This window comes from Streptomyces nymphaeiformis (assembly GCF_014203895.1).
GTDB classification, from domain to species: domain Bacteria; phylum Actinomycetota; class Actinomycetes; order Streptomycetales; family Streptomycetaceae; genus Streptomyces; species Streptomyces nymphaeiformis.
Genome location: NZ_JACHJY010000009.1, coordinates 56083 through 162410, shown reverse-complemented (window position 1 = coordinate 162410; position 106328 = coordinate 56083). Strand labels below are relative to the sequence as shown.

The 106328-nt window shown below is 70.8% G+C and carries 140 protein-coding genes and 1 pseudogene (1 of these 141 running past the window's edge); 32 read left to right on the top strand and 109 right to left on the bottom strand.

Going from position 1 to position 106328, the window contains the following annotated elements; translation table 11 throughout:
• The first annotated feature begins 241 nt into the window (after window positions 1-241).
• The 3 genes from GGE06_RS29480 to GGE06_RS29470 all read left to right on the top strand — a co-directional run bounded on the left by GGE06_RS29480 (window position 242) and on the right by GGE06_RS29470 (window position 1478).
• Complete coding sequence (locus tag GGE06_RS29480; protein ID WP_221518642.1) at window positions 242-889, top strand: GntR family transcriptional regulator; 648 nt, start codon at window positions 242-244, stop codon at window positions 887-889.
• 204 nt (window positions 890-1093) lie between these two features.
• On the top strand, window positions 1094-1273 hold the full coding sequence (locus GGE06_RS29475; protein WP_184932273.1) for a hypothetical protein: 180 nt from the start codon (window positions 1094-1096) through the stop codon (window positions 1271-1273).
• Between the two features lie 10 nt (window positions 1274-1283).
• Complete coding sequence (locus GGE06_RS29470; protein WP_184932272.1) at window positions 1284-1478, top strand: hypothetical protein; 195 nt, start codon at window positions 1284-1286, stop codon at window positions 1476-1478.
• A 76-nt stretch (window positions 1479-1554) separates the two neighbouring features.
• Here the strand turns inward: GGE06_RS29470 and GGE06_RS29465 are convergent, their stop codons facing one another.
• The 26 genes from GGE06_RS29465 to GGE06_RS29345 all read right to left on the bottom strand — a co-directional run bounded on the left by GGE06_RS29465 (window position 1555) and on the right by GGE06_RS29345 (window position 23774).
• Window positions 1555-1914 carry a hypothetical protein gene (locus GGE06_RS29465; RefSeq protein WP_184932271.1) on the bottom strand — a complete coding sequence of 120 codons (360 nt, stop codon included), beginning with the start codon at window positions 1912-1914 and terminating at the stop codon, window positions 1555-1557.
• 4 nt (window positions 1915-1918) lie between these two features.
• Entirely contained in the window at window positions 1919-2341 is a 423-nt protein-coding gene (locus tag GGE06_RS29460) for a hypothetical protein (RefSeq protein ID WP_184932270.1), read from the bottom strand.
• Entirely contained in the window at window positions 2342-2665 is a 324-nt protein-coding gene (locus tag GGE06_RS29455) for a hypothetical protein (protein ID WP_184932269.1), read from the bottom strand.
• Between the two features lie 11 nt (window positions 2666-2676).
• On the bottom strand, window positions 2677-3345 hold the full coding sequence (locus GGE06_RS42885; protein WP_246532843.1) for a hypothetical protein: 669 nt from the start codon (window positions 3343-3345) through the stop codon (window positions 2677-2679).
• Between the two features lie 471 nt (window positions 3346-3816).
• On the bottom strand, window positions 3817-4581 hold the full coding sequence (locus tag GGE06_RS29445; protein WP_184932267.1) for a hypothetical protein: 765 nt from the start codon (window positions 4579-4581) through the stop codon (window positions 3817-3819).
• Between the two features lie 2 nt (window positions 4582-4583).
• Window positions 4584-5684: a hypothetical protein gene (locus tag GGE06_RS29440; RefSeq protein WP_184932266.1), complete on the bottom strand. Its 1101-nt coding sequence runs from the start codon at window positions 5682-5684 to the stop codon at window positions 4584-4586.
• Window positions 5681-6700 (bottom strand): hypothetical protein, encoded by a 1020-nt coding sequence (locus tag GGE06_RS29435; protein WP_184932265.1) that lies wholly within the window; start codon window positions 6698-6700, stop codon window positions 5681-5683. The genes GGE06_RS29440 and GGE06_RS29435 overlap by 4 nt, the downstream gene beginning before the upstream one ends.
• A gap of 13 nt (window positions 6701-6713) precedes the next feature.
• Window positions 6714-7583: a phage tail family protein gene (locus GGE06_RS29430; protein ID WP_184932264.1), complete on the bottom strand. Its 870-nt coding sequence runs from the start codon at window positions 7581-7583 to the stop codon at window positions 6714-6716.
• Window positions 7584-7603: 20 nt separating this feature from the next.
• Entirely contained in the window at window positions 7604-12436 is a 4833-nt protein-coding gene (locus GGE06_RS29425; RefSeq protein ID WP_184932263.1) for a phage tail tape measure protein, read from the bottom strand.
• A 3-nt stretch (window positions 12437-12439) separates the two neighbouring features.
• Window positions 12440-12706, bottom strand: a complete 267-nt coding sequence (locus GGE06_RS42075; RefSeq protein WP_221518641.1) for a hypothetical protein — start codon at window positions 12704-12706, stop codon at window positions 12440-12442.
• A gap of 38 nt (window positions 12707-12744) precedes the next feature.
• Window positions 12745-13263 carry a hypothetical protein gene (locus GGE06_RS29420; RefSeq protein ID WP_184932262.1) on the bottom strand — a complete coding sequence of 173 codons (519 nt, stop codon included), beginning with the start codon at window positions 13261-13263 and terminating at the stop codon, window positions 12745-12747.
• Window positions 13263-13742 carry a phage tail tube protein gene (locus tag GGE06_RS29415; RefSeq protein ID WP_184932261.1) on the bottom strand — a complete coding sequence of 160 codons (480 nt, stop codon included), beginning with the start codon at window positions 13740-13742 and terminating at the stop codon, window positions 13263-13265. The genes GGE06_RS29420 and GGE06_RS29415 overlap by 1 nt, the downstream gene beginning before the upstream one ends.
• A 67-nt stretch (window positions 13743-13809) precedes the next feature.
• Window positions 13810-14139 (bottom strand): hypothetical protein, encoded by a 330-nt coding sequence (locus GGE06_RS29410; protein ID WP_184932260.1) that lies wholly within the window; start codon window positions 14137-14139, stop codon window positions 13810-13812.
• A gap of 9 nt (window positions 14140-14148) precedes the next feature.
• Window positions 14149-14520: a hypothetical protein gene (locus GGE06_RS29405; RefSeq protein WP_221518640.1), complete on the bottom strand. Its 372-nt coding sequence runs from the start codon at window positions 14518-14520 to the stop codon at window positions 14149-14151.
• 35 nt (window positions 14521-14555) lie between these two features.
• Window positions 14556-14945 (bottom strand): hypothetical protein, encoded by a 390-nt coding sequence (locus GGE06_RS29400; protein ID WP_184932258.1) that lies wholly within the window; start codon window positions 14943-14945, stop codon window positions 14556-14558.
• Window positions 14942-15349 carry a DUF6093 family protein gene (locus GGE06_RS29395; RefSeq protein WP_184932257.1) on the bottom strand — a complete coding sequence of 136 codons (408 nt, stop codon included), beginning with the start codon at window positions 15347-15349 and terminating at the stop codon, window positions 14942-14944. The genes GGE06_RS29400 and GGE06_RS29395 overlap by 4 nt, the downstream gene beginning before the upstream one ends.
• Window positions 15346-15969 (bottom strand): NADPH-dependent FMN reductase family protein, encoded by a 624-nt coding sequence (locus GGE06_RS29390; protein ID WP_184932256.1) that lies wholly within the window; start codon window positions 15967-15969, stop codon window positions 15346-15348. Before GGE06_RS29390 ends, GGE06_RS29395 begins: the two co-directional genes overlap by 4 nt.
• Before the next feature lie 12 nt (window positions 15970-15981).
• Complete coding sequence (locus GGE06_RS29385; RefSeq protein ID WP_184932255.1) at window positions 15982-16365, bottom strand: hypothetical protein; 384 nt, start codon at window positions 16363-16365, stop codon at window positions 15982-15984.
• Window positions 16366-16420: 55 nt separating this feature from the next.
• Window positions 16421-17722: a major capsid protein gene (locus tag GGE06_RS29380; RefSeq protein ID WP_184932254.1), complete on the bottom strand. Its 1302-nt coding sequence runs from the start codon at window positions 17720-17722 to the stop codon at window positions 16421-16423.
• Between the two features lie 3 nt (window positions 17723-17725).
• Entirely contained in the window at window positions 17726-17914 is a 189-nt protein-coding gene (locus tag GGE06_RS29375) for a ribosomal-processing cysteine protease Prp (RefSeq protein WP_184932253.1), read from the bottom strand.
• Window positions 17911-18600 (bottom strand): hypothetical protein, encoded by a 690-nt coding sequence (locus GGE06_RS29370; RefSeq protein WP_184932252.1) that lies wholly within the window; start codon window positions 18598-18600, stop codon window positions 17911-17913. Before GGE06_RS29370 ends, GGE06_RS29375 begins: the two co-directional genes overlap by 4 nt.
• Window positions 18601-18659: 59 nt before the next feature.
• Window positions 18660-19685, bottom strand: a complete 1026-nt coding sequence (locus GGE06_RS29365; protein WP_184932251.1) for a hypothetical protein — start codon at window positions 19683-19685, stop codon at window positions 18660-18662.
• The gene (locus GGE06_RS29360) at window positions 19685-21106 is read right to left on the bottom strand and encodes a phage portal protein (RefSeq protein ID WP_184932250.1); all 1422 of its coding nucleotides are present in this window, start codon (window positions 21104-21106) and stop codon (window positions 19685-19687) included. Before GGE06_RS29360 ends, GGE06_RS29365 begins: the two co-directional genes overlap by 1 nt.
• Before the next feature lie 13 nt (window positions 21107-21119).
• Window positions 21120-22724 (bottom strand): terminase large subunit domain-containing protein, encoded by a 1605-nt coding sequence (locus GGE06_RS29355; RefSeq protein ID WP_184932249.1) that lies wholly within the window; start codon window positions 22722-22724, stop codon window positions 21120-21122.
• Between the two features lie 16 nt (window positions 22725-22740).
• Window positions 22741-23202, bottom strand: coding sequence for a hypothetical protein (locus GGE06_RS29350; protein WP_184932248.1), 462 nt, complete (start codon window positions 23200-23202; stop codon window positions 22741-22743).
• 182 nt (window positions 23203-23384) lie between these two features.
• The gene (locus GGE06_RS29345) at window positions 23385-23774 is read right to left on the bottom strand and encodes an HNH endonuclease (RefSeq protein ID WP_184932247.1); all 390 of its coding nucleotides are present in this window, start codon (window positions 23772-23774) and stop codon (window positions 23385-23387) included.
• An 883-nt stretch (window positions 23775-24657) separates the two neighbouring features.
• On the opposite strand from GGE06_RS29345, the gene GGE06_RS29340 reads away from it, so the two are divergent.
• The gene (locus GGE06_RS29340; RefSeq protein ID WP_184932246.1) at window positions 24658-24885 is read left to right on the top strand and encodes a hypothetical protein; all 228 of its coding nucleotides are present in this window, start codon (window positions 24658-24660) and stop codon (window positions 24883-24885) included.
• 7 nt (window positions 24886-24892) lie between these two features.
• On the opposite strand, the gene GGE06_RS29335 is transcribed toward GGE06_RS29340, so the two are convergent.
• From GGE06_RS29335 to GGE06_RS29225, 23 genes are all read right to left on the bottom strand, one after another.
• The gene (locus GGE06_RS29335) at window positions 24893-25177 is read right to left on the bottom strand and encodes a hypothetical protein (RefSeq protein ID WP_184932245.1); all 285 of its coding nucleotides are present in this window, start codon (window positions 25175-25177) and stop codon (window positions 24893-24895) included.
• Between the two features lie 10 nt (window positions 25178-25187).
• Window positions 25188-26108: a hypothetical protein gene (locus GGE06_RS29330; RefSeq protein ID WP_184932244.1), complete on the bottom strand. Its 921-nt coding sequence runs from the start codon at window positions 26106-26108 to the stop codon at window positions 25188-25190.
• A 33-nt stretch (window positions 26109-26141) separates the two neighbouring features.
• A complete protein-coding gene (locus tag GGE06_RS29325) occupies window positions 26142-26588 on the bottom strand; it encodes a hypothetical protein (protein ID WP_184932243.1) in 447 nt (148 codons plus the stop codon).
• Between the two features lie 399 nt (window positions 26589-26987).
• Complete coding sequence (locus tag GGE06_RS29320; RefSeq protein WP_184932242.1) at window positions 26988-27245, bottom strand: hypothetical protein; 258 nt, start codon at window positions 27243-27245, stop codon at window positions 26988-26990.
• 26 nt (window positions 27246-27271) lie between these two features.
• Window positions 27272-27850 (bottom strand): DUF6197 family protein, encoded by a 579-nt coding sequence (locus GGE06_RS29315; RefSeq protein ID WP_184932241.1) that lies wholly within the window; start codon window positions 27848-27850, stop codon window positions 27272-27274.
• Window positions 27851-27884: 34 nt separating this feature from the next.
• Entirely contained in the window at window positions 27885-28085 is a 201-nt protein-coding gene (locus tag GGE06_RS29310) for a hypothetical protein (protein WP_184932240.1), read from the bottom strand.
• 25 nt (window positions 28086-28110) lie between these two features.
• Window positions 28111-28302 (bottom strand): hypothetical protein, encoded by a 192-nt coding sequence (locus GGE06_RS29305; RefSeq protein WP_184932239.1) that lies wholly within the window; start codon window positions 28300-28302, stop codon window positions 28111-28113.
• A gap of 85 nt (window positions 28303-28387) precedes the next feature.
• A complete protein-coding gene (locus GGE06_RS29300; RefSeq protein ID WP_184932238.1) occupies window positions 28388-28810 on the bottom strand; it encodes a hypothetical protein in 423 nt (140 codons plus the stop codon).
• Window positions 28807-29124, bottom strand: a complete 318-nt coding sequence (locus GGE06_RS29295) for a hypothetical protein (protein WP_184932237.1) — start codon at window positions 29122-29124, stop codon at window positions 28807-28809. The genes GGE06_RS29300 and GGE06_RS29295 overlap by 4 nt, the downstream gene beginning before the upstream one ends.
• Before the next feature lie 165 nt (window positions 29125-29289).
• Window positions 29290-31326: an FtsK/SpoIIIE domain-containing protein gene (locus tag GGE06_RS29290; protein WP_184932236.1), complete on the bottom strand. Its 2037-nt coding sequence runs from the start codon at window positions 31324-31326 to the stop codon at window positions 29290-29292.
• Window positions 31327-31337: 11 nt separating this feature from the next.
• Complete coding sequence (locus GGE06_RS29285; protein ID WP_184932235.1) at window positions 31338-32726, bottom strand: hypothetical protein; 1389 nt, start codon at window positions 32724-32726, stop codon at window positions 31338-31340.
• Window positions 32727-32747: 21 nt separating this feature from the next.
• The gene (locus tag GGE06_RS29280) at window positions 32748-32966 is read right to left on the bottom strand and encodes a hypothetical protein (RefSeq protein WP_184932234.1); all 219 of its coding nucleotides are present in this window, start codon (window positions 32964-32966) and stop codon (window positions 32748-32750) included.
• Entirely contained in the window at window positions 32963-33514 is a 552-nt protein-coding gene (locus GGE06_RS29275; protein WP_221518639.1) for a DUF6919 family putative SAM-binding protein, read from the bottom strand. Before GGE06_RS29275 ends, GGE06_RS29280 begins: the two co-directional genes overlap by 4 nt.
• Window positions 33514-33813: a DUF7739 domain-containing protein gene (locus tag GGE06_RS29270; protein WP_184932232.1), complete on the bottom strand. Its 300-nt coding sequence runs from the start codon at window positions 33811-33813 to the stop codon at window positions 33514-33516. The genes GGE06_RS29275 and GGE06_RS29270 overlap by 1 nt, the downstream gene beginning before the upstream one ends.
• 17 nt (window positions 33814-33830) lie before the next feature.
• Complete coding sequence (locus GGE06_RS29265; RefSeq protein ID WP_184932231.1) at window positions 33831-34349, bottom strand: hypothetical protein; 519 nt, start codon at window positions 34347-34349, stop codon at window positions 33831-33833.
• On the bottom strand, window positions 34349-34498 hold the full coding sequence (locus GGE06_RS29260; RefSeq protein WP_184932230.1) for a hypothetical protein: 150 nt from the start codon (window positions 34496-34498) through the stop codon (window positions 34349-34351). The genes GGE06_RS29265 and GGE06_RS29260 overlap by 1 nt, the downstream gene beginning before the upstream one ends.
• Window positions 34498-34731: a hypothetical protein gene (locus GGE06_RS29255; RefSeq protein WP_184932229.1), complete on the bottom strand. Its 234-nt coding sequence runs from the start codon at window positions 34729-34731 to the stop codon at window positions 34498-34500. Before GGE06_RS29255 ends, GGE06_RS29260 begins: the two co-directional genes overlap by 1 nt.
• Before the next feature lie 95 nt (window positions 34732-34826).
• Complete coding sequence (locus GGE06_RS29250) at window positions 34827-35003, bottom strand: hypothetical protein (protein WP_184932228.1); 177 nt, start codon at window positions 35001-35003, stop codon at window positions 34827-34829.
• 101 nt (window positions 35004-35104) lie between these two features.
• Window positions 35105-35455, bottom strand: coding sequence for a ParB N-terminal domain-containing protein (locus GGE06_RS29245; protein ID WP_184932227.1), 351 nt, complete (start codon window positions 35453-35455; stop codon window positions 35105-35107).
• Window positions 35455-35592 carry a hypothetical protein gene (locus GGE06_RS29240; RefSeq protein WP_184932226.1) on the bottom strand — a complete coding sequence of 46 codons (138 nt, stop codon included), beginning with the start codon at window positions 35590-35592 and terminating at the stop codon, window positions 35455-35457. Before GGE06_RS29240 ends, GGE06_RS29245 begins: the two co-directional genes overlap by 1 nt.
• Window positions 35589-35804, bottom strand: coding sequence for a hypothetical protein (locus GGE06_RS29235; RefSeq protein WP_184932225.1), 216 nt, complete (start codon window positions 35802-35804; stop codon window positions 35589-35591). The genes GGE06_RS29240 and GGE06_RS29235 overlap by 4 nt, the downstream gene beginning before the upstream one ends.
• Window positions 35804-35980 (bottom strand): hypothetical protein, encoded by a 177-nt coding sequence (locus GGE06_RS29230; RefSeq protein ID WP_184932224.1) that lies wholly within the window; start codon window positions 35978-35980, stop codon window positions 35804-35806. The genes GGE06_RS29235 and GGE06_RS29230 overlap by 1 nt, the downstream gene beginning before the upstream one ends.
• Entirely contained in the window at window positions 35977-36300 is a 324-nt protein-coding gene (locus tag GGE06_RS29225; protein ID WP_184932223.1) for a hypothetical protein, read from the bottom strand. The genes GGE06_RS29230 and GGE06_RS29225 overlap by 4 nt, the downstream gene beginning before the upstream one ends.
• Window positions 36301-36825: 525 nt before the next feature.
• On the opposite strand from GGE06_RS29225, the gene GGE06_RS29220 reads away from it, so the two are divergent.
• The 3 genes from GGE06_RS29220 (at window position 36826) to GGE06_RS29210 (ending at window position 39089) form a co-directional block, all read left to right on the top strand.
• Window positions 36826-38310 carry a peptide deformylase gene (locus GGE06_RS29220; protein ID WP_184932222.1) on the top strand — a complete coding sequence of 495 codons (1485 nt, stop codon included), beginning with the start codon at window positions 36826-36828 and terminating at the stop codon, window positions 38308-38310.
• Window positions 38307-38819, top strand: a complete 513-nt coding sequence (locus GGE06_RS29215; protein ID WP_184932221.1) for a GIY-YIG nuclease family protein — start codon at window positions 38307-38309, stop codon at window positions 38817-38819. The genes GGE06_RS29220 and GGE06_RS29215 overlap by 4 nt, the downstream gene beginning before the upstream one ends.
• 114 nt (window positions 38820-38933) lie before the next feature.
• A complete protein-coding gene (locus GGE06_RS29210; RefSeq protein ID WP_184932220.1) occupies window positions 38934-39089 on the top strand; it encodes a DUF8636 domain-containing protein in 156 nt (51 codons plus the stop codon).
• Between the two features lie 277 nt (window positions 39090-39366).
• On the opposite strand, the gene GGE06_RS29205 is transcribed toward GGE06_RS29210, so the two are convergent.
• Window positions 39367-39612 (bottom strand): hypothetical protein, encoded by a 246-nt coding sequence (locus GGE06_RS29205; protein ID WP_184932219.1) that lies wholly within the window; start codon window positions 39610-39612, stop codon window positions 39367-39369.
• 119 nt (window positions 39613-39731) lie between these two features.
• Entirely contained in the window at window positions 39732-40016 is a 285-nt protein-coding gene (locus GGE06_RS29200; protein ID WP_184932218.1) for a hypothetical protein, read from the bottom strand.
• Between the two features lie 184 nt (window positions 40017-40200).
• Between GGE06_RS29200 and GGE06_RS29195 the strand changes: the two genes are divergently transcribed.
• A complete protein-coding gene (locus GGE06_RS29195; RefSeq protein ID WP_184932217.1) occupies window positions 40201-40386 on the top strand; it encodes a hypothetical protein in 186 nt (61 codons plus the stop codon).
• 1 nt (window position 40387) lies between these two features.
• On the opposite strand, the gene GGE06_RS29190 is transcribed toward GGE06_RS29195, so the two are convergent.
• From GGE06_RS29190 to GGE06_RS29020, 35 genes are all read right to left on the bottom strand, one after another.
• Window positions 40388-40621, bottom strand: coding sequence for a hypothetical protein (locus tag GGE06_RS29190; protein ID WP_184932216.1), 234 nt, complete (start codon window positions 40619-40621; stop codon window positions 40388-40390).
• Window positions 40618-41238: a hypothetical protein gene (locus tag GGE06_RS29185; RefSeq protein WP_184932215.1), complete on the bottom strand. Its 621-nt coding sequence runs from the start codon at window positions 41236-41238 to the stop codon at window positions 40618-40620. Before GGE06_RS29185 ends, GGE06_RS29190 begins: the two co-directional genes overlap by 4 nt.
• Window positions 41239-41273: 35 nt before the next feature.
• Window positions 41274-42023, bottom strand: a complete 750-nt coding sequence (locus tag GGE06_RS29180) for a DNA-methyltransferase (protein ID WP_184932214.1) — start codon at window positions 42021-42023, stop codon at window positions 41274-41276.
• 115 nt (window positions 42024-42138) lie between these two features.
• Window positions 42139-42492, bottom strand: a complete 354-nt coding sequence (locus GGE06_RS29175) for a hypothetical protein (protein ID WP_184932213.1) — start codon at window positions 42490-42492, stop codon at window positions 42139-42141.
• Complete coding sequence (locus GGE06_RS29170; protein ID WP_184932212.1) at window positions 42492-42659, bottom strand: hypothetical protein; 168 nt, start codon at window positions 42657-42659, stop codon at window positions 42492-42494. The genes GGE06_RS29175 and GGE06_RS29170 overlap by 1 nt, the downstream gene beginning before the upstream one ends.
• Before the next feature lie 188 nt (window positions 42660-42847).
• Window positions 42848-43159: a hypothetical protein gene (locus GGE06_RS29165; RefSeq protein WP_184932211.1), complete on the bottom strand. Its 312-nt coding sequence runs from the start codon at window positions 43157-43159 to the stop codon at window positions 42848-42850.
• Between the two features lie 112 nt (window positions 43160-43271).
• The gene (locus tag GGE06_RS29160; RefSeq protein WP_184932210.1) at window positions 43272-43928 is read right to left on the bottom strand and encodes a hypothetical protein; all 657 of its coding nucleotides are present in this window, start codon (window positions 43926-43928) and stop codon (window positions 43272-43274) included.
• A gap of 56 nt (window positions 43929-43984) precedes the next feature.
• Window positions 43985-44431, bottom strand: coding sequence for a hypothetical protein (locus tag GGE06_RS29155; protein ID WP_184932394.1), 447 nt, complete (start codon window positions 44429-44431; stop codon window positions 43985-43987).
• Window positions 44428-44703, bottom strand: a complete 276-nt coding sequence (locus GGE06_RS29150; protein WP_184932209.1) for a hypothetical protein — start codon at window positions 44701-44703, stop codon at window positions 44428-44430. The genes GGE06_RS29155 and GGE06_RS29150 overlap by 4 nt, the downstream gene beginning before the upstream one ends.
• The gene (locus GGE06_RS29145) at window positions 44700-45308 is read right to left on the bottom strand and encodes a hypothetical protein (RefSeq protein WP_184932208.1); all 609 of its coding nucleotides are present in this window, start codon (window positions 45306-45308) and stop codon (window positions 44700-44702) included. Before GGE06_RS29145 ends, GGE06_RS29150 begins: the two co-directional genes overlap by 4 nt.
• A gap of 61 nt (window positions 45309-45369) precedes the next feature.
• On the bottom strand, window positions 45370-45633 hold the full coding sequence (locus GGE06_RS29140; protein ID WP_184932207.1) for a hypothetical protein: 264 nt from the start codon (window positions 45631-45633) through the stop codon (window positions 45370-45372).
• Between the two features lie 77 nt (window positions 45634-45710).
• Window positions 45711-45962, bottom strand: coding sequence for a hypothetical protein (locus tag GGE06_RS29135; protein ID WP_184932206.1), 252 nt, complete (start codon window positions 45960-45962; stop codon window positions 45711-45713).
• A 28-nt stretch (window positions 45963-45990) separates the two neighbouring features.
• Window positions 45991-46185 (bottom strand): hypothetical protein, encoded by a 195-nt coding sequence (locus tag GGE06_RS29130; protein WP_184932205.1) that lies wholly within the window; start codon window positions 46183-46185, stop codon window positions 45991-45993.
• A 35-nt stretch (window positions 46186-46220) separates the two neighbouring features.
• Window positions 46221-46451 carry a hypothetical protein gene (locus tag GGE06_RS29125; RefSeq protein WP_184932204.1) on the bottom strand — a complete coding sequence of 77 codons (231 nt, stop codon included), beginning with the start codon at window positions 46449-46451 and terminating at the stop codon, window positions 46221-46223.
• Window positions 46451-47824 carry a replicative DNA helicase gene (locus tag GGE06_RS43525; protein WP_184932203.1) on the bottom strand — a complete coding sequence of 458 codons (1374 nt, stop codon included), beginning with the start codon at window positions 47822-47824 and terminating at the stop codon, window positions 46451-46453. The genes GGE06_RS29125 and GGE06_RS43525 overlap by 1 nt, the downstream gene beginning before the upstream one ends.
• Window positions 47821-48438, bottom strand: coding sequence for a DnaA ATPase domain-containing protein (locus tag GGE06_RS29115; protein ID WP_184932202.1), 618 nt, complete (start codon window positions 48436-48438; stop codon window positions 47821-47823). The genes GGE06_RS43525 and GGE06_RS29115 overlap by 4 nt, the downstream gene beginning before the upstream one ends.
• Complete coding sequence (locus GGE06_RS29110; protein WP_184932201.1) at window positions 48422-49477, bottom strand: hypothetical protein; 1056 nt, start codon at window positions 49475-49477, stop codon at window positions 48422-48424. Before GGE06_RS29110 ends, GGE06_RS29115 begins: the two co-directional genes overlap by 17 nt.
• A 34-nt stretch (window positions 49478-49511) precedes the next feature.
• A complete protein-coding gene (locus tag GGE06_RS29105) occupies window positions 49512-51209 on the bottom strand; it encodes a DNA cytosine methyltransferase (protein ID WP_184932200.1) in 1698 nt (565 codons plus the stop codon).
• On the bottom strand, window positions 51209-51991 hold the full coding sequence (locus tag GGE06_RS29100) for a hypothetical protein (RefSeq protein ID WP_184932199.1): 783 nt from the start codon (window positions 51989-51991) through the stop codon (window positions 51209-51211). The genes GGE06_RS29105 and GGE06_RS29100 overlap by 1 nt, the downstream gene beginning before the upstream one ends.
• Window positions 51988-52152 (bottom strand): hypothetical protein, encoded by a 165-nt coding sequence (locus tag GGE06_RS29095; protein ID WP_184932198.1) that lies wholly within the window; start codon window positions 52150-52152, stop codon window positions 51988-51990. Before GGE06_RS29095 ends, GGE06_RS29100 begins: the two co-directional genes overlap by 4 nt.
• On the bottom strand, window positions 52149-52490 hold the full coding sequence (locus GGE06_RS29090; RefSeq protein WP_184932197.1) for a hypothetical protein: 342 nt from the start codon (window positions 52488-52490) through the stop codon (window positions 52149-52151). The genes GGE06_RS29095 and GGE06_RS29090 overlap by 4 nt, the downstream gene beginning before the upstream one ends.
• A gap of 117 nt (window positions 52491-52607) precedes the next feature.
• Window positions 52608-53411 carry a recombinase RecT gene (locus GGE06_RS29085; protein WP_184932196.1) on the bottom strand — a complete coding sequence of 268 codons (804 nt, stop codon included), beginning with the start codon at window positions 53409-53411 and terminating at the stop codon, window positions 52608-52610.
• Window positions 53408-54292 (bottom strand): YqaJ viral recombinase family nuclease, encoded by an 885-nt coding sequence (locus GGE06_RS29080; RefSeq protein WP_184932195.1) that lies wholly within the window; start codon window positions 54290-54292, stop codon window positions 53408-53410. Before GGE06_RS29080 ends, GGE06_RS29085 begins: the two co-directional genes overlap by 4 nt.
• Window positions 54289-54534, bottom strand: coding sequence for a hypothetical protein (locus GGE06_RS29075; protein WP_184932194.1), 246 nt, complete (start codon window positions 54532-54534; stop codon window positions 54289-54291). Before GGE06_RS29075 ends, GGE06_RS29080 begins: the two co-directional genes overlap by 4 nt.
• A 112-nt stretch (window positions 54535-54646) precedes the next feature.
• Window positions 54647-55822: a hypothetical protein gene (locus GGE06_RS29070; RefSeq protein WP_184932193.1), complete on the bottom strand. Its 1176-nt coding sequence runs from the start codon at window positions 55820-55822 to the stop codon at window positions 54647-54649.
• Between the two features lie 113 nt (window positions 55823-55935).
• On the bottom strand, window positions 55936-56118 hold the full coding sequence (locus GGE06_RS29065; RefSeq protein ID WP_184932192.1) for a hypothetical protein: 183 nt from the start codon (window positions 56116-56118) through the stop codon (window positions 55936-55938).
• Window positions 56115-56393: a hypothetical protein gene (locus tag GGE06_RS29060; protein ID WP_184932191.1), complete on the bottom strand. Its 279-nt coding sequence runs from the start codon at window positions 56391-56393 to the stop codon at window positions 56115-56117. The genes GGE06_RS29065 and GGE06_RS29060 overlap by 4 nt, the downstream gene beginning before the upstream one ends.
• Before the next feature lie 88 nt (window positions 56394-56481).
• Window positions 56482-56688 (bottom strand): hypothetical protein, encoded by a 207-nt coding sequence (locus tag GGE06_RS29055; protein ID WP_184932190.1) that lies wholly within the window; start codon window positions 56686-56688, stop codon window positions 56482-56484.
• Window positions 56685-57062, bottom strand: coding sequence for a hypothetical protein (locus GGE06_RS29050; protein WP_184932189.1), 378 nt, complete (start codon window positions 57060-57062; stop codon window positions 56685-56687). Before GGE06_RS29050 ends, GGE06_RS29055 begins: the two co-directional genes overlap by 4 nt.
• Window positions 57059-57649, bottom strand: coding sequence for a hypothetical protein (locus tag GGE06_RS29045; protein ID WP_184932188.1), 591 nt, complete (start codon window positions 57647-57649; stop codon window positions 57059-57061). The genes GGE06_RS29050 and GGE06_RS29045 overlap by 4 nt, the downstream gene beginning before the upstream one ends.
• Window positions 57646-57858 carry a hypothetical protein gene (locus GGE06_RS29040; protein ID WP_184932187.1) on the bottom strand — a complete coding sequence of 71 codons (213 nt, stop codon included), beginning with the start codon at window positions 57856-57858 and terminating at the stop codon, window positions 57646-57648. Before GGE06_RS29040 ends, GGE06_RS29045 begins: the two co-directional genes overlap by 4 nt.
• Window positions 57858-58109 (bottom strand): hypothetical protein, encoded by a 252-nt coding sequence (locus tag GGE06_RS29035; RefSeq protein ID WP_184932186.1) that lies wholly within the window; start codon window positions 58107-58109, stop codon window positions 57858-57860. Before GGE06_RS29035 ends, GGE06_RS29040 begins: the two co-directional genes overlap by 1 nt.
• Window positions 58106-58363, bottom strand: a complete 258-nt coding sequence (locus GGE06_RS29030; RefSeq protein ID WP_376773599.1) for a hypothetical protein — start codon at window positions 58361-58363, stop codon at window positions 58106-58108. The genes GGE06_RS29035 and GGE06_RS29030 overlap by 4 nt, the downstream gene beginning before the upstream one ends.
• Before the next feature lie 99 nt (window positions 58364-58462).
• Entirely contained in the window at window positions 58463-58789 is a 327-nt protein-coding gene (locus GGE06_RS29025) for a helix-turn-helix domain-containing protein (RefSeq protein ID WP_184932185.1), read from the bottom strand.
• Complete coding sequence (locus tag GGE06_RS29020; RefSeq protein WP_109185510.1) at window positions 58786-59040, bottom strand: helix-turn-helix domain-containing protein; 255 nt, start codon at window positions 59038-59040, stop codon at window positions 58786-58788. The genes GGE06_RS29025 and GGE06_RS29020 overlap by 4 nt, the downstream gene beginning before the upstream one ends.
• A gap of 187 nt (window positions 59041-59227) precedes the next feature.
• Between GGE06_RS29020 and GGE06_RS29015 the strand changes: the two genes are divergently transcribed.
• Window positions 59228-59650, top strand: a complete 423-nt coding sequence (locus tag GGE06_RS29015; protein ID WP_184932184.1) for a helix-turn-helix domain-containing protein — start codon at window positions 59228-59230, stop codon at window positions 59648-59650.
• Window positions 59651-60107: 457 nt separating this feature from the next.
• On the opposite strand, the gene GGE06_RS29010 is transcribed toward GGE06_RS29015, so the two are convergent.
• Window positions 60108-60401 (bottom strand): DNA-binding protein, encoded by a 294-nt coding sequence (locus tag GGE06_RS29010; RefSeq protein WP_221518638.1) that lies wholly within the window; start codon window positions 60399-60401, stop codon window positions 60108-60110.
• 117 nt (window positions 60402-60518) lie between these two features.
• Here GGE06_RS29010 and GGE06_RS29005 point away from each other — a divergent pair, with 117 nt between their 5' ends.
• Together GGE06_RS29005 and GGE06_RS29000 are read left to right on the top strand one after the other, a co-directional pair.
• Window positions 60519-60842, top strand: a complete 324-nt coding sequence (locus GGE06_RS29005) for a helix-turn-helix domain-containing protein (protein ID WP_184932183.1) — start codon at window positions 60519-60521, stop codon at window positions 60840-60842.
• Window positions 60835-62022: a site-specific integrase gene (locus tag GGE06_RS29000; RefSeq protein ID WP_184932182.1), complete on the top strand. Its 1188-nt coding sequence runs from the start codon at window positions 60835-60837 to the stop codon at window positions 62020-62022. The genes GGE06_RS29005 and GGE06_RS29000 overlap by 8 nt, the downstream gene beginning before the upstream one ends.
• Before the next feature lie 70 nt (window positions 62023-62092).
• Here the strand turns inward: GGE06_RS29000 and GGE06_RS28995 are convergent.
• The 3 genes and pseudogenes from GGE06_RS28995 to GGE06_RS28985 all read right to left on the bottom strand — a co-directional run.
• Window positions 62093-63025 (bottom strand): annotated as a pseudogene (locus GGE06_RS28995) (GTP-binding protein); the annotation flags it as partial.
• Between the two features lie 260 nt (window positions 63026-63285).
• Window positions 63286-63693 carry a VOC family protein gene (locus GGE06_RS28990; RefSeq protein ID WP_116158275.1) on the bottom strand — a complete coding sequence of 136 codons (408 nt, stop codon included), beginning with the start codon at window positions 63691-63693 and terminating at the stop codon, window positions 63286-63288.
• Window positions 63694-63861: 168 nt separating this feature from the next.
• On the bottom strand, window positions 63862-64515 hold the full coding sequence (locus tag GGE06_RS28985; RefSeq protein WP_116158274.1) for a MerR family transcriptional regulator: 654 nt from the start codon (window positions 64513-64515) through the stop codon (window positions 63862-63864).
• A gap of 157 nt (window positions 64516-64672) precedes the next feature.
• On the opposite strand from GGE06_RS28985, the gene GGE06_RS28980 reads away from it, so the two are divergent.
• Entirely contained in the window at window positions 64673-65980 is a 1308-nt protein-coding gene (locus GGE06_RS28980; RefSeq protein ID WP_184932181.1) for a YhgE/Pip domain-containing protein, read from the top strand.
• Between the two features lie 30 nt (window positions 65981-66010).
• Window positions 66011-66646, top strand: a complete 636-nt coding sequence (locus GGE06_RS28975) for a nucleoside/nucleotide kinase family protein (RefSeq protein WP_376773598.1) — start codon at window positions 66011-66013, stop codon at window positions 66644-66646.
• 24 nt (window positions 66647-66670) lie between these two features.
• Here GGE06_RS28975 and GGE06_RS28970 read toward each other — a convergent pair whose 3' ends face one another.
• Entirely contained in the window at window positions 66671-67423 is a 753-nt protein-coding gene (locus GGE06_RS28970) for a CTP synthase C-terminal region-related (seleno)protein (protein WP_446696916.1), read from the bottom strand.
• A gap of 87 nt (window positions 67424-67510) precedes the next feature.
• Between GGE06_RS28970 and GGE06_RS28965 the strand changes: the two genes are divergently transcribed.
• From GGE06_RS28965 to GGE06_RS28950, 4 genes are all read left to right on the top strand, one after another.
• On the top strand, window positions 67511-68032 hold the full coding sequence (locus GGE06_RS28965; RefSeq protein ID WP_116158270.1) for a tetratricopeptide repeat protein: 522 nt from the start codon (window positions 67511-67513) through the stop codon (window positions 68030-68032).
• 3 nt (window positions 68033-68035) lie between these two features.
• A complete protein-coding gene (locus GGE06_RS28960; RefSeq protein ID WP_116158269.1) occupies window positions 68036-68917 on the top strand; it encodes a LysR family transcriptional regulator in 882 nt (293 codons plus the stop codon).
• Window positions 68918-68966: 49 nt separating this feature from the next.
• Window positions 68967-69926 carry a DUF1444 domain-containing protein gene (locus GGE06_RS28955; RefSeq protein WP_184932179.1) on the top strand — a complete coding sequence of 320 codons (960 nt, stop codon included), beginning with the start codon at window positions 68967-68969 and terminating at the stop codon, window positions 69924-69926.
• Between the two features lie 112 nt (window positions 69927-70038).
• The gene (locus GGE06_RS28950; protein ID WP_116158267.1) at window positions 70039-71181 is read left to right on the top strand and encodes an aminopeptidase P family protein; all 1143 of its coding nucleotides are present in this window, start codon (window positions 70039-70041) and stop codon (window positions 71179-71181) included.
• A gap of 7 nt (window positions 71182-71188) precedes the next feature.
• Here GGE06_RS28950 and treZ read toward each other — a convergent pair whose 3' ends face one another.
• Both treZ and GGE06_RS28940 read right to left on the bottom strand, forming a co-directional pair.
• A complete protein-coding gene (treZ, locus tag GGE06_RS28945) occupies window positions 71189-72940 on the bottom strand; it encodes a malto-oligosyltrehalose trehalohydrolase (RefSeq protein ID WP_184932381.1) in 1752 nt (583 codons plus the stop codon).
• 52 nt (window positions 72941-72992) lie between these two features.
• Window positions 72993-73982, bottom strand: a complete 990-nt coding sequence (locus GGE06_RS28940; protein ID WP_312883347.1) for a GNAT family N-acetyltransferase — start codon at window positions 73980-73982, stop codon at window positions 72993-72995.
• 135 nt (window positions 73983-74117) lie between these two features.
• Here GGE06_RS28940 and GGE06_RS28935 point away from each other — a divergent pair, with 135 nt between their 5' ends.
• The 3 genes from GGE06_RS28935 (at window position 74118) to GGE06_RS28925 (ending at window position 76621) form a co-directional block, all read left to right on the top strand.
• Complete coding sequence (locus tag GGE06_RS28935; protein WP_116158265.1) at window positions 74118-74666, top strand: FHA domain-containing protein; 549 nt, start codon at window positions 74118-74120, stop codon at window positions 74664-74666.
• 369 nt (window positions 74667-75035) lie between these two features.
• A complete protein-coding gene (locus tag GGE06_RS28930) occupies window positions 75036-76043 on the top strand; it encodes a cytochrome P450 (RefSeq protein WP_184932177.1) in 1008 nt (335 codons plus the stop codon).
• Between the two features lie 80 nt (window positions 76044-76123).
• The gene (locus GGE06_RS28925) at window positions 76124-76621 is read left to right on the top strand and encodes a hypothetical protein (protein WP_116158263.1); all 498 of its coding nucleotides are present in this window, start codon (window positions 76124-76126) and stop codon (window positions 76619-76621) included.
• Here GGE06_RS28925 and GGE06_RS28920 read toward each other — a convergent pair.
• Together GGE06_RS28920 and treY are read right to left on the bottom strand one after the other, a co-directional pair.
• A complete protein-coding gene (locus GGE06_RS28920) occupies window positions 76599-77162 on the bottom strand; it encodes a hypothetical protein (RefSeq protein WP_246532841.1) in 564 nt (187 codons plus the stop codon). The genes GGE06_RS28925 and GGE06_RS28920 overlap by 23 nt on opposite strands.
• A gap of 44 nt (window positions 77163-77206) precedes the next feature.
• Window positions 77207-79525 (bottom strand): malto-oligosyltrehalose synthase, encoded by a 2319-nt coding sequence (gene treY / locus GGE06_RS28915; RefSeq protein WP_116165255.1) that lies wholly within the window; start codon window positions 79523-79525, stop codon window positions 77207-77209.
• A 99-nt stretch (window positions 79526-79624) separates the two neighbouring features.
• Here treY and GGE06_RS28910 point away from each other — a divergent pair, with 99 nt between their 5' ends.
• Complete coding sequence (locus GGE06_RS28910) at window positions 79625-80833, top strand: MFS transporter (protein WP_184932379.1); 1209 nt, start codon at window positions 79625-79627, stop codon at window positions 80831-80833.
• A gap of 17 nt (window positions 80834-80850) precedes the next feature.
• Here the strand turns inward: GGE06_RS28910 and glgX are convergent, their stop codons facing one another.
• On the bottom strand, window positions 80851-82971 hold the full coding sequence (glgX, locus tag GGE06_RS28905; protein ID WP_116158260.1) for a glycogen debranching protein GlgX: 2121 nt from the start codon (window positions 82969-82971) through the stop codon (window positions 80851-80853).
• Window positions 82972-83110: 139 nt separating this feature from the next.
• Between glgX and GGE06_RS28900 the strand changes: the two genes are divergently transcribed.
• The 4 genes from GGE06_RS28900 (at window position 83111) to GGE06_RS28885 (ending at window position 87608) form a co-directional block, all read left to right on the top strand.
• Complete coding sequence (locus GGE06_RS28900) at window positions 83111-83959, top strand: Tat pathway signal sequence domain protein (RefSeq protein ID WP_312883346.1); 849 nt, start codon at window positions 83111-83113, stop codon at window positions 83957-83959.
• A 54-nt stretch (window positions 83960-84013) separates the two neighbouring features.
• The gene (locus GGE06_RS28895) at window positions 84014-85354 is read left to right on the top strand and encodes a copper amine oxidase (protein ID WP_116158258.1); all 1341 of its coding nucleotides are present in this window, start codon (window positions 84014-84016) and stop codon (window positions 85352-85354) included.
• Window positions 85355-85475: 121 nt separating this feature from the next.
• A complete protein-coding gene (locus tag GGE06_RS28890; RefSeq protein ID WP_116158257.1) occupies window positions 85476-86798 on the top strand; it encodes a DUF5919 domain-containing protein in 1323 nt (440 codons plus the stop codon).
• Window positions 86799-86885: 87 nt separating this feature from the next.
• Window positions 86886-87608 carry a 3'-5' exonuclease gene (locus GGE06_RS28885; RefSeq protein WP_116158256.1) on the top strand — a complete coding sequence of 241 codons (723 nt, stop codon included), beginning with the start codon at window positions 86886-86888 and terminating at the stop codon, window positions 87606-87608.
• Window positions 87609-87631: 23 nt separating this feature from the next.
• Here GGE06_RS28885 and GGE06_RS28880 read toward each other — a convergent pair whose 3' ends face one another.
• From GGE06_RS28880 to GGE06_RS28870, 3 genes are all read right to left on the bottom strand, one after another.
• Window positions 87632-89479 carry an alpha/beta fold hydrolase gene (locus GGE06_RS28880; protein WP_184932176.1) on the bottom strand — a complete coding sequence of 616 codons (1848 nt, stop codon included), beginning with the start codon at window positions 89477-89479 and terminating at the stop codon, window positions 87632-87634.
• A gap of 301 nt (window positions 89480-89780) precedes the next feature.
• Window positions 89781-90611, bottom strand: a complete 831-nt coding sequence (locus GGE06_RS28875) for an alpha/beta fold hydrolase (protein ID WP_116158254.1) — start codon at window positions 90609-90611, stop codon at window positions 89781-89783.
• 45 nt (window positions 90612-90656) lie between these two features.
• A complete protein-coding gene (locus GGE06_RS28870; RefSeq protein WP_116158253.1) occupies window positions 90657-91514 on the bottom strand; it encodes a phosphotransferase enzyme family protein in 858 nt (285 codons plus the stop codon).
• A 95-nt stretch (window positions 91515-91609) separates the two neighbouring features.
• Here GGE06_RS28870 and GGE06_RS28865 point away from each other — a divergent pair, with 95 nt between their 5' ends.
• The 7 genes from GGE06_RS28865 (at window position 91610) to GGE06_RS28835 (ending at window position 97507) form a co-directional block, all read left to right on the top strand.
• Window positions 91610-92608: a carbohydrate ABC transporter permease gene (locus GGE06_RS28865; protein ID WP_221518635.1), complete on the top strand. Its 999-nt coding sequence runs from the start codon at window positions 91610-91612 to the stop codon at window positions 92606-92608.
• A complete protein-coding gene (locus tag GGE06_RS28860) occupies window positions 92605-93447 on the top strand; it encodes a carbohydrate ABC transporter permease (RefSeq protein WP_116158251.1) in 843 nt (280 codons plus the stop codon). The genes GGE06_RS28865 and GGE06_RS28860 overlap by 4 nt, the downstream gene beginning before the upstream one ends.
• On the top strand, window positions 93444-94736 hold the full coding sequence (locus tag GGE06_RS28855; RefSeq protein WP_184932174.1) for an ABC transporter substrate-binding protein: 1293 nt from the start codon (window positions 93444-93446) through the stop codon (window positions 94734-94736). Before GGE06_RS28860 ends, GGE06_RS28855 begins: the two co-directional genes overlap by 4 nt.
• A 138-nt stretch (window positions 94737-94874) precedes the next feature.
• Entirely contained in the window at window positions 94875-95429 is a 555-nt protein-coding gene (locus tag GGE06_RS28850) for a DUF1697 domain-containing protein (RefSeq protein ID WP_116158249.1), read from the top strand.
• A 74-nt stretch (window positions 95430-95503) separates the two neighbouring features.
• Window positions 95504-96130 carry a mycothiol-dependent nitroreductase Rv2466c family protein gene (locus GGE06_RS28845; RefSeq protein ID WP_184932173.1) on the top strand — a complete coding sequence of 209 codons (627 nt, stop codon included), beginning with the start codon at window positions 95504-95506 and terminating at the stop codon, window positions 96128-96130.
• A gap of 199 nt (window positions 96131-96329) precedes the next feature.
• Window positions 96330-96854, top strand: coding sequence for an allene oxide cyclase barrel-like domain-containing protein (locus GGE06_RS28840; RefSeq protein WP_246532840.1), 525 nt, complete (start codon window positions 96330-96332; stop codon window positions 96852-96854).
• 80 nt (window positions 96855-96934) lie between these two features.
• Window positions 96935-97507 (top strand): TIGR03086 family metal-binding protein, encoded by a 573-nt coding sequence (locus tag GGE06_RS28835; RefSeq protein ID WP_116158248.1) that lies wholly within the window; start codon window positions 96935-96937, stop codon window positions 97505-97507.
• Here the strand turns inward: GGE06_RS28835 and GGE06_RS28830 are convergent.
• The 10 genes from GGE06_RS28830 to GGE06_RS28785 all read right to left on the bottom strand — a co-directional run.
• Complete coding sequence (locus GGE06_RS28830) at window positions 97504-98247, bottom strand: sirohydrochlorin chelatase (RefSeq protein ID WP_116158247.1); 744 nt, start codon at window positions 98245-98247, stop codon at window positions 97504-97506. The two genes, GGE06_RS28835 and GGE06_RS28830, sit on opposite strands and share 4 nt — an antisense overlap.
• A gap of 8 nt (window positions 98248-98255) precedes the next feature.
• A complete protein-coding gene (locus GGE06_RS28825; RefSeq protein ID WP_116158246.1) occupies window positions 98256-99149 on the bottom strand; it encodes an ABC transporter permease in 894 nt (297 codons plus the stop codon).
• Entirely contained in the window at window positions 99136-99930 is a 795-nt protein-coding gene (locus tag GGE06_RS28820; RefSeq protein WP_116158245.1) for an ABC transporter ATP-binding protein, read from the bottom strand. Before GGE06_RS28820 ends, GGE06_RS28825 begins: the two co-directional genes overlap by 14 nt.
• Window positions 99931-99963: 33 nt before the next feature.
• The gene (locus GGE06_RS28815) at window positions 99964-101079 is read right to left on the bottom strand and encodes an aliphatic sulfonate ABC transporter substrate-binding protein (RefSeq protein WP_116158244.1); all 1116 of its coding nucleotides are present in this window, start codon (window positions 101077-101079) and stop codon (window positions 99964-99966) included.
• A 217-nt stretch (window positions 101080-101296) separates the two neighbouring features.
• Complete coding sequence (locus GGE06_RS28810) at window positions 101297-102640, bottom strand: sulfate adenylyltransferase subunit 1 (protein WP_116158242.1); 1344 nt, start codon at window positions 102638-102640, stop codon at window positions 101297-101299.
• A complete protein-coding gene (cysD, locus tag GGE06_RS28805) occupies window positions 102640-103575 on the bottom strand; it encodes a sulfate adenylyltransferase subunit CysD (RefSeq protein ID WP_184932172.1) in 936 nt (311 codons plus the stop codon). The genes GGE06_RS28810 and cysD overlap by 1 nt, the downstream gene beginning before the upstream one ends.
• Window positions 103572-104150 (bottom strand): adenylyl-sulfate kinase, encoded by a 579-nt coding sequence (cysC, locus tag GGE06_RS28800; RefSeq protein WP_116158240.1) that lies wholly within the window; start codon window positions 104148-104150, stop codon window positions 103572-103574. The genes cysD and cysC overlap by 4 nt, the downstream gene beginning before the upstream one ends.
• Window positions 104150-104863, bottom strand: coding sequence for a phosphoadenylyl-sulfate reductase (locus tag GGE06_RS28795; RefSeq protein ID WP_116158239.1), 714 nt, complete (start codon window positions 104861-104863; stop codon window positions 104150-104152). Before GGE06_RS28795 ends, cysC begins: the two co-directional genes overlap by 1 nt.
• Complete coding sequence (locus tag GGE06_RS28790; RefSeq protein WP_116158238.1) at window positions 104860-105039, bottom strand: hypothetical protein; 180 nt, start codon at window positions 105037-105039, stop codon at window positions 104860-104862. The genes GGE06_RS28795 and GGE06_RS28790 overlap by 4 nt, the downstream gene beginning before the upstream one ends.
• 88 nt (window positions 105040-105127) lie before the next feature.
• Window positions 105128-106328, bottom strand: partial view of a nitrite/sulfite reductase gene (locus tag GGE06_RS28785; RefSeq protein WP_184932171.1) — the 3' portion only. Its footprint extends 497 nt past the window's final position; the window shows 1201 of its 1698 coding nt (coding positions 498-1698); the start codon falls outside the window, past its right edge; its stop codon occupies window positions 105128-105130.

The window sequence follows — 106328 nt, the reverse complement described above, 5'->3', positions numbered from 1 at the left end:
GTGTGGTTACCCGTCACGGGCTGACGGGTAACCGGAGGGGTCGCCCCCTGCTCGCACGCGGGGACAGGCGAGTCGGAGGCGACCCCGATCGGCCACCCGAGACCTGAACCCGGACGCCGAACTCTCTCCCTCTTCAGTTACTCAGTCTGCGGGCTTCCCGCTGGCCGAAGCCTGGATATATCTAGCCAGCACGGTACCTCTTACTGTGCGACGTCACTCCATGATCGTCGCCAGGGGTCCCATGTCAGCCGACGCGCGCTACCGCCGTATCGCCGCTGACATCCGCACCCGCATTGAGGCCGGCGAGTGGCGGCCGGGGGAGTGGCTCCCCTCCCGTAACGCCATGGCTGCCGAGTACGACGTCCACCCTCAGACCATGCGGCTCGCCCACGCCCTCCTCCGTCGGACTGGAATCCTCGAAGGCGAGAAGCGGCGGGGCGTGTATGTGGCGCACCCTCCTGCTATGCGCACCCTCACGGACGCCGACGCGGACTGGCCACACTCCTCCGAGACGACCGACACCCGGCCGCGCCGCGCCAGCTCCGATCTTGCCGAACGCCTCGACGTACCGGTCGGGACCCTGCTGCAGCACGAGGTCGTCGAGCGCTTGGACCCGGGCGGCCGGTCGGCCATGCTCGTGTCCTCCTGGTGGCGCGGGCGCCGTCAGCCTCATGCGAGCTACGTCGTGGAGTTGGGCGTCGCGCCGCTCGATGAGACACAGGCGAACGCCCTGGGGATGCTTGTCGACGCCCTGGCCTACCGCATGGTCCGCACTCGGCTGGACCGGAATGGGCGCCCCACAGAGACTGCTGATTTGATCCTCCCGATGGACAGGTGGTTAGTCCGCCTGGGCGGCATGACACGGCACGCCAGCGGGGGCGCCCAGTAGTACAGGGCCTGACGCACATTACGCAGCATGCCTCATTCGGCATATGCCTGGGAACGGGTGTGCGAGTGAAAGTTGCACGTTCCGTTCGCACCCCGCGCGTTTCGGTTACGTTCCGCCACGCTTTGGAGTGCGCTCGAACAGCGTGGCGGAACGCACGTCCGTCGGACACCCGCTTTGTCAGACCCGGGGCCTAGCCTTGAATGCATGTCCGATCGCCACAGAGAGACCCCGAGCCCTGCCGCCCTGAACGACGCCATCCGCACCTTGTGGGCCCGCGCCGGAGAGCAGCGGCGCCCGCTGACTGCGGACGAGCAGCGGATCTATCAGGTACTCGTGGCGGCCTGGGACGAGGCGATGCAGGCCCAGCAGGAGCTCGCGGCGTAGGATCCGGGCCGTGGCGATCGAACTCTCTGACGAACTGATCAAGCTGGAAGAAGCCGCCTGGGCCGAGATCCAGGCCGGCGCGCTGACCGTGGACACGGCCGCCGCCGTGCAGGCCGCGATCACCGAGCACGCGCAGGCGGCCGGCGAGGACCGGTTCAAGCTCGAAGCCGCACTGAAAAAGCACGTGCGACACCCCGACGCCTGACACGACGAAGCCGCCCCCTCCTGCGCCGCTAAGGCGCAGGAGGGGGCGTTGTCGGCTCTCAGGATGAGGCCCTAGTTCACACGTCGTGGTGGATGAACTCGCGGGCCCGCTCAGGGACTGGCGGTGCGGTAGGCGGCTCGAGGCCAGCGGAGCGAATCCAGGTAGTGAGGCCGCGAACCCGGTCGATGAGGTAGGTGATCGCGACGCCAGCGCCTTCGAGGCGCTGCTCCTGCACGTCGGCCGCGGCCTCCAGTTCATCAAGCCGGCCAGCTTGCCGCATGATCTCCTTCTCCATCCGGTCCGTGACGACAGTGAAGTCGTCCCGCCGATGGTCTCGCCTGGTCCTCCGCGCCGCCCGCCCGGACCATGCAGCCGCAGCCGCGGAGGCCACCCCCACCACGCCACTGGACACTGCGGTCCACATCTCGACGCTCATGGGCTCACTCCAGTTTCTTGGGGCGCGGGGGCTCTCTCCACCCGGCCACCACGATCACCGGCACTGCGGCTACCGCCCAGATCAGCGCCGTCACCCACCCCCTTGCGTTGTCACCGAGAGGCCACCACGACACGACGTAGGAGAGCATCCACGGAACGACGATGGCCAGCAGGGCGGGGAAGCCGATCCAGTCCCGCCCTTCCGGCAGCACAGACGACGCCACAGCCAGCAGACCGGACACGATCCAGCAGCAGGCCCAGGCGTCGAGAGGCATCACGTTGAGCAGGAGCCGGATGCCGCGAGTGTCCGGCAGAGGCTCGACGAGCTGCCCGAATCCGTAGAGCGCCCACAGCGCGCCGAAGCTGGCGAGGAACGCGCCGCGGCGGCCGAGGATCCGGGACAGCCGTCGGGCTACGCGGCGCGGCACCTACACCCCTCGGGGCTGCGGCCGGCTCGTGACGAGACTGTCCTGCGCCTTGCCCGAGACGCCGGTCGGCTTCCACAGGCCGAAGTGGGCGAGGATGCCGGTGGCGAAGGACACGAGGGCGAGGACGGCAGCAGTACCGGCATGCCAGCCGGGCCCCGGGGCGGCGAGCTCCACCAGGAAGCCGTTGAGGGTGCTCAGCGCGAGCAGCAGTACGGCCTTGACGCCGGCGTGGGTGACGCGGGTCGTGACCAGCCCGACGAGTACGGGCAGGACGACGGAGATGAGCAGGCCGAGCCAGTAGGCGCGGTCGAGGTCGACGGTCATGGGGGCTCCGATCAGTCGGTGAGGCGGGCGGCAAGCTTGTCGGCGACGAGCTCGGCGATCCGGTCTGCGAGGGTGGGGCTGGCCGCGACCTGGGTGGCGATGGCGGCCAGCTGCTCGGCGGTGAGCGACGGCGCCTTGAGGGCGTCGATCTTGGTGCTGAGCGCGGCGACGGACTTCACCGCGGCCGTCGCCGACGACGTGGCCGAGTTGAGCAGCGCCCAGGCGTCGGTCGTGCCGGTGCCCTTGTACTGCCAGCCGCTGTACGGGACCTGTGCCTTGTAGATCGCGGCGAGCTGGTTGGCCTGTGTGGCGTCCAAGTCAGGAGCCTCCTCGGTAGCGAACCCGGGCCACGAGCCCGGATCCTGGTGGTCGTTCTCGGGGACATGTGCGTGGGCGTACCAGCCGGCCTGGGTCTCCCAGACCGCCTCATCGCGGCGCGAGGTGAAGTCCACCGGGCGGCCCATCGGCCACCGGTCCGGGACGCCCCAGGAGCGGATCCACGCAAGCAGCTCCGGCCACCCCTTGCAGGGGGTGTCGGCGAGGCGGGCGTAGACCTTGCCGTCGACGCGGCAGTAGGGGAAGAAGAGCGCTTCGACCTGGAGGACGACGGCCCCGGCCCGGTTAGTGCGCGTGCCGCCAGCCGTGTCGGCGAGCGACTTGGACCGCGAATTCGCGGGCACGAACTGAGTGGCCCTGCCCGTGAACGGATCCCACAGAATGTGCGGGGCGGCAGCCATCCCGGACGCATTGCGGCCGAAGTAGTTCTGAAGCGTCTCGTAGGAGACGAGGTCCGCCGGGCTGCTCGCCGTAGCGTTGCGGTCCCACGTGATGTGAGCCACTGCCTTGGCGGGCCCACCGTCGGTCGGTGCATGGTCACCGACATCCAGCCGGGTTGCCCCTGGCATCCACAAGTCGGGCACAGAGGCCTCCAGATATGACGAAAGCCCCGGCCGGCGGCGCGGGGCGAACAGGGTGGAGTAGGGGTCAGGCGACGGGCGGGTCTTCAGACTCTGGCGGAGGGGCGGTGTCCTCGGGGGGTGTCTCGCCGGTCGGCGGGGGCGCGTCGACCGGTGTGGCCACGGGCAGCAGCGGCGTATCGGGCAGCGGCTCCACGGGTGGCCAGTCGGGTGGGGTGGACATGAGTCCTCCGGTCAGATCTGGTAGGCGGAGTAGAGGGTGGCGCGTAGGGCGCCGGTGCCAGCGGTACGACGGCCCTGGACGGTGATGTCGATCTGCTGCATGTGGTCGTAGTCGTCAAGGGCGTAGGGGCCGAGCGTGAAGTAGGCGACGGAGAACGCGACGGAGCCGGTAGCGCGGACGGTGCCGCCTACGGCCAGCTCGATCGTGCCGGTGGCGCCGCTGGTGTCCATCGACGCCTGCATGACCAGGACGATGTTCGGGAGCTGCTTGTAAAAGCGCCCCTGCCACAGCCTCGTCGTCGTGGTGCCGGAGGCCCGCGGCCAGTAGTCCCAGCTGCCCTCGTAGGCGGGGCCGAGGGGGACGGGCAGGTAGGGGCGGGCCAGGCCCAATCCGGAGCCGGCGTCCTCGGCCATGATGACGTTTCCGGTGCGGTCGTACAGCCTCCAGCTCTGCGCCTCGGAGCCGGACGGCGGGTAGGCGTAGCAGGCCAAAGCCAGGCCGCCGTCCTCGCGGCGCAGCTGGATCGCCTGCTGGGGTGAGCCGTCGCCGTGGTTGTACTGCGCATCGGTAAGTGTGCCGATGTCAACCATGCGGACACGGTTCGGGGTGTCCATCGCGAGGCGCCCGCCGCCCGTGACCCGCAGTCCGCCGGCGCCGACGGCGGCGCTCTCCAGGCGGCGTGCCGCGCGCAGCTCACGCACCTGCCGCTTGAGGTCGGCGATGTCCCGGGCCATCTGCTGCGGTCCGCCGGGCAGTTGGTCGCCGGGTGTGGGCATGGTCAGTCCTCCTCGATCAGGACGGGGGCGATCCGGTCGGCCGCCGCGTCCAGCTCCCACGACCAGGCGCGGGCGACGATCTCGGTCCCTTCCGGGTGGCGGGGCGAGGAGCCGACAGCCACACGGATGCTGTCGCCGATCCCCCAGTCCCGTCCGAGCCGGGGAGCCTGGGAGGCGACCGCTTCGATCGCCCACACCCGGGCGCCGGTTTTCATCAGGGCGAGCGCCTTGACGGCGTGGGCGGTGAGCTGGGCGGGGTCGGTCAGGCCCGAGGCGGGTGTGTAGCGGTGCACGTAGCGGGGCCATCCGGCCGCTTCGAGGTCGGTGGCGACCTGGCTGCCGCTGGACAGTCGGGCGGTGCCTTCGCCTTCGCCGCGCGCGACGACGGCGGTGGCGCCCTTGCCGCTCTCGTAGGACTCGCTGAGCATGTAGGTGCTGATGCAGCCGGGGAAGTCGAACACTGCTTCCGGGTCGGTGATCTGAACACCGATGGCCGGCCGCACCCGGACAGGCAGGACGAACCCACTGTGAGCGGCATCCGACCAGGCCACATCCACGGTCCATTCCGGGCCTCCCTCTTGGCCCATGACTTCCTGGAGAGCGGACAGAACGGTCCTGTCGTCCCCGTCCAGGGCCATGTAGTCCATCAGGACGCCGGTAGCCGGGGCGTCCATGATGAACGGCGGGCCCTGGGAGAGTGGGGCGGCCATGAGTGCGGTGAGGACGGCGGCTTGGTCCTGCTGGAGCTGGGTTACGTCGCCGGTGTAGCGGCGGTCGAGGTACGCCTCGGGGGTGGTGACACCCAGCGTCGCGGTCCAGGACGATCCGGCGTCCCGGGTGAGGACCATGCCCGCCCACACGGGCTGGTCGGTGAGACGGTCGACGCCGACGAGCAGGCTGCGGCCGGGGTCGGTCGCGGCAATCCAGTCCTGTCCCGCCCCGGCGATGCCGAGGTCGAAGGACGTGCTGGTGGCCGCGCCCAGGCGTTTGGTGAGCGGCCCGGACGGCTTGAGGGAACGCAGGTCCTCGATGATCTGACCGGTGCGCAAGTCACAGCCGAACCAGTCCAGCTCCACCGGCGCGGAGAACGTCGCGGTGCTCATGCCAACGGATACCGGATGCCCCGGAGAGAGAACCAAGTCGTCTCCGAGGTGCCGGCGGCATGAGCGACCAGGCTGACGGTGCCGTCCGGGAGAAAGTCGATCTTGCAGGAGTGGACGACCGAGGGTTCACCGGAGGCGATGCCCACGCTGTTGCGAGCGATGACGAAGGAGGCGCGGCCCGCGGGCCGGAAGCTGGCAGCCAGGGCGGTCGAGAGGATGTTGACGACCTGAGAACCGGCGGTGCGCTGGGCGCCGCCGTCCCACTCCATGTAGTCAGTGCCCCGGTCGGTGTACTTGCGGTACCTGATCGGGCCGTTGCCGTTGCCGTTGCTGGTCAGATCTCCCGTGGTGTAGTTCGCCGCCAGGGTCGGCGTGGTCCAGCCGACGCTCTCCACCTTCGCCATCGTCTCCCAGGAGCTGCCGTTCCAGCGGCGGAGGTTGGTCTGGTCGTCGTAGAACTGGCCGAGGTAGGGCGAGGACGGGGCGCTCGTCTGGAGCGGGAGGATACCGCCGGGGGCGACGGTGTAGGGGCGGACGGCGGTCGATACGGTGGGCGAGCCGCCGCCGGAGGCGGGCACGCTGATCGTGGCCAGCGGCATGTAGATCTGGGTGCCGGCGGGCACCGGGGCCGCGGGCGTGGAGGACGCCGTCCCGGCCAGATAGACGACGTCTGCCTGATTGAGGCCGGAGGCGTCCACGCTGTTGCACCACACCCGCAGATACACCAGGTCGATGCGCGGGAGGGTGGCGTGGGCGGCGGTGAGGGTCAGGGTGCTGCTGGAGGTCATCGGCGCCCGGAAGACACCTTCGCCGGGGTAGTAGACCACGGCGATGCCGGAGCTGACGGTGATGGTGCTGCCGGACAGCGTGACGTTCAGGCCGCCGGTGCCGGGGACAACTCCGGAGCGGGCGCTGAGCGCCGCTCCGGAATGCATGGTGAGGACCGAGTCACTGCGGCGCAGGAAGTACCCGGTCATCGAGACGGTGTCGATCCAGGTGGGGTTGACCGCTACCACTGCGGTGCTCCTTTCACATCCATGCTGAGCGCCAGCGCGCGGTGAGTTTCGCCCCGCTGCTGTAGGCGGCTGCGGCGAATTGGAACGACACCAGCGCCCCTGCCGGGATGACCGGCCACCCGGTGGGCGTGGACAAGAACCGTCGCCGGGACACGTCGCCGTTGAGGATCACGCTGTGCGCGTCGGTGTCGATGACCAACTGCTCGCCGTCGCCGAGGTACTGGGAGTAGACGAGGGATCGGACCGTGCCGTCGGGCATCTGGGCGAAGACCTTGGGAAGGTTCACGGGCCCGTCGATGATAAGGACCGGCCTGGTCTCGAACGTGCCCGTATTGGGGGCGTCGATGACGCCGGACACGCTCGTCGAGACGATCGTGACCGGTGGCGTGACGGGCGGCTCCAGGCCGCCGGTGGTGATCGGAAGCATGGTCTCGTCGCTCTGCAGCACGGTCGAGTACCGGCGTGGATCGGGGGCGGTGACCATCAGGGAGTACGAGGCGAGCCGGTCGGTCACGTACTGCAGGACCAACTTCCCCGACCGGCGCACCACCGCCTGCTTCGGTGTGCTCTCGTACACCACCAGCAGGGTGTCGGTCAGGGCGACCGCGGACCGCAGGCGTTCCATCGCGTCCTCGAGGGACGCCTGGTCCGCGGCCTCGATGACGCCGGCCGCGGTGATGGGCCGCTCGCCGAGGTAGACCGGAGAGGGCCAGGCGCCGTGGTCGGCCTCGCGCTGCTGCATGTCGGTGCGGACCTCGGGCGAGTCCCAGCCCTGAAGCTCCTGAAGGCGCCAGGCGACGCCCGCCGAGTCCACGCCGCCGAGCGGGACCGGGCCGATGTCCGCCCGCAGCCCGCCCAGGTCCTGCCCCGCGACATAGCTCACGCGCCCTCCTCCTTCCTGTGTCAGCCGATCAGCGACATGTGCCGGGCGACGTCCATCGCCTGCTCGGCCGTGGACTGCTTCGCCCCGTGCAGGTGCACCTCGTAGTGCCGGGTGACCGTGGTACCCACTCCCCCGGCGGCCTGAGCGGTGCCGCGGTAGCGGGCGGCGGGGGTCAACTGGTAGCCCATGCGGGCCGCCGTCCTGGCCAGCAGCGCCCGCGAGCGCGCCGACCCGTCGTGCGGAATCCACGACTCGGGGACCCCAGCCTCGCCGCCCAGGACGAGCGAAGGCCGGGTGAGGATGCCACCGCGGGCCATCGCGACCACCCCGCCCTGCCCCGCCCACTGCTTCAGGAACACGCTCTTGTACGCCTCGGGCAGGGCGTTGATCTGGCCCATCATGCGCGGCACCAGCTTCTTGATGACGGCCATGTCCAGGCCGGCGTTGACCAGGTCGGCATAGCCCTTGCCAGGGGCGGAGCGCAGCGTGGACAGCAGGACCAGGGAGTTCGCCAGGTCCTCACCGGTCAGCGTGTTCTGGGCCTGGCCGACGGCCTTGTTCGCCGCGGCCGCCGCCGTCTTGTTCCCGGCGGCCTCGTGCGCGAGGGTCATCGCGGTGGCGTCGCCCTGCGCTGCGAGGGCCTGCGCCAGGTCCCCGAACCCCTGCGCCGCGAGCTTCTGCAGGTCGGCGGCGAACTGCTGGCTCTCCTTCGTGGCGCCGCCGAGCTGGTTGGTGAAGTCCGCCAGGGTCGCCTTGGCCAGGTCGCCCGTCTTCTTCAGCTTGTCCGCGATGTCCTTGAACTGCTTGTCGCTGGCGGTAGCGAGGGCGTTGACCAGGTCCTGGCCCTCGGTGCCCATCGCTTCGAGCATGGCCTGGAGCTCTCGCCCGCCACGCTTCCCGATCCAGGCGAGGTTCTTGCGCCACCGCTCGGTCACGGCAAGCGACTCGTCCAGTTGCGTCGCGTAGGCCGCGAGGTTGAACGTTGCCGGCGCCTTCGAGCCGGCCTTCAGACCGAGTTCCTTGGTCCCCGCGTCGACATCCTTGCGCTCCTTCTTCACCCGCGCATCGGCCGAGCTCTTGGTGGAGCGCGCCTTGGTGACACGGTCCTCGGCGTCCTGCAGCTGCTTCTTGGTGTGCTTCTTGTCCTTGCGGACCTTCTTCAGGTTCTCTTCGGCGGCCTTCAGGTCCGCCGCGGCCTTGGCCTGGTCGGCCAGGGCCTTGGTGAGCTCCTCCCACTGCTTCTTGAGGTTCTCAATCTCCCAGTCGTAGCGGGCCTTGGCGTCTGTGGGGCCGCCGAGGACCGGCCGGCCGGTCGGCGTGTAGCTGAAGGACCCGCCCAGCAGACCTCCGGACGCGTACCGGCCGGCGTTGAGCCGGTCGAACATTCCGATCCCGTACTTGCGCACGGACGCGGCCTTGATGACGTACTCGCCGCGGGACAGCCACGTGGGGACACTGTCCGACGTTTCCGTGCCCGGTCCGTACACCGCGCCGCCCCACGGCATCCACTGCACGTCGCCGCCGCTGGCGTACCCGCGGATGAGTCCACCATCGGCCTCGCGGTTGGCCCGGCCGCCCGAAGGCGGGTAAGGGCTGCCGGTCGTGCGGTAGTGGGTGGTGATGTCGATAACCCTGCCGTCGAGGACGTCGACCCGCGTCTGCAAGGCGTTGAGCGCCGAGATCGCCGCACCGGTCGGCGCGCTGATCTTGACCTGGCCGCCAGGGAGACGCTCCACCTTGTAGCCAAGGGCCTGCAGCTCGGCGATCGCCGCACCGGTCGGTGCCTTGATCGTGAGTGTCTTGCCCTGCGGCAGCGCCGCCAAGCGTGCGTACAGCGCCTGCAGTTCGGCCGTAGCGTTCGTGGCGCCCGGTGCGGACACTGTGGTGGACGCATCGGACGGCAGCTTGGCGTAGGCACCGATCAGCTTGTCGATCGCCTCTGCGGAGAAGCCTGCCTGGTCCATCTGCCGCCGAAGCAACGCGATGTCCTGCTCCAGCACTGCGTTGCCTGCCTCGATGGTGCCTTGCTGCTCGGCCACCGCCTCCGCGTGACTCATGGCCGCCTGCGCCGCGTCGAGGAACGCCGACTTGACCTTGCGGCCCTTCTCGCTGGCGATGTCGAGGCTGAACCCGTTCTCCTTGGCGGCGTCGGTGAGTTCACTGAGAGCCGACCGGAAAGAGATCTCCTTCTCCGCCACCGAGATCGCGACGCCGTTGAGGGTCTTCAGGGCGTCGGTGAGCTTCTCTGCCTGGCTGCGTGTGTCTGCCATCTGATCGGCGGTCATGCCGGTGGCGTCAGCGAGATCCTTCTGTGAGCCGACAGACAGCTTGTTCTGCGTGTCCAGTGCGGTCAGGGCGTCCGAGTACTGCGGGAGCAGCGTGCGCAGCTTGGCCGTGCTCGTCCCCTGCTTCTCCGCCTCGGCTGCCATCTGAGCAAAGGCCGCCGCGGCCTCCTTCGTGGCGCCGCCCTGCACGAGACCTGCGAGCGCCTCGTCGAGCGCCTTGACCTTGTCGCGGGCGGCGATCAGGTCACCGAAGCCGTCCGGACCGAAGGGGTCCAGTTCGGAGAAGAAGTCGCTGATGCGGTCGAGGGCGCCGGGGTGCGCGATGCGCGCCACGGCCTCGCCGAAGCCGTCGAGGTTGTCCCCGAACGCCTTCGTCAGCTCACCTGCCGCTTTGCCTTTCTGCGCCAGATCGACCAGAGCGTTCGACAGGCGCGTCGCGTTCGGCGGGGCCTCGCGCAGCCCTTCCGTGAGCTTGTTGACGCCGTAGCTGACCGCGGCAATGCCCATCACAACCAGGCTCAGCCGGCCCAGTGCGAGCATCGCCGTCCGCACGCGCGCCGCTGTCACGCCGAGCGCGACCAGCTCGGTGCGGACCGCCATGATGCGAGGCAGCATCAACAGGAGGCTCGACCCGACCAGGCCGAGGACGCCGAGCAGGCCCGCCATCACGGTCAAAGACTTCTGGGCGCTCGGGGACAGCTGGGAGTACCAGCCGACCACCGCGTTCAGCGCCTGCGCCATCTCGCGCAGGACCGCGTTCGCGCCCGATCCGGACTGGATGAGGGCGGTCTCCAAGCTGCCCTTCAGGCGCTCGAGGTCACCCGCCAGGTTGTCGGTCATCGTGGCTGCGACGCGGGTGGCGTACCCGGTGTCGTTGACCGCTCCGACCCACTGGTCGACCCCCTGGGAACCCGCCTCGTAGAGGATCGTCGCAGCTCGCACGGCATCCGAGCCGAAGATCGTCGCCATCGCGGCGTTCCGGGCCTCAGGCGTGAGCTTGGAGAAGGACTGGGCCATGTTGCCCGCGAGCGCCGTCAGGCCAATGAACTCACCCTGGGCGTCGTAGGCCTTGAAGCCGATCTGCTCCATCATGGCAGCGGCTTCCGCGGACTGCGGGACGAGTCGCTGCAGCATGACCTTCAGCGACGTACCGGCATCCGAGCCAGTCAGGGCGTTCTGCGCAAAGAGAGACAGCGTTCCCACTGTCTGCTCCAGCGTCAGCCCGGTCTGCGACGACAGAAGCGCCGCCTGCCGGAACGCCATCCCCATGTGGTGCACGTTCGTGGCGCTCTTGCCAGCGCCCGCCGAGATGACATCGGCGATGTGGCCGACATCCTGGCCACGCAGCTTGAACGCATTCATGGCCTGCGCAGAGATGATGGCGGACTCGCCGAGCTCCAACTGGCCGGATGCCGCCAGGTCGAGAGCGCCGCGGAGCGCTCCTCCGATGATGTCGGCTGTCGAGATGCCGGCGCGGGCAAGCTCGGCCTCGGCGTTCGCGGCCTCGGTCGCGGAGAACACGGTGGCCTGCCCGGCCTCGAGAGCTGCGTCCGACAGCGACTTCATGTCGTCGGCCGAGCCGTTCGTGACGGCCCGCACCTCGGACATCGCCTTGTCGAAGCGGGCTGCCGCAGCCGCCGCCAGCGCGAAAACGGCCGCCAGGCCCAGTGACGCGTTCCGCGTGGCCTTCAGGCTCTTCTCGGACGTGTTGGCGACGTTCATCATGCTGGTGCCGACGGTGTGCGCGGCAAAGCGGGCGCCGCCACTCAGCGCCATCCATGCAGACGCCCATCGAGACGACGTCGTTGCCGCAGCCGCGCTGGAAGCCGTCCCGGCACTCCGGACGGCCGCAGCGGCCTGCACCGACGCAGAGGTCGCCCGGTTCATGGCCAGCGCGCTCGCGGCCCCCAGGCCGGCCATCTGTGCAGCAGTCGCCCCAGAGCTCGCGTTCAGGGCGGCAGCAAACTGGACAGCGCCTGTCTGCGTCAGCGCCGACATCCGGGCCAGAGCCGCGGATGTCGAGTTGATCGCCTGTGTAGATGCGGCGGCCGCGGACGTCATGCTGGTGCGCATGGCCGAGCCGGCGCTGATCGCACTGGCCCCCACCCGGTTCAGGGCGGCCGCGCCCTCCGCGCCGAGACCGGCTGCCTGCGCCCGGGTCGAGGCGAAGCTGGCGTTCAGCGACGTTGCGGCGCGCGCGCCCTGAGTCTGGGCCATGCGCGCCATCTGCTGAAATGCCGCTGACGACGAGTTCGCGGCTTGCCGAGACGCGGCAGTGGCGGACCGGCTCATCTGGTTCATGGCACCCGCGCTGCGGGACGCCATCTGGTTCATCTGCGCCGAGGTACGGGCCGTGGCCCGGTTCACTGCGGCGGCGGCCCGGCCAGCCTGGGTCGTCGCCGTGTTGCCCATGCGCTGAAACGCGCGGCTGCTGTTGTTGGCCGCAGCCTGAGACGACGTCGCGATCTGCCGGGCCGACACCTGCGTCTGGGAGGCAGCCGTCCGCATCGCGGAGACATACGGGCCGACATTGCCCGTCAGGACAACGCGCACGGTACGGTCAGCCACGGGCTACCCCCTCTTTACGACAGAGACGTGCAAGCCGTGAGCGTTGCCGCCGGACTCCTGATAGGCATGCAGCGCCTTCGCCCCGGTCGAGCAGGGGTGGCAGCGGATCAGCTCGGCCTGGTAGGCGAATTCGTTGTCCTGATGCGACGCCTCGGACCACGGCTGGCCGCAGTCCGGGCAGGAATCGCGCTCGACCTGGGCCAGCGCCAGAGCCCAAGCCCGGTCCTCGTCGAGCCACAGCGGTTCGCCTGGGGCGACAGCGCGTCCCATGAAGACGGAGCGCGGCACGCCCCAGGCGCGGGCCGTCTCTACTTCCCGGCGGTGAGGGCTTCCAGGATCCCGGAGGCGCTCAGCGAGAAAGGGATGCCGGGGGCCTCCCGGTTCACGTCGAAAGCGCACTGGAACAGCTGCTCCCGCTGACCCTCGTTGAGGATCTCGAACAGCTCGCTGACCTGCTCGGGCAGCATTTCCGGGTCCACAGCGCTGGCTGCGATCAGAGCCTTCGGGAAGGTGTCCGGATCCCAGGCATGCCCCTGCTCCTTGCCGGGATGCTCGGCAAGGAGATCGGACCAGCCCTTGTCGCCGAGCGACTGGAAGCGGAACTCGGTGTAGGACTTGCGGACCTTGTCGCGGGCCGCAGCCACCTTCTTCGCCAGCGCCACACGAGGATCCGTGGCGGCCAGGCTGTCCGGAGACCAGGCGTCGCCGGCCTCGGAAAGCTGCCGCTCCAGCTCCTCCAGCTCCGCGACCAGGTCGCCGGCAAGGCACAGGTGAACGGACTTCTGGCGGCGCTTGGCCTTCTTGAGGATCTCGGAGATGTCGGGCATCAGGCCACCGTCGCCGCGGTCGCCGGAGCCGACGTCACCTTCATGGGCGAGACGAACTTCATGACCTCGTTCGCCGCCGGGGAGACGTTCTGCGGCTCGCCGCAGGTGATCGGGTAGATCTCAGCCTTCTGGCCGGCCGCCCACGCGGTCGCGTAGGCGACACCGCGGCGCACCGCCATGAACCCGCTGACGCCGTACTTCAGCGTCGTGTACGGCAGGTCCTCAGGGCCAGTGTCCCCGCGCTTGAAGGTCACCTCGACGTCGAATCCCACGCGGCCGACGGTCTTGGTGTCGAACGTCGAGGCGAGCGAGCTGGTGTCCACGTCCGCGGTGCTCGGGTCGAGCTTCAGCCCGTCCGGGGTGATGCGCTGCGTGTAGTCCGAGCCGGCGTTCAGCTCGGCGACGGTCGGGGCGTTGATGTTGGAGATGGACGGGACCCAGTAGACCCGGGTCTTGCCATCGTTGATCAGGTCAGCCATGGGGCGGCCCTCCTCAGGGCATGAAAAAAGCCCCAAACGGGGCCGGGCAAGGGGTGGTGGGGCAGGATCAGATGACGAGGTTCGCGACGGTCACGTTCGTCGTGGCCGAGTAGGTCACGGCGCACGTGCCGTCCGCGGCGCCGGCGAAGAGGTCGCTGGTGATCGGTCCGATCATCTTGTCGCCGGTGGTCGCGGGGACGGTGACCACGACGTCGGCGGCCAGCTGGCCGCGGACCCTGGCGGTCGAGGTCAGCGTGACGGTCATGGACGAGCCGGCGGTGTTCTTCACGTGCAGGAAGCTGCGCTCGCCGCATGTCACCGTGGTGGAGGCGACGGCGGCTGAGTAGGACGGGGTGAGGCCGCTCAAAGCGACGGCCTGCTGGGCGAGCAGAGGCATGACGATCTCCTAGGACGTGGACTGCAGGGTGTACTGGACAGGCAGGAAGAACACGGGCGGGGAGACGTCGTCATCGCGCTGCACTGGAGGCCCGCCCAACTCCTCCGGCCGCCACGCCGTCCGCCCCGCCACCGTCAGCGGCGCATGCAAGGCCATGCGGGCCCGCTGAGCAGCCCAGCGGGCCTTCTCCGCCGTCGGCGCCACGCAGGTCAGCTGGAAGCCGAGCCGGAAGTCCGTGCGGACATCCGCCAAGGACTCGCGCACTGACTGGCCCGGGTCGGCGTACAGCACCACGTAGATGCCGTTCGCAGGGATCGATGCGGTGGGCGGGGCGACGCCGTCCCCGACGACCAGGCCCCCTGCCGTGAGTGCTGCTATCACGGCGTCGAGGTGCGGCTTGATGTCCGGGGCGGCCACTAGGCGGGCCCCAGACGCTGGACCAGGGCAGCCACGTGGGCCTCGAAAGCGGGGGCCTCGGCGAGCAGCGCCCGGCCGCCATCGTTGTGGGGCGGGTTGTTGCTGGATCCGAACTCGAGAAGGTTGCCGAGAGGGCCCTGCACCTTTCCCTTGTCCGGGCCGATCTCGGCCGTCGCGCCGCCTGGGATGGGTGTTACGTCGTAGCCGATGCTGTACGGGTAGCGGCGCGCGTGACGGCCGGCCGTCACGATCGCGTTGGCCCGCCAGGCGTTCTTCACGTTGAGCGCGCCACGGGTCACGATCGCCGCCATCTGCGGTTCCGCCTCCGCAAGGTTCTCCTGCAGCACTGCCGCGAGCTGTACGAGTTCGCGGACGTCGATGTCGCTCATGACCTGTCCTCCGCAGAAATCCGCCACGCCGTGGCTGTGGAACTGAACTCCACGCCAGTCACCCACAGACGCAGGCCGACCATGCGGGCGTTCGGGGACGCCGTCACCTCGATGAGGTCACCGACAGCCGGCCGCTCACTCGTCTCGGTAGCCCAGGGCAAGGACACCGCGTACTCGCGCAGGGTGACGTTGGCCTCGCCCGCCTCGATCTCCTCGCCGCGGGAGCGCGCGACGGGCTTCACGCGTGCCGAGCCCGTATAGAGCGCCAGTGGAGTAGCAGAGCCGTCCGTACCGGTGTCCCAGTCGAAAGCCGGGACGCCTGGCCGGTACAGCGTGACTGTCTCCCGCTGCAGCCCCGCGGCGGCGGCCCGGCCCGCGGCGAGAGCGGCTTCGAGGGCGCTCACGACGGCACGACCGAGAACGCGGCCCGCCGGTACGGGCGGAGATCTTCCTTGTGGGACCGGCTGAGCCGGGCGCCGCCGATCGTCTCCGAGGCGAAAACCTGTCGGTAGTCGTCGATCGCGACCTCGCGCAGGTTCCCCGGGTTCGACAGGTTCATCGTGGCCAGATCCAGGACCACATCGACGATGTCGTCCGGGACCTCCTCATACCCGTGCGAGTAGGTGACCCGCACCTTCGGCGCCCACACACCCTGGGGCCGGTTCCACGGCCAGCCCATCAGGCGGGTCGGCGCCTGCCACGGGAAACCGCGGGTCAGCTCGTTGCCGAGGCGGGAGTAGTCCCGGCCCTCGATCGCCGTCCACTCGATGCCGCTGAAGTCGGCGACCTCGACGACCGTGAGCGGGTTACCGCCGTCGACGACAAGCGGGTACTGCGGCAGCCTCAGTACCCGCTCACCGCCCGGGAGTTCGACGGTCTCGCTGGCCACGAACGTGATGTCCTGGCGGGTGTACTTCCTCACCCGGGCCGAGGCCCGCCGCAAAGCCATGTCGATGGCGGCATCCGTACCTGTGGCGCCAGCGGCGACGAGATCGGCCGCCGTGGCAAGAGGGGGCAGAGTCACGACGGCCTCCCCTCACTCCTCGCCGCCGCCGGCGAGCCGCTCCAGCTGCTTGACCAGGGTCGAGCGCGGCTTGTCCTTGGCGTTCTCGGCAGCAAGGGCTTCCTCGGCACGGTCGGGGTCATCACCGACCCAGCTGAGGATGTCCGCGGCCGTCGCGTCGATGTCGAGCTCGTCGTCAGCCGGGGCTTCCAGCTCCTCCTCCGCCGGATCCTCCGGCTCGGCGGGATCGTCGGCAGCGGGGCGCCATGCCTTGGCGGCCGCGTCCAGCGGCTCGACGGCGGAGCCGGTCTCCAGGAGATGCAGGGCGAGCCCGCCCTTGACCTCCTCGTCGGCGGCCAGCGCGACGATGCCGTAGTTGTAGTAGGTGGAGCCCGTCTCGAGCACCTTCACACGCATGGGATCTCCTTGATGCGGGCCGGGGCGGAGCAGTCCGCCCCGGCGGCCGCTTCGGTCAGGCGTGCTCGAGGACCACGGCGCGCTTGAACAGGGCAGCGTCCGAGTTCGCGAGCGAGTCGGACGGGACGCCGTAGTCGCCGACCCACGACCACGAGGTCGACAGGATCTGCTGCAGGCGGTCCTGCGGCGGGCGGACGATGCGCGCGACCTGGACGCCGGGCGCGGCCTCGACCATCGCGATGTCCGGGACGTCCTCCACGCCGGTGCCCGCGAGCAGGTCACCGATGCCCTCGAACGGGGCGGCGACCAGGGCCCCGGCGCCGAGGACAATCGGCCGGTGCACGGTGACCGTGCCGGTCGAGCCGCCGGCGATGGTGGGGCACTCGTTGTTGCGGACCCAGTCGATGCCGCCGAACCGGCCGATGGACAGGTCGGTGTAGATCGGGGAGTCAACGCGGCCCTGCAGTGCCTGCTTGAAGTCGCTGTCGGAGAAGAGCTGGGCCTCGGTGTCCGGGTCGATGTGAGCGACGTAGTAGCCGTTCACCGTCGGGACGTTCATCTTGCGCAGGCGGGTGACCGCGGAGCGGAACATGGCGAAGGTCGCCACGTTCGCGCCGGTCAGGTCGAAGGCGGTGTCGCCGGTCGGCCGCACGGTGGTCGGCGCGTTGGCGGCGACGACGTAGTCGCCCGCGGTGTCTGCGCGGGCCGTGCCGAGGGTCAGGGTGTTGGTGCCGGTGTTGACGCCGGTCACGGTGTTGGCGACGCCCTCGATGGTGACGTTCAGCGGGGTCGATGCGGACACCGCGGTCGGGACGCCGTTGACGAGGACGTGGGTGAACCCGGCGACCGAGTTGACGATCATCGAGGTGTCCGAGGCAGCGGTCGTGGTGCCCCACGTCCGGCCACCCGCGTAGGCGGCGTACAGCTTGTTCCGGGCGATCTGGTTGAGCGACTGGCCCGCGTTGATGCCGAGGGTCTGCACGTCCGCGAGGAACTTGCTCGCCAGCGCCATCGAGCTGGTGAGCATGTTCGTGTCGATCGCCTGGCCGTACTGGTCCATCGTCACGGACCACTGCTCGACGCCGTAGGTCGCAGCCGACGTATCCGAGCCGGTGATCGCTGTGGTGGCCGGCGCCAGCAGGCCCTTGCGGGTGAAGGTCTTGGTGTCACCGAGACCGCCCTGCCAGGGCTCGGCGTCCGCGATGGCCGGGAAGATGAACTCCGGGCGCAGCGCCTCCTGGAACACGCGGTCCAGAAGGCCGTTCTGCATCATCGCGCGGATCGCGGCGGGGACGGTCGACCGCACGTCGTGACGGCCGAGCTTGAACCACGGCCGGGCCGCAGTCAGTGCGTTCATTGTCTACTCCTGTGTGATCTCGACGGACACGAGGTCCGGGTGGTGCCGCGCGACCTCCTCGAGGCCGAGCAGCGCGGTTTGGGTGATGGCCGACACAGCGGCGCAGACCCGCCCGTCTTCCGCGTGCTCCTCGTGACCGTCCACCTCGATCGAGGTGCGGCCGTCGCCCAGTCGGGCACGGACGTGGATCACGCGCGAAGCCGGAATCCGGGTACGGCCTTGGAGAGCTCCGCTTCGAGATCGGCGCGAGACGCCGTGCGGAAGTCGGTCGCAGGCGCCTCAGGGCGCGCCCCCTGACCCGGGTCGGGCTTGGGGGCGGGCGGCCTCGGCACCTCCGGAGCCGGACGCCGCAGGTGCGGCTTCCGCTCCAGCAGGGCCTCGAGGTCCGCCGTGATGCTCTCGGTGTCGATCTCGCCGTCGTCGTTGGCGTAGGACTTCAGGTCGAGGAACGCGGCCGCGTCCTCGGGATCGGCGAACGCTGCAGCCGCGGCCTTCACCTCTGCGAGGACAGCACGCTTGGTGGCCTTCGCCGCCTGCTCCGCCAGCCTCTGAGCCTTGTCGGTAGCCTTGTCGAGCTCGGTCTTGTCGCGATCCTCGAACTCGGCCACCTTGCGCGCGAGATCGTCGGCACGCTTCTTCTCCGCAGCGGCAGCCCGGCGGGCCTCCGCCTTCTCGGCCTTCATGCGGTCGAGGGCCTGCTTGCCCTTGTCACCGAGCTGGTCGGCGCCTTCCGGGTCCGGATCGGCCGGATCGGGTGCCGGGTCCGCCTCAGGGGCGGGCGTCGGCGGGTCGGCCGGCTCCGGCTCGTCGTGGCGGGTCAGCCGGAACCAGTCCGCGCCATGGGCGGCGGACAGCCGGCGCTGTCGGGTGTTCTGCATGGACACTCCCGTTGCGGGATGAAGGCCGGCGCGTTGCGCGTCCGGCCGGTGGATGAGCTTCAGCCGATGTAGCCGAAGCGCCGCAGCATCCGGATGGCCTCATCGCGGTTGCCGGCGGACAGCTCGTAGATCTCCTCGGGCAGGAGACGGGGCGTGCGGAGGCGGAAGCCTCGACCGGACGCCGGGACACGGCCGCGGGCAATGGCCTGGGCTCGCTCGGATCGGTAGAAGGCGCCCCGCCGCGTCGTGCCCTCACGGGTCGCGGCGACCCGCCGGCCGTAGGCGGTCGTGGTGTACATCCCGCGGCGGGCGTTCACCACGCTGCTGATGCTGGCCCCATCGCGGATGGCCTGGGCGCCCGCAATCGTGAAGATCCGGTTCTGTTCGGCCGTCGACAGGCTCCGAAAGTACGCCGCCGAGTCGAAGGCCCCAGGGTGATGCCGTCCACGCTTAATCAGCCGGGCAGGCATGTGCACACAGTCACAGCGCGGGTGGCGCTGAAATCCGGCGTTCCAACCGAACTCCTTGCCGGCGAGAATGAGGCAGCGAGCGCACGCCGGGGGGTTGACCACCCGGATGTACCCGTTGATCGTCCTGCTGGCCGTGATGGATACGCCCGTCGCCTGCCGGCCCGCATCCGCAACCTCCGAGGCCGCCATCTTCAGCAGCTGCGTCAGGCCACGGAGCATCGCCTCCGTCTCGTCGAGCCCCGCGCCGATCGCCTCCTTGGTGGTGATGACCGGTAGATAGAGCAGCGAATCCAGCGGACGTCCGTCTGCGGCACGGCCGGAGAACCCCGACACCAGCACTCGGCCGGCGGGAGCCACCCGGCCATCGTCGGCAGCGGCTACAGCGGCCACGTACTCGTCAGAGCCGCTCGCCGCAGCGGCCTGCCCCAGCGCCACCGCCCGCACGACCTCCGGGCCCACCAGGGACTCCCAGGAGCCGGTCAGGTCCCGACGATCCAGCTCACGCCACAGGGCCTGCACGCGGTCGGCCGTCCGCCGCTGCTGGCGGGCCTGCGCCACGTAGTACGTCTGCGCCAGTTCTGCGGCGCTCATCCGGGACTCGGTGGGCGTGGCCATCAGTCGAGGGCCATCTCATCCGGCTCGGCCGCCGGTTCCGGTGAAGCCTTCGGCCCGATGTCCAGGGCCGCGAGGTCGCCAGCGAGGACGCGAGTCATGGCATCCTGGGCCGCCTCGTGGTCCTGTTCTTCCATACGGTTGATCTGGGCTTGCGTGTAGCCCATGTCCTCGCGGGTCTGCCGCAGTGGAACGATCTTCGCTGTGTAGAGCTTCGTCGCGGCGTCCGCTTTCTGGGCCACGGTCGGAGTGGACGCGTCCCGCCAGATCGTCTCCAGCGCGCGGGCCTCGTCCGACCACTCGCCGTCTCGGATACGCAAAGCAAGGCGCATCACCTGCTCCCAAGCCCCGCCCCAGGCGCGTTGCTTGCGCTCGGCTCGCTTCACCAAGCGGGACTCGGAAGAACGGATCGCGTCCGCCGACGCCGGGTTCTCGGTGGAGTACCCAAGGAAGTGCGGCGGCAGGCCGGCCAGCGAGGCGACGAGGCGAGCCAGTTGGTTGATGGTGTCGTGGAAGTTGGACAGCGAGGCCTCGTCGAACTGGATGACGTCGGCGCCGTCTTCCTTTCTGTTCTTCTCGGTTGCCCACATTCGGCCGATGATCCGGCTGAACGCGGACACCCGACGGCCCTGCTCGTCCTGGAAGTCCTCCTCGCCGAAACCGAAGGCCACCCGGCGCGGGGTCGCGTGGTACTCGGCGCTAACCATCATGTCGGTGGCGATCTTGCAGGCGGCATCCGACAGCGGGATCACCGACTTGAACTCGGACACCCCACCCTGCTTCTTGAGGCGCCCCCGGTTCACCAACGGAACAACGGGAACCTCGCCCAGTTTGTGGTCATCCCGAGGGAAACTCTCGTCCTCCACCCACTGGCCTGCATCGTTCTTCATGTACCAGACCGTGATGTTCGGCATGTACAGGGTGGCGTGGTCGACCTTCTTGCCCCCCTCACCGTCCTCGCACCAGCGCTTCACTGCCGCCGCAACCTTGCGGGTCCGCGGGTCGCGCTCGGCGTGCATGTCGAGCGCGGACTCCACGGTGATCAGAGGAATCGCCGCATCCTCGCCAGCGCCCGTGACCACGTAGGCCCGCTTCATCACCAGCGAATCGAGGTGGCCCTGCTGAGACTGCTCGTCGAGGTTGTTGGCCTGCCAGATACGCCAGAGCCCCTCGTCGGCGTGCGCCTCAGCGGGGAATCGAAAGCCCTCAACGTCGAGCCTTTCCTCGATGCTGTCGGCAACCAACTGCGGCCAGTTCACCACAACCTGCCGCACACGGTCATCGAGCTCAGCAAGGAGCTCAGGGGCCATGTACGACAGAGGCTGTTCGCCCTCGTAGTACGAGTCCAGGAGCTTCAGCTCCCTTACCTCCCGATCGTGGCAGCGGATCAGGTGCTCCAGCCACTCCAGCTCGCTGCGCGCCATGCCCACCTCACCCTCATCGCATGATCAGCATCTTGGATTTCCTCTTGGGCTTGGCCTGGCCTGCGGCAACGGCGTCCGTGGCCGCCTCGTGAGCGAGGACTGAGCAGACGAGAAGGTCGATCTTCTGGTGAACGGCAGCCTTGCGGAGCACGTACCGGTTCATCGGCCGGGCCGCCTTGCGGGCGTTCCGGACGTGCGTGGATGTGGTCTCGCAGCCGTCATGACGGAACCCTGTCTTGGCTTTCACCACGTCGGTCAGCAACTGCTCGCACGCCGCGTGCATCTGTACCGGGCGGGTCGTGTGCCACTCCGTAACCCGCTTCTCGCCGAACGCTGCCTGCCAGGCAGCGACCTCCGAGGTCCAATACGGCGGGTCGCAGTAGGCGCGCATGACCTCGTAGCGGTCGAACATCTCTCGCATCGCCGCATCGACCTCCAGCCGCGGCACCTGGCCCTCCCACTCGGCCGGGTTCCAGACCGTCGGCCGGCGGTCCGGTCCGTACACCGGGGTGAACTGGTAGCCGTCCAAGGTCTCGGCCCGGATGCCAGTCCAGTCGTCCACGTCGGAGCCGTCGAAGCCCAGGACGATCCGGGTGCCGTCCGGGATCTCACGGGGCTCATTGCGGGCGTCCCACTGGTCCTGCTGCATCCAGGCGCCCATGCCGGCCACAATTCGGTTCCCGTAGAACCGCTCCGCCTCCGCAGGCTCCTTCTCCAGCAACTCCGCCGCCTCACCCTCGATGGAATCGAGGTTGATGTGGGAGCTGCCGGCGTACACGAAGGCATGGATCCGGCGCCGCTCGGCCTTGTTCAGGTACGACAGCCCCTTCGGGGGCGTCCGGTGGTAGCGGTAGATGTCGGTCTGCTTCGACTCGGCGGTCTTCTGTGCCACGGAGTCCTCGGACGGATCCCAGCAGTTCGTCGTCTCCAGCGAGCGGCCCTGCATGCCACCGAGGCCGCGGCGCTGGGTGGTGGCGACCTTGGTCATTTTGTTGCCCTCGGTCCAGATGCCTGTCTCGTCCTGCGGCACGAACGTGACAGGGTTGCCGAGGCGAGACTGCGCCGACGAAGTCACTACGTCGATGCGGCCGTCGTTCGGGAGTCGGATGAACTGCTCGCCCACTTTCATCCGTTCGGCGAGGAACCCGTCACGGATCATCGCCTGCAGGGGCCGGTAGATGTTGTCCGTCTGGTCCTCGGACGTCGCCGTGATCTGGATCAGGGGCTGGTTCCACGGTCGCCCCATCGGCTCGCCAGGCTCATACTCGTACACCCAGCCACAGCCGCAGCCATCGTCCCGGCAGTCGTACACCTCACCGCCCCGGGCCCACCCGGCGAACAGGACGGGCCCGATCGCCTCCGCGGCCACCAGCCCGGCACTCCACGGGCCCTTCCCGCTCTTCTGCGGAGCGACGACCTGGGCTCGGCGGTAGTAGAACGCCGTTGCCAGCTCGCCAACCTGGGCACCCTCACGCACCCGGTAGAACTGGGCCGTACACCGCAGTTGCCAGTCGTACATCTGAAACGGCTTCGGGCTCCCGTCCACACCACCCACCGACCGGATCCGGCAGTGCTGAGCGATCCAGTCCGGGACGATGAACAGGGTCGGGAAGTCCATGGCCCACGTACCGTCGTCAGCCGCTACCACCAGACACCGCCCTCAGACGGGCCCGCGCCGAGTTCGGCGCCGCCACCGCAGTAGCCGCGGGACGGGCCACCGCAGCCTCCTGGTCGATCCGCCACCGGTTCGACCGCATCCCTGGCGTCGTCAGCCCAAGACTGTCGGCCAGCTGCCGGACCAGGGTCGACAGGACGACCGGCGACTTCGGCTCCTCGGCCTCCACGAGCCGACGCACGTACAGCGCGACTTCGAGGCCCTGGTCGTACCGCTCCCACATCAGCGCCTGCGGCTTCCGCCACAGGCCCTCCCACAACTCCGACTCCCGGGCGCTCTGCTCCGTCAGCGGCCAGTCGGGCGTTGCGCCCTGGCGGCCCTCGGCGGGCAGGATCGCCCACTCGCCTGCATCACGCTCGCGGCGTAGGGCGGTGGGGTCGGGGGCGGGTCCAGATCGGGAGCGTGCTCCACCCTTCGGCATAGTGATCACCTCTGACTGGCCGCGTTGCGCGGCGGGGTGCCGTCACCTTGCGTGACAGCGGGCATGATCGTTCCCGGAGCTCTGAACCTGACAAACCGGACGGCGACCTCCCCGGCGGTCCGTCAGTGGTGGCCCTGGGCCTTCCCTCCCCAGGTGGGTGCCGAGCCGGTGGTCACCCACCGTCACGCTGGTTGGAGCGCCAGGTGGCTGTAGCGGTGATCCGCCGGGTCCCAGCTCGTGGCGACAGCCGGCAAGCCACGGCGGTGCCGATCGTCGGCCCACTCCGTCAGCAGGAGGTCCCTCTTGTCGCTGTTGCATGCCGAGCAGGCGGGCAGGATGTTGCTGAGGGCGTTGCTGCCGCCTCGGCTCAGGGGGACGACGTGGTCGGGCTCCGGCTGCTCGTCGATGCGCAAGCGTCGATGGCAGTAGGAGCAACGGCGATCGAACCGCAGGAACAGGCCGATGACCTCTTCCCACGTGTAGCAGCCGCCCGCGTTGGACTGGCGAGCTCGGCGACGTGCTCGCTTGTGGCGGCGCTTGCAGTTCTTGCCGCAGTAGCGCTGCTGGGGCATGACAGAGGCGTACTCCCAACCGCACCACTGACAGCTCCGGAGCCCCAACGGTGACGGCCGCGCTATCCGCTCGCGCAGCAGCATGGCCATGTGGCCATCAGGGATACGGCTGGAGCGAGAAGGGTGCGACGCGGGTACATCGCACAGGTACACGCCGCCCGCCCTGTCGATGTCTCTACACAGGTACGAGCAGTAGAGCCTGGCGTAACGCAGGCCGCGGCCCTTGCCCTTCTGGCAGGGGACGCCACAGAGTGCGCAAGGTACTGACTCGGTTCGATGTCGGTTCGGCTGCCGCTGGTTGTAGTGAGTGGAGCAGAGCCCACGTGCTCGGTGCGGTCTACCGCAACCGTCCGCCGTGCAGGTCTTGGCCTTGGTTTCCATAGCGCCTCCGGGTATGGCGAAGCCCCCGACACCCGGAGAGGGTCGGGGGCTTCTGCTCGCCGTGATCAGCGGCGAGTGCCTGGGGTCAGCCGGGGTTGATTCCACCTGGCTGATGCAGTGCGGTCTCCTTCGAATGGCACGGCTGGCACAGCCCACGCCCGTGCCGCGGGTCGTTGGGGTCGAGGCCCTGCTCGACCAGCTCGCGCCGGCTGAGCGGGTGGTGGTCGGCGTGGACCGAGGGAGCCGTGCCACACAGCACGCACGTCCGGTCCCTGGCCAACACGCCGGGCCTGAAGGTCTGCTCGTGCCCGCGCCCGTAGCCTCGCTGCCTGGCCGTGCCGCGCTTGGCCTCAGCCTGCTGCCTGTGGTCCGGGCAGCGGCCGCCCTGGTCGGTGTACTCGGGGCAGCCGGGTGTCGAGCACACGCGCCATCCTGCTCGTCTGGCCACGGCGGTCACCTCCTCCGGCGTAGCGTGTCGTCCTCAACGAGCAAGGGGGCAGAGATGGTCGAGCAGCAGAAGCCGGACTGGCCAAGGGGGTTGGCCGCTGTCGGCCTGGCCCTGCTGGTCATCGGTGCGATCGCCCGCTTCGCCGTGGTGCCGATGGTCATCGGTGGTCTCATCCTGCTGTGCGTGGGCGTCGCCACCTCGGGCCGAGGCAAGCCGGACGGGCCGGCTGGTCCCACGCCTGAGCGCGACCCGGACCGGCCCTGGCGCCGCAAGTCGGACTGAGCTGGGCTCAGTCAACGTGGAAGCGCTGACTGGCCACGACCGGCTTCTCCGGCGGTGCGGTGATCTCGACCCAAGCGCGGTAGGCGCCTGGCCCGAGTTCTACGGCGCCGCCTGGGCCGACGAGGAGCGTGGCGTGCGGGACGCCGCCGACGGTCCGCCACTCTGCGACGTGCCAGTCGCCAGCCTCGGGCCGCTCTCCGTCGGGCAGGACAGCAACGCGGACGCTGTAGGCCGTGGGGTCGCTGGCGGAGGTGATGGGGGTGAGGAGCTCTTCGAGGCTGCTGCGGTCCACCGGTCCCCCTCTACGTCCGTGGCGTGCCTGCGGTCCATGCGGGTGCCCGCGTCCGCCCGACTGTCCACCGCGTGTGGGGCGTTCCGGCGGTGACGGTGTCGATGCCGGAGCCGCCTGCTGTGGCGAGTGGCCGTGCAGTGCTGGTCTCGACGGCGACGCCGAGGATGGCTGTCTTGGCGCCCGCCAGGGGCTGTGCTGTCTCGCTGGAGCTGGCCGCCGCGAGGCTCTGGCTCCTGGAGGCGGTGAGGGCCTGCGCGGTCTCGGTCGCGGTGGCGGTCAGCAGGGCCGCCACCTTGGCGCCGGTCAGGGCTTGTGCGGCGTCAGCCTCCAGCGTGCCGGCGAGCGAGGCCGTCTTGCTGCCGGCGAGCGACTGGGCGTTGTCGGCTTCCGTCGCGGCGGTGAGGGCCACGCCGGCGGTCACGTCCGCGGCGGCGAAGTCGTCGAAGCGGATGGCGGCGGACGACGTGGAGCGGAGTCCGACGCTGGTGCCGGACGCGACCGCCGTGTCGGTGACGGAGACGCGCTGGACCCCGTTGACGAAGCCCTTAATCGTCGAGCCGACGGTCTGGATCTTCGCGACGTCCCCGGGCGCTGCGGCTGCCGCGTAGCTGCCGATGGCCGTGAACGTTGAGCTGACGACACTGAACAGGGTCCACTCGCTGCCGTCGTTGCGCCACAGGTAGCCGTTGCTGATGCCCGAGTTACCCCGGCACCAGACGCCATGGCTCGCTGCTGTGGTCGCGGTGATCGTGACTTGCGCCGAGTGGTCGTTGCTGTCCATCGCGCCAGCCGCGCGCAGGATGATCGTGCCGCCCGTGGAGCCCGGTGACAGCTGGTTGGAGACGATCGACCAGTCCCCAGACACCTCGACCCAGCCGGCGCCCAGGTCGGTGTTGTCGGCGCGGTTGAAGTCGTCAGCGAAGCTGGCCACGGCGACCTCCCGCCCCCGTCGGTAAGCCGGCCGTCACGCGGTGGAGGTCGCGCGGTAGAAGTCGGCGACGCTCAGGGTGAATGAGTTGCCGTCGGGCGTGAGCGACACGTCGTGCTTCGTCAGCGGCACCAGGTCCGCGTCGGTGCCGCCTGTCGTGTCGGGGTCGTAGCAGATGACGACGGCGCCGACCGCGTTCCCGCTCGCCGCAGTCCAGGTGACGTCCGCGCAGTCGACGGCCACCCGGTCGCTAGTGTCGTCGACGGTCACCGTGACGCCGGAGAGGGTCTTGCGGCCCATCGTCGTCTGCTCGTTGGACGCGCCGGCGAGAAGGGCGGCCAGGTCGTCGTAGTCGCGCATGGTCGCGTCGGAGACGAGCCCAGCGGCTTCCAGCAGTACGGCGACGAGAGCGTCGCTGGCGGCCGGGAGGGCGGCCAGCGAGGCCACGCGCCCCAATGCCTGGTTGAAGACAATGTTTCCCACCGTCGGCTCCTCTCGGACGACACCGCTAAGCGGTCTGTGCTGTACGGCGTGGTCGGTAACTGGAGGCCGCGTCTTGGATCTCGGGGAGGGCGTACATCGTCTTGTACTCGTGGCCTTGCCCGGAGTACTTGCGAGGGTCGCCCTTGAAGCGGCTGACCTTCCCGCGAGACGCCCACTTGCGTATGACGGTCTCAGGTACCCCGGTGGCGGCGGAGGCTTCGTGGGCGTAGACGAGGTCGTCGGGGTACAGCTCGGCCGGGTCCATGGTGCCCCCCTGACATGCAGAAAGCCCCCGGCGGATGCTGGGGGCTCTAAGTAGCTGCGGACACAGTGGTATCCGGATGGGGGCAGTGTGACATATGGCTGCTCGGCCTGACAACTACTGATCTGCTACGCGTCTCACTGCTGTCGCGTGAGGGCGGCGATGCACCGCCCACAGAGGTCTCCGATCTCCTCGCTGGGCCCGATGTAGAGGTGGCTGCCGCAGTAGTAGCCGCCGCAGCCGTTCTCGTCGCCGCCGGGGGTCTGGCCGCAGAGATGGGCGAGGCCGCGGTCGATGTCGGCATCGCAGCCGGGCTCTTCACAGGTGGCGTCGATGCCGTACCCGGCTTCGATAGTCTCGCCGTTGCGCTGGATCGTGTAGCTGGCGTATCCCATGGTCTTCTCCTTCGTTTGGGTGGGTCTTACCCGTTTGATGTATGGGTGGCTTCGCGAATGAGGTGGAGCACTTCGCCTTCCGTCCGTTCGGGCCGGTCGTTCCAGCAGTGGTAGGGGTCGTCGATGCCGCGGCTCCTGAGCACGTTCTGCATGGCCTTCCCGGCGGCGATGGCGGTGTTCTCGTCTCCGTACCCGAGCCGGTACAGCACGGCTTGTGCCCCGAGGATGCAGCGGGCTCCTCCGCGGGATCGGAGTCCGCCGCGGTGGTGCCCGTACTGCTGGAGGACGAGCGCGGTCAGTTCGAGGTGCTGCTCGACGGTGATGGCGCGTCCGGCGCCGTGGAGTCGGCGGGCGGGGGTGAGGGCGAGGGCCCAGTCGGGGATGATGCGCCACCAGCGCGCGGGGGCGGTAAGGGCGGGCGTCGTGTCGCCCGGGGCTTCGGCGGGCGCCTGGAGGGCTTCGGCGACGAGCTGGGCGGTGGTCTTGGTGACGAGCGGGTGGGCGGTCTTGGGGGCCTGGTCGGCGAGGTAGGCCTCGATGTCGGCGATGAGGCTGGCCGCGTCGACTGTCAGCTCGGCGGGGCGGGTGGCGGTGGACGCGGCCATGGCGGGGCTCCTTCGGTGGGGTCTGTGGTGGAGGTCAGTGGATGTCGTAGATCACGCCGTTGCTGTTGACGATCAGCACGGTCTTGCACTTGGTGCAGCGGTACGTCTGCTGGTCGGTGGTCTTCGGGATCGTGCGCATCTCGGTCTCGCAGCAGTCCGGGGCGATCTCTACGTCCAGCTCGATCCAGTCGCCGATGTTGAGTTCGTAGCCGCCGTTGATCGTCGGGGTGCTCATTGGGTGCCTCCTTGTCGGTGTGGGGTTAGTGCTTCTTGCACTTGCCGCGGCTGCAGTTGGTGCAGCTCTCGTCGATCTGGCTTCGGATGGGGGCGATGACCGTGTTGGCGATGGCGTCGCCGACGCGTCCGCCGGTCTTCCCGCCGACCTTCTTGCCGGCCGTGTGGAGTGCGGCGGCGGCGTTGTCGAGCTTCTGGGCGGTCTTGCGTCCGAACATGTCGGGTCCCTTTCTGTCGCTCGGGGCTGTCCCGGCTCCCCTCACCGCCCGTGCGTGTCGGGCGGATCGGGCAGCGGGCAGTCCGTCAGCGACCGGCGAGGGCCCACCTGCGGGACATGCCTTCGGAGGCGTCGCGGATGTGGCGCTCGGTGGCCTTCCGGGCGGCGCGCTGTGCGGAGGCGGAGAGCGCGATCTCGTCCTCGGGGCCGCCGCGGAGCGGGAGGTCGGGGCGCTGGGTGTGGATCTCTCGTTCCTTGGCGAGGAGCGAGGTGACGGCCTCGTAGCCGTGGTGGGTCGGGGACTGGGCGAGGATGTCGCCGATGAGGGTGGATCGCTTGGTGGTGACGATCCACTCGCTGTAGGTGCGTCCGGGGCCGGCGTCGATGCCGGGGTGGCGGGGGTCGGTGATGGGGGCGTGCTCGTTGATGACGAAGAGGCTCATGCCGGGCTTGATGTCGCGGAGGAGGGCCTTCTTGCCGCCCCAGGTGGCCTTGTAGGTGTGCTTCATGTCGGGGTCCTTTCGGTGCTGGGTGGCTGGGTGTGGATGGCGCCGTAGATGGCGAGGAGTTGGTGGAGGCTGATGCGTGCGTCGCTGCCGGCGGGGGCGAGGAGCGGGGCGTTGCGAAGGGCTCCGGTGTCGCCGGTGACGGTGAACTCGTGGTCTCGGCCGTCGTGGTGGATGTAGAGGCTCATGCCGGGCTGGAGGGCTGCAGTGAGGGCCGCGGAGTCGGCTCGGGTGCTGCGGTAGGTGGGCTTGAGGTCGTCCGTCGAGGGCTCCTCTCCACGGGGATGAATGGGTTGATTTCGGGTGCTCAGCTGCATGGGGATGCCACAAAGGCGCAGGTCAGGGGTGCTCAGCGGTCTGCTCAGGGCCTGCTCGGAGCCGCCTGTCCGCTCAGGCCGAGCAGCCTCTGAGCGGGACTTTGAGCGGCTCTGACCTGGGGTTATGTGGCCGTGAGCAGGGCCGAGCAGGGGATGATCAGGGCATTACGGGCGGCGGAGAGCGGTCAACGTCTGCAGCTTGAAGCCGCGCGGGTTCTTCTCTTCGCCGATCGGGCCGAGGGTGACCGGGATGCCGGCCCCCGCCTCCTTCATCAGCTCCTTGAACCGGTCGGGCGTCAGATCCGGGTACCAGCGGTCGCGCAGGGCCTCGACGAGCGGCTCCGTCTTCATTCGGTCAACCTTCGCGTCGGTCAGCACGTCGATCACTCGGGCGATGAGGATCTCGCCCGGGTCGGGGCTTCCTGCTCGCCCAGGCCGGCCGTTGCGCTCAGGTCCGCCAGCGGCCGACGACAGGCCGGTCGCGGCGATCAGGTGCTGCTCGATCGGGTCATCCCACTGTCCGGCCAGGCGCCCGGCGTCCTCACGGAGCTTGGCCGCGTACCGCATCAGCAGCGTGACTTCCCCGCGCTCGTCCTCGTCGAGGTCGAAGGAGCGGGCGAGGTCGGTGCCGCCAGCGAACGGGTTGTTCAGCCAGCCGAGGCCGGGCCGCGGCGGGTCGAACTTCGAGGCGTCCGGGCCGCCGGAACCGGCGAGGCCGGAGCCGAGGATCGTGTTGGACTGGGTGCCGCTGTCGACCTTCATGGCCCACTTGGTGCCGCAGTTCATTGACAGGCGGGTGGGGATGACGTCGACCTGCGGCAGCTGAGTGGTGAGAACGAGCAGGATCCCGGCGCCGGTCGCCACGGCCGCGAGCTTCATCAGCTTCTCCAGCAGCTGGTCACGGTCGTCATGGCTGCCGGGGCTGGTGTAGGTGGCGACCTCGTCGATGACGACCAGCTCAATGCCGCCGAGCCGCAGGATGGTGTCCTCGGTCATCTTCGACTTGCCGAGCTCGCCGAGGATCCGGTTGCGGCGGTCCATGTCGACGGTCAGCGCTTCGGTGAGGGCGAGGAGCCGGGCCGGGTCGGGCTTGAAGTAGGTGGCGGCGACTCCGGCGCGGCCGAGGGCGTCGAACTCGCCGTTCTCCTTGCCGGCGACGATCCGCAGGTTGATGCGGGGGTCCATGGCGGCGCCGACGAGGAGGTTGGCCATGCCGACGCCCTTGCCGGAGCGGGTGGTGCCGCCGATGAGGGTGTGCTGGTTACGGATGAGGAGGCGGACGGTGTTGCCGCGCTTGCCCCAGCCGACGGGTACCCCGTCGTTCCAGGCGTCGATCGGGCCGGGGGCCTGGACGAGCGGGGAGGGCCGGGTGGTCTCGAACGGGTCGGTATCGGACAGCCAGATGTGGGCCTGGTTGGCGTGGGTGCCCTTGCTGACGTCGACCATCGGCACGTCGCGCTTCAGTGCGCCGGCGAGGGCTTCGGTCTTGCTCTTGAGGGCGGTGACGGTGTCGTCGAGGTCGACGGTGATGGTGAGGGTCTGGTCGGGCTGCCGGGTGAGCGGCTGGATGATCTCGCCTTCGAAGCCGAGCTTCTTCAGGGCGGCGAGGACCTTCTCGTCGCCTGCGGTCGGGGGGACGCCGGCCCCGGGGTGCATGGCTGCGGAACCGGGCGCCAGGGGGTTCTGCTGTCCCGAGACGGCGGGCCGGCCGTGCCAGGCGCCGAGGCCGAGGGCGGCGAGCGCGAGGGGGATGTCGAGGAGGGGCGCGCCGAGGGTGGTGATGGTGGCACCAGTGCCGGCGAGGGCGGCCCACCCTCCGGCCTTGGCGCTGTAGATGAGGCGGTGGCGGCGATAGTCGGCGCGGCGAGTCTCGACGAGAGCGTGGGCCTTGGCTTCGGCGGCGGCGTCGCCCGCGGCGGCCTTACGGGCGGCCTTGGCCGTGGCGATCATCTGCGGGTAGTCGTCGCGGTAGCCGGCGAACAGGCTCCGGGCGAGGCGCCAGTAGCCGCGGGCGACCCAGGGGGCGTACATACGGTTGGCGCGCACGTGGTCCTGCGCGGCGGTCAGCCACGCGGGCCGGGTAGCGACGGTGGTGCCCTGGTGCTCGACGACCGTGCCCTCGACGGGGGCCGGGGCGTTGTCCTTGACGACGGTGAGGATGGGTCGGTTGGTGTCCTGCGGGGTGTGGGCTGCGGTGGTCATGGTCGTGGTCCTCAGCTCTGCTCGGACTGGACGGTGTCTCGGAGGCGGATCGCGTACTCGGTGCGGCAGCCGACGGCCTCGCGAATCTTGCGGACGCTGAGACGGTCAGTGCCGCCGAGGGCTTCGGCGAGCTTCTCGACCTGCTCGATGTGGGCAGCTTCGAGAGGCTTCACGGCCTCTTCTGCGGGCTGCTGGCGAACCGGCCGCTTCCCTTTACCCCCAAGGGCTCCGGGCGTCTTGGACGGCCCCTGGGGGCCCTTCCCGGTAACGGCGCCAGCGGGGCCGTCGTCGCCTCCCGTTCGGGTCGGGAACAGGTCGGCGAGGAAGAGGTCGACGGCGACGCGCTCGGGGGTCATCTCAGCGGCCGTCATCACGTCGGCCAGAGCCCGCTCGGCGCCAAGCCGTCGGTCGAGGACGTCGGCGGTGACGCCGAGCGGGCCGCCCTGGACGTCACGCCACGCGTCGGCGAGCGCTGCGGACCGGGAGATGATGCCGGGCAGGGACAGGAGGGTCAGCAGTCGGTCGTGAACCTCCGGGTACTCGACCGCGAGCCGGGCCTCCTTCCACGCCTCGTCACGGTCGAGTGCACCAGCCGGGACGGACGCGAGGATCCGCAGGTACGCCTCGAACTGCTTCGGGAACATCGTCTTGCGGTCGGCGTCCTGCCGGCGCTCCCGCTGCTGCTTCCCCTTCGCCGCCGCGGCCTCGGCTCGGGCCTTGGCCTTGTCGGCGGCACGCTGCGCGGCGTCCCTGTTGTCGCCGGCGGTCCGGGCCTCGATGATCTCGCGGACCTCAACGAGGACCGGGCCGACGATCGAAGTGGCCGCGAGGGCGAGGCCAGCGATCGGGCCGAACAGCTCAGCGCCCTTGGAGCCGTTGATGAGCCCGGCGAACCCGGCGAGTACCGCGGTGAGGATCCAGAACGGCCAGCGGGCGAAGCCCTTCCGCACGGCCCACTGGGTGCCCTTGACCGCGGTGAAGGCGAGGAGCTCCAGGAAGAACGGCACCGGTAGCAGGTAGAGGGCCGGCTCGTCGGGGCCATCCTCGGCGCGGAGCCCCAGGAAGTACATGACCAGGGACGGAAGGGAGGCGAGAAGCCCGAGGACGAAGATGACGGTGACGAGCCGCTTGAAGACGACGCCCTTGTCGAGGGCGGCTTCGCGGCGGCGCTCGTCGCGCTCGGCCTGGTCATCGGCTGCGTCGTCCTCGACGGCGGTGAGCTGCTTGCGAAGCCGGGCCTGCTTGACCTGCTCGGCGAGCTGCTCGGTCGCGGTCTTAGCCGCGCCGGCGCCGAGGTCCTGCTTGGCAGCTTCGGCCTGAGCTGCGAGGAGGGCCGCTTCAGCGCGGGTCTTCGTGGCGTCGGCCTCGCGCTCCTCCCAGGAGCGGTAGCTGCTGCTCACGGCAATCAGTCCTTTCGGGGGTTAGGCGGGGGTGCGCTGCGGCGGGATGGTGGTGGTCTGGGTTGGAGTGCGGGTCCGCTGGGTGTCGAGGAAGCCGTCGAAGGTGACAGCAGCCCCGGCGAGGACGACGAGAGCGAGGCGGGTGAGGAACGGGACCTGAAGCCCGACGAGCCACGCCAGGCCGGTGAAGATCAGGAAGACGCGGGCGCGGGTGAGACCGATCAGCCAGCCGAGGCTCACCGGACCGCCCCCATCAGCGCGGTCCACAGCCGGTCATCACGGCCCCAGACCGGGTCGTAGGCGATCAGATGGACGCTGTGGGCGCGGAGGTCGCGGAACGCGCGGCGGCCGATGCCGTCCCATTCGCGGGCGAGCTGGTTGCGCGGGTACTTGGTCGTGATCCCGGCAACCGGCTGGCCGTCTCGGTCGGCGAACGGGACCGGCACCGCAGGCTTCCGGCTGGCGCGGATCACGCTCAGCCCGTTGGTGTCGGCAGCCCGCAGGATCTTCGGCAGGAGCGGGCCCCGGTCGTCGATGTAGCCCTCGACGTAGGCCTTCTGTCGCCAGTGGGCGCCGTCGTATCCGGGGCCTTCCTCGCCGGGCTGGCTGTCGACGGTGACGAACCCGGCCCGGTTCAGGACGGCCAGCGTCGTGATGAGCCGGCTGGTCTCGGTGTCGGGTCGGCTGTCGAAGTAGCCGGGCCGGGCAGGGATCCGACCCTCCAGCCAGTCGGCCATCGTCCGGCCGAGGTCGGCGATCGACTGGGCGTCACGCCACACGCTGCCCATCAGGACCACACCCACGGCTCGTTGGCACGAGCGGCGCGCTCGGCGGACTCTCCGATCCGGCGGGCGATCCGGTCCCAGCCGTCGGGCAGCTTGCCGGCGACCTTCAGGAGCGCCTTGCCGTGCTTGGCGGCCTGCGCGGCGTCGATCTCCATGTAGCCGTCGCGGCTCGGGGCGAACAGGGGGCGCAGCGTCATCCATCCGAAGGTGCTAGCGGCGCGCTTCACCTCGACGCCGAGCTGCTCGATCTGGAGGTAGGACAGCGTCGACTCGGTGCCGTTGTGGGAGATGCGGTAGCCCATGACGGGCTCCTTTCGGGTCAGTGGAAGTTGCGGAGCTGGCGGGCGAAGCGTTCGAGGCGGGCGGCTTCGCGCTCACGGCCGGCGATCTGCCGGTTCAGACGCTTCGCCTCGGCCCGACTCAGCTGATGGACGCCGTAGTTGTTGTGGAGCCCCGCGATGACCAGGTCACGGACGCCGGGGCGGCGGAACTGGGCAGCGTGGACCAACTCGTGGATGAGGGTCCGGTCGATCTCGCGGGTGGTGCGACAGGACTCGACGTCGATCAGGAGGACCGAACCGCGGCTGGAGACGGTGGTGAATCCCCAGGCGTCGTAGCCATCGCTCAGTAGTGGCTTGTGAGTGACACCGATGGCCTGCTGCTCAGCCACTATGACGGCCTCGGCGAAGTGCCGCCGGTTCGTGACACGGATCTCTACGTGGCCGGTGCCCTCGTTGAGTTCCCTGATCACGATGCCGGAGCAGTTGTCGGCGACGGCCTCGACTCGGGCGAAGCCGGGCTGATGCCTGGCGTCGAGCTTGTAGGAGGTGATCTGCATCAGGTGTCCTCTCGGACGTCGCGGGCGATGAGGGCGGTGGCGTCGAGCAGGGCGTCGACCTGCGCCTGGTCGTCGGCCCCGTGGCGCTTGGCGGCGACGATCGCCACGGCTTCAGCGGCGGCGGCGATGGCCTGGTCGGCGGTGACCATCAGGCTGCGGCGGTGCGGCGGAGGGCGTCGAGCTCGTCGCGGAGCTGCGGCCCGTCGGGGGTGGACTCGTCGATCCGCTCGGCCAAGTGCTCGGCGGCGAACATGCCGAGCCGGTCACCGGCGCGCTGGGCGGCCAGGAAGTCGGTGACGACGCTGGCGCGCAGGCCGGCCTCGATCTCGGCGAGCTCCTGCTCGGACGGGCCATCGGACGGGATCAGGACGAGAGCGGACATGACTGGGCTCCTTCGGGATGTGCGGGATGGTCGGGTGGAGCGCCCCGGGCCGGATCCGATCCGGCAGCGTCATGCCGGGTCCGGGGCTGGACGGGTCAGTCGGCGAGGCGGCGGATCTCGACCTCGAGGTCGCGGGGGTCGTTCTCGGCGACGGCGAGACGCCGGTTGAGGTCGTCCTCGCTGTGCACGGTGATCTCGTCGGTCGGCGCCTTGGTGATCGGGTTGACCGGCTGGCCGCTGCGGCTGGTGGCACGGAACGCCCACTTGGGCATGGCGAATCTCCTCGTGGCAGAGGTGCGGGAAGGGTGGGGTGGAGCGCCGGGGCCGGTCAGCAGGGGGATGGACTGCCGGCCCCGGCAGTAGAGGGGCGGACCTACAGGCCCAGCAGGTGGTACGGGAACGGGTCCCGGGCGTGCTCGACGCGGTAGGCGCGAATCCAGCACCAGCGGAAGCGGAACTCGGCGACACCGAGCTGCATCAAAGCGACCGCACGATGGTGACCATCCGAGACGCGCACGTCGTGGTAGCGGTCATCGACACCGAGAAGAATCGGCTCCAGCAGCCCATCAGCCGGGATCGACACCTTCAGACCGTCCAAGACCTTGCGGTCCTTGTCGCGACGCTCGAACCGGTCGGCCGCATGCTTCCACTTGCGGTACTCCGACGGCCGGATCTGCTGGTCGTTCAGGAGCCGGGTCGGCAGCGTGCCGGTGTAGAGGGCCATCACCGGCCACCGTTCTCAGCAGCGAGGCGGGCGGCCTCCGCATCAGCGGCGGCCTGCTGTGCGGCCTCCATACGGCGGGCGGTCTCCTCAGCGAGGACCCGGTCGGCGATCTCCTGCGCCCAGTCCACGGCGATCACCGGGCCCGGTCCGCGTCGAGGGCGTCGAGCAGGCTGGCGAGCACGTGGGCGAGACCGTAGGCGGCGCGGATCATCTCGTCGCCGTCGTGCAGGTTCGCCGACCCCTTCTCGGCGAGGGTCTCGCGGGCCCTCTCGATCGCCTGATCGAGAGGCGGGATGTACCCGAGGCCGTCGCGGTCGGGGTCGAACAGCGGGGAGAAGGAGCCGGCCATCAGGCGGCCCTCCGCTGCGTGCCGGGGGCGGTGCGGACGTGCGAGGCGGCGGCGTGCGCGGCCTTGTCGGCCTCCGACATCTCGACCACGAACGGGCCGCGGCCGACCTTCTTGCCGACAGCGATCCGGCGACGCTGCGAGACAACGGTCGCGGCCTCGACCGCGGGGGCGCTCACTTCGTGCCGCCGTAGGTACGGACGTCCAGCGACGGCGGGACCGGGCGCATCGGGGCGCCAACCAGCTTGCCGACCAGGATCCGGGCGACCGTGTCACGCTCGAAGGCCGAGCGGCCGGTCGGCATGCACAGCAGCGCGGTGCCGGTACGGGGCTTCACGACCTGACCGAAGAACGACTCGTCGGTCACCGATGTGTCGACGATCTCGGCGTTGACCTCGGCCAGCAGCTTCGACAGCGGGGCCGAGAGCAGGCGGTCGACGGTGAGGGTGTTCGCGGAGGCTTCGCCGTCCGCGCCATTACGCATGGCAAGATGGGCCATGACCACTCCTTGGTTGCATCAAGGTTTCGGTCGGCTGCCCCGAGATACCCGGTGTGTGGAAGCCCGGGTTCGGGGCAGTTTTGCGTTCTGCCATCAGAGGCCGGTGGAAGGCGTCCCCTGGTGGACGTCCACCACAGTGCCACAGCACTGGACTGGTGGCAATCCACCATGCGAAGATTTCGCCATGCCTCGTGGAGTCCACAAGAAACAGACCCGCACTTACCGCCCTGAGCCTGAGCTGTTTGACCAGGCACTTAAGGCGGCAAAGGCGGTGGACTCCAACCTCAATGCGCACATCTGTGCGTTCCTTCGATGGCTCACGCACGAGACGGACGAGCTTCCACGACGGCCGGATCCCGAGGTTCTCCGGCGGTTGCAGCAGTCCGACTCGTAGTCGACCTCGCCTTTCGCGGTTGGCGAGGCGGGGCCTTCCCGCCTTCGCCGCTAGGACATCGCGAGGCGCCACCGTGACGGCAGGTTGAATGCCGTTCACTCACACCGCACTCACACTCACAGGGGGACGCCATGGCGGACCAGGCGTTAGCGGACGAGTTCGTCGCCGAGTTAAAGCGCTGGCGCGACGTGCGCGGCCTGTCCCAGAAGGCGCTCGCGCAACTGGTCGGGTACACACCCTCGTACATCTCGAAGGTGGAGTCCGGTCACCAACGGCCGTCGCGCGAGTTCGCCGAACAGGCGGACCATCACCTGCGGGCCGGCGGTGCGATCCGGCGGGCCTTCGTGGCGCTGGCCGTGAAGCCGCGGACCGAGGCCCCGCGCCCGGCTCCAGCTCCCGAGCCGCCGACGAGCCTGGTTGTCGAGCATGAGGACACGTCGCTGTACTACGACGGCCGCGTGTACCGGGCGACGCAGCGGCGACTGCTGGTGAACGGCGGCACGGAGCCGATCACCAGCTACCTGATCCGCATCTCGGTGGACCGCTACCCGGGCGACCCGGAGCGGTCGAACGCGCACTACCGCGAGAACCCGCTGACCTGGGAGGAGATCCAGCTCAGCGCGAGCGTCGACGGCGAGCCGATCGGCTGGCGCGTCCAGCATGACCGGGACGCGTTCAAGGAGCTCTGGCTCCTCTTCGAGAACGAGGACGGCCGTTACCCGCTCTACCCCGGCGAGTCAGCATGGCTGGAGTACAGCTACACGGTCGGCCAGGAGAAGTGGGGCCAGTGGTTCCAACGAGCCGTCCGCCTGCCGACCAAGCGGCTGAGCGTGTCGCTCGACTTCCCGGCCGAGCTGGAGCCCGCTGTGTGGGGCACCGAGACGACGATGACCGCGACGGGCAACCCCTTCCGCAATCCCGTGCGTTCGGCCACAGAGGGCGGGCGGCGCGTGTTCTCCTGGAGTACGGAGGAACCACCTCTTCACGCCCGTTTCCGCTTGGAGTGGAAGTTCCGGGCCAAAGCGATCAAGGAGACTCACCTGAGCACTGCTGACACGGCCAGTGGCCGCATGCGGGAGATCGGCATCGTCCAGGAGGGCGACCCGATCCTGACAACCCCTGCCCGCCTGTTCTCCCTGCCCGACGAAGCGGAGGACGCGCGCCGCGTGGTCGCCGAACTGAACTCCGCCGCCGACCGGGCGGCCGGAGTCCACGACTTCGGCAAGGGCATGGGCATCGCCGCCCCGCAGATCGGCATCAACCGTGCCGCCGCGATCATCCGCACGCCGGAGGGTGAAGCGATCACCCTGTTCAACCCTCGGATCATCGAGGAGGCCGGCGGCTTCGACGAGCAGTACGAAGGCTGCCTCAGCTTCTTCGACGTCCGCGGTATGGTCCCGCGCCCGATGTCGATCAGCGTCGAGCACACCGACATCGACGGCCAGCAGCGGATCACCATCTTCGAACGCGGGCACGCCCGGCTCGTCGCCCACGAGGTCGACCACCTGCACGGCCAGCTCTACCGGTCCAAGATGCGGCCCGGCGTCGAGCCGATCCCGGTCTCCGAGTACCGGGGCACAGGCAAGACGTGGCAGTACGGGCAGGCGCAGCCGTGACCAATCTGGAGCCGACGGAGTTCGTCTACGTCATGGGGAGTCCGGGGACCCGGACGGTGAAGATCGGTCGCAGCGTTGATCCGAAGCGCCGGTTGGCGCAGATCCAGACGATGAGCCCTGTCCCCCTTGAGCTCCTCGCAGTGCATATCGGCGACCATGAAGTCGAGACCTACCTGCACCGCCGCTTCGCTCTTCTGCGTACCCATGGCGAGTGGTTCACCTTCGAGGTCGACCCGCTAAGCGCGGTTGCCGAGGCGATCCAGGCGCACGCCGAGGAGAAGAGAGCGATGGAGGCTACGCCGAGCATGGCGGAACTTCGGCTGGACTTCCTTCAGCGAGTAGGCCAAGCATCGGCGGAGTTCCTTCAGGCTCGACATGACCTGGAGCGACTCATCCGCGAGGCGCGCGATGCGGGAGTCCCCCTGACTGCAATCGCCAAGCACACCGGCTTCAGCAGGGAGTGGGTTCGGAAGATCGCCGACGGTAAGTCGTTCAAGGCGTCCGCCTAACCCCCTCCCTCGCCCGCCACTCCTCCCCGGGGTGGCGGGCGTCGCCACGCCACCCCGCCGTTGTCAGTCCCTCATGCCACCCTGTCGGCATTCCCGCTGGCAGAGGAGTGTGCTGTGCAGAATTTCAAGGTCACCTGGGTCCAGGCCGGCGAGCCGAAGCGCTCGACCGTCGCCTATGACCGGCCGTCGGCGGATGACCGGGCGGCGCGTCTGGGGCAGGAGGCCGGCGTGACCGACGTGCAGGTGATTGAGGTGAAGCCTGGCGAGTAGCCGGCGGTCACAAGCGAGCGCCCGCCTCTCGGGGATGAAGGCGTGTGCTCGGTGGTTCCGTAAGCACGTTCCCCGTCACGGGGATCGTGTGACGGGGAACGTGTCGGGCTGCGGATATTGATGACCCTCCGCGCAGCATCGGGGTGGCACGGGCAGTGATCCCGGGATGACTGCCTCGGCTCCTGACTTCACCTTAAGTGAAGGGATACGGCCTGAGGGTGAATGAACGCGCCCTCCACCCGATCGGGTGGAGGGCGCGCCGTGGTGCTGGCGGTGTTCAGCCGATGTAGTTGATCTGTAGGACGGTCACGGTTCTGAGGGTCTCGCCGATGAGGAGTACCGCGAATGCCGCGTCGGTGATGAGCATCCGAATGACGCCGTCGTCTTCGCCGTAGGGCTGGGTGGCGGCGATGGGGTCGCTGCATGCTGCCGCGAGGGCGAGTGTCAGCGCCTCGCTGGGGACGGCTGGCATCGCTTCGTGTACGGCTTCGGCTGCCGGGTCGTACTTGAGGCGGTACTGCAAGACGGTGGTCCTTGATTTCCGGGCACCACGGGGGTGCGGCGAAACCACTGGACGGCGGGACAGTGATCCTTCGCGACACAGCGTAGCGGGTTGCTGACTGTAGGAAGAACGGATCGGGGTTAGGCGGCGCCGCTGGCCCTGTTTCGTTCGGCGGTTGCCTGGATTCTGTCTGTGGCATCGACCCATGGACCTGGAAGTTCTTCGCCGCGGGCGTCGTGGACGGCGAGTTTGCGGCCTCGTTCGACGGCGGCGACGGTGTCCTTGGCGATGCGTTCCCACTTGGCGAAGACGGTGAGGAGTTCGTGGGCGGGGGCGCGGTTGATCTGGCCTAGGAAGGTCTGGGTGAGTGCGGGGTTTCCGAGAGCATCGCAGATCCGTTCGATCGTCCACGGTTCGCTGCTCATCCTGGCCCTCCGCTGGAATCACCAATCGTGTTTCCACCGTAGCGCAGAACGTTAGCCCTCTAACGGTCCGGGGCGACGATCCGCCCTAACGGTGCGGGTTAGCTATCCGGGTTAGCAGTTACCGGTTAGTGGTGGCGGCCAGTGGTTGGGCGTGCCTGCAGGCGGTGGCGCGCGTTGTCTGGGTGTGGAGTCCTTCGAGCCTGTAACCGCCGACTACCCGTCCGCCCCGCGTCTGCCGCTGCTGACGTTGGCCGAGGCCCGCGAGGCGGTCCGGCACCTGTTCCTCCTCGAGCAGCTGGACCTCTCCCCGCGGGGTGCGGCAGCCGGCCAGCTCGCATCGGAGCTGGCCCGGCGGCTGCCTGCCGACTAGGTCACCGGATCCACGCGATCGCCCGGCAGGAGATGGCGTCGGCTTCTCTGTCGATGGACGCCGCGCCGTCGCGGAGGTCGCAGTCTGGGTGGTCGGCTAGGTCGCGGTGGGTTTCGGCGATGGCCCGGAGGAGGGCGACGACGTTGTCTGCGGAGATGTAGGCGCGCCCGTCGTCGGCTGTGACCATCGGGATGAGGTTACCGACATGCTCGCCGGGGGTCTCGTTGCTGCTCACGCTGCGGCCCGCCTCTCCGCGAGCGGCAGCCGCAGGATCTCGCTGTGCCCGTACTCGGCGCCGCATCGGGGGCAGGTCTCGCCGCGGGTGTCGAGGGTGATGCGCAGTGTCTGCTGACAGGGGCAGGTGACGGCAATGCGGCGTGGCGGGGTCTCGCCGCCGACGATGCGACTGAGGGTGCGCCAGATGGAGGCGACCTCGTCGGCGAACTCCTCGATGGCGGAGTGCTTGGCGACGGCCTGGGAGAGGTTGAAGCGGAGAGTGCGGCAGGCGTGGGTGACGCGTGCTGTCGAGGTGCCGCGCTCGCCGATCTCTGCGTAGCCGTCCTCGGCCCAGTCCCGGACCCAGGTCTCCAGCGGGGCGAGGACGGGGCCGGCGGCAGTGCGGAGGTTGAGTACGTCGATGCGGCAGGGGGCGGGGGCGGCTTTGCTGCCGGAGACGGCCGGGCCGCCGCCTGTTGCGCCGCGCTCGAGGTGGTCGTCGAGCCGCTCGAACAGGCCGGGGATGGCGCCGAGATGGATGGCGATGCGGTCTTCGCACAGGGTGCACGCGTACCTGCCGAGTTCGTGGTCGCGGAGTTCGCGGCGGCAGCAGGTGCAGGTGTCGAGGTCGTTCACGGCGGCTCTCCGTTCGGGCGGTGCGGTGGGTCGGGTCAGGCGATGTCGAGGACGAGGGCGGACAACCGGTTGGCGGCCGCCTCGGCGTACTGCTCGTTAGCTTCGATTCCGATCCCGCGCCGTCCGGTGAGGCGGGCGGCGTCGAGGGTGCTGCCGGAGCCGGCGAATGGGTCGAGGACGAGTCCGCCGGGCGGGCAGGCGTATTCGATGAGCGGGATGAGGACCTCGATGGGCTTCTCTGTGGGGTGGCGCTTCTGGTGGCGGACTGCGCCCGCCTTGATGACGGAGCGGGCGAGCCGGGTGCCGTTGTCGGCGTAGGTGTGGGCGCCGATGGTTCCGGTGTGGGGGGTGCGGGAGCCGCGAGCGCGCGCCGACTTGTCGGGTCCGCTGTAGGCGGTGCGTGGGGTGTCGTGGTGGATGTCGGCCCAGTTGCCGCGGTACCAGTGGGTGGCGATCTCGTGGACTCGACGGAACCGGTCGGTTGCGAAGCCGGAGCCGTTGGCCTTTTCCCAGATGACGTCCTGGGAGAGCTTCCAGCCTGCCGCGGCGAGCTCGGCGCCGTGTTCGAGGAACATGCGCATGGATCCGAAGCACCACATGGAGTTGCTGGCTGCGGCTACGGGGGCTGGCCAGTCGGTCGGCCACTGGTCCCATGCCAGCGCTGTTTCTCCGTAGGGCGGATCAGTGATTACGCAGTCGGCTTGCAGGTTGAGGCCGGGAAGGATGGCGCGGCTGTCGCCGAGGTAGAGGGTGACGTGTTCATCGGCGTAGTACGGCTCGGGCATTTCGGTTCCTTTCGGGCGTCGTTGGTGGATCGCAAGGACCAGGCGCCTCGCTGGCGCTCTAGGCGTCCGGCGTCTCAGAGTGCGCGGGAGGCCTGTGAGGCGCTTAGGCGGGCGCTCAGGCCCCTTCTCGGGCGTGTTCTACGTCAGGGCCTGGAGGTGGCTTGGGTATTGGCGCCCCGCTCGCTGCGGCGATGGCCCACACGGGCAGGTGGGTGACGCCTCGCCGTTCACTGCCGGCGACCAGTCGCTGAACTGCTTTGAGGCCGTCGATTGCTCGGCCCTTGGGTTGGTCGGCGTAGGCGGCGAGGCGGCCCTCGAGCGAGGCCTTGCTGTCGGCCAGGGCGGCCTTGCTGGCGGACAGTTCGGCGATGCCCGTTCGGAGTCGGCTGGCTTCGGTGGCGGTGAGTGGCCCGCGTTCGGCTCGGTCGGCAAGGTTGAGCAGCTGCTCGGTTGTGACGCGGCTGGTCATCACAAGCTCCTGATGACGTCGACGACGGTGCGGATGGGTATGTCGCGCCGGCTGCAGGATCGGCTGTAGTCGGCGGGGACTTCGCCCGCCCAGTAGGTGCTGCTGACTTTGGCGTCGGCTTCCTGTTCCCAGCCGTCGTGCCAGAGCGGCTCCTGAATCGTGGTCACGGTGGCTCCTGTGGTGCGGGGCGCCCCGGTGGTGGGGCGCCCGTGTCTGGGGGTTGTGCGGGGGTCTGCCGGTCAGCGGGCGAGGACGCAGGGGCGCTGGTAGGTGTGGCCTTCGCTGCATTGGGTGGGGCATTCGGCGTGGAGTCCTCGGCGGAGGTGGCTGACGAGGATGCGCAGGCGGCGGATGGTCACGTCTGGTCCTTGGGGTTGGTGTGGGCGTCGAGGGCGGCGAGGGCGTAGCCGAGCTGCTCTCGGATGCCGCCGCGGGCCTCGTCGGTGATGGCCTGCACGCGGTCCCGGAAGGCTTCGAGGGCGGCCTCGGCCCGCTCGGCGTGACGGTGGGAGTCGGCCAGCAGGAGAACGGCGCGTTCGGCCTTCACGGCGCGGGTCTGGAGCCGGTCGATGCCGTCGCGGAGCCGGGCGGCTTCGGCGCCGGTGAGGGGGCCGCGTTCGGCACGGTCGGCGAGGTTGCGGAGGGGGTCCGTCGTCGGCTGAGTCACAGGTACTCCTCTCCGGGGTCGAGGGTGTCGACGGGCCGCTGGTCGGGCTGGTCGTCGGCGTGGGTGTAGGGGTGGCGGGGCGTGGCCGGCTCGCTGCCGGGCGCGGGCTGGGTCATCGGGTCTCGTCCTCCTCGACGGTCAGGCGGCGGCGCTTGCAGGGGCAGACGAGGTCACGCTCGGGTACGCCGTGCTCGACGGTGAACCAGCAGCGGCCGTCGGCGTCGTGGTACTGGTCCTGGTGCTCGCAGGAGGTGCAGCGGACGATGACGCGGTCGACGGCCGGCTGGGTGTCGGACAACCCGGCGGCGGGGGCGGACTCGGTCTCGGTGCAGCCGCAGACGGCGGCAACGCCCTGGCTCCGCGAGCGGATGACGCAGGCGCCCTGCTGGTGGTTCGTCCACAGGTGCTTGCAGGAGGGGCATCGCGGCTCGGACTCGAAGCGGCGTCGGGCGGCCCGTGCGAGTTCGGCCGCGTGGGCCCGGTCCTCGTCGGTCCAGTCGCCGCTGCCTCGGACGAGGACAGTAGCGCCGTCGACGTCGATGGGGTGGCAGGTGTCCGGCTGTTGTCCGCTGGCCTGACGGGCGGCGTCCCGGACCGTGGCGGCGAGCTGGGCGTAGAGGGCACCGACGCGCTCGTCGTCGATTCTGGCGGCGCTCATGGCCTTGACGAGGTACTGCGAGGCGTCGGCCAGGTCAGGCGCGCACCGGTGGCAGAAGCCGTGTCGTGCGCAGTGCCGGGTGCTGCTGCAGGCGGTGGGCTGGTCGGTCATGTGCTGCTCCTGGTGTTGGGGCCGGGCCGCCACGGGGACGACCCGGCAGCGGCAGGTCAGATGCGGTCGCGGTCGATGACGCCCTGGAGCCAGGCGGCGTCCTCGGTGGACACGTGAGCCCCGTTCGTCGGCTGCACGAGGAGATGGACGGGCCGGCCGCCTCCGTCGCGGTCGGGGCCGACGCGGACGCCCCAGGTGCAGCGGTCGGGGCTGCCGTGGCCATCGATGCAGTGCAGGCACGGGAGGTCGTTCTCGATCTCGGTGGATTCGAAGTCGAGCCAGACGATCACGGTGTTGCCGTCATGGCAGGACCGGCGGGTGATCCCGGCGATCCCGGTCGGCCAGAAGGCGTCGGAGTTGTCCTCGCCGATCCAGTGGACGGTCGCGGTGCCGTCGGGCCACAGGACGCCGTCGGCTACGCGGCCGGTCCCGGATGCTCCGGTGACGTCGGTGTTGCGCTGGAGGTAGAAGCGGCGGGGCACGGACGGGTGGTCGTGGGTCATGCGGGGTCTCCCTGTGCGGGGGCGGAGCGTGTCGGGATGCTGGCGACGCACGCGCGCAGCTCGTCGAGCGTCAGGTGTTCCTCGACGGTGGTGGTGCACTGGATGTCGACCTCGGCGATGTCTGGTTGCGTGAGCAGCCAGGAGGCGTCGCGGTAGGTGCGTTGGGCGTTGCTGGAGAAGCGGCCCCAGACGGTCCATCCGGGTCTGTCGTGGTAGCGGATGTGGATGCGGAAGCGGAAGCTGGTGGTGGTCTCACGACTTGCTTCGGTCATTGAGACTCGTCCTCCTCGACGGTCCACGTGGTCGTCTCCCGCACGAGGCGGCGCTTGACGGGGGTGTTGTCGTCGGCCCAGCGCGGCGAGCTGATCTGTACCTGCCGAAGGCGTTCCACGGCGCGGTCGCGGTCGTGGAAGGCGGCGCCGGGCGCCCACTCCTGGGCAACCGGGTCGTACAGGGAGACGCGCCACTGCACGCGTGGCGGCTGGGCTTCGTCGTTGGCCGGCTGGGTGTCGGACAACCCGGCAGCGAACTTTGGGGAGGCTTTGGGGATGGCGTGGCTGTCGAGGGTGCCCTCAAAGGCGGCGGTGGCTTCCTCGGGGGTGGGGCCGTGGCGTCCGTCGGCGATCCAGGGCGCGGCGTCCATGTCCGGCTGTTGTCCGCTGGCCTGACGGGCGGCATCCCGGTTGCGGCGGGTCTCGCTCACGGCAGGCAGGAAGATCTCCTCGGCCACCCGCAGAATCCCGAGGAACAGGCGGGTGGAGGCGAAGTGCTCGGGGTCGGCCTTGAGGTCGTCGAGGAGGTCGGACACCTCGTTCTCGTGGATCTCGACGTGGATGCGGCGCTGGCCCTCGATGCGGTTCATGTAGATGCGGTCCATGGGGTGCTGCTCCTGGTGTTGGGGCCGGGCCGCCACGGGGACGACCCGGCAGCGGCTGGGGTCAGACGGCGGAGGTGGGGGCGGCCTCGGGCTCATAGGCCCAGCCGAAGGTCCCGTCGAGGTGAGCGCCGAGGTGGCCGGGCTCCAGCTCGCACGCGAAGGCGTCGTACTCGGCTCCGCAGTACTCGTCGTCGACGTCGCCCTCGGTAACGAGGTGCGCGCTGTCGTGGCCGGCGGGCTTGATGCAGCCCGAGCCGCGCGCCTGAGTGACGCCGTAGGTGCACACGCCGGTGGCGTAGGTGCCGGTGGTCTGCTGCTTGGCCATGGTCTGGCTCCTGTCGTGGGTAGTGTCGGGTCGGGCTGCCCTGCTTGGTTGCGACATGCAGGGCGGCCTGCGGCGTGTCAGGCGGCGGTTTCGTCGTCGGCGGCCCACAGGCCGTCGTGGTCGTGCTCCTCGACCGGCAGGCCGGGCGGGCAACCGGGGCAGTAGTCCCGGCCCTCCCAGTCCGACCAACCGTCCGCGGCGGCCTTCTCGTGGTGGCCGGCAGCCTGCACGGCGGAGGTGGTGCGCTGGATGTGGACCGTGAGCGTGTAGGCCATGCAGGTGTCGCAGTCGCAGATGGTCTGCGTGCTGGTGTCGCTGGTACGGCGCACGGGGGTCTCCTTCGGCAGGTTCGGGCGGTCAGGCGGTGGCGCGCTTGCGGAGCAGGTAGGCCTGCTCGTCCTCGGCGGTCGGCGCCTCGATGCCCAGGGCGTGCAGCACGGCGGCAAGAACGGTGCCCGGGTCGGCGTCGGGCTGACCGGTGGCGCCTTCGATGGCGTGCCACGCGCGGTCGTGCTCCTCGACGGTGAGGGTGCGGGCGGGCTGTTCGGTCATGGCGTGTCCTTCTGGGTGTGTGGTGGCGGGACGGGTCAGGCGGGGGTGGCGCGGCATTCGTCGCAGGGCTGCGGGGTGGGGCCGGTGGCGGCGGTGCCGCAGGGCCAGGCGCCGGGGCGGGCGATGTGGTAGCAGGGGGCCTCGGGCTCAGCGGTCCGCTGCCGGGGCGCCTTGGGCGTGATGCCGGCGGCGGCGAGGAGGAGGGCTTTGATGTCGCCCTGCCTCTGGGCTTCAACGATGTCCTCGTCGCTGGGCTCGAAGATCATCAGGTTGCCGCCATGTCCACGAAGCGGGCGTAGTGGCCCTGGAACGCGGCCGTGATCGTCGCCGTCGGGCCGCCGCGGTGCTTGCCGACGATGAAGTCGGCCTCCCCGGATCGGGGCGAGTCCTTCTCGTAGGCGTCCTCGCGGTGGAGCAGGATCACGATGTCGGCGTCCTGCTCGATCGAACCGGACTCACGCAGGTCGGACACCATCGGCTTCTTGTCGGTGCGCTGTTCGGGGCCACGGTTCAGCTGGGCCAGGACCACGACGGTGATGCCGAACTCCTTGGCGAGGAGCTTCAGCTGCCGGGACAGTTCGGAGACGGCCACCTGCCGGTTCTCGGCCTTCGGCGCCTGCATGAGCTGCAGGTAGTCGACGATGACGAGCCGCAGCCCTGCCGTGCGGACGAGGTGCCGGACGCGGGCCCGCAGGATCGGCATGGTCAGGAATGCGTTGTCGTTGATGAACAGCGGTGCCGCCTGGATTGCCGGCCCCCGCTTCGCCAACCGCTGGACCGCGGCAGTGTCGTCGCCGACGATGCCCAGCTTGATGTGGTGCAGGGCGACCCGGGCCTCGGCCGAGACGATCGAGTTGCCGATCTCATCGCGGCCCATCTCCAGCGACTCAAAGAGGGTCGGGATGCCGTTGCGCACGGCGGCAGCGCGGGCCAGGCCGAGCCCGAGGGTGGTCTTGCCCATGGCGGGCCGGGCGCCGATGACGACCATCTGCCCGGCGGCCCAGCCCCCGGTGAAGAGACTGTCGAGGTCCATGAACCCGGTGGAGATCCGGTCGTCTGCGGTGGGCGGGGTGACGGCCCGGGTGAGTACGCCTTCGAGGACGTCGCCGACCTGGATGGTCTCTTCGTCGGTGCCTTGGCGGATGACGCCGTCGAGTTCGAGCTGGGCGGCGGCGATGTCGGTGTCGGGGTCGAAGGCAGCGGAGCGGGCCAGGTTGATCGCAGCATGGCCGTGGGCGACGAGCCGGGCGGCGATGGCCTTCTTGGTGACGCGGTCGGCGGCCCAGGAGGCGGAGGCGGGTGTGGCCTCGATGTACAGCTGGGCCAGCTCGTCCTTCGTCGCCGGCACGGTGGGCATGCGGCCGTCGGCCCGGAACGCCTGGAGCTGCCGTTCGACGGCCTCCCAACGGATGCTGCCGGGCTGCAGGCTGGCGCGGATCTCCTCGACGGCGAACCAGATCCAGCGGTAGCGGTCGGTGGTGATGTCCGCGGGGTCGAAGCCCTGGACCGCCAGGTCGTCGACGAGGTCGGTGCGGGCCATGACGGCGGCCGCGAGGATGCGTTCGGCTTCGACGTCGGCGATGTAGTCGCCGGCGGGCAGCTGGTCGTCGAGAGGGGCTTCCCACATGTCGTCGCTCATGCGGCGTCACCGGCCCGACGGTCGGCGCCTTCGAGGAGGAGCACGCCGCCGCGGAACATCTCGCGCAGCCGGGACTGGACGCGGTCGCCGACGATGTTGGCGGTGGCGCCGGGAAGCACGTCGCAGGTGATGAGGCAGGGCCGACGGTTGATGTACCGCTCGTCGAAGATCTCGTAGAGGCGTTCCTGGGTCCAGCCGGTCGGGGAGACGCGGGCGGCGGCAAGGTCGTCGATGTACAGCAGGTCGGCCTCCTGGAGTTGGCGGGTGAGGGTGCGCACGTCCCAGTCGTGGTTGTCGGGACGGAGCGCGTCGAAGAGGGCGGTGGACCGCCAGGTCTCGATGCGGGGCTTGCGGCCGGTGCGGGTGATGTGAGTGCCGAGCCATTGGCGGGTGGCCTGCCAGGCGGTGTGCGTCTTGCCGATGCCGATGGCGCCGGTGAGGAACAGGCAGACGGGGGCGGTGTCGGCCTGGGTGGCCCATTCGGCAGCCCGCGGATGGATGGCGACGTCCCGGCGGTAGATGACCGGGGTCGCCTGGAGGAAGGCGGAGACGGCGGCTTCGCGGCGCTCGGTGCGGACCGAGTCGCGGTCGTCGTCGTCAGAAATTGAGGGCACGCTGCTTCTCCTCTTCGGTCATGTGGTTCATGTCTCGGGGAGCGGTTGGAGCGCCGACTGCGCGGAGGTGGGTCCGGGTCTGGCGTTCGCTGGCCCACTTGGCCGAGCGGCGGATCCACTTCTGCCATTCGGCGGGCCAGTTGCTACGGCGCCGGCCTTCGGCACGGTGGTGGTCAACGAATTGAGCGGTCTCGTAGTCGATGTCGAGGGCGGGCCCGAAAGTGTCGAGGGCCCAGCGGCGCATCGAGTCGGTGAGGGCGAATCCGTCGTCGTCGATGGGGGCGAGGCCGTCAGGCCGTGGGGCCTCAGCCAAGGCGACGGAAGGGATCGAATCGTTGGCCAACCCACCCCCCTCCTCTTCTGGGGCTGGGGTAGGGGTAGGGGCAGGGGCAGGGGAATGCGCGCGTGACGCGCCCGCGCGCCCGCGCGTAGAGGCTTTCGGACCCCCCTCGGCATCCCCCTCTTGAGGGGTATCGGAGGGGGTTGCCGAAGGGGTTGCGGAGGGGGTTACGGAACCCCTTCCGGAAGGGTCGGGTGTGAGGTCTCCGAAAGCCTTCCGGAGGGCCTGGATGTGGGTGGCGATCTGGGCCCGGATGGAGGGCCCGTCTTCGCCGCGGTACTTCGTCGGCTCGCTGCTGAGCTCGTCGAGCGGGATGCGGTCCATCTCATCGAGCAGGGCCCGCTGCAGGTGCTTGGAAGAGATCTCCAGTGCGCCGGACACCATGGCGCCCATGACCTTCGGCATCCGCCAGACGCCGTCGTTGCGGACGAAGGAGCGGATGAGGAGCTCCTCGGTGTCCTCGTCCATGACGATGAACCGGGCTCCTTCGAGGGTCTGGAGGAGCTTCTCCAGCTCGGCAGAGGTCAGGCCGCGGGCCTTGCGGGACCAGCGGCGCAGGGTCAGGTCGAGGAGGCCGGCGTGGTTCAGGTTGGGCTGTGAGATGAGGAACAGGTAGAGGCGCTGTTCCCGCTCGCCAAGTGCGAGGAAGTCGGCGTCCTCCCAGATGCTGGTGAGGATCCGGCCGTGGCCACGTGCCATGGGAGGTCTGCTTCCTGGTGAAGGGGGTGGTGGTCTAGGCGGCGGCCGCGAAGGCGGGCTCGGCGTGCCTGTCGATCTGCTCGCCGGTGATGGCTTCGACGAGGGCGCAGACGAGGATCTCGGCGGCGTTCGGGGTGACGGCGTTGCCGTACTGGCGGACCTTGTCGCGCTTGTTGCCGAGGACGATGTAGTCGTCGCCGAAGCTCATGGCGCGGCCGATCTCGTGGGGTTCGAGCATCCTGAAGAGGACGTCGTCGACCTGGACGTCGCCCCTGACGAGGGCATACCGGTCCCGGGTCGTGAGTGCGCCGATCGGTTCGTTGACCGTGCGCGGGGCCCCGTTGCCGTAGTAGGGGACGAGCATGTGCTCCCACGTGAGGAGCGACTGGTGGCCAGCCGTGGTCATGGTCCGGAACGGTTCGGTCGGGGTGGTGCAGTGCTCTCCGCCGTCGCCCTTGCTGCCGTTGTTCCGCATCACCATGGCTGCCGGGGCGACTAGCCCGTGGTGGTTGCCGGAGGCGGTCACGGTGGCCAGGGATTCGGACACCGATCGGGCGACAGAGCCGCCGCCGCGGAGCTCGGCGATGAACGGGAGCCAGGCGAGCCCGGTCTCGTTCCGCGTCGTCATGGCGCGCAGCGGCGTATGCGCGGAGGCCGCGTTCTTCCCGTCCCGGCCTTCGACGGGGACCATCAGCGGCGGCACCATCAGGGCGTCGTTCTCCCGTGTGGTGCGCGCTGGCATCGGCTCCGCCACGGAGACGGCCGCGTCACGCCACGTCCCCCCGGCAGGGACCATCATCGGCACCGGGCGGGCGAACTTCTTCAGGCCGGCCTCGATGCGGGCGATCGTCTTGTCGGCGAGGGGCTTGGCTCGGTCGCCGATCCGCTGGCCGGGGATGGACCAGTCGATCGCGGCCGCAGCCGGGAGAGCGTCGGGCTCGACGATCTGGTTGCGGCAGGACGTGTTTGGGCAGCGGTAGACGTACTGCTGCCGGTAGCGGCCCATGTCGCGCTTCGGGTCCTTGAACACCTGCATGGCCTGCACGTGCCGGTCGCAGCCCGAGCACCAGGCACGGGGCCGCAGCCACTTGGCCCAGTCGGGGGTGCGGCCGAGGGACTCGTGCCAGTAGCCGACGTACAGCCGGTCGCGGGACTGCGGCGCCCGGTGCACGGACCGCGGGTCGGCGTGCATGCTGTTGAGGGCGATGATCCGGGTGCGGTAGCCGAGCTTGTGGATCTCGCCGATCCACCGGTCCCACTGGTCCCAAGCTCGGACGTCGGTGACGTTCTCGACGATGCCGGCCTTCACCAGGCCCCCGCGCTCCTGTACGCCACGGAGGTACAGCGGCACCTCTTCCATGAGGGCTCGGGACTCTTCCTCGGCGGAAGGCTCGTCGTCCTCGTCGGTGGCGGCGAGCAGGTCGAGGAGGCTTCCCTGCATGGCGCCGACGAAGTCTCGCTTCTTGCCCTTGGCGACGGACCAGTTGGTGCATTCCGGGGAGGCCCAGAAGATGTCGCAGACGGGCCAGTCCCAGACGGGCGCCTTGCGGATGTCGCCCTGGTAGTGGCTGGTGGTCGGGAAGTTCGCGGCGTGCGACTCGATGGCAAGCCGCCAGTGGTTGGCTGCCCGCTCGACGCGGACGCCGGGGACGGCGTGGACGCCCTGGCTGGAGCCGCCGGCTCCGCAGAACCAGTCCATGACGGAGAGTGCGTCGTTGTCGTGGCGAGGCATCAGGCGGCCTTTCCCATGTCGCGGATGAGGTCGTGGACGTAGGCGCGGGCCATGCCGAGGCGGTCCGCGATCTCGTGCTCGGGCACGTTGAACGAAGCAAGGTGGGCGATCTCGCGTCGGCGGTAGGCGCCGAGCTCGTCGCGGTGCTCTTCGGGGGTGCACTGCGGGTCGTCAATGTCGCGCCACGCGTCGGGCCCCCACCAGCCGGCGGCCCGTGCCATTCCCCGGGTCACCGGCGACTGGCCCACCTGGTGGCGCCGCCGTTCGTAGACGGCGGCGATCCGGGCCGCGAAGTCCTTGCTGGTGACCCGCCTGATCTGGGAACACATGTGCCGGGCGGTGGCGTAGCTGATCTGGGCTTCCTCGGCGACGACGTAGAGAGGGTGGCCGAGAACCGCCAGAGCCTGCAGCCTGCGCATGGAACCGACGTTGCTCGTCCAGTAGCCGGGCCTCGCTGCGTCGAACTCCGGATCGAAGGCGAGAATGGTCTTGGCGTTCTCGGGCGAGCAGGTCTTGTACCTGCCAGCAGCGAGGCCGCCGATGGTGCCGACCTTGATGCCGGTGCAGGAGGCGATGTCGATCTGCGTCCAGCCCCCTTCCTCGATGAGGTGGCGGAGGTGGCTGGCTACGTCAGTGGCATCGATGCGGCTGGGGCCTTCGCGGTGGCGGCGGAGGTCGGACTGCTTGCAGTACCGCTTGTTGGCCTCGACGCACTCGTTTCGTCGGCAGCCGCGGAGGTAGCAGCGGCGTTCTCCGTGCCGGGGCGGGGTCTTGCTGGTCACTGTCCTGTCTCCTTCCGGTCGGGTGTGCGTGCGGGGAGTTGCCAGATGGCCTGGCAGACGCGTCGGTTGTGGGCGTCGCGCCATCGGCGGAGGTCGTCGAGGATGCGGATGGCGGCGAGCTCCCGCATGCAGGTGCGGTACTGGCGGTCGCGGAAGCTCATGCCGCGGCTCGTCGGGCTGCGGCGGTGCCCTTCCAGGTGCGGACGCCGGAGTGGTTCACGGTGGGCCGGTCGCTGCACGCCCAGCCGGCGGTCCGGATGTAGCCCTCGTCCTTCAGGAGCGTCATGAGTCGGCCCCAGTGATGGGCGGAGTCCGGCGGCTCGGGCAGCTTGTGCTCGTCGGCGATCTCGAAGCAGGTGAACGTTCTGCCGGTCGCAGCGGCGTCTATGTACTTGGGCCAGACCTGAGCGAGCCACGTCTCGTAGTCCTCGGCACGCTGGCGGCGGGCGGACTGCTCGGGGACGGTGCCGTCGAGCGCGGGCTGAATAGGCGTCGTCATGCCTCTACCTGTAAGCCCGCGGTGCGACACGTTTGGTTTCACGGAAGGTTTCACGATCTTGCTCACGGCGTCCTCTCCCTGCTGGCCTGCGGATTAGGAGTTCTTGCGGCGCACGGCCTACTCGACGAGTTCGCCGTCGATGGGCTCGTCGTCGGCCGGGTCGTAGTCGTCGAGGACGGACACGGTCGGCATCTGCGGGCTGGCCGCCTCGTTGGCGACCTCGGCCTGGGCGCGGAGCTGCTCGCGCATGTACTCGGCGCTGGTCGGCACCCACTTGGCGAGCTGGCGCACCGCGGACTTGAGCCACATGGATTCCTCGTTCGTGTTCCACGGGCTGTACTGCGAGTTCCTGGAGTCCGACTTGGCCTTGAGTTCCATGACCCGCGTCCGGTTCAGGACGACGACCTTGGAGGTGGCGCCGTCCTTCATGACGGCGTAGGCGTACACGCCGACGAGGGGGCCGCGGTCGGTGCCGAACCAGTCGATCTCGTGGACCGGACGCTCATCGCGGCCGGGCACGTAGTGGAAGGTGTCGTTGGCGCGGACTACTTCGACGATGACGGACGATGCGGCGCCCGCCCGGTAGATGAGTTCGACGATCCCCTGGTAGCCGACGATGCCCTTGATGATCTCGGCGTGGCCGTGGGCCTTGCTCTTGCGGGCGGTGAGGTAGAACTGCTCGGTTCCGGGCTCCAGTCCGAGACGGGCCGCGGTCTTGAGTTCCCGGAGGAAGACGCCAATGTCGTTCTGGGCCGCCTTCATCAGGTCTTCGTTGCCGCGGATCGCGCCGACGGCCAGACGGATCCACTGGTCGGCGTTGATGTGGGAGGGGACGAGGGCGGCGTACTCGCTTCGGTACGCCTCGATCTGGGCGGCCGGCCCGTTGTCGCGCTTCTCGATCGCGTTGCCGATCTGGCTCATGCGTGGGTGCTCCTGTACGGCTGGAGTGCGAGGGTGGTGCCGTCCGGATTGACCGTGCGGTAGGCGATGCGGCGCTCCCCGCAGACGGCCCGGTAGCCGTTGCCGATCAGGTCGAGGACTTCGCCGCGGACCTGGATGAACTCGGTGTCGACGGTGCGCCGCTGATCGCCGATGACCTCGTAGCGGGCGGCGAGGTCGAGGGGGATCTCGACGTCGATGTCGTCGCGGCCGGTGGGCTGGACGCGGATGGTCTGGTAGGTGGCGTCGGCGCCGTCGATGGGGGGCCGGTTGCCCTGTCGGACGTCGTCGAGGAACCGCCAAGCCGCTTCGCGGAGGATCCTGGCGTCGTCGATGTCGTACTCGACGGTGTACTCGCGGTAGTCGTGGCCGGAGACGAGTAGCGCGACGTGAGTGGTGCGGTAGCCGGTGACGTCCATCTGCCACTGGACCTGGCAGCGGTAGTAGACGGGGATCTCGTCGCTGCCGGCCGGACCCCAGCCTTCGCCGAACGGGCTGGTCTTGACCTCGACGAGGCAGTTGTCACCGATGCGGTCGGGGGTGGCGCGCTGCCAGTCGCGGTCGCAGTGCCGCCACGTGCCGGTCTCGTGGAGGTCCATGCCGTGCTCGTCGGCGAACTTCTTGGCAACGGCGTCCTCGAGGCGGTTGCCCCATTCGACGGCCGGGTTCGGCTGGAACGGCGGGGTGGGCAGGCCGGCCTTCTTGTGCCAGAGGCTGAAGCGGGACTGCCACGGGGAGAGGCCGACGACCGCGGCGATCTCGGTGGCGGTGATGCACAGCCCGGCGCGAGCCTGCTCCCACTCGGGGGTTCCAGGGGCGTACTGCCCGAGGAGGACCCCGGTTGGCGGCTGGGTGGTGATCACGCGGCCACCTCGCCGCTGGTCGCAATGGCCGTGAGGTTGGCGACGCCCTTGGGGTCGTACTGGATCGCGGCGACTGCGGCCCCGTACTCGGGGAAGGCCTCGGACAGGCGGAAGAAGTGCTGCTCGTCGGCGATGGCGAAGGCGCACAGGAGGTGCGTCGTGAAGCTGCCGGCCTGGTAGCCGCCCCGCCCGAAGTGGAAGAGGACGTGGTTCGCGACGTCCGGGGTGATGGCGTGGTCCATGAAGGGCTCCTGAGGGTGTGAGGAACCAGGGCCCGCCCCGAGAACGGGGGAGGGGCGGGCCCTGGCTGGCGCGGAGCCGGGGGGAGGCTCGACGCGCCGGTCTATGGGTGGGTCAGACCTTCGCCGTCTCGGGCTTCACGGCGGTCCACTGCTCGGCCTGCTCGTCGTAGACGACGTGCGGGTTGTCGTCGACGCGGAAGCCGATGCCAGCGTTCTTGGCCACGTTCAGCCCCATCGCGAGACGCTCGGCCCACTCCGGCGCCCGCTTCTGCCGCAGGGCAGTCACGGCCTCCGTGTGCTCGTTCTGCCACTGCTGCGGGTCGAAGCCGGCGGACTCGGCCGCGTCCCATGCCCACTCGCCGATCTCTCCGGAGTCGAGCTGCTCGGCGACGTCCGCAACGGTCTGCCGGGCGAGCCGCGGGTCAGCCTGGTTCAGGGCATCGAGGTAGCGGTAGGCGATCCAGGCCGCGCACCCGATCCGGATGTTCGCATCCCACAGGTCGCGGTCGGCGTGGTAGTCGGCGGCGTGCAGGTCGTCGGTCGAGTTGAGTACCTCCTGCAGCAGCCCCCCGCCGGCCTCCCGGACGGTCTTGGGTGCCTCATAGGCGGGCGGTTCGGCCTCGGGCATGGACGTCTCCATGTCGATGCCCTTGCCGCCGGCGGCGAGTGTCCACTGCCACAGGTCGCGGGCCTTGTCGAACGTCTCGACGCTGATGGGGCCGAGGCCGGAGAAGCGGGCGGGCATCACGGCTCCGATGAAGTCTTCCGCGATCAGCAGTGCCGCCGCCTCGTCGGTCGTCACGCGGAGACGGAAGTAGCCCTCGGCGCTGCCGAACTTGGCGAGCTTGGTGCTGTCGAAGGCGGGGAACGGCGTCTCGTCGGCCGCGTGCTCGGTGAGGGTGCGGAGGATGCCGCGCCAGTCCGGGAACTCCAGGCCGCGGTCGACGGCGATGCTGAACGACGCCTGGGTGGAGTCGAAGGCGACAGCGTCCTTGCGGGGTTCGATCGCGATGTCGACGGCGCCCTTGTGGCCGCGGATCCACTCGCGGAGGGCGGTCAGGCTGGTGCCGGGGATGGTGCAGGCCCACGGCTCCTGGGCGGTGTCGCCGTGGTTGAGCTGGTAGCGGGCGGCGGCGAGCGTGTACCGGTCGGATGCGACGGTGTAAAGGTAGCGGCCATCGGCGTCGAGGCGGATGCCGTGCAGTGGCTTGATGGTCTCGTCGCCGATGTGGGCGATGGTCTTGTCGATGAGGAGGCCGAGCTGGTGGGCGTTGATGGTGATGCTCACGGTGCTCCTTCTGGGATGCTTGGGGTGCGCCCCGTCGACTTCGCCTCGACGGGGCGTCCTGCTGGGGTTGTGCGCCGGGCCGGCGGGTCGGTTCACCGCTGGGCCCGGCGGGTTCATGCGGCGGCGCGGGGGCCGGTGATGGGGAGGAGCATCTGCGCCTGGTAGCTGGCCGAGACTTCGGGCAGGCCGTGCCGCTTGATGAGGTGGTCGGTCATGTCCTCAGCCGCAGCAGCCTTGGACACGCAGGTGACGTGGTGCTCGCAGCGGGGCGCCGGGCAGCGCAGGTAGCCGGTCACGCGGCGGCCTGCTTCCGGTGCTCGCAGGTGGCCATGAGGCACGGCTTGGCCTGCTCGTCCCACTGCCCGCGGGTGACGAGCCGAATCGTCCAGCCGTTCTTCAGCTCCCGGTCGCGGTCGCGCTGCCGCGGGGTGAAGTCCTTGTGGGCGTCGGCCGCGGTCATGGCGGTGTCGCCGTGGCTGCTGCTGAACACGCAGCCGGTGCGGTCGGCGCGGATCCAGAAGCACTGGGAAAGCGGGATGACGGTGTCGTCTATCTGAACCATGAGCTTCACGAGGCGGGCTCCTTCGAGAGGTGGCGGCCGAGCAGGGCCAGGGCGGCGAACGCGCCGCCAGCCGCAGCGAGCTGGATCCAGGCGTGGGTCACGGCGTCTCCCGTCCGAGGACCCGGCGGGTCCAGTCGTCGAGGGATTCGGTGTGCCCGTCGCGGATCGACGCCGCGTAGTCCGGGTCGGGGGCGGTGAGGCCGAGGGAGCGGAGCAGCATCCCGCCCGCCGTGTCACGGACCGGGGCGGGTGCCGCGTCCAGGTCGCACAGGAGAGCGGACACGATCGCCGTCTGCGGGGTCACGAGGCCACCTGCTCGCCCGGGTGGGTCTGGTTACGGACGGGCTTCCACGGGGGCTTGCCGCTACCGGGGCACGGCTCGGACCAGTTGCGTCCGCTCCACCGGTGCTCGCCCATCACGCCGTCCTTGGTCATGGCCCGGTCCTTCGTGCAGTGCTCGCACCAGCCGCGGGGGCGGGCGGGTTCCGGAACGGCGGGGTAGACGATGCGGTAGGTGGGGTGGTCCCAGCGGATGCGCTTCTCGCCGTCGACCCGGAAGGCGAGGTACGGGCCGCGGGTGCCGACGATCGTGGCGGGCTTGCCGTCGTACTCGATGCGCATGCGGTGGCGGGCAGGCACGTCGTAGTAGCGGCGGATCCACTCCATGGAGCTGGTCACGACGTCACCACCTCGACCGGGAAGGGCGGAGTCGGGTTCTTGGCGAACGCCCGCCGGTAGCGGTAGCGCGGGTTGGGCGTTTTCACCTCGGTCCACTCGATCGGCCCGTGGCAACGCCGGTACGGGCTGTGGTACCAGGCAGGGTGCATGGCGAGTGCCCCGCAGTCCGGGCAAGCGATCTTCGGGCCGATCGGCGCTCCGGTCAGGGCGCTCCGGTCGTAGTGGTCGGGGCGGAGAACGTCGATCGACCCGTCGATGGCCTGCTCTCGGCTGAAGTCGGGGAAGTCGCAGCCGTCCTCGTACTGCTCGAGTGCGGCGTCCTGGCTCTCGGCCGAGACCTTGACCATGTAGACGGAGGTGACCTCGAACTTCACGTAGTAGTCGCGCTCTTCGAGCCCCCACCGTCGGTGCTGCGGCACCTGGCTCTCGATGAAGTCGAGGATGTCCTCAGCCTCACCCCTCGGCTCCGGACGGGCGTACCGCTGGCCGCGGGCATCCTCGTGGGCGCCGGGGTGGCCGAGATCGCGGACGCAGTCGTAGATGCTGATGGTCTCGCCGTCCTGGAACAGCTCCTGGGCGCACTTCATCGCGTGCCTCCAGGGGCCCAGCCGGGGTAGTCGGCGTCGGTGGAGCAGAGTTCGGGATGGAGCAGCATGTAGATCGCATCGCCGTCGGCGACGACCTCCTGCTCGTTACCGAGGGCGGCGTGGCGGGCCTGTGAGGCACGCAGTACTGCGATCTGCTCCTCAAGAAGCGCCGTCGGCACGTCCAGGCGCTCGATCGGGTTGATGGTCATCACGCCTCCCCCCTCTGCTGCGGGACGGTCGGGTCTTCGAAGGCCCGGTCGGCGGCGATCTGTCGCATGACGGCGACAACCTGGTCAGCGCGGAGCCACTCGGCGCCCAGCTGGCGGGCCCGGCGCTCGACCCGGTCGGCGGTGGCCTCGAGGACCTCGGCACCGAATGAGTCGGCGGCCTGCTTCGCAGCCTCGAAGTGGGAGGCGCCTCCGCTACGGAGCATCCTCAGCAGCTCGTCGCGGGCGCTCATGCCGCACCTCGCACGATGAGCCGCGGGTCGTACTGGGCGAGGGTCTTGTTCGCGCGGGCCAGGTCGGCGAGCGCGTACTCGCGGGCCTCGCGGTACTGGGGTGCCCGGCACAGGGTGACGTTGTAGGCGAGGTTGATCGCCTCGGCCTCGGCGGCCAGCACGTGCTCGGGGATCTGCCGGCCGATCAGCGTGGCGACGGCGTCCGGGATCGGGACGGGCACCAACTGGTGGTGCATGGGGGATACTCGGGACACGGGGTCCTCTTCTCTCTCGCAGGTGATTGCGGTGGAGGGGTGGATCTCGAAGGGCCGGCCGTCGCGGTGTAGGAGCCCGGCGGCGGCCCGCATAGCCGACTAGGCGGCGAGGGCCTGACAGGCGGCGACCGGCCTCGGCGAGGAGGACCGCTTGGCGGCACGCCTCTTCATGCGGGGCCGGCCGGTGCGGGTGTTCGGCGCGTTGATGTGGCGCTCGAAGATCTCGGCGAGCTGGCTCTCGCTGAACCGCAGCTGTCCGTTGATCCGGGCGTGCGGGAACGGGTCGTGCTCGCGGTTGACGCCGTCGCGGAGGAACCGCACTCCGCCTTCCGGCTTCGTCTCGTCCGCCAGCTTGAGGAGCCAGGCTGCTTCCTTGACGGTGTAGACAGGCTCCAGCGTCTTCGGCGTGGTCCGGCGGGTGGTCATGTCACCTCTTCTTTCGTCGTGGGTTCTCGCTGCAGCAGGCGGGTGTCGTCCGCCTCTATGCCGAGGGTTCGGCGGAGCCGGGCGTAGGTGCCCGGCCTCATGCGGGTGCGGTAGCCGGTTTCGAGGTGGTTGAGGTACGGCCGGCTTATGCCGGCGGCCTCGGCCGCTTCGTCCGTTCCCAGACCTGCGTGCATGCGGGCCTTGCGGATTTCCGCCCCGTTCACCTCGTAGGTGGGAGGGGGTTGTTCCATGGCTAGAAGCTAGCTGGAGATAGCGGGTGTTGTCTAGCGGGAGTTAGCGGGACTTTGCGTCTTGTGCTCCCGTGGGCAGAGAGAGATCTTGCTCAATCCCGGTCACGCTCGGTCGCGCGTGTGTTACTTCTAGCCGCTCTTCGCCCTGCTCCTGGCTGCTCCTAGCTGGTCCTGCCAAGATGGACTCATGGCAGCCCTCGACCTTCACCGCCTCGCGGAGTACGTGAGACTCCGCCGCACCCAGCTCCACCTGGGCGTGGAACCTGCGGCACGAGCCGCCGGCATCAGTAAGGACACCTGGAAACGCGTCGAGAACGCACTGACGGTGCGCGACACCAAGTACGCGGAGATCGAGCGAGTCCTCCAGTGGGCACCCGGAGGCTGCATGGCAGTCGCCCGCGGGGGAGAGCCGCTCCTCAGTGCGCCGTCCGACGCCGACCCGGACGTGCGCCTCACCGAGATCCCGTCAAGCGAACTAGAGCGGGCCGTGGGGGACGCGGTTCGCAGCGCCGTCGTCGCCACCCGAGGTGACCTGACCGGCGACGACATCCTCAAGCTCAACGCCAAAGTCATGGAGGAGCTGCGCCAGCGCGGCATCCTCAAGGATTGAAACTCGGCCAATCGGAGTACAACCTTTTTGAGTCACCGCGTTTCATTGAAAGTCGTCCTAGATTCTTAGCTCGTACTGGCCACAGTTAGCTGCATCCGTGGCAGAGTCGAAGGACCTTGGGGGTTCCCCGCAGCACCCGGAAGGGGGGAACTCGGTATGCGCAGGAGTCTGCTCGTCGCCGATCTTGACCCGACGTTCGAAGGCTGGGTCGGCGTAGCCGATGGGAAGATGATCTGTGTAGCGCCGCCCGGCGTCTTCCAAGACGTCGACCGGCAGCGGAGCATGCGCGCTGTCGTCAGGCGCAGTGGTGGGGACTGTGCGACGTGCAAAGGCTGCAAGTTGGGCCGTGGCGCGTAACAGTCAGACGTTGCGGCATCCGGCGACGGGGACATCGCCGGGTCGCCGCGGCCATAGATGAAAGGGCGCCCCGATCTCTCGGGACGCCCTTGTTTACTGCTCAGGCCGCCTGTTGCGTCTCTTCGCTGCCCAGACTGGGGGCGCCGGAAAGGAGACGCACGAGATCGGCCGTGATGACGACGTGGCGGGTGCCGAGCGGAATCGTCTTCACGGGGGAGTCGCCGCGCTTGATCCGCTCGTGCAGGTGGCTCTTGCTGCAGCCGATGGCGCTGGCGGCCTTCGGGACGCTGACCGTGGCGGGCCACTTGCGAATGTCCGCGAGTGTCGGCTGCGGAGAGCTTTTGCGTGATCTTGATCTCGTGGTGTCCGGGGTGCTCGCGCGCTCTGTGCTCACGGCTTCTCCTGTCGGATCTTCGGTGCCGCTGTCGTCCGTCCGTGCTGACAAGATGCTAGCCGCTATTATAGCGGAAGCTAGCGGCGGTGTGCCGCTAGGTCTGAGCATGGAGGATTCGTGAGCCGAATCGAGTTCGGACGGACCGGAAGGGCGGTCGCGGCCAATGTGCGGCGGCTTCGAGGCGAGAGGGGTCTCAGTCTCAGAGGCCTTGCTGAGGCCCTGGAGCGGCACGGCCGCCACCTTGGAGAGGATGCCCTCGGCAAGATCGAGAGGGGTGCCAGAGCTGGCGTCTGCAGCGGCGTCAGGCGTGTCGACGTGGATGACCTCGCGGCCCTCGCGGCCGTGCTGGAAGTCATGCCTGCGGAGCTTCTGCGCTCCCAGGAAGAAGACCGTGGGGCGGCCTACGGCGGCTCGGTGAAGAGGGTGCGAAGCGATGGCTGAACCCAAGCGAATCGTCTTGCGTGATGGCACGGTGCGCTACCGAGTCGTGGTCGACGCCGGCCACGACGAGAACGGCAAGCGCATCCAGCTCACCATCACGCGAGACACGAAGACCGAGGTCAAGAACGAACGAGACCGCATTCTTCATCAGCGAACCGCTGGAACGTTCATCGCCCCCAGTAAGATCACGCTGGGGGAGTGGCTGGACCAATGGCTCGAGTACAAGCGGCGCGACGTCGAAGAGACGACGATCGTGAACTACCAGACTGCCTTGGTCCACTTCCGCGCCAAGCTCGGCCGGATCCGCCTGCAGGAGCTGACCGAGGATCACATCCAGGACTGCGTCGACGAGACCATCGCGACGGGGCGCAGGAAGGGCGGCCAGGTGGGAACGAGGCTGTCGGCGACGTCCGTTGAGGGGCAACTTACGCGCCTGAAGAGCGCCCTGGATCGCGCCGTCATCCGCAAGCTGATCCCGGTGAATCCCGCAAAGTTCGTTCGCGTGTCCCTGGCGGACAGGAAGACCGACAAGCGGGAGCGAACCCGGGTCAAGCCGTGGACCGTGGTTGAGGTGCAGACGTTCGTGCGCGGCATTGCCGAAGACCGGCTGTTCGCCCCGCTGCTGCTGTCGCTGATGGGTCTGCGGCCGGCCGAGGTGTGCGGCCAGCGCTGGACCGACATCGACCTTGAGAACGGGATCCTGTCCATCACGACGACCCGGACCATGGTGTCGAACAGCAAGGTCATCGAGAAGGACACCAAGACCTCGTCCGGCGAACGCTCCCTGCCGCTGCCGCGGGCCCCGTGGGAGATGCTTCTGGCTTTCCGGGAGCGGCAGGACGCTGAGAGGCTGGCTGCGGGCGAGGCGTACACCGACAGCGGATACGTCGTCGTGGACGAGCTGGGCGTTCCGCTGAACACCAGGCTCCTGCGGGAGCACGCCTACAAGCAGATGGAGAAGGTGGGTCTGCGGAGGGTGAGGCTGTACGACGCCCGACACGCGGTACTGAAGGCCCTGGCTCTGGCCGGGGTTCCCGATGTCATCCTCGCCGCCTGGGCCGGGCACACGAACGCGTCCTTCACTAAGCGTAAGTACGTGTCGATCGAGGCCGAGGATATGAGGGGCGCAGCCGAGGCTCTGGACGTGTTTCACGGCGGAGACCGCAAAGCTCTCATGTGAGAAATTGTGAGAGATGCAGCGCATGAGGCCCTTTTACGTGGCGCTGAGCTGCAAGGATTCATCTCGCGCATACTCGGAGGTAGGTCATCCGGCCGGTGGCGCTCGCGTTCACCTTGAACGCGAGCGCGGTGAACGGCGCCTCCGGGTCCGCCGGGACCTCGCCGCGCACCGGCGGCATGTCCGACGGGGCCGGGAGGTACGCGACGACGGCGTCGAGCAGCGGCTCGATGCCCCGGTTGCGGTACGCCGAGCCGCACAGCACGACGACGGCCTCGCCGGAGAGGGTGAGGTCGCGCAGGGCGCCCGTGAGGGTCCCGGCGGAGAGCGCCCCCTCCGCGCAGAACTCCTCCAGGGCTCCCGGGTGCAGCTCCGCCACCGTCTCCTCAAGGACTCGCCTGCGGCGCCGCGCCTCGGCCCCGAGCTCGTCGGGGACCGGCAGGTCGGCGAAGGCGTCGGCGCCGTCGGCCCACACGTACGCCCGCATCCTGACCAGGTCCACGACTCCCGTGAAGCCGTCCTCGCGCCCGATGGGGAGCTGGACGGGGAGCGGGACGGTGCCCAGGCGCGTACGGATCGACTCGACGGCGCCGTCGAGCTCCGCGCCCGCGCGGTCCAGCTTGTTGACGAACGCGAGGCGCGGGACGCCGTGCCGGTCGGCCTGGCGCCACACCGACTCGCTCTGCGGCTCGACGCCCGCGACGGCGTCGAAGACGGCGACGGCGCCGTCGAGGACGCGCAGCGAGCGCTCGACCTCGTCGGAGAAGTCGACGTGACCGGGCGTGTCGATCAGGTTGATCCGGTGGTCCGCCCAGTCGCAGCTGACGGCCGCGGCGAAGATCGTGATGCCCCGGTCCCGCTCCTGCGGGTCGAAGTCCGTGACGGTCGTGCCGTCGTGGACCTCGCCGCGTTTGTGGGTGGCGCCGGTCAGGTACAGGAACCGCTCGGTGACGGTGGTCTTGCCGGCGTCGACGTGGGCGAGGATGCCGAGGTTGCGGATACGCATGGTGGTGCCTTTCGCTGCTGCGTCTCGTGAAGAACGGGGCAGCGCGATTCCCGGACGGATCCCTACGGGATCGTGGTCACGTCACGGGTCGGCGATGGCGGGCGCGCAGCCGCCATCGGCCGGAGCGAGAGGCGAGGATCACGTCGAAGCGGCGCGTACGCACGGTCGGCTCTCCTCGGTGGACACTCTCGCGGCACGGCACACCGGTCGGTGCGCCGTGCCGCGAGTGTAGGGAGCGCCGCCGCGCGGGCGACACCGAATTATTCGGCGGGCTGCAGAAGGTCCCAGCGGTTGCCGTAGAGGTCCTCGAAGACGGCGACCGACCCGTACGGCTCGTGACGCGGCTCCTCCAGGAACTTCACCCCGGCGGCCGTCATGCGCTCGTGGTCGCCGGCGAAGTCCTCGGTGTGGAGGAAGAAGCCGACCCGGCCGCCCGTCTGGTTGCCGACGGAGGCCTCCTGCTCCTCGTTCTTCGCGCGTGCAAGGAGCAGCCCGGCGTTGCCGAGGCCGCCGACACCGGCCGCGCCGCGCGGCCGGACGACGACCCAGCGGCTTCCGTCGCCGCGGTCGGTGTCCTCGACCAGCTCGAAGCCGACGGCGTCGGTGTAGAAGGCGATGGCCTCGTCGTAATCACGGACGACGAGGGTGACGAGTGCGATGGACGGCATTTCCTCAACGTAATACGCGGAGGGGGAGGAACCTACCCGCGTCGACCCGCGTCGTGGCGGGGGGTGACCCTTGCGGAAGGGAGGGTCGGAACGAGGGTGGGGGGAGGGTCGGGGGGAGGGACGACGGAAGCGGTCGGCCCCTGCGGGGGACGACGGAAGAGGTCGCCCCTACGGGTTCTCGGGCGTGCGCGCCCACGCCGCCCTGCGGCGGGTCTCGTTCTCCTGGGCCATACGACGCAGCAGGGCCAGGACCGGTTCCAGGAGGAGGACGACGACGGCGGCGTGCTCGGCGAGCTTGAGCCGGTCCTCGGCGTCGTCGAGCTCCTCGAGCCGGTCGACGTCCAGCTTCGCGGCGGCCGCCGCCAGTTCGGCGTACGGCAGGAGGTCCCCGGTGCCGTACTCGACGCCGAGGCGGCTGAGGTCCATGAGGCTCGCGGCGAGGGCGCGGCGGTGCGGGGAGTCGGGGGAGACGTCCCAGCCCATGGCGCGTACGAGCTCGTCGACCCGGGGCGCCTGCTCGTCCACCGCGTCCGTCTCGGCGGCGTCGACGGGGGTCGGCAGCGCGTAGTGCACGACGCCGAGCGTGGCGAGCGGGTCGAGCGGCTCGTCGATCGCCGTGAGGACGTCACGGGTGGCGGCGATGGACAGGCCGCCGCGGGCGGTCAGGGCGCGGATCAGGCGCAGGCGCTGGACGTGCTCGTCGCCGTACAGGGTCAGCGTCGCCCCGAGCGGGCGGCCGGGCGGCAGCAGGCCTTCCCGCAGGTAGTACTTGATCGTTCCGACCGGCGTTCCGGACAGACGGCTCAGGTCAGAGATCTTCATGCGCACTCTCGCTCGACGCTCTTCGGGTGTGATCAGTCTCCCAGGCCCGCGAATGGACAGCTCTTCTAGATAGTGCCACTCTCTAGCTAGAGAGTGAAGGTTTCTAGTGTTGTCGCTGAGCAGCGACGACGCCCCATCGAAGCGGGAGCCCCCTGTGATGCCCGAACCCACCCACCTGCTGCGCGTGAGCGCCCGCGGGCTGCTGCGCCGGCGCGGCGTGTGGCTGCCCTCGGCGGTGATCCTCGGTCTGCTGTCGTTCGTCCTGTCGCTGCTCTACCTGGGTGCCAACGACGACCCGGTCGGCTCGACGAAGGACCTGCCCATCGCCCTGGTCAACACGGACCGGGGCGTCCAGGTGGCCGGGAAGCGGATCGATCTGGGCGCGCGGATCACCGCGCAGATCACGGGCGCGGCCGACCTGAAGGAGAAGGTCGACTGGCAGCAGGTCGACCGCCGCACCGCCGACGACCTCCTCGCCCGCGGCAAGGTGTTCGGCGCCCTCGTCATCCCCGACGACTTCTCCGCCTCCGTCGCCGCCCTCGCCGGGCCCGCGCAGCACACCCCGCACCAGCCCACCATGACGGTCCTCACCAACCCGGCCGCAGGAAGCTTCGGCTCCTCGATGGCCACCGAGATCAACCGCAAGGTCGTCGAGACGACCTCGGCGGAGGTCGGCGAGCAGCTGGGGCAGGCCGCCGCCGCACACCGGCCGGCTGCGGGCGCCGCCGCGCAGCTGACGGTCGCCGACCCGGTGAAGGCGGTTATCCAGGAGGGCCACCCCCTCGGGCAGCACAGCGGCCTCGGCCTCAGCGCCTTCTTCTACGCGCTCGTCCTCGTCCTCGGCGGCATGCTCGGCGCCAACGTCATCCACATGCAGGTGGACACCGATCTCGGCTACGCCGCCAGCGACAAGGGCCCGTTCCGCATCGTCAAGCCCGTCCAGCACGCCACCCGGGTGCACCACTTCCTGGTCTGCTCGGCGCTCATGGTCGTCCTGTCGATGCTGACCTCCGCGCTCGCCCTGGCGGCGGCCGTCGGCGTCATCGGCATCGACGCCTCGAACCTGACCCTGCTGTGGCTCTTCGGCACCTGCGCCACGGCCGCCATGGGCATCACCGCGCTGGCCCTGCTCGCCGTCTTCGGCACCCCGGGCCCGCTCGTCTCCATGCTGGTCCTGATCGGTCTGGCCGTCCCGTCGGCCGGCGCCACCATCCCGATCCAGGCGCTGCCGGACTTCTACCGCTTCCTGGCCACGTTCGAACCGTTCCGGCAGGTCGTCGACGGCGTCCGGTCCATCCTCTACTTCGACGCCCGGACCGACGCCGGGCTCGGCCACGCCTGGACGATGGTCGGCATCGGCTTCGCCGCCTCGCTCGCCCTCGGCCTCGCCCTCACCCGCCTGTACGACCGCCGGGGCCTGCACCGCTCGACGCCCCACCTGGCACAGCCGGTCCCCGTCGGCTGAGCGGGCCGGATCCGCGGCGCCGGTGCGAGAATGCCCCGCATGGACGCGCAGGAGTTCGACCGGCTCGACGCACGCGCGCGGGCGCTCGCCGTGCCCGGGCGGCGGCGGATCCTCGGGCTCGCCGGGGCGCCCGGGGCCGGGAAGTCGACGCTCGCCGAGCGGCTCGTCGCCCGGCTCGACGGGCTCGCCGTCCTCGTCCCGATGGACGGGTTCCACCTGGCGCAGGCCGAGCTGGAGCGGCTCGGGCGGGCCGGCAGGAAAGGCGCGCCGGACACCTTCGACGCCGCCGGGTACACCGCGCTCCTCGCCCGGCTGCGCGCCCCCGTCCCCGGCGTCACCGTCTACGCACCCGCCTTCGACCGCTCCCTGGAGGAGCCCGTCGCCGGGGCGATACCCGTCGCGCCCGAGGTTCCCCTCGTCGTCACCGAGGGGAACTACCTGCTGCACGACGAGGGCGCCTGGGCCGGGGTCCTGCCCCTCCTCGACGAGGCCTGGTACCTCGACCTGGACGCCCGCCGCCGCGTCCCCCGGCTCGTCGAGCGGCACGTCCGCTTCGGCAAGGACCGGGCGCACGCCGAGCGCTGGGTCCAGGACTCCGACGAACCCAACGCCCGCCTGATCGCCCACGGCCGCGACCGCGCCCACCTCGTCGTGCCGATGGCGTGACCCGGCCTGATCCGAAAGACCGGCCTACGCGGCCTGCGGCGACACGACGCGCGACGCGTGCTCCGTCGCCGCCACCGCCAGCGCCCGGACGATCGGGTGCGGGCGGGTGCCGTCGCCCGCCAGTTCCGGCTGGAAGAGGGTCGCCAGGAAGAAGGGGTGCGAGGGGAGTTCGGCGATGCGGATGCCGCCCTCCTCGTCCGCGCCCGAGAAGCGCAGGCCGTGGGCCCGCAGGGTGTCCAGGTGGCGGCTGTCGGCGCCGTAGTTGCAGTGGTAGCGCTCCGTCGTCCGCTCCGCGCCGAGCGCCTTCTCGGCGAGCGTGCCCGGGGTGACCCGTACGACGCCCTCGTGGCCCACCAGCGAGCAGGCCAGCGGTGCGATCAGCAGGTCGCCCGGGTCGGCCTCCGGGTCGTTCTCGGCGTGCGCCGCCCGCTCCAGGCCGCAGACGTCCCGCGCGTACTCGATCAGGGCGTGCTGGAAGCCGGCGCAGGTGCCGAGGAAGGGGATGCCGTCCTCGCGGGCCGTACGGATCGCCGCGAGCGCCCCCGCCTCGCTCGCGTACGGGCTGCCCGGCAGCACCCACACCGCGTCGAAGCCCTCCACCGCGCCCGGGGCCTCCGCGTCGGCCGTCGGGATCCAGTACGCGTCGAGCGCGAGGCCGTCCCGCTCGGCGAGGGCGTCCAGGAGGACCGGGACGCGGACGTGCGAGCGGACGTGCGGGGAGCGGTCGCCGACCAGGGCGATCCGGGGGGTGTGCGTGTGTGTGTTCATGGCCCTCATGCTCGGCCGCACCCCTCGTTCACGTCCAACGATGATTCATGGACTCGCCATCACGGACGCTTATGTCGCTCCCGTTAGGGTGGCCGCATGACGAACGATCACGACTGGGAGACCCGCGTCGCCGCCCTCTGGGCGCGCCTCGACGACCTGGAGCCCGCCGACTTCCGCGACCGGGTCGCCGCCCTCGCCGCCGAACGCTCCGACGACGCGGCCGCCGTCTTCGAGCTGGGCGCCGCCCACGACTCCACCGGCATGCCCGAGGAAGCCGTCGTCCACTACCAGCGGGCCCTCGACCTCGGCCTGACCGGACTGCGCCGCCGCCGCGCCGTCATCCAGCTCGCCAGCAGCCTGCGCAACCTCGGCCGCCCCGACCGCAGCGTCGAACTCCTCACCGCCGAACGGGAGATCCCCGCCGACCGGCTCGACGCCGACGAGCAGGCGCTCTCCGGCGCCGTCGACGCCTTCCTCGCCCTCGCCCTCGCCGACACCGGCCGCGACCGCGAGGCCGCCTCCCTCGCCCTCGGCGCCCTCGCACCCCTGCTGCCCCGCTACAACCGCTCCCTCGCGCACTACGCCAAGGACCTGCTGAAGACCCCATTCGGATCCTGATCCGTGGACCCGCACCTCCTCCGCACGTACGTCACCGTCGTCCGTCTCGCCTCCTTCTCCGAGGCCGCGCGCGACCTCGGCTACACCCAGTCCGCCGTCTCCCAGCACATCGCCGCCCTGGAGTCCGACCTCGGGCTCCCCCTGCTCACCCGGCGGCCCGTCGCCCCCACCCCGGCCGGGGAGCGGCTCCTGGAACACGCCGGGGCGCTGCTGCTCCGTCTCGACGCGGCCCGCGCCGACCTCGAACGGTTCACCGCCGCGCCCCGCACGACCCTGGACGTCGCCGCCTCCCCGCTCGCCCTCACCGCCCGTACCGTCGCCGCCCTGCCCGCCACCGGCGTCACCCTGCACGCCCTGCCCCGCGAGCGGGTGCCCGTCGCCGTCGCCACCGGCGAGGCCGACGCCGGGCTCGTCGACGGCATCGCCGCCCCCAGCGACCCGCTGCGGCTCCCCGACGTCGCCCCGCTCTCCGCGACCGCCGTCGCCGAGGAACCGCTCGCCGTCGTCCTGCCCGACCACCACCCCCTCGCTGGACGTCCCGGGCTCCGCCTCGACGACCTCGTCGACGCCCGCTGGCTGGACGCCCCCGCCGCCGGCGTTCCCCTCGACCGGCTCCGGGCCGTCCACGGCGGGCCCGCCGGGCGCGGCTTCCGCCCCGGCCTGCGCTACGACGGCACCGACACCCGCACCCTCGCCGTCCTGGCCGCCGCCGGGCGCGGTCTGGCCCTGCTGCCGCTGTCCGCCGCGCAGGGCGTCCCGGGCGCCACGGCCGTCTCCCTCGTCGCGCCCCGGCTCGTGCACCGCACCGAACTCCTCGTCCCGGCCGGCGCGCACCCCGAAGCCACGGGCCCGGTGGCCGAGTTCGCCGGACGGCTCAAGCGCTGACATCCGCAGTCGCTACCCTGGGCGCAACGGCGACGGAAGGCGGACGGGCGTGGGGTGGCTGCGACGAGGACCCAGGCGGGACGGCGACGACGCACCGAGGGACCCCGAGTTCGCGTACTTCTCCCAGCGCGAGGCCGCGGTCTTCCGCGGCCGCGTCCGCGAGACCTTCGCCGAACTCGGCCTGGAGGTCACCGTCTACGCCGGCCACGTCGTCGACGACAAGGGCCGCCGCTTCGGCCTCGGCAACCTCGCCGCCGTCTGCCACCAGGACCCGCGCGGCACCCGCGTCTGGCCCGGCATGATCCAGCGCCACGTCGGCCTCGTCGTCCGCGCCATGGACGGACCCTCCGCGCTCGACACCCTGCCGCCCGAGCAGATCCGCGCCCAGCTCTACCCCCGGGTCGTCAGCGGCGACGGCATCGACGCCGGCGCCTTCGGCTACGCCAGGACCGTCGCCCCCGGCCTCTACGAGGTCCTCGCCCTCGACCTGCCGGAGAGCGTCATGATGCTCACCGACGAGGCCCTCGAACGGCTCGGGGACCACGCGCAGCTGCGCGACCGGGCCCTGCGCAACCTGCGGGGACTGCCCGTCGAGGAGCACGAGACCGTCCGCGACGCCGACGGCATGTGCTTCGAGATCATCCTCGGCGACTCCTTCTACACCGCGAGCCGCGTCCTCGACCTCGACGGCGTCGTCCGGCGCGTCACCGGCCTCCCGCTCGGCGAGCACGGCGCGCTCGTCGCCCTGCCCTTCCGGCACCAGCTCGCCTTCCACCCCATCCGGGACACCTCGATCATCCCGGCCCTCGGCGCGATGGCCTCCTTCGCCGCCGCCGGGTACGAGGACGTGCCGGGCGCCATCAGCCCGTACGTCTTCTGGTGGCGGGACGGCACGCTCACCCAGCTCAGCGAGCACGACGAGGAGCGCGGCGACCTGCGGATCGTCGTCGGCGACGACTTCCAGGAACTCCTGGAGCGGCTCATCGCCCAGGGCCCCGACCGCCGCTGACCCCGGCCCGGTCCGGGCCGCCCCCGAGCCGCCCCCCATCCGGTCGCGTCCCGCGCCCCCGCCCGGCAGGATGCTGTACGACGACGATGTCGAACAGCCGAGGAGAAGCCCCATGCCGCGCACGGAAGCCCCCGAAGACGTCGTGCCCTTCACCGCGGACGACTACCGGGCCCGGATGACCCGGGCCGCCGAGTCCGCCGCAGAGGCCGGACTCGCGGGCGTGCTCGTCGCCCCCGGACCCGACCTGGTCTACCTCACCGGCTACCAGCCGACCGCGATCACCGAGCGGCTCACCGTCCTCGTCCTCGCCGCCGGGCAGGAACCGGTGCTCGTCGTCCCGACCCTGGAGGCGCCCGACGCCGAGAAGGCCACCGGCGCCGCCGCGCTCACCCTGCGCGACTGGACCGACGGCAAGGACCCGTACGCCGTCACCGCCCCGCTCCTCGACGTCGACGGCCGCTTCGGCGTCAGCGACAACGCCTGGGCCATGCACCTCCTCGGCCTCCAGGCGGCCCTGCCCGGCACCTCGTACGTCTCCCTCACCGAGGCCCTGCCGATGCTCCGCGGCGTCAAGGACGCCCACGAGCTGGCCCGGATCGCGGCCGCCGGGGCCGCCGCCGACCAGGCGTACGGCGAGATCCTCAAGGTCCGCTTCGCCGGCCGCAAGGAGACCGACGTCGCCGCCGACCTCGCCCGGCTCCTCATGGAGTTCGGCCACTCCCAGGTCGACTTCACCGTCGTCGGATCGGGACCCAACGGCGCCAACCCGCACCACGAGGCCGGCGACCGGACCATCGAGCGCGGCGACATGGTCGTCCTCGACTTCGGAGGCCTCAAGCACGGCTACGGCTCCGACACCACCCGCACCGTCCACGTCGGCGAGCCCACCGACGAGGAGCAGCGCGTCCACGACCTCGTCCGCGAGGCCCAACAGGCCGGCTTCGAGGCCGTACGCCCCGGGGTCGCCTGCCAGGAGGTCGACCGGGCGGCCCGCAAGGTCATCACGGACGCCGGCTACGGCGAGTACTTCATCCACCGCACCGGCCACGGCATCGGCGTCACCACCCACGAGCCGCCGTACATGATCGAGGGCGAGGAGCTCCCCGTCGTCCCCGGCATGTGCTTCTCCATCGAGCCCGGCGTCTACCTCCCGGGCCGCTTCGGCGTCCGCATCGAGGACATCGTCACGGCGACGGAGGACGGGGCGGGACGCCGCTTCAACAACACCCCGCACGAGATGGCGATCGTGGAGTAACGCCGGATCAGCCGTCCGTGAGGACGATCGCCGACTCGCCGGGGAGGCGGAGGACGCCGTCCGCCGCCGGGGACTCGACCGGGTCCCAGGCGGCCAGGACGCGGTCGCGGCCGTTGGAGCCGAGCGGGATCACCGCCGGCTCCTTGCCCAGGTTCACCGCCACCCGCAGGACGCCGCGCCGGAAGGCCAGCCAGCGGGCCTCCTCGTCGAAGGCCGCCTTCACCCCCGCCAGGTCCGGGTCCGTCAGGTCGGGCAGCGTGCGGCGCAGGGCGATGAGCTGGCGGTGCCAGGCGAGGAGCCGCTTGTGCGGGTCCCGCTCGCGCTCGGTCCGGTCGAGGACCGAGCGGTCGCGGGTGGCCGGCTCCTGCGGGTCGGGGACCTCGTCCTCGGACCAGCCGTGCGCGGCGAACTCCCGCTTGCGGCCCCGCCGTACGGCCTCCGCGAGCTCCGGGTCGGTGTGGTCGGTGAAGTACATCCAGGGCGTGCTCGCGCCCCACTCCTCGCCCATGAACAGCATCGGGACCGCGGGGCCGGTGAGGACGAGCGTCGCCGCGCAGGCGAGCAGACCGGGGGAGAGGGAGGCGGAGAGGCGGTCGCCGAGCGCCCGGTTGCCGATCTGGTCGTGCGTCTGCGCGTACCCCAGGAAGCGGTGGGCGGGGGTGCGCTCCCGGTCCACCGGCCGCCCGTGGTGGCGGCCGCGGAAGCCGGAGTACGTGCCGTCGTGGAAGAAGACCCGGGTGAGGGTCTTGGCGAGCGCCGCCATCGGGGCGCGCGCGAAGTCGGCGTAGTAGCCCTGCGACTCGCCCGTCAGGGCGGTGTGCAGGGCGTGGTGGAAGTCGTCGTTCCACTGGGCGTGCACACCGAGGCCGCCGAGCGTGCGCGGGGTGGTCGTGCGCGGGTCGGCGAGGTCGGACTCGGCGATCAGGAAGTGCTGGCGGCCCTGCTCCTTCGCCAACTCATCCACGGCGGCGGAGAGTTCCTCCAGGAAGGTCAGGGCCCGCGTGTCGGCGAGGGCGTGCACGGCGTCGAGCCGCAGCCCGTCGATCCGGTAGTCCCGCAACCAGGCGAGCGCGCTCCCCAGGAAGTACGCCCGGACCTCGTCCGAACCCGGCGCGTCCAGGTTCACCGCCGCGCCCCACGGCGTGTGGTGGGTGTCCGTGAAGTACGGCCCGAAGGACGGGAGATGGTTCCCGGACGGGCCCAGGTGGTTGTGCACCACGTCGAGGACGACGCCCATGCCGAGGCCGTGCGCCGTGTCCGTGAACCGCTTCAGCGCCTCGGGACCGCCGTACGGCTCGTGGACCGCCCACGGCGCCACCCCGTCGTACCCCCAGCCCCGCACCCCGGGGAACGGGCACAGCGGCATCAGCTCCACATGGGTGATGCCGAGGCCCGCGAGCTCCCCGAGCCGCGCGGCCGCCGCGTCGAGCGTGCCCTCCGGGGTGAAGGTGCCGACGTGCAGCTCGTACAGGACGGCGCCGCGCAGCCGCAGCCGAGGCGACTCGTGGGCCCAGGCGTACGCCGAGTGGTCGACGACCGCGCTCAGGCCGTCGGGCCCGTCGGGCTGCCGGCGGGAGCGCGGGTCGGGCAGCACGGGCCCGCCGTCGAGCGAGAAGCCGTACCGGTCGCCGTCCCCGGCGGGCACCACGCCGGACCACCAGCCGTCCCGCTCGGCGTCCCGGTCCAGGGGATGGTCGGAGCCGTTCAGCTCCAGCGTCACCCGGTCACGGGCGCTCGGCGCCCACACCTCGAAGAGCACGGGGATCCCCTCGTCGACGGTCAACCAACGGCTACCGCGACCATCCTGGCAGTCAGGACCCCGACTCGCCCGGCGCGTCCCACACGTAGTTGATCGCATGCTCGAATGCGACGTACCCCGCGCGGGCGAACGACGCCGCCATCGGCACGTTCCCCAGGTCCGTCGCCGCCCGGATCCGGGGCACCTCGGCGGCGGCCAGGATCCGGGTCCCCTCCGCCAGGACGTCGTCGACGTACCCGTGCCCGCGATGGGCGGGCAGCACACCGATGTACGCGATCGTGTGGTGGTAGTTGTTCCGCGCGGGCACGACGAAGCCGACCGGCTCGCCGCTCCCCGGCAGCTCGGCGATCCGCCACCACTCGCGCGGCGAGGAGTAGTTCGCCAGCTCCTCGTCGAAGTGCAGCTCGGCCGCCTCGCGCGCCGACAGGCCCGAGGCCAGATCGGACTGGCCGTGCGCGTCGAGCGTGCCCTCCAGCACCGGCGTCATCAGCGCGAGGAGGTCCTCGCGGTCCTGCACCGGGCGGAACTCCAGACGGCCCTTCGGCTCCGGTACGGGGGTGCCGGGGCGCCACTCCAGGCGCAGCCGCTCCACCAGCGGGCGGGCGCCCGTGCGCTCCAGGACCGAGAACAGGGACTCCAGGACGGAGCGGGTCTCCGGGACCTCGCGCCAGTCCGCCGGGATGAACCGCCCGAACTCGGGGCGGGACGCGCCCGCCGGGATCACCGCGGCCGTCGCCGTCTCCAGGAGCCGCAGGCCGACCTCGGCGCGCTCCTCGGCGGACAGCTCGGGGGCGAGGTCGAAGAAGTCGAGCGCCTGCGGGTCGACGCCCGCCGTGTGCGTCCACCAGGACAGCCGGCCGAGGAGCCGGTCGCCGTCGAGCGCCACCCACATCCATGCGGGGAGGCGGCGGCCGGTGGCGAGGTCGTCGGCGAGTTCGTGGTCGAGCGAGTACGTGAGGCGGAGGAAGAGGTCGAGTTCCTCCGGCCCGGCGAGCGGGCGGACGACGAGGTCGGTGGTGGACGGTGCGGAAGACGTGGTCACGTCGTGGTTCCCCCGGGGGATCATGTGGTGGGCGAGCCCGCAGACCGTAACAGCGGTGTCGCCGTATCGGTACGGAATTTCCAGGTCAGCGGCCCTTCTGGACACGTCGGGGCCGACCGACGGACAATCAGTTGCGTGACGACCCCTTTCGAGCTTCCCGCGAACTCCCCTCGGCTGACCGACGCCGAGCGGGACCGCGCGCTGGGGCTGCTCCGTGAGGGTGCCGCCCAGGGCCGTCTCTCGCACGACACCTTCCTCTTCCGGATGGAGCGCGCGCTCCAGGCCCGCCGGCCCGACGAACTCGCCCTGCTCACCGCCGACCTGCGGAGCGAGGGCACCTGGACCCGGCGGGTGGTCGGCGCGGTCGAGCGGATGTCCGCGTTCACGGCGCGGATCGGGCGGGCCTGGAGCGCGGAGCGGCTGCCGAAGCTGCTGCTGCCGCTGCCCGGCCCGCATCCGCTGCGGATCGGGCGCGACCCGGTCAACGGGCTGCGGCTCAGCCACGAGACGGCCTCCCGGCTGCACGCCGAACTCTCGCTCCAGGGCGGGTTGTGGGTGCTGCGGGACCTCGGCTCGACCAACGGCACCACGGTCAACGGGCGGCGGGTCACGGGCGCCGTGGTGGTGCGGGCGGGGGACGTCGTCGGCTTCGGCCAGATGTCGTTCCGGCTGTCGCACGACTGAGCCCGGCCTTCACCCGTTCGGCGGTATGCGGCGGGCGGTGCGGCCCGCGCGGTGATGGGCTGGGCAGCACGCGCGCCACGATCTCCGGCCGCGCCACCCACCCGCCGATCGACAGGGGGCGAGATGAGCGACGCGCCGAACCACGAGCCGGACCGGGGCATACGGAGCGCAGGGCCGAACCACGAGCCGGATCGGGGCGTGCGGAGCGCAGGGCCGGAGGCCGAGTCGGACCGGGGCGTGCGGAGTGCAGGGCCGGAGGGCGAGCCGGGAGGGGGCGTGCGGAGTGCACGGCCGATCCATGAGCCGGGTCCGGACGTACGGAGCACCGGGCCGGAGGAGTCCGGGGATCCCTGGACCCGTCTGCCGTCCATGGCTCCGGCCGCGCCGTCGGACCCCGCTTCCAGTCCTGGTCGTGTACGGCCCCTGGCCGGTGCGGTCGCCGCCGGGACCGTCCCGCCGAGCGGGCGGACCGTCGCGCCCAGCCCCCTCGACCCCGGCGCCACGCTGAACCCGCACGGGATCCACCGGACCCTGCGCGAGGAGTTCCCGCTCACGTACGACCCGCTGCTGCGCGCCTGGGTCCTCAGCCGGTACGCGGACGTGGCCACCGCGCTCACCGACGGGCGCTTCACGCACGGGCACCGGCCCGGCGACCCGCCGTGCGCGCGGGCCCACGTCGACGTCGACGCCGAGGCCCTGCGCGCGGTCACCGAGCGAACGGCCTACGTCCTGGCCCGCCGGATCGCCGAGAGGCCCCAGGCCGACCTGGTCGCCGACTTCTGCCACTGGCTGCCCGCCGGCACCGTCGCCGCGGCCGTCGGCGTGCCCTACCGCGACATGATGCGGCTCGTCCGCGGCCGGGCGGCGGGCGCGCTCGCGGGGGAGTGCGGCGGCCAGATCGCCGTACGGGAGAAGGCGCTCGCCTCCTTCCTCGGGAACGTCCTGTCCGACCCCGACCTGGTCGCCGCCCTCCGCGACGCGCCCGCGGGTCTCGTCGCCCGCGCCTGGACCGAGTCGCTGCGCCGGGACCCGCCCGTGCAGATCGCGGTGCGCCGCACCAGCGCCGAGGTGCCGGTGAGCGGCGGTGTCGTCCCTGCGGGCGCGTCCGTCGCCCTGCTCGTCGGCTCGGCGGGCCGCGACCCGGAGCGCTTCCGCGAGCCGGACCGTTTCGATCCCTTTCGCAACGACCCGGGTCAGCTCACCTACGGTCCCGGCTTCTGCCCGGCCGTCCTCCTCGCCGGTCTCGAGGCGGAGTACGCCCTGCGCGCGCTGTTCACCGCGATGCCCCGACTGCGGCTCGCCGACGGCTTCCGCCCCACGTCCACGGGCCTCATCACCCGCGCTCCCCGCAGTCTCATCGTCCGGCCGGGCGGCTGAGCGACCCCGTCTCCGCTGTTAGGGTGACGTGCGCCCGTCAACCGGACGCTCGAACTGCCACTTTCCACGGGGATTTACATATGAACATGCGTCATGTCCGCGCCATCGCCGTCTTCGGCATCGCGGTCGTCGCCCTGACCGGTGCCCGCGGCTCGCACGGCGGCAGCTGCGGCGGCGGCCACAGCTCCGGCAGCCACAGCAGCGGCAGCAACCACGGCGACGACCATGACGGCACCTCGGGCGGCAGCTCCACCGGTTCCGTCTCCGGCAGCACCGGCAGCGCCGACAAGGCCATCCGCGACATCACCATCGACGCGTGCAAGTACGACCCGGCGAAGAAGAACCTCGTCGCCAAGGTCACCATCAAGAACGACAACCTTCTCGACTACGACTACGACGTCACGATGAAGTTCAACGGCGAGACGGGCTCCGGCGTCGTCCCGGCCACCGTGCGGACGACCGCCATCGCCGTCGCGGCGGGCGCCTCCGAGAGCGTCGACATGACCACCCCGTACCCGGGGACCGGTGACGCCTCCGAGTACACCGAGTGCTGGGTCACGAAGGCGTCCCGCTCCTGACCTCGGACGCCGCTGCGGCCGGGCTCGTACGGCCCGGCCGCAGCACCGAGGCGAGCAGCAGGGCGCCGGGGAGGACTCCGGCGACGGCCCGGATCGCGGCGACCGGGGCGTCGAGCCCCGCGAGGACCAGGCCCGCCGTGCCGCAGGTCGCGATCGACGCTCCCAGCACATGGAGCGCGGGCCTGCGCCAGGCGACCGCGAGGCCGGAGAAGTGCACGCCGACGACGAAGGCGATCCAGCCCACGGACGCCTGCGGGGCGTGCAGCACCTGGGCGATCACCAGGAGGCCGGCCGCGAGCCCGGCGACCTCGGCCGCCACCACGTACCAGTAGCGCCGGCCGAAGCGGGTGCCGGAGGGCGTGCCGGCCCGTGGGGCCGCCGCCCGGCCGCGCCGCCCGAGGACGGCCACCCAGAGGAACGCGGCGAGGGACAGCAGGCGCAGCGGCACGGCGACCGCCGTCGGCAGGGTGGCTGCGTTGGCCTGGATGAACACGAGTCCGAACGCGGCGCCGATGATCCGGCCGGTCTGATCTTTCGTCATGATCATCAGCTTGTCATGGCCGTGGCATCAACACCCCCTCCGGTTCACTCCACCCGGGCGAGCAGCGCCACCGGCCGCTCCGCGAACAGCTCCGCCAGCTTCACCTCCGTCGCCGGTCCGCCCGTGAACTCCCGTACGCCGTCGAGCGCGTCGGCCCAGCGCCCCTCCGGCAGCACCAGCTCCGTGTCCTGCCAGCCGCCCGCCTGCGCGAGCCGCAGCGAGAGCCGGGTCACCGCCGTGACCACCCGGCCGGAGCGGGCGAAGGCCAGACAGTGCGCGGCCGCCGGGCCCTCCGCCGGCAGCGGGACGTACGTGCCGGCCGCCCCGAAGGCCTCCGGGTGCGCCCGCCGCAGCCGCAGCGCCGCCCGGACGAGCGCGGTCCGCTCGTCCTCCGGGCCGACCGCGAACGGCGCCCGGTTGTCCGGGTCGACGAGCGCCCGGTACTCCCGCTCCGTGTTCTGGTACAGCTCCGGCACCCCCGGCATCGTCAGCTGCGCGAGCGCGGCGCCCAGCGCGTGCGCCCGGATGTGCGGCTCCAGGGCGAAGGCCGCCTCCGAGGCCGCCCGGAGCGGGATCCGGCCGGGCCCGGCCGCCGCGAACTCCGCCACCGCCCGCTCGTACGCGGCGTCCGGCTCGGTCCAGCTGGTCCGCAGCCCCGCCTCCCGCACGGACTTGAGGATCGCGGGCACCAGCCGGTCCGGGTCCGGGGTGCCGAAGCCGAAGGCCGTCTGCCAGGCCGTCCACGCCACGTGCGCGTCGGGCGCGGGCACCCCGGCGACCTCCGCGAGGAGGTCCGCCCACACCTCCGGGCACTGCGAGAGCACCGCGATCGCCGCCCGGACGTCCGCGCTGCGCTTGGTGTCGTGCGTGGAGAGCACGGTGCCGGTGTCCGGCCAGTCCCGGGCGATCCGCAGGCAGTACGCGTGGAACTCGTCCACCGGCACCGCGGGGCGTCCGGCGTCGCCGCCGACCTCGTTCGCCGAGAGCAGCGGCGCGTACCGGTAGAAGGCGGTGTCCTCCACGGACTTGGCCCGCAGCGCGGACGAGGTCTGCGCGAACCGCGCCCGGAACGCCCGGTGTTCGGGCCCGTCGCCGCGCGCCCCGAGCGCCAGGTCCCGTACGAGGTCGACCGCCGCCGCCTCCTCCGGCACCGCGAACGCGGCCTTCGCGCCGCGCGCCGCCTCCGGGGTCAGCACCTCCTCGCCGCCGGTCCGGTAGGGGCGGTAGACGGGGACCCGCACGAGCAGCTCCCGGATCGCGGTGCGCAGCGCCCAGGGGGCGTGGTCCCGCAGCGCGGGGTCGGCGGCGCAGATCCGGCCGGCGATCCGGGTCAGCGCGGCCGTCTCGGCGGCCAGGTCATGGCCGACCACCTCGTACGCGGCGCGGCGCGCGGTCGCCTCCCAGTGCCCGCCGCGGTCCGCGGCCTTCCCGACGGACTCCCGGTAGAGGTCGGCGAGTTCGTCGGCACCCACCGGGTCGGTGAAGACGCCGTCGAGCTGCCGGAGCGCGTCGTACCCGGTGGTGCCCGCCACCGGCCAGCCGGCCGGCAGCGTCTCCCGGCCCGTGAGGATCTTCTCGACGACCGTCCAGCAGCGCCCGCCGGTCGCCGCCGCCAGGTCCTCCAGATAGCCCTGCGGGTCGGCGAGCCCGTCCGGATGGTCGATGCGCAGCCCCTCGACCACCCCGTCCGCGACCAGCTCCACGATCTTCGCGTGGCTCGCCGCGAACACCTCGGGGTCCTCCACCCGCACCCCGATCAGGTCCGAGATCGTGAAGAAGCGGCGGTAGTCCAGCTCGGTGCGGGCCAGCCGCCACCAGCCGAGCCGGTACCACTGGGCGTCGAGCAGCTCGTCGAGCGGCAGCCCCTCGGTGCCCGCGCGGAGCGGGAACTCCTGGCCGTCCAGGTGCAGGGACCCGCCGGAGACCCGGAACCGGTCCCGCACCTCCGGGAGCCGCGCGGGCAGCACGGGGAGCAGCACCCGGCCGTCCCCGGCCCGCCAGTCGATGTCGAACCAGCGGGCGTACGGCGAGTCCGGGCCCTCGCGGAGCACGGCGCGCAGCGCGTGGTTGTGGCGCGGGGAGGCTGCCATGTGGTTGGGCACCAGGTCCACGACGAGCCCGAGGCCGTGCGCCCGCGCGGTGGCCGCCAGGGCCCGCAGCCCCTCCTCGCCGCCCAGCTCGCCCCGTACGGACCGGTGGTCGGTGACGTCGTAGCCGTGGGCCGAGCCGGGCACCGCCTCCAGGACGGGGGAGAGGTGCAGGTGCGAGACCCCGAGACCGGCCAGGTACGGCACGGCGCGCTCGGCGGCCGCGAACGGGAACTCCGGCTGGAGCTGCAGCCGGTAGGTCGAGGTGGGTGGAATGGGCGTCATGCGAACGTACGTACCCCGTCGGAGGGCTTCTGTGTCATCGCCCCATGCACCCGTTCGAGTGCATCGCGTTACGTTCGCGTGATGCTTCGGATGTATCGCGACACGCTGTCCCTGCTCGGACCGGCCCTGCCGGTCGTCTCCTTCCTCGGCCGGCTGCCCACCGCCATGTGCCAGCTCGGCAGCCTGCTCCTGGTCGCCGAGACGAGCGGCTCGCTCGCCACCGCGGGCCTCACGGGCGGCGCGCTCGCCGCCGGACAGACCGTCGCCGGACCCCTCATCGGCCGGCTCGCCGACCGGCACGGCCAGCGCGGGATCGTCCTCGCGGCCTCCCTCGCCAACGCGGTCGCCGTCACCGCCCTGGTCCTCGCCGCCCTCGCCGACGCGCCCACCGGCGCGCTCGTGGCGCTCGGCGCGCTCGCCGGGGCCACCGTCCCGCAGGTCGGACCGCTCGCCCGGACCCGCTCCGTGGCCCTCGCCCGCCGCTCCGGCGCGGACGACCGGACCGTCGGCGCGGTGCTCTCCTTCGAGGGCACCCTCGACGAGGTCTCCTTCGTCCTCGGCCCGGCCCTCGTCGGCCTCGCCGCGGCCTTCGCCCACCCGGCCGCGGCACTCGTCCTGGCAGCGCTCCTGCTCGCCGTCTGCGGGACGGCCTTCGCGCTCCACCCGACGGCCCGCGCCCTCGCGCCCGTCGTGACCACCCGTACGAGTGCCGCCGAACGGACGCGGCTGCCCGGATCCGCGTACGCCCTGCGCGGCACGATGGTCCTCCAGGGAGCCATGTTCGGCGCCTCGCAGGCCGGGATCACCGCCCTCACCGAGCAGCTGGGCGCGCCCGCCCAGGCCGGGCTCGTGTACGCGGCGATGGGCGTCATGAGCGCCGCCGTCGGCCTCTCCATGGCCGCCGTGCCGGCCCGCATCGGGCTCACGACCCGCTGGCGCGCCGCCACCGCCGGACTCGTCGTCCTCTCCGCGCCGCTGCTCCTGGTCGACTCCCTGGGCGCGCTGTACGCGGTCGTCGTCGTGCTCGGCGCCGCCTACGCCCCGCACCTGATCACCGTCTTCGGACTCACCGAGCGGACCGTGCCGGCCGCCCGGCTCGCCGAGTCGATGGCCTTCCTCACCAGCGGGATCGTCGGCGGCCAGGCCCTCGCCCTCGCCGTCTCGGGCCGGCTCGCCGAGGGCCACGGCGCCCCCGCCGCCTTCGCGGTGGCGGTGGGAGCGGCCGTGGCCTGCGCGGTGCTGTCCTGGACGGTCAGGGTCGCGTCTCCCGTACGGGAGGAACTCACGCCGGCGGCCTGACCCCGTACGGGAAGAACTCAGGCAGGCCTCCGCAGCACCGTCAGGCTGAGCGGTGCGAGCGTCACCCGCTCGCCGGCCTCGATCTCCGGGCCCTCCTGCGGTGGCATGCCCTCCGGGTCCGAGGTGTCCACCACCATCCGCCAGCAGCGCCCGTGGCTGTCCGGGACCGCGAACTCCAGGTTCTTCGACGAGGCGTTGAACATCAGCAGGAAGGAGTCGTCGGCGATCCGCTCGCCCTGGGTGCCCGGCTCCGAGATGGCGTTGCCGTTGAGGAAGACGGTCAGCGCCTGGGCGTGCGCCGCCTGCCAGTCGCGGGAGGTCATCTCCTCGCCCTCGGGCGTGAACCAGGCGATGTCCGTCAGTTCGTCGTGCGTGCCCTCCACCGGCCTGCCGTGGAAGAAGCGGCGGCGCCGGAAGACCGGGTGGTCACGGCGAAGCCGGACCATCGCGCGCGTGAACCGCAGGAGCGTCGCCTCCGTCTCGCTGTCCTCCTTCGGCCAGCGCACCCAGGAGACCTCGTTGTCCTGGCAGTACGCGTTGTTGTTGCCGCCCTGCGTCCGCCCGAACTCGTCGCCGTGGCTGAGCATCGGCACGCCCTGCGAGAGCATCAGCGTGGCGAGGAAGTTGCGCATCTGGCGGGCGCGCAGCTCGGCGATCCCGACGTCCTCGGTCTCGCCCTCCGCCCCGCAGTTCCAGGAGCGGTTGTAGCCCTCGCCGTCCCGGTTGCCCTCGCCGTTCGCCTCGTTGTGCTTGTCGTTGTACGAGACGAGGTCGCGCAGGGTGAAACCGTCGTGGCAGGTCACGAAGTTGACCGAGGCGAGCGGGCGCCGGCCGTCGTCCTGGTACAGGTCGGAGGAGCCGGTCAGCCGGGAGGCGAACTCGGCGAGCGTGCGCGGCTCGCCCCGCCACAGGTCCCGCACGCAGTCCCGGTACTTGCCGTTCCACTCGGTCCACAGCGGCGGGAAGTTCCCCACCTGGTAGCCGCCCTCGCCCACGTCCCACGGCTCGGCGATCAGCTTCACCTGGCTGACCACCGGGTCCTGCTGGACCAGGTCGAAGAACGAGGACAGCCGGTCCACCTCGTGGAACTGGCGGGCCAGGGTGGCCGCCAGGTCGAAGCGGAAACCGTCCACGTGCATCTCGGTCACCCAGTACCGCAGGCTGTCCATGATCAGCTGGAGCACGTGCGGGGAGCGCATGAGCAGCGAGTTCCCGGTGCCGGTGGTGTCCGTGTAGTACCGGCGGTCGTTCGACAGCCGGTAGTACGAGGGGTTGTCCAGGCCCCGGAAGGAGAGCGTCGGGCCCAGGTGGTTGCCCTCGGCGGTGTGGTTGTAGACCACGTCGAGGATGACCTCGATGCCCGCCTGGTGCAGCGCCCGGACCGCCGACTTGAACTCCAGGACCTGCTGGCCCCGGTCGCCCCAGGAGGCGTAGGCGTTGTGCGGGGCGAAGAAGCCGATCGTGTTGTAGCCCCAGTAGTTGGAGAGACCCGCGTCCACGAGCCGGTGGTCGTTCACGAACTGGTGAACGGGCATCAGTTCGAGGGCCGTGACGCCCAGTTCCTTCAGATGGCCGATGACCGAGGGGTGCGCGAGCCCCGCGTACGTCCCGCGCAGCTCCTCCGGAAGGTCCGGGTGCAGCATCGTCAGGCCCTTCACATGGGCCTCGTAGATCACCGTGTGGTGGTACTCGGTGCGCGGGCGCCGGTCGTCGCCCCAGTCGAAGTACGGATTGACCACGACCGAGGTCATCGTGTGCGGGCCCGAGTCGAGGTCGTTGCGCGCGTCCGGCCGCCCGAACGGGTAGCCGTACACCGCCTCGCCCCACTTCACCTGCCCCGACACCGCGCGCGCGTACGGGTCGAGCAGCAGCTTCGCCGCGTTGCAGCGCAGGCCGCGCTCCGGCGCGTACGGGCCGTGCACCCGGAACCCGTACCGCTGACCGGGCATCACGCCCGGCAGATAGGCGTGCCGCACGAACGCGTCGGTCTCGCGCAGCTCCACCGCCGTCTCCGAACCGTCGTCGTGCAGCAGACACAGCTCGATCCTGTGGGCGGCCTCCGAGAAGACCGCGAAGTTGGTGCCCGCTCCGTCGTAGGTGGCGCCCAGGGGGTACGCCTGTCCCGGCCAGACCTGCATGGATATGACTCTTCCTCTTCTGTCCGGGTTTCATCCTTGTTCTTCGGCCAGATCCTGCCCGAAAGAGGCGCAACCTCCTAGGACTTCACCCCGTCCTACCGGGTGACCGCAGGACCAAGAGGGGGATAGAGGGGGAAGTGTGTACGAAATAGCACGCCGCCACCTGGGGAAGGTGGTGGCCGGAGCGGCCATGGCGGTGACGGGAACCGCCGTCGCGGTCGCGATCACCCTGCCAGGTTCGGCAGGGGCGAGCGACACGCCGGGGGGCCGCGGCACGGCTGCGGCGGGTGCGTCCGCGGGTGCCTCCGCAGGGGCCGGAGCGGACGGTACGGACGGAGGGGCCGGGGGGCAGGGGCGGGCCGGCTCCGCGCCGCCGCCCGCCACCGTGGTCCCGCCGCCGGCCGAGGGGAAGAAGGGCGTCGGCAGCGATCCGCTCACCGACGACGAGCTCTCCCGCGCCGAGGCGCTGGCGCTGACCCCGCCCGCCGCCTCCGCCCAGCAGGACGTCACGGGCGGCCGGGGTCCGCAGCGCCTCGGCACCGTGCTCGCCGACCCGGTGCCGGGCGACGCGTCCCGCCGCGCCGAGGTCCGGCTCTACGACTACGCGCGCGACGAGCTCGTCACCAAGACCGTCAACCTCGACACCGGCAAGGTCGAGAAGTCCGGGGCGCAGCGCGGGGTCCAGCCCTCCGCCCACCCCGAGGAGCTGCGCGAGGCCGTGGAGCTGATCCTCGCGAGCCCGCTCGGCAAGGGCGTCAAGGAGGACTACAAGGACGCCACCGGCAAGGAGCTGACCTCCAGTAAGCAGCTGTGGTTCAACGGCGACGTCTACCGCACCTACCGCGAGGCCAACGTGCCCGCGCAGCTCGCCCGTTGCGGGGAGCACCGGTGCGTCCGGCTCGTCACCAAGGTCCTCAACGGGGCCTGGATCGACACCCGGAACCTGATCGTCGACCTCTCCGCGAGGACCGTCACCCGCGTCGGCTGACCACCGGCCCGGCCACTCCACAGCCTCACGACACGTACGAGGGAGTACGTCCCCATGTCCACCACGCGCAACCAGAACCGGCGCACCCGCAAGCGGGGCGCCGTCCTGACCGCAGCCGCCCTGCTCGGCACCGCCACGGCCGCCGCCGGACCCGCGACCGGCGCCGTCGCCGTCCCGAACCCGCCGCCCCCGACGGCGGGCGCGAGGCCCGCCGCCGCGACGCCCGACTGCTCGGCCGCGTACCGCATCACGCAGAAGCTCGACGGCGGCACCACCTGGCGCATGTGCTGGCGCTACGACACCGACGCCGGGCTCACGCTCGACCGGGTCACCTACCAGCCGCCCGGCGCCGCCGCGCCCATCCGCGTCCTCAACAGCGCCCGGCTCGCCCAGATCCACGTGCCGTACGACGACGGCGGCGCCGAGTACGACGACCTCACCGGCGCCGGTTTCGGCTGGGGCCTGCAGAACCTCAAGCCGGCCGAGTGCCCCGGCGGCACCCTCACCACGATCAAGGTGGCCGAGGTCGGCGACGTCAAGGGCCTGTGCACCACCACGCGGGCGCGCGGGCACGCGTACCGCATGGCCAGCGACAACGGCTCCAAGGTCTGGGCGGCGCAGGCCAAGGACCTGCTCGTCTACACCGTCAACAAGGTCGGCTGGTACGAGTACATCACCGAGTGGCGCTTCACCGCCGACGGCACCATCGGCGCCAACGTCGGGGCCACCGGCAGCCTCTCGCCCGTCGACTACAACGCCACCGACGGACGCGGCTGGCCCCTCGGCAAGGGCGCCCGCGGCTATGCCACCAGCCACGCCCACAACGTCTTCTGGAAGCTCGACTTCGGCCTCGACGGCTCCACCAAGGGCCGGATCGAGCAGTTCGACTCCACCGTCACCGCGGCCCCGGCCTCCGGCGGCGGACCCAAGGTGAAGACGACGCGCACGACCGTCACCAAGGAACTCGCGGGCGACGCGAAGAACATGCGCTGGTGGCGGGTGGTCAGCGATACCGGCAAGAACGCCGACGGCCACGCCCGCTCGTACGAGATCGTGCCCGGCCACACCGACACCCACGCCGGCCGGCCCTTCACCAAGCACGACGTCTACTTCACCCAGGCGCGCGCCTGCGAGAAGTTCGCCAGCAACAACACCGGCGACTGCGCGGCGGGCGCCGGTGACAGCGTCGACAAGTGGGTCAACGGCGAGACCCTGACCAACCCGTCCGTGTGGGTCAACATCGGGTTCCACCACATCGCCCGGGACGAGGACCAGCAGCCGATGCCGGTCCACTGGCAGGGCTTCCAGCTCGTGCCCAGGGACGTAACCGCTATGAATCCGCTCACTCCGGCCGATCTCGCCTCCCAGAACGGGCAGCCGGATCTGGGGAGTTGAGGAAGCAGCCTGACGATCCTGCTGCACCGCCTCCCGCTCGCGGAGTACCCTTCCTTGATCGTTGTCACATGGTCATCCTGTCCGCCGGAACGGGTGTCCGGGAGCAGAAGGCGGTGCGCGGGTGAGCTCGGGAGGTCTGGAGCTGCCCCCAGGTGACGCGGGTCACGAGGGGGGCCCGGCCGACCCCGCAGAGGCGCCGCCCGGTGCGGCCGCGCCGCCGGGCGCGGCCGTCCCTCCGGGCGTGGTCCTGCCGCCGGGGACGGTCGTGCCGCCCGGCACGGTCACCGTCGGACGGCCGGTGGAGATCGGGGCGGAGCTCGACTGGGGCGCCGAGGCCTGGAGCGAGGTCCGCACCCGGGCCCAGCGCGCCGGCCGCGCCTACATCTGGCTGAACCTCGTCGAACAGCGGCTGCGGGCCGTGGTCGCCGCCGTCCTGCGGCCCGTGTACGAACCGGTGCACGGCGAGGAGTGGGTGGTGGCCGCGGCCGGACCGGCCGGCCAGGAGTGGGTCCAGCGGGCGGTCGCCGTCCGCGAGGTCTCCCGGCGCAAGGGCTACCTCCTCGACCCGGCCGACGACAACGTGCTGAGCTTCCTCACGCTGCCGCAGCTGCGGGAGCTGATGGTGCAGCACTGGCCGTGCTTCGAGCCCTACTTCGACGACCGGCGCGAGGTCGAACTCGCCCTCGACGAGCTGGAGGTCACGCGGAACGTGGTCTCCCGCAACCGGGCCCTCTCGCTGACCGTCCTCGCCCAGTCCGAGCGGGCCTCCGCCCGGATCCTGGAGATCCTCGGCAGCGGCGCCGCGGTGCCGTCCGCCGACCGGCTGCCCGTGGACGCGGTCGAGGACCTCGTCGGCGACCGGTACGCGGACGTCGTCTCCGTCCATCCCGACCGCGTCCGGCTCCAGCGACAGCTGCCCGCCGAGGACCTCTTCGGCGGGGCGCGGCGTCTCGACGCCACCGGCATAGGCCTGAACCTGCTCGTGCAGAACTTCTCCGGCCGCCGCATGGTCCGCCTCGCCGAGTCCGGCTGCCGGACCCGGCTCCTCTTCCTCAACCCCGCGAGCAGCGCCGTCAAGCGCCGCGAGCGCGAACTCGGCCTGAAGAAGGGCGAGCTCAGCCGCTCGGTCGAGATGAACATCCTGCACATGCGCCGGGTCCGCTCGAAGCTGCGCGACCCGGGGGCCTTCCAGATCCACGTCTTCGACGAGACCCCCCGCTTCACCGCCTACCTGGTGGACGGCGACGGACCGGACGGGGTCGGCGTCGTCCAGTCCTATCTGCGCCGGGCCCGGGGCATGGAGGCCCCGGTCCTCGTCCTGCGCGGCGGCGGCCGGAACGTCGTCCGGCACGGGCAGTCCGCCCGTGACGGAGATCACGGACTTTTCGAGACATATCGGGAGGAATTCGAGTCGGTCTGGCTCGACTCCCGGCCCGTCTCCTGACCTCTCGCCCGGGGCGGCGGGGGGCGTTGTCAGTGGTGCGTGCGAGGGTGTTCAGCACCACGGGGGAGATCACGTAAGGAGGACCCGATGGCTTGGCACGCGGAACCGCTGGTCGGCTTCGACCTGGAGACGACCGGCACCGATCCGCTGGAGGCCCGGATCGTCACGGCCTCGATCGTCGGCTACCACGGCGGCCGGGTGTCCCGGCAGCGCGACTGGCTCGCCGACCCGGGCATCCGCATCCCGGAGCAGGCCTCCGCGATCCACGGCATCAGCACCGAGCGCGCGGCCGCCGAGGGCCGGCCGGTGCGGGAGGTCGCCGACGAGATCGCCGAGACCCTGACCGGCTACTGGAAGCAGGGCGTGCCCGTCGTCGCGTACAACGCCTCCTTCGACCTCACGCTCCTCGCCGCCGAGCTGCGCCGCCACGGGCTGCCCTCCCTGGAGGAGCGGCTCGGTGGGGCGGCGATCGGACCGGTCGTCGACCCGTACACCATCGACCGGGCCGTCGACCGCTACCGGCGCGGCAAGCGCACCCTGGAGGCGGTCTGCGGGGAGTACGGCGTGGTCCTGGAGGCCGCCCACCAGGCCGCGGCCGACGCGCTCGCCGCCGTCCGGGTCGCCGTCGCGATAGCCGAGCGGCACCCGCAGGTCGCCGCCCTCGACCCGGCCGCGCTGCACGAGCGCCAGATCGGCTGGTACCGCGCCTGGGCCGAGGACTTCCAGGCCTTCCTGCGCCGCAAGGGCGACGCGGAGGCGGTCGTCGACTCCACGTGGCCCTTGCGCGAGACGGTCGCGGCGGCGGTCTGACCCGCCCGGGTGCATCGGCCGTATCAGCCCAGCGGCAGCTTCAGGTGGGCCGCCTCGCCGTCGACGGACGTGAGCGTGGTCGTGCCGCTGTCGGCCCCGGCGTCGGTGAGGGCGTCGGAGTAGAGCTGGTCCTTGCTGTTCACCACGAGCATGAGGCGGTGGCCCGCGGCCACGTCGTAGCCCGCTGCCTGGAGCTTCCAGGTGGCCGTGTGCTCCTCGCCGGGCGTCAGGTCAGTCAGCGTGAGGGGCTCGTGGGTGATGATGCGCGCCGTGTCGTCGGCGCTGACGTCGAAGAGGTAGGCCACGAGCGTCGCCGAGGCGGCGCTGCTGCGGACTCCGAGCGTGAGCTCGGGAACGCCCCGGATGCGGCGGGCGGTCCCGTTCGTGCCGGCGTCGAGCGGGGCGCTGGTCCAGACGGCGAGGTGCCGGCGGTCGAACGTGTCCGTGGGGTAGGTCTTCGGGGTGCCCTGCCACTCGGCCTGGCCGGTTTCGATGAGGGCGTCGACCGCGGTGGCGTCCGTGAGCCGGCCTGCGGTGAACTCCCGCTTCCAGCCGGTCTCCACCTCCCCGGCGAGGCCGCCGTCACGGCTGTCGGAGCCGACGGCGGTCAGATACCAGGACTCGGTGGAGGTGGTGACCTCCGCCCAGGAGGACTTGGGCTCGCGGACGGCGGGCTCGGTGATGACGGTCTTCCCGGTCTCCGGGTCGGTCCGCGTCTTGTACGTGAACATGATCTGGCTGTTGACCGCAGGCCACTCGGGCACGCCGTTGGCGGCGCCGAGCACATGGTGGTCGAGCCAGGCGAAGGCCTCCTCGACGGGGAGGTTCGGCCCGCTGAACGGGATGGTGAGCCCGGCGCCCTCCGGAGCGGCGTGGTCGCCGATCCACAGGTTCAGATGCTTGGGCACGGTCAGCCGCTCGAAGTGCTCGACGACCTGGTTGACCGGGAACAGCGTCTCGTGCCAGGTGTTGGAGAAGAAGGTGGGGACGTTCCGGGCGTTGGTTTCGGCGAGGTAATGGGCCGGCGCGCGCTCCGTGGCCCAGTCCACCACCTCCTTCATGTTCGTTCCGGCCTCGAAGTCCTCCAGGAGCTTCAGGGTGGGGGCGTCGAACTTCCGCTCCTTGGGGCCGCCGGTGAGATTGACCAGGGCTTCCACGGCCTTCAGGTGCCGGGTGCCGTTGTCGTAGAGGCTGGTGGCGAGGTTGCCCCAGGTGCTCAGGGCCACGACCGCGTCGACGCGGGCGGCCGGGTCGTGCGCCGCGACGAGCTGGCTGATGCCGGACCCGTACGACTCACCGAGGAACGCGATCTTGCTCGGGTTGAAGTGCCGCTGCGCGTAGTCGATGACGGTGGAGCCGTCGCGCCAGTCGTTCGGGCCGGCGACGTCGATCGTGCCGCCGGAGGTGAAGAACGCGTCGACGTAACCGCCGCCCGGCAGGGGGAACGTCTGCCCGATGCCGCGCGGGGTGTACGCGAGGACGTGATAGCCGCGCACGGCCAGCTGGAGGTACGTGTACACGAAGAGCGCCCAGCCGAGCGGCGTCCAGCCCGCCGGCACGATCACCACCGGGCGGGGCTCGTCGCCGTTGAGCTTGATCGTGAACGCCGAAAGGCGCACCCCGTCGTCCGCCGTGATCGTGAGGCGGTCGAGGGTAGCCCTGGCCTTCACCTGCTCCGTCAGCTGCTGGAGCTCGGGCGGGAGCAAGGTGCTCTCGGCCGAGCCGTCCAGCGTGGCGAGCAGGGCCTCGGCCAGATGGACGGTGGCCGGGTCGAGCTCGGTGGCGGAGGCGTAGACGCCCTGGTCGGCGATCCGGGCCACCTCGGCGGCGGTGACCGCGGTGATCTCGTTGTCGTCCTGAGGGTTGCTCACGAAGCGGTCCTCTTCACTGTGGCCGACCAGCCGGTCGGCGCCGGGTACCGGGACGTCCCCGCCGGTTCCCGGCCCTCCCGGCCCGCGCGGCGGAGACGGTCGGCATCGTTCCAGCCCAGAAGGAGCGGAAGCGTGGAAAATGGACACCGCCCCCGGTCCCGTCGGACCGCGCCGGACTCACTCTCCAGGAGCGTTTGAACGCGCCCTCCGCCGAGCCCCGCCCATGGAAACGATCACCATCCGTCGACCGCCGACGGAACCGGTCAGCCGGGATCAGGGGCGATCGACCGGAACCGGCCCGTCAGGAGTTCTCCTTGAGGAAGGACAGCAGCAGCTCGTTGACCTTCTCCGGCTGGTCCAGCTGGAGCCAGTGGCCGGCGTCCTCGACGCGCTCGTAGCGCCAGGGGCCGTTCACGAACTCGGCCGTCCCGGACATCGACCGCTCGGTGAGGAACCGGTCGCCGGTCGACCACACGCCCATCACCGGCACGGACTCCGGCAGCGGCACCGCCGGCGCCTCGGGGCCGAACTGGACCTCCGCCGGGATGCCGGCGCGGTAGACGTTCAGCGCGGCCGTCAGCGCGCCAGGCGCCCGCAGCCCCTCGATCACGGCCTCCGCGTCCGGGTGCTCGCCCAGCATGTCCCGCATCCCCGCGAAGTCGTCCCGCGCCAGCCAGTCCTCGGCGAGCCCGGCCAGCTGGAACAGCAGCATGTACCAGGAGCGCTGCTTCTGCTCCCAGCCCGCAGCCCGGATCGACGCCAGATGCCCCACGGACAGGATGCTCAGGCTCCGCACCCGGTCGGGGAAGAACTGGGTCAGGCCCTGGGCGATGCCCGAACCCCAGTCGTGGCCCACCAGGTGGACCCGGTCCAGTTCCAGCCGGGCGAGCAGCTCGACCAGGTCGCCGACGTGCTTGCCCGGGTGGTACGCCTCCACGCCGCCCTCCGGACGCTCCGAGGCGCCGAAGCCCCGCAGGGTCGGGGCCACGGTCGTGAAGCCGGCCGCGTTCAGCGCCGCGACCTGGTGCCGCCACAGGTGGTGGCTGTCGGGGAAGCCGTGCACGAGCAGCACGGCCGGTCCCTCCCCGCTCACCTCGACGTCGAGGGTCACCTCGGACAGTTCGACACGCATCTCAACACCCCGTTCGTTACCGGCCGGTTCGACGGGAACATGATGTCAGAACGGGTACCAGCGCACCTCGGGGTCGCCGTCCCGCAGCGAGGCCACCCGCCGCTCGAACTCGGCGAGCGCCTTCGGGTTCGACGGTGCGTGCTGCGCCACCCACGCGCAGCTCGCGGTCTCCCGTGCCCCGCGCAGCACCGCGCACCCCTCCCACTCCCGGACGTCCCAGCCGTACGCCTCGGTGAAGGCCTCGTACGCCGCCGGGTCCAGGCCGTACCGGTCCCGGGAGAGCGCGAGGACCACCAGGTCGTGCTCGCGCAGGTCCGAGGAGAAGGTCTCCAGGTCCACCAGGACCGGGCCCTCGGGGCCGACGTGGACGTTCCGGGGGAGGGCGTCACCGTGGATGGGTCCCGGGGCCAGGTGCGGGGTGAGCGAGGCCGCCGCCGGGGCGAAGGAGTCGCGCCGTTCCCGCAGGAACGCCGCGTCCGCCGGGTCGATCGCGTCCCCCGCGAGCCGCAGCCACCGCTCGACCCCGCCGAGCAGCTCACGCCGGGGGAGCGCGAACCCCGCCGGCTCCGGCAGCGCGTGCACGGCCCGGAGCAGCGGGGCCAGATCGCGGGGCTCCGTCGCCCGTACCGCGTCCGGCAGCCGGTGCCACAGGGTGACCGGATGCCCGTCCACGAGCCGCGGCTTCTCCTCGGCGGCCCGGACCGCCGGGACACCGGCCGATTCCAGCCAGGCCGCCAGCGCGAGCTCCCGCTCGGCCCGCGCGAACAGCTCCGCGTCCCGGCCGACCTTCACCACCAGATCGCCCACCGCGAAGACCGCGTTCTCGCCGAGCGCGAGCAGCCGCGCCTCCGCGACCGGCAGCTCCGCCCCGGCCAGGATCTCCCGTGCCCGCGCCTCGTCCATCGACCTCTCCCTCACCTGTGTGTTTGCGCCAAAGTCTCGCATCCGCGCAGCTCACCGCGCCGGTCGCCTTGACGGGCCGACGGGCCGTCAGCACCATGACGGGGTTCCCACGACGGCGTCACCAGACAACAGACGGGGGTCCGATCGTGAGCTCCGTGACCGCGACGAAGCGGCCCGGCAGGGCGCGCGCACCGCGCGCCGCCGCCCCCGGGGCACGACCGCGCGGCCCCGATCCCGGCGCCTGGTTCCTGGTGCTCCCGGCCCTCCTGCCGATCCTCGTCCTCAGCGTGGGCCCGCTCCTCTACGGCATCGCGCTCGCCTTCACCGACGCCCAGTCCGGCCGCGTCCAGGCCACCCGCTGGGTGGGCGCCCTCAACTTCCAGGACCTGCTGCACGACACCCTCTTCTGGGAGTCCTTCCGCATCGGCCTGGTCTGGGCCGCCGGGGTCACCGTCCCGCAGTTCCTGCTCGCCCTCGGCCTGGCCCTGCTGCTGAACCAGGACCTCCGCCTTCGCTGGCTTGCCCGGGCCCTCGCCATCGTCCCCTGGGCGATGCCCGAGGTCGTCGTCGGCATCATGTGGCGGCTCGTCTACAACCCCGACGCCGGCATCCTCAACGAGACCCTCCGGAACCTGGGCCTCGGCGAGGGCCGCGACTGGCTCTCCGGGCTCGCCACCGCCCTGCCCGCCGTCATCGTCGTCGGCGTCTGGGCCGGCATGCCGCAGACCACCGTCGCCCTGCTCGCCGGACTCCAGAACACCCCGCGCGAACTCCACGAGGCCGCCGCCCTCGACGGCGCCGGCGCCTGGCGCCGCTTCCGCACCGTCACCTGGCCCGCGCTCCGGCCCGTGGCCCTCGCCATCACCGCCCTCAACCTCATCTGGAACTTCAACTCCTTCGCCCTGGTCTACGTCCTGACCAACGGCGGACCGGGCGGCCGCACCCGGCTCCCCATGCTCTTCGCCTACGAAGAGGCCTTCCGCTACGGGCAGTTCGGCTACGCCGCCGCCATGGGCTGCGTGATGGTCGCCGCCGTCTCCGTGCTCATCGCCCTCTCCCTCGTACGCCGTCTGAAAGGGGACCAGGACCGGTGAGCGCCCTCCGGACGAGCGGGCCCGCGCGCGCGGGGCAGTACCTGGCCCTCCTCGCGTACCTGGTCTTCCTCGCCTTCCCCTTCCTCTGGCTGCTCTCCACGGCCTTCAAGCCCGCCCCCGAGCTGGCCTCGCTGCACCCCACCTGGATCCCGGAGGACCCCACCCTCGACAACTTCCGGCAGGCCTTCGACGAGCAGCCGCTGCTCAGGGCCGCCGCGAACAGCCTGCTCGCCGCCGTCTGCGCCGCCGTGATCGCGGTGGCCGTCGCCACCCCGCTCGCCTATGTGACGGCCCGCCACCGGGGCCGGCTCGCCGGGGCCGCCACCGGCTGGGTGGTGATCAGCCAGGCCTTCCCCTTCGTCCTCGTGATCATCCCGCTCTTCCTCGTCCTCAAGAACCTGCACCTGATCAACAGCGTCGCCGGCCTCGTCCTGGTGTACGTGGTCTGGTCGCTGCCCTTCGCCCTCTGGATGCTCATGGGGTACGTACGGGCCGTCCCGGCCGAGCTGGAGGAGGCCGCGGCCGTCGACGGCGCCGGCCGGATCCGTACCCTCGTCTCGGTCACCGCCCCGCTGCTCGGCCCGGGCATCGTCGCCACCGCCCTCTTCGCCTTCGTCACCGCCTGGAACGAGTTCTTCTTCGCGCTCGTCCTGCTCAAGACCCCCGAGAAGCAGACCCTGCCGGTCGTCCTCACCCACTTCCTCGGCGCCGAGGGCGTCGCCGACCTCGGCCCGCTCGCGGCCGCGGCCTTCCTCGCGACCCTGCCGTCCCTCCTCGTCTTCGCCCTCCTCCAGAAACGGATCGCGGGCGGCATGCTCGCCGGGGCGGTGAAGTCATGAGACGGCTCCTCGGCCTCGTCGCCTCCCTCGCCCTGCTCCTCACCGGCTGCGCCGCCGGCGACGACGGTCCCGACGACGGTGTCGTACGGCTCCGATTCCAGTCCCTGGCCTGGCAGAAGGAGTCCGTCGACGCCAACCGGCAACTGGTGGACGAGTGGAACGCCGGCCACCCCGACGTCCAGGTCGACTACGTCCAGGGCAGCTGGGACTCCGTCCACGACCAGCTCCTCACCTCCTTCGAGGGCGGCGAGGCGCCCGACATCATCCACGACGCCTCCGACGACCTGGCCGACTTCGCCTACGGTGGCCACCTCGCCGACCTCCGCCCGCTGCTGCCCGAGCGGCTGCGCGCCGACATCCCCGCCCGCAGCTGGGAGACCACCACCTTCGGCGAGGGCGTCTACGGCGTGCCCTTCCTCCAGGAACCGCGCGTCCTCATCGCCAACCGGAAGATCCTGGAGTCCTCCGGAGTCCGCGTCCCCACCCCGGAGAAGCCCTGGAGCTGGAGCGAGTTCCGGCAGATCGCCCAGGACCTCACCCGCACCATGGGCCCCGGCCGGTACGCGGTCGCCTGGCCCCTCAGGGAACCCGTCTCCGTCAGCCTCAACCTCGGCGTCTCCGCGGGCGGGCGGCTCTTCCACCGGGACCCCGACGGCCGGGTCACAGTCGACTTCACCGAGGCCGACGGCATCGTCCCCGGCACCGTCCACGACCAGGTCGCCACCGACCGGACCGCCCCGCGCACCACGCTCGGCAGCGGCGGCTCCGACACCCTCCCCGGCTTCTTCGCCGGCAAGTACGCCATGGTCCCCCTCGGCTTCGCCTACCGTCAGCAGATCGCCCAGCAGGCACCCGAGGGCTTCGAGTGGACCGTGCTGCCCGCGCCCGCCGGCGACGAGGGGCTCGCCCAGGGCGTCTCCCCGCAGACCCTGTCGATCGCCGAGGGCAGCCCCCACAAGAAGGAGGCCGCGCGGTTCCTCGACTTCTTCCTGCGCCCGGCGAACATGGTGCGGCTCGCCCGCGGCGACTGGATGCTGCCCACCGGCACGGCCGCGCTCGCCGACCCCTCCCTGCACACCGCGCGCGACGGCTGGGCGACCGGGGCGGCGGTGGCGCGGCACCTGCGGCCCGCGCCCGCGCAGTCCGTGCGCGGCTATCCCGAGTGGAAGGACAAGGTGGCGACCCCGGCCTTCCAGGAGTACTACAGCGGCGCCATCGACCGGGCCGAGCTGCGCAGACGCCTGGTCGAGGACGGCAACCGGGTCCTCGCCCGCTATCAGCGCAGATGACGGATTCGTCATTACGAAACCTTGTTGAATAAGTCACAGATGGGTGAAGGGTCTTCTCCGCGCCCCCGCCATCGGACAGTGTTCGAACCGGCCATCGTGCCGCCCCCCACGAGGCGCGGTGGCCATACATTGAGGTCCATGACGAAGACGTACGCGGCCCTGCTCCGCGGTATCAACGTGAGCGGCCGCCGCAAGGTCCCCATGGCGGAGCTCCGGAGCCTCCTCGAAGGGCTCGGGCACACGGACGTCCGCACCTACCTCCAGAGCGGCAACGCCGTCTTCACCACCGATTCCGGCGCGGGAGAGGAGGAGTTGCGGGCCGCGCTCGAAGACGCCGTCGAGGAACGCTTCGGCTTCCGCGTCGACTGCCTCGTCCGCGACGGCGACTACCTCGCCGCCGTCGCCGCCGACTGCCCCTTCCCGGCCGCCGAACTCCAGGGCAAGCAGCTCCACGCCATCTACTACTCCGGTCCCGCCGACCCCGAGCGCTTCGCCTCCCTCGACCGCGAGGCCTTCCTGCCCGAGGACTTCGCCCTCGGCGACCGCGTGCTCTACCTCTACACCCCCGAGGGCCTCGGGAAGTCCAAGCTGGGCGACGCGGTCTCCCGCCCGTCCGTCGTGAAGGGGCTGGTCGCCACCGGCCGGAACTGGAACACCGTGGTCAAACTCGTCGAGATGACACACGAGGACTGACCCCTGATTGGCCCAGGGGAACAACCGGGAAATGGCCCGTGGCACCGGGCCATCTGCCGACTAGATTCATGGTCATGACGAACAACGAGACCAAGCCCCGTCCGACCGTCGACTTCTACTTCGACCCCGCCTGCCCCTTCGCGTGGATCACCTCCCGCTGGATGCTGGAAGTCGAGAACCACCGGGACATCGACCTCCGCTTCAAGGTCATGAGCCTGTACTTCCACAACGAGGGCAACACCCTTCCCGACTGGTACCGCGAGCTCGTCGACGCCTCCATCGGCCCCGTCCGCGTTGCCGCCGCCGCCGCCGAACAGCACGGCGAGGAGATCCTGCGCCCGCTCTACACCGCGTACGGCACCCGCATCCACGAGAAGAAGCAGAAGGACTTCGACGCCGTCATCGCCGAATCGCTCAACGAGCTCGGGCTCGCCCCCGAACTCGCGGCCGCCGCGCACGACCCGTCGTACGACGAGCTGGTCCGCCGCAGCCACGACGCGGGCAAGGAGTCCGAGGGGGAGGGGTACGTCGGCACCCCGACGATCCACGTCGACGGCACCGTCTGGTTCGGCCCGGTCCTGCGCGCCATCCCGCGCGGCGAGGACGCCGCCGAACTCTTCGACAGCTTCCGCGTCCTGGCCAACCACCCGGACCTCTTCGAGCTCAAGCGCACCCGCACGGGCGGCCTGGACTTCAGCTAGACCGTACGGCGTATGGGCAGGTCAGGACGCCGAAGCCCCGTACTCCAGGCAGCCGTCACGGGTTGATCCGACCGGTCGGATCTTCCGGTGGGTCGCGCCCGAACGCTCCGGGCGACGGCCGGGCCGAGGTTATGCATATGTCTCCGGACCATCCGAGTCCGGACGACCATCCCTGTGCACCGACCTCAGGAGCCGCACCATGCGTCCCGTCAGAGCAGCCTGCCTCGGCACGGCCACCGCGCTCGCCGCCCTCCTCGCCTGCGCCCCCGTCACCTCCGCCGCGACCGGGGCCGGTTCCGCCCAGGCCAAGGGCAGGGCCCCTGTCCTCACCCTCACCGCCGAGCTCGCGCAGCGGACCCCCTTCCCCGTGAACCCCGGCGGCCCCGCCGCGCAGGGCGATCGGGTCGTCGTCCGGTCGATCCTCAAAGACGAGGGCGGCAACGTGGTCGGCGAGAGCGGCGGCACCTGCGTCCTCACCCGGGCGGCGGTGGAGGGCGACCCCGGTGGAGCGGAGGAGTGCATCGTGACCTACGCCCTCCCGGACGGCCAGATCACCGCGCAGGGGATGTACTTCGGCACCCTCAACCCGGGCCCGCCCCCTTCGTTCGACAACGCGATCACCGGCGGCACCGGGAGGTACGCCAAGGCCCGCGGCACGGTCCACTCCGACACGACCATTGTGGACGGCAAGGTCGTGAGGCACCTCACGTTCACCTTCGCCTGACCGACCCCGGTCGCCGCCCGGCGACCGGGTGTCGCGAAAGTTCAAGACGGAGCGGCCGGGCGGCCCGTAGCGTCGGGAGCATGAACGAGATGCACACCCACCTCACCGCCTGCGCCGCCGAGGCGCGCCGCGTCGCCCGCGCCGTCACCGTCGAGCAGCTCGGGGAACCCTCCGTCTGCACCGACTGGACCGTCCGCGAACTCGCCAACCACCTGGTCCTCTACTCCGCGCACGGCCTCGAACACCGGGCCCTGCGCACCCAGCTCCCCGAGGAGACCGTCCAGCGGGACTTCGCCGGAGAGGACGGCTGGGCCGAGGCGTACGCGGCCCAGCTCGACCGGGCCCTGGCCGCGTGGGAGCGGCCGGAGGCCTGGGAGGGGGAGATCGACATGGTCGGCAGCGCCATGCCGGCCCCCGAGATCGCCGCCATGCTCGTCGAGGAACTCGCCCTGCACGGCTGGGACCTGGCCCGCTCCACCGGACAGGACTTCACCCTGCCGGAGGAGACGGCCGTCTTCCTGCTCGGCGTGGTCGAGCGGTACGCGGAGATGTACCGCCAGTACGAGGGCTTCGCCGCGGTCGTCGACGTCCCCGACGACGCACCGGCCCTCGACCGCGCCCTGGCGATCAGCGGCCGGAACCCGAAGGCCTAAGCCGTCCTGGCGACCGCGCCGTCCACCGCGTGGGCCCCGTCGTACCGCTCCAGGAGCAGGCGGGCCAGTTCGGGGGAGGGGCCGAGGACGTCCGCCAGGACGTCGGCCCCGGCAGCGCCCGCCGCGATGCGGTCCGGGAGGCGGCCCGGGGCTATCACGTACGGGGCGACCGCCACCCGCCGGACGCCCGGCTCCGAGCGCAGGGCCCGGACGGCGTCCTCCGTACGCGGGAGAGATGCGGAGGCGAACGCGGGCCGCACGGAGCACCAACCGGTGCGCCGCAGCTCCCGCGCCGTTTCTGCGATCACCGCGATCGCCTCCGGGTCCGTGGAGCCCGCCGAGGCCAGGACGACCCCGGTCGCGCTCTTGTCGGCGGGCGTGAGGCCCGCCTCGTACAGCCGCCGCTCCACCGCCGCGATCAGCAGCGGCGACGGGCCGAGGACCTCCGCCTGGCGGATGCCCAGGGACGGAGGGGCCTGGCGCAGTACGGCGGGGATGTCGGCCTTCGCGTGGAAGGCCCGGGTCAGGAGGAGCGGCAGGGCCACGACCTCCCGTACCCCGTCGGCGGCCAGGCGGTCCAGGACCCCCGGCACCGACGGCAGGTTGAAGTCCAGGAACGCCGTCTCCACGCGCAGCCCCGGCCGCAGCGCACCGGCCCGGCGCACGAGCGCCTGGACGGTCGCCGCGTGCCGCGGGTCGCGGCTGCCGTGGGCGATCACGAGGAGGACGGGGCGGTTCACGGTCCGGTTCAGCCCCTCGCGAGCAGGCCGCGGCGGCGCAGGACCGCGCGCTCCAGCGGGCTGAAGATGAGCAGGTCGATGGCGATGCCGACGAGCAGGATCAGGATGATCGCCAGGAAGATCCCGGCCATGTCGATGTTGTTGCGGCCGTTCTCCAGGAGCTGGCCGAGGCCGAGGCCCAGGTCCGGCGAGGAGGCGATGATCTCCGCGGCCATCAGCGAGCGCCAGGAGAACGCCCAGCCCTGCTTGAGGCCGGCCAGGTAGCCGGGGAGCGCGGCCGGCATCACGATGTACCAGGCGCCCTTGACGCCCGTCGCGCCGAGCGTCTGCCCGGCCCGCAGGAACAGCGGCGGGACCTGGTCGACGCCGGCGACGAGGCCGTTGGCGATCGACGGGACCGCGCCGAGCAGGATCACCGCGTACATCATGCTGTCGTTGAGGCCGAGCCACAGGACGGCCGGCGCCACCCAGGCCACCGAGGGCAGCGACTGGAGGCCCGCGAGGATCGGGCCGATCGCCGCGCGCACGAACTTCACGCGGGAGACGAGCAGGCCCAGCGGGGTGCCGATCGCGAGCGCCAGGACGAAGCCGTACAGGGCCCGGGACACGCTGGTCCACAGGACGCTGAACAGCGTCCCCTCCCGCCACATCACGGTCAGGCTGTCCCACACGGCGGACGGCGCCGGAAGCTTGTACTCGTCGGTGACCTTGAAGGACACCAGGAGCTGCCACACCACCAGGACGAGCACGACGGCGACGACCGGCGGGAGCACCTTCTTGACCAGCACCTCGCCGACCGGGGTCCGCCGGATCTGCACGCTGTCGAGGGCGTCCAGACCGGCTTCGAGCCCGGCGAGGTCGTCGGTCTTCTGCTCCTTCAGGGTGGTTTCAGTGCTGGCCATGGCGGCGGATCTCCCCACGCAGGTGCTCGGTGATCTCGAGGGACAGCTCCGCGACGGCGGAGTCCTCGATGCGGCGCGGCTGAGGGATGTCGATGGTCCACTCGTGCGCGATCCGGCCGGGCCGGGACGAGAGGAGGACGACGCGCTCGGCCAGCCGCACGGCCTCGCGCACGTTGTGCGTGACGAAGAGCACCGACAGCTTCGTCTCCCGCCAGATCCGGGTCAGCTCGTCGTGCAGCACGTCCCGGGTGATGGCGTCGAGCGCGGCGAACGGCTCGTCCATCAGGAGCAGGTCGCTGTCCTGGGCGAGCGCGCGGGCCAGCGCGACGCGCTGCCGCATGCCGCCGGACAGCTCGTGGACCCGCTTGTCGTACGAGCCGCCGAGCCGGACGAGGGTGAGCAGCCGCTCGGCCTCGTCGCGGCGCTCGGCCTTGGGCACCCCGCGCAGCCGCAGGGCCAGTTCGATGTTCTTGCCCGCGGTGAGCCACGGGAAGAGGGCGTGCTCCTGGAACATCAGGGCCGGCCGGCCGCCGGGGGTCTCGATGGACCCCGCGGACGGCCGGTCGAGCCCGGCGACCAGGTTGAGCAGCGTGGACTTTCCGCAGCCCGAGGCGCCCAGGAGGGTGACGAACTCGCCGGGGGCGACATCGAGCGAGATGTCGTCGAGGACGAGCTGCCCGCCGGCGGGTCCGCCGAAGGACTTGGAGACATGCTCGATGCGGGCGGCATGGGTCACCGCCGCACGGTCCTCGGCCTTGGCGAGCGTCGCGGTCGTGGCCATGGTCGTCACCTCCTGGGGATCAGCTGCGGGCTGTTACTTCGCGCCGAGACCGGCGTCGGAGACCTCGGGCTGACCCGCGGCCTTCAGGACCTTGTTGAGCGGCTTCAGGTCGTAGATGCCGGACAGTTCGGGCTTCTCCAGGAGACCGGCCTTCACCGCGTGGTCGGCCTGGGCCTGCAGGGTGGCCGCCAGCGGGTCGTTGGTGAACTGGATGGACGGCCACGCGGCGTCGATCACCTTCGCGCCCAGTGCCTTGCCCGAGAGCTCCTTCAGCTTGGCGTTGGCCGAGGCCTTCGCCTTGTCCTGGTTGGCGTTGATCCACTCGTTGGTCTTCACCGAGCCGCGCAGGAACGCCTCGACGACGTCCGGGTGCTCCTTGAGGAACTTCTGCGACACGATGATGTTCGTGATGACGAACTTCTTGTCGGGCCACAGGTCGGACTCGTCGAGCAGCACCTTCGCCCCGTCGGCGACCAGCTTGGACGCCGTCGGCTCGGGCACCCAGGCGCCGTCGATGGCACCGGAGGCGTAGGCGTTCGGGGTGACCTTGTTGTCCGTGCGGACCACGGAGACGTCGCCCTTGCCGCTCTGGGCGTCGACCTTCCAGCCCTTCTCGGAGATCCAGTTGAGGAAGGCCACGTCCTGCGTGTTGCCGAGCTGCGGGGTGGCGATCCTCTTGCCCTTGAGATCGTCCGCGGTCTTGATCTTCGCCGGGTTCACCACGAGCTTCACGCCACCGGAGGCGGCGCCGCCGACGATGCGGAGGTTGGTGCCCTTGGTCTTGACGAAGCCGTTGATGGACGGCGAGGGGCCGATGAAGCCGATGTCGATCGAGCCGGCGTTCAGCGCCTCGATCTCGGACGGACCCGCGTTGAAGGTGGTGGGCACCAGCTTGGTGCCGCCCAGCTCCTTCTGGAGGATGCCCTCCTGGTCGCCGACCAGCGCGGTGGCGTGCGTGAGGTTGGGGAAGTACCCGAGCCGTACGGTGTCGGCGGAGAGCTTCTCGCCCTCGGCGGCCACCTTCTTCGTCGAGTCGTCGTTCTTGGCCTCGGAGCCGTAGCCGCAGGAGGCGAGGACACCGATCAGCAGCGGCAGAGCGGCGGCGGCGGCCAGGCCGCGGCGCAGGGTGGTACGGGTGGTGGCAGGCACGGGTGGTGTTCCCCTCGATTCAACTTCTCAGCGAAGTCTGCGTTTATGTCGTTCGGGGTGGAGCGGGTGGAGCAGGTGGAGCCGTGTCGCACCGCTGGCGCGGCGCATCGAGGTCAGCGCGCACATCGCGCCACACCTCCCCGGCCCGCGCCGAGGGCACCGGAGCCCACCCGGCCGCCCTCCTTCGCGAAGGTGGCCCAGAAGTCCTGACCGGTCATCAGAAGTCCCACCCTTCTTCCTCGTCCACCGCGGCGACGGCCTTCGACGTGGCGAAGGACTCGCCCGCCATGCCGGCCGCGAGCGTGGTGCCGTCCGCGGGGTCGATCAGCAGGAACGAACCCGTACGGCGGGAGTCGGCGTACGCGTCGAGCGCGAGCGGCTCGGCGGTGCGGACCACGACCCGGCCGATGTCGTTGGCGACCAGCTGCCCGGGGTTCGGGTGCTGGGAGAGGTCGTCGAGGGTCAGCCGCGAGGGGATGTCCTTGACGATCGCCTTGACCGTGCGCGTGGTGTGCTTGAGCAGGACCCGCTGGCCGACGGCGAGCGGCTGGTCCGCCACGTGGCAGACCGTCGCCTCGACGTCCTGGCTGGTGGCCGGGGCGTCGGCGCTCGGCGCGAGCAGGTCGCCGCGCGAGATGTCGATGTCGTCGGCGAGCCGGATCGTCACCGACTGCGGCGCCCAGGCGATGTCCACGGACTCGCCGAGCGCGTCGATCGCGGCGATCTTCGACTTCTTCCCCGACGGCAGGACGGTGATCTCCTCGCCGACCCGGAAGGCTCCGGCCGCGATCTGACCGGCGTAGCCCCGGTAGTCGGGGTGCTCCGCGGTCTGCGGACGGATCACGTACTGCACCGGGAAGCGGGCGTGGCAGGCCGTCAGGTCGTGGCTGACCGGGACGGTCTCCAGGTGCTCCAGGACGGTCGGGCCGCCGTACCAGTCCATGTTCGCGGACGGCTCCACGACGTTGTCGCCGGCGAGCGCCGAGATCGGGATCGCGGTGATCTCCGGGACGCCGAGCTCGGAGGCGTACGTCGTGAACTCCTCGGCGATCGCGGCGAAGACGGACTCCTGGTAGTCGACCAGGTCCATCTTGTTCACGGCGAGGACCACGTGCGGGACGCGGAGCAGCGCGGCGACGGCGGCGTGCCGGCGGGTCTGCTCGACGACGCCGTTGCGGGCGTCGACCAGGACCACGGCCAGCTCGGCGGTGGAGGCGCCGGTGACCATGTTCCGGGTGTACTGCACGTGCCCGGGGGTGTCGGCGAGGATGAACCGGCGGCGGGGCGTCGCGAAGTAGCGGTACGCCACGTCGATCGTGATGCCCTGCTCGCGCTCGGCCCGCAGACCGTCGGTGAGGAGCGCCAGGTCGGGCGCCTCCTGGCCACGGGAGCGCGAGGCGTGCTCCACGGCCTCCAGCTGGTCGGCGAGGACCGACTTGGAGTCGTGGAGCAGCCGGCCCACCAGGGTGGACTTGCCGTCGTCGACGGAGCCGGCGGTGGCGAAACGCAGCAGGGTGGTGGCCGCCAGCTGGTCGGACAGCTGCTCGGTGGACGTGCTCATTAGAAGTACCCTTCGCGCTTGCGGTCTTCCATCGCGGCCTCGGACAGCTTGTCGTCGGCCCGGGTGGCACCCCGCTCGGTGAGGCGGGAGGCGGCGATCTCGGCGATGACGGCGTCCAGCGTGGTGGCGTCGGAGTCGACGGCACCGGTGCAGGACATGTCGCCGACGGTGCGGTAGCGGATCAGCCGCTTCTCGACCGTCTCCGTCTCCTTCGGGCCGCCCCACTCGCCGGCCGTGAGCCACATGCCGTTGCGGGCGAACACCTCGCGCTCGTGGGCGAAGTAGATCTCGGGGAGCTCGATCTTCTCCCGCTGGATGTACTGCCAGACGTCCAGCTCGGTCCAGTTGGAGAGCGGGAAGACCCGGACGTGCTCGCCGGGGGCGTGCCGGCCGTTGTAGAGCTGCCACAGCTCGGGGCGCTGGCGGCGCGGGTCCCACTGCGAGAACTCGTCCCGCAGGGAGAACACCCGCTCCTTGGCGCGGGCCTTCTCCTCGTCGCGGCGGCCGCCGCCGAAGACGGCGTCGAAGCGGTGCTGCTGGATCGCCTCGGTCAGCGGGACGGTCTGCAGCGGGTTGCGGGTGCCGTCGGGGCGCTCGCGGAGCTTGCCGGCGTCGATGTACTCCTGCACGGAGGCCACGTGCAGCCGCAGCCCGTGCTGGGCGACGACCCGGTCGCGGTACACGATGACCTCGGGGAAGTTGTGCCCCGTGTCGACGTGGAGCAGCGTGAAGGGGACCGGCGCCGGGGCGAAGGCCTTCAGCGCCAGGTGCAGCATGACGATGGAGTCCTTGCCGCCGGAGAAGAGGATCACCGGCCGCTCGAACTCGCCCGCCACCTCACGGAAGATGTGGACGGCCTCGGACTCCAGGGAGTCGAGGTGCGACAGCGCGAACGGACTGTCCGTGGTGTCGTGAGTATGAGCAACGGTGGTCACAGCAGACCCCTCTCGGTGAGCAGCGCGTGGAGCTGCGCCGCGGACTCCTGCACGGTCTGGTTCTGGGACTCGATCCGCAGATCGGGGTTCTCGGGCGCCTCGTACGGGTCGTCGACGCCGGTGAGGCCGCTGATCTCGCCCGCGGCCTGCTTGGCGTAGAGGCCCTTCACGTCGCGGACGGAGCAGACCTCGACGGGGGTCGCCACGTGGACCTCGACGAAGGCGGTGCCCTCGGCCTGGTGACGCTTGCGGACCGCCTCGCGGCTGTCGTTGTACGGGGCGATGACCGGGACCAGGACCTTCACGCCGTGCGAGGCGAGCAGCTCGGCGACGAAGCCGATCCGCTGCACGTTCGTGTGGCGGTCCTCGCGGCTGAAGCCGAGGCCCGCGGAGAGGAACTCGCGGATCTCGTCGCCGTCGAGGATCTCGACGCGGTGGCCCTCGTCGCGGAGGCGGCCGGCCAGCTCGTACGCGATGGTGGTCTTTCCGGCGCTCGGCAGGCCGGTGAGCCAGATGGTGGCACCGGTCACGTGGTTCTCCTGGGAGGTGTGGGAGGTCTGAGGGGTGGGGGTCATCAGCCGTGCAGCCCGCATTCGGTCTTGGCGCGGCCCGCCCAGCGTCCGGCGCGGGCGTCCTCGCCCTCCAGGACGCGGCGGGTGCAGGGGGCGCAGCCGACGGAGGCGTACCCGTCCATGAGGAGCGGGTTGGTGAGGACACCGTGCTCCGTGACGTACGCGTCGACGTCGTCCTGCGTCCAGCGGGCGATGGGGGAGACCTTCACCTTCTGCCGCTTCTCGTCCCAGCCGACGACCGGGGTGTTCGCCCGGGTCGGGGACTCGTCGCGGCGCAGGCCGGTGGCCCACGCGCCGTACGCGGTGAGGCCCTCCTCCAGCGGCTTGACCTTGCGCAGCGCGCAGCACAGGTCGGGGTCGCGGTCGTGGAGCTTCGGACCGTACTCGGCGTCCTGCTCGGCCACGGTCTGACGCGGGGTCAGGGTGATGACGTTGACGTCCATGACGGCGTCCACGGCGTCCCGGGTGCCGATGGTCTCCTCGAAGTGGTAGCCCGTGTCGAGGAAGACGACGTCCACACCGGGCTTCACGCGCGAGGCGAGGTGGGCGACGACGGCGTCCTCCATGGAGGAGGTCACGCAGAAGCGGTCGCCGAAGGTGTCCACGGCCCAGCGGAGGATCTCCAGGGCGGAGGCGTCCTCCAGATCACGGCCGGCCTGCTCGGCGAGTGCCTTGAGGTCGGCCGCGGTCGCGTCCTTCACCTGATCGTCCGTCATGTGTCTTCCCTCCCGGTGGAGTTGCCCGGAGTCGCCGGGGCGAGGAGCCCCAGGAACTTCAGCTGGAAGGCTCGACTGCACGCGGCGCACTCCCATGCGCCGTGACCCTGCTCGTTGGGCCGCAGGTCCTCGTCCCCGCAGTAGGGGCAGAAGAAGGGGGCCGCACGCTCGCTCACGGTGCCTCCTTGTTCGCTTCTCCGCCTACGCGGCGCAGAGGTGCGGGCTTCGTCGTCGGCAGCAGCCCGGCGGCCGCGTATGCGTCGCTCACGACAGCGCCTCCTCGGAGGCGCGGGCCGCCCAGGTCGCGAAGCGCTCGCCGGTCTCGCGCTCCGCCTGGAAGCGCGTGAGGACCCGCTCCACGTAGTCCGGGAGCTCGGCCGCCGTGACCTTGAGGCCGCGGACCTTGCGGCCGAAGCCGGCCTCGAGACCGAGCGCGCCGCCCAGGTGCACCTGGTAGCCCTCGACGCGGTTGCCCTCGTCGTCCAGGACCAGCTGGCCCTTGAGGCCGATGTCCGCGACCTGGATGCGGGCGCAGGCGTTCGGGCAGCCGTTGATGTTGATCGTCAGCGGCTCGTCGAACTCCGGGAGGCGGCGCTCCAGTTCGTCGATGAGCGAGGAGCCGCGGCCCTTCGTCTCGACGATCGCGAGCTTGCAGAACTCGATGCCGGTGCAGGCCATCGTGCCGCGCCGGAACGGGGTCGGGTTCACGCGCAGGTCGAGCGACTCCAGGGCGGCGACCGCCGAGTCGACCTGGTCCTGCTCGATGTCGAGCAGCAGCATCTTCTGGTCCGCCGTGGTCCGCACCCGGCCGGAGCCGTGCCGCTCGGCCAGGTCGGCGATCTTGGTCAGGGTGGCGCCGTCGACCCGGCCCACGCGCGGGGCGAAGCCGATGTAGAAGCGGCCGTCCTGCTGCTCGTGCACGCCCATGTGGTCGCGCCACTGGCCGGCGGGCTGCTCCGGGGCGGGGCCGTCCGTCAGCTTCCGCTTGAGGTACTCGTCCTCCAGGACCTGGCGGAACTTCTCCGGGCCCCAGTCGGCGACGAGGAACTTCAGGCGGGCGCGGTTGCGCAGCCGGCGGTAGCCGTAGTCGCGGAAGATCGAGATGACGCCCTCGTAGACGTCGGGGACCTCGTCGAGGGAGACCCAGGTGCCGAGGCGGACGCCGAGCTTGGGGTTGGTGGACAGACCGCCGCCGACCCACACGTCGAAGCCGGGGCCGTGCTCCGGGTGCTCCACGCCGACGAAGGCGATGTCGTTGATCTCGTGCGCCACGTCGAGCAGCGGCGAGCCGGAGACCGCGGACTTGAACTTGCGGGGCAGGTTGGAGAAGTCCTTGTTGCCGACGATGCGGCGCTGGATCTCGTCGATGGCGGGGGTGCCGTCGATGATCTCGTCGGCGGCGATGCCGGCCACGGGGGAGCCGAGGATGACGCGCGGGGTGTCACCGCAGGCCTCGGTGGTCGAC

Bases quoted from the DNA above. Each gene is read 5' to 3' on its own strand.
- GGE06_RS29410 (WP_184932260.1), bottom strand. From the start codon at position 14,139: ATGCCTCTGCTCGCCCAGCAGGCCGTCGCTTTGAGCGGCCTCACCCCG.
- GGE06_RS28985 (WP_116158274.1), bottom strand. From the start codon at position 64,515: ATGAAGATCTCTGACCTGAGCCGTCTGTCCGGAACGCCGGTCGGAACG.
- GGE06_RS28850 (WP_116158249.1), top strand. From the start codon at position 94,875: ATGACGAAGACGTACGCGGCCCTGCTCCGCGGTATCAACGTGAGCGGC.
- GGE06_RS28820 (WP_116158245.1), bottom strand. From the start codon at position 99,930: ATGGCCACGACCGCGACGCTCGCCAAGGCCGAGGACCGTGCGGCGGTG.
- GGE06_RS29035 (WP_184932186.1), bottom strand. From the start codon at position 58,109: ATGAGCGCCCGCGACGAGCTGCTGAGGATGCTCCGTAGCGGAGGCGCC.
- GGE06_RS29200 (WP_184932218.1), bottom strand. From the start codon at position 40,016: ATGAGCAGCGAACCGTGGACGATCGAACGGATCTGCGATGCTCTCGGA.
- GGE06_RS28795 (WP_116158239.1), bottom strand. From the start codon at position 104,863: ATGACGGACGATCAGGTGAAGGACGCGACCGCGGCCGACCTCAAGGCA.
- GGE06_RS29075 (WP_184932194.1), bottom strand. From the start codon at position 54,534: ATGGACCACGCCATCACCCCGGACGTCGCGAACCACGTCCTCTTCCAC.
- GGE06_RS29155 (WP_184932394.1), bottom strand. From the start codon at position 44,431: ATGACCCACGACCACCCGTCCGTGCCCCGCCGCTTCTACCTCCAGCGC.
- GGE06_RS28980 (WP_184932181.1), top strand. From the start codon at position 64,673: ATGCCCGAACCCACCCACCTGCTGCGCGTGAGCGCCCGCGGGCTGCTG.
- GGE06_RS28990 (WP_116158275.1), bottom strand. From the start codon at position 63,693: ATGCCGTCCATCGCACTCGTCACCCTCGTCGTCCGTGATTACGACGAG.
- GGE06_RS28855 (WP_184932174.1), top strand. From the start codon at position 93,444: ATGAGACGGCTCCTCGGCCTCGTCGCCTCCCTCGCCCTGCTCCTCACC.
- GGE06_RS29465 (WP_184932271.1), bottom strand. From the start codon at position 1,914: ATGAGCGTCGAGATGTGGACCGCAGTGTCCAGTGGCGTGGTGGGGGTG.
- GGE06_RS29105 (WP_184932200.1), bottom strand. From the start codon at position 51,209: ATGCCTCGCCACGACAACGACGCACTCTCCGTCATGGACTGGTTCTGC.
- GGE06_RS29440 (WP_184932266.1), bottom strand. From the start codon at position 5,684: ATGAGCACCGCGACGTTCTCCGCGCCGGTGGAGCTGGACTGGTTCGGC.
- GGE06_RS29420 (WP_184932262.1), bottom strand. From the start codon at position 13,263: ATGCCCGACATCTCCGAGATCCTCAAGAAGGCCAAGCGCCGCCAGAAG.
- GGE06_RS28810 (WP_116158242.1), bottom strand. From the start codon at position 102,640: ATGAGCACGTCCACCGAGCAGCTGTCCGACCAGCTGGCGGCCACCACC.
- GGE06_RS29255 (WP_184932229.1), bottom strand. From the start codon at position 34,731: ATGTCCGCTCTCGTCCTGATCCCGTCCGATGGCCCGTCCGAGCAGGAG.
- GGE06_RS29310 (WP_184932240.1), bottom strand. From the start codon at position 28,085: ATGAGCACCCCGACGATCAACGGCGGCTACGAACTCAACATCGGCGAC.
- GGE06_RS29370 (WP_184932252.1), bottom strand. From the start codon at position 18,600: ATGCAGAACACCCGACAGCGCCGGCTGTCCGCCGCCCATGGCGCGGAC.
- GGE06_RS29260 (WP_184932230.1), bottom strand. From the start codon at position 34,498: ATGGTCACCGCCGACCAGGCCATCGCCGCCGCCGCTGAAGCCGTGGCG.
- GGE06_RS29415 (WP_184932261.1), bottom strand. From the start codon at position 13,742: ATGGCTGACCTGATCAACGATGGCAAGACCCGGGTCTACTGGGTCCCG.
- GGE06_RS29045 (WP_184932188.1), bottom strand. From the start codon at position 57,649: ATGAAGTGCGCCCAGGAGCTGTTCCAGGACGGCGAGACCATCAGCATC.
- GGE06_RS29300 (WP_184932238.1), bottom strand. From the start codon at position 28,810: ATGAAGCACACCTACAAGGCCACCTGGGGCGGCAAGAAGGCCCTCCTC.
- GGE06_RS28925 (WP_116158263.1), top strand. From the start codon at position 76,124: ATGAACATGCGTCATGTCCGCGCCATCGCCGTCTTCGGCATCGCGGTC.
- GGE06_RS29145 (WP_184932208.1), bottom strand. From the start codon at position 45,308: ATGGACCGCATCTACATGAACCGCATCGAGGGCCAGCGCCGCATCCAC.
- GGE06_RS28840 (WP_246532840.1), top strand. From the start codon at position 96,330: ATGCGTCCCGTCAGAGCAGCCTGCCTCGGCACGGCCACCGCGCTCGCC.
- GGE06_RS29140 (WP_184932207.1), bottom strand. From the start codon at position 45,633: ATGGCCAAGCAGCAGACCACCGGCACCTACGCCACCGGCGTGTGCACC.
- GGE06_RS29270 (WP_184932232.1), bottom strand. From the start codon at position 33,813: ATGGGCTACCGCATCTCCCACAACGGCACCGAGTCGACGCTGTCCTAC.
- GGE06_RS28875 (WP_116158254.1), bottom strand. From the start codon at position 90,611: ATGCGTGTCGAACTGTCCGAGGTGACCCTCGACGTCGAGGTGAGCGGG.
- GGE06_RS42075 (WP_221518641.1), bottom strand. From the start codon at position 12,706: ATGGGACGCGCTGTCGCCCCAGGCGAACCGCTGTGGCTCGACGAGGAC.
- GGE06_RS29475 (WP_184932273.1), top strand. From the start codon at position 1,094: ATGTCCGATCGCCACAGAGAGACCCCGAGCCCTGCCGCCCTGAACGAC.
- GGE06_RS29275 (WP_221518639.1), bottom strand. From the start codon at position 33,514: ATGGGCAGCGTGTGGCGTGACGCCCAGTCGATCGCCGACCTCGGCCGG.
- GGE06_RS29125 (WP_184932204.1), bottom strand. From the start codon at position 46,451: ATGATCTTCGAGCCCAGCGACGAGGACATCGTTGAAGCCCAGAGGCAG.
- GGE06_RS29290 (WP_184932236.1), bottom strand. From the start codon at position 31,326: ATGACCACCGCAGCCCACACCCCGCAGGACACCAACCGACCCATCCTC.
- GGE06_RS28950 (WP_116158267.1), top strand. From the start codon at position 70,039: ATGCCGCGCACGGAAGCCCCCGAAGACGTCGTGCCCTTCACCGCGGAC.
- GGE06_RS29315 (WP_184932241.1), bottom strand. From the start codon at position 27,850: ATGGCCGCGTCCACCGCCACCCGCCCCGCCGAGCTGACAGTCGACGCG.
- GGE06_RS28975 (WP_376773598.1), top strand. From the start codon at position 66,011: ATGCCCCGCATGGACGCGCAGGAGTTCGACCGGCTCGACGCACGCGCG.
- GGE06_RS29265 (WP_184932231.1), bottom strand. From the start codon at position 34,349: ATGCAGATCACCTCCTACAAGCTCGACGCCAGGCATCAGCCCGGCTTC.
- GGE06_RS29090 (WP_184932197.1), bottom strand. From the start codon at position 52,490: ATGACGACGCCTATTCAGCCCGCGCTCGACGGCACCGTCCCCGAGCAG.
- GGE06_RS29130 (WP_184932205.1), bottom strand. From the start codon at position 46,185: ATGACCGAACAGCCCGCCCGCACCCTCACCGTCGAGGAGCACGACCGC.
- GGE06_RS29040 (WP_184932187.1), bottom strand. From the start codon at position 57,858: ATGACCATCAACCCGATCGAGCGCCTGGACGTGCCGACGGCGCTTCTT.
- glgX (WP_116158260.1), bottom strand. From the start codon at position 82,971: ATGCAGGTCTGGCCGGGACAGGCGTACCCCCTGGGCGCCACCTACGAC.
- GGE06_RS28920 (WP_246532841.1), bottom strand. From the start codon at position 77,162: ATGACGAAAGATCAGACCGGCCGGATCATCGGCGCCGCGTTCGGACTC.
- GGE06_RS29305 (WP_184932239.1), bottom strand. From the start codon at position 28,302: ATGTTCGGACGCAAGACCGCCCAGAAGCTCGACAACGCCGCCGCCGCA.
- GGE06_RS29350 (WP_184932248.1), bottom strand. From the start codon at position 23,202: ATGCCGAAGGGTGGAGCACGCTCCCGATCTGGACCCGCCCCCGACCCC.
- GGE06_RS28835 (WP_116158248.1), top strand. From the start codon at position 96,935: ATGAACGAGATGCACACCCACCTCACCGCCTGCGCCGCCGAGGCGCGC.
- GGE06_RS29345 (WP_184932247.1), bottom strand. From the start codon at position 23,774: ATGCCCCAGCAGCGCTACTGCGGCAAGAACTGCAAGCGCCGCCACAAG.
- GGE06_RS29180 (WP_184932214.1), bottom strand. From the start codon at position 42,023: ATGCCCGAGCCGTACTACGCCGATGAACACGTCACCCTCTACCTCGGC.
- GGE06_RS28825 (WP_116158246.1), bottom strand. From the start codon at position 99,149: ATGGCCAGCACTGAAACCACCCTGAAGGAGCAGAAGACCGACGACCTC.
- GGE06_RS29225 (WP_184932223.1), bottom strand. From the start codon at position 36,300: ATGGCCCATCTTGCCATGCGTAATGGCGCGGACGGCGAAGCCTCCGCG.
- cysC (WP_116158240.1), bottom strand. From the start codon at position 104,150: ATGACCCCCACCCCTCAGACCTCCCACACCTCCCAGGAGAACCACGTG.
- GGE06_RS29235 (WP_184932225.1), bottom strand. From the start codon at position 35,804: ATGGCCGGCTCCTTCTCCCCGCTGTTCGACCCCGACCGCGACGGCCTC.
- GGE06_RS28930 (WP_184932177.1), top strand. From the start codon at position 75,036: ATGGCTCCGGCCGCGCCGTCGGACCCCGCTTCCAGTCCTGGTCGTGTA.
- GGE06_RS29095 (WP_184932198.1), bottom strand. From the start codon at position 52,152: ATGAGCTTCCGCGACCGCCAGTACCGCACCTGCATGCGGGAGCTCGCC.
- GGE06_RS28970 (WP_446696916.1), bottom strand. From the start codon at position 67,423: ATGAGGGCCATGAACACACACACGCACACCCCCCGGATCGCCCTGGTC.
- GGE06_RS29400 (WP_184932258.1), bottom strand. From the start codon at position 14,945: ATGAGCGACATCGACGTCCGCGAACTCGTACAGCTCGCGGCAGTGCTG.
- GGE06_RS28885 (WP_116158256.1), top strand. From the start codon at position 86,886: ATGGCTTGGCACGCGGAACCGCTGGTCGGCTTCGACCTGGAGACGACC.
- GGE06_RS29000 (WP_184932182.1), top strand. From the start codon at position 60,835: ATGGCTGAACCCAAGCGAATCGTCTTGCGTGATGGCACGGTGCGCTAC.
- GGE06_RS28845 (WP_184932173.1), top strand. From the start codon at position 95,504: ATGACGAACAACGAGACCAAGCCCCGTCCGACCGTCGACTTCTACTTC.
- GGE06_RS29085 (WP_184932196.1), bottom strand. From the start codon at position 53,411: ATGAGCCAGATCGGCAACGCGATCGAGAAGCGCGACAACGGGCCGGCC.
- GGE06_RS29385 (WP_184932255.1), bottom strand. From the start codon at position 16,365: ATGCGTGTGAAGGTGCTCGAGACGGGCTCCACCTACTACAACTACGGC.
- GGE06_RS29250 (WP_184932228.1), bottom strand. From the start codon at position 35,003: ATGCCCAAGTGGGCGTTCCGTGCCACCAGCCGCAGCGGCCAGCCGGTC.
- GGE06_RS29320 (WP_184932242.1), bottom strand. From the start codon at position 27,245: ATGGGATACGCCAGCTACACGATCCAGCGCAACGGCGAGACTATCGAA.
- GGE06_RS28965 (WP_116158270.1), top strand. From the start codon at position 67,511: ATGACGAACGATCACGACTGGGAGACCCGCGTCGCCGCCCTCTGGGCG.
- GGE06_RS29015 (WP_184932184.1), top strand. From the start codon at position 59,228: ATGGCAGCCCTCGACCTTCACCGCCTCGCGGAGTACGTGAGACTCCGC.
- GGE06_RS29455 (WP_184932269.1), bottom strand. From the start codon at position 2,665: ATGACCGTCGACCTCGACCGCGCCTACTGGCTCGGCCTGCTCATCTCC.
- GGE06_RS29150 (WP_184932209.1), bottom strand. From the start codon at position 44,703: ATGACCGAAGCAAGTCGTGAGACCACCACCAGCTTCCGCTTCCGCATC.
- GGE06_RS29480 (WP_221518642.1), top strand. From the start codon at position 242: ATGTCAGCCGACGCGCGCTACCGCCGTATCGCCGCTGACATCCGCACC.
- GGE06_RS29360 (WP_184932250.1), bottom strand. From the start codon at position 21,106: ATGGCGCGCAGCGAGCTGGAGTGGCTGGAGCACCTGATCCGCTGCCAC.
- GGE06_RS29220 (WP_184932222.1), top strand. From the start codon at position 36,826: ATGGCGGACCAGGCGTTAGCGGACGAGTTCGTCGCCGAGTTAAAGCGC.
- GGE06_RS29020 (WP_109185510.1), bottom strand. From the start codon at position 59,040: ATGGAACAACCCCCTCCCACCTACGAGGTGAACGGGGCGGAAATCCGC.
- GGE06_RS29175 (WP_184932213.1), bottom strand. From the start codon at position 42,492: ATGACCAGCCGCGTCACAACCGAGCAGCTGCTCAACCTTGCCGACCGA.
- GGE06_RS28870 (WP_116158253.1), bottom strand. From the start codon at position 91,514: ATGGACGAGGCGCGGGCACGGGAGATCCTGGCCGGGGCGGAGCTGCCG.
- GGE06_RS29025 (WP_184932185.1), bottom strand. From the start codon at position 58,789: ATGACCACCCGCCGGACCACGCCGAAGACGCTGGAGCCTGTCTACACC.
- GGE06_RS28865 (WP_221518635.1), top strand. From the start codon at position 91,610: ATGACGGGGTTCCCACGACGGCGTCACCAGACAACAGACGGGGGTCCG.
- GGE06_RS29445 (WP_184932267.1), bottom strand. From the start codon at position 4,581: ATGCCCACACCCGGCGACCAACTGCCCGGCGGACCGCAGCAGATGGCC.
- GGE06_RS29295 (WP_184932237.1), bottom strand. From the start codon at position 29,124: ATGCAGCTGAGCACCCGAAATCAACCCATTCATCCCCGTGGAGAGGAG.
- GGE06_RS29355 (WP_184932249.1), bottom strand. From the start codon at position 22,724: ATGGACTTCCCGACCCTGTTCATCGTCCCGGACTGGATCGCTCAGCAC.
- GGE06_RS29110 (WP_184932201.1), bottom strand. From the start codon at position 49,477: ATGGCACGTGGCCACGGCCGGATCCTCACCAGCATCTGGGAGGACGCC.
- GGE06_RS29340 (WP_184932246.1), top strand. From the start codon at position 24,658: ATGGTCGAGCAGCAGAAGCCGGACTGGCCAAGGGGGTTGGCCGCTGTC.
- GGE06_RS28910 (WP_184932379.1), top strand. From the start codon at position 79,625: ATGTATCGCGACACGCTGTCCCTGCTCGGACCGGCCCTGCCGGTCGTC.
- GGE06_RS29365 (WP_184932251.1), bottom strand. From the start codon at position 19,685: ATGGCCACGCCCACCGAGTCCCGGATGAGCGCCGCAGAACTGGCGCAG.
- GGE06_RS29380 (WP_184932254.1), bottom strand. From the start codon at position 17,722: ATGAACGCACTGACTGCGGCCCGGCCGTGGTTCAAGCTCGGCCGTCAC.
- GGE06_RS28895 (WP_116158258.1), top strand. From the start codon at position 84,014: ATGTCCACCACGCGCAACCAGAACCGGCGCACCCGCAAGCGGGGCGCC.
- GGE06_RS43525 (WP_184932203.1), bottom strand. From the start codon at position 47,824: ATGAGCGACGACATGTGGGAAGCCCCTCTCGACGACCAGCTGCCCGCC.
- GGE06_RS29160 (WP_184932210.1), bottom strand. From the start codon at position 43,928: ATGACCGACCAGCCCACCGCCTGCAGCAGCACCCGGCACTGCGCACGA.
- GGE06_RS29245 (WP_184932227.1), bottom strand. From the start codon at position 35,455: ATGGCCCTCTACACCGGCACGCTGCCGACCCGGCTCCTGAACGACCAG.